Genomic DNA, 115343 nt, shown 5'->3' with positions numbered 1-115343 from the left:
CCGCGACCAGCCACACCCGGTCGCCGCGCAGCGAGTACACCACCCGGGCGCCCTTCCCGGAGTCGTCGGGCAGTGCGGTGGGGTCCTTCTCGACCCGGGGTGCCTTCGACGTACCGGCCGCCGGGGCGACGCCCTCCTTCGCCGCCCTGCCCAGCCCGGCCGGGACGCTCTCGGCGGCCTCGTGGGCGAGATGGCCGACGGTCGCGAGGGCCGCGGCGGTGAGCCCGGCCACGATTACCGAGCTGCTGGCTGCCACCGGTGCCCACCTCACGTCCTGCATGCTTGTCGTGACTCCAGGTGACGGTAGCAGCAGGTGACGACCCGACAGGCGCGGCCGTGCCGGGCCCCGGGGAGCCGTAGGCTGTTTGCGTGCTCTTGCTCGCTCTGGATACCGCCACGCCCGCTGTCACCGTCGCACTGCACGACGGACGCGATGTCATCGCCTCGTCGAGTCAGGTGGACGCGCGGCGGCACGGGGAACTGCTGCTGCCGGCGATCGACCGGGTGCTCGCCGAGGCCGGTCTGCGGCTCGACGCCGTCACCGGCATCGTCGCCGGGATCGGTCCGGGACCGTACACCGGGCTGCGCGTCGGCCTGATGACCGCCGACACCTTCGGGCTCGCGCTCGGCGTCCCCGTGCACGGTGTGTGCACGCTGGACGGCCTCGCCTACGCCTCCGACCTGCGGGGCCCGTTCGTCGTCGCCACCGACGCCCGCCGCAAGGAGGTGTACTGGGCCCGCTACACCGACTCCCGCACCCGGGTGACCGACCCGGCCGTGGACCGGCCCGCCGACATCGCCGAGCAGGTCGCGGGGCTGCCCGCGATCGGTGCCGGGGCGTTGCTGTACCCGGAGACCTTCCCCAAGGCGCACGAGCCCGAGCACGTCTCCGCCGCCGCCCTCGCCCGGCTTGCCGCCGAGAGGCTGGCGGCCGGCGAGGAACTCCCCGCGCCCCGGCCGCTGTACCTGCGCCGCCCCGACGCCCAGGTCCCCAAGAACTACAAGGTGGTCACCCCCAAGTGACCGAACCCGTGACGTGCACGCTGCGCGAGATGCGCTGGTGGGACATCGACCCCGTGCTGGAACTGGAACGGGACCTGTTCCCCGAGGACGCCTGGTCCCGGGGCATGTTCTGGTCCGAGCTCGCCCACGCGCGCGGGCCCGGGGCCAACCGGCGGTACGTGGTCGCCGAGTCCGGAGCGGGGATCGTCGGGTACGCCGGTCTCGTCGCCACCGGCGAGCAGGCGGACGTCCAGACCATCGCCGTCTCCCGCGACCTGTGGGGCACCGGCCTCGGCGGACGGCTGCTGGCCGAGCTGCTGCGGGCGGCCACCACCTTCGAATGCGCCGAGGTGATGCTGGAGTGCCGGGTCGACAACGTCCGCGCACAGAAGCTCTACGAGCGCTTCGGCTTCGAGCCCATCGGTGTCCGGCGCGGCTACTACCAGCCGGGGAACGTGGACGCCCTGGTGATGCGCCTGACCGCCCCCGAGAACTCCGTACAAGGAACCGAGATCAATGGCTGACGAACCCCTCGTACTGGGAATCGAGACCTCCTGCGACGAGACCGGCGTCGGCATCGTCCGGGGCACCACCCTGCTGGCCGACGCCGTCGCCTCCAGCGTCGACGAGCACGCCCGCTTCGGCGGTGTCGTCCCGGAGGTCGCGAGCCGTGCCCACCTGGAGGCGATGGTCCCGACCATCGACCGCGCCCTGAAGGAGGCGGGCGTGACCGCCCGCGACCTCGACGGCATCGCCGTCACCGCCGGTCCCGGTCTCGCCGGTGCCCTGCTGGTCGGCGTCTCCGCGGCGAAGGCCTACGCCTACGCGCTCGGCAAGCCCCTCTACGGCGTGAACCACCTCGCCTCGCACATCTGCGTGGACCAGCTGGAGCACGGCGCGCTGCCCGAGCCGACCATGGCCCTGCTGGTCTCCGGCGGCCACTCCTCGCTGCTGCTGTCCTCGGACATCACCTCCGACGTCCGCCCGATGGGCGCCACCATCGACGACGCGGCCGGAGAGGCCTTCGACAAGATCGCCCGCGTGCTGAACCTCGGCTTCCCCGGCGGCCCGGTCATCGACCGGTACGCGAAGGAGGGCGACCCGAACGCGATCGCCTTCCCCCGGGGCCTGACCGGCCCACGCGACCCGGTCTACGACTTCTCCTTCTCGGGGCTGAAGACCGCCGTGGCGCGCTGGATCGAGGCCAAGCGGGCGGCGGGGGAGGAGGTGCCGGTGCGGGACGTGGCGGCCTCCTTCCAGGAGGCGGTCGTGGACGTGCTGACCCGCAAGGCCGTCCGGGCCTGCAAGGACGAGGGCGTCGACCATCTGATGATCGGCGGCGGTGTGGCCGCCAACTCCCGGCTGCGCGTCCTCGCCCAGGAGCGCTGCGAGGCGGCCGGGATCCGGCTGCGCGTGCCGCGGCCCAAGCTGTGCACGGACAACGGCGCGATGGTCGCCGCCCTCGGCGCCGAGATGGTCGCCCGGGGCCGGGCGGCGTCGAGCTGGGACCTGTCGGCCGACTCCTCGCTGCCGGTGACGGAGCCTCATGTCCCGGGCGATCACGACCATGTGCACGAGGCCGGCGAGGAGAACCTGTACTCGTGACGGTCGCGCTGATGTGGGAGGCCCGGGCGTCCGAGGGGCGGGGCGAGGACCTGCTGGCCTGGGCGCGGGCCCAGGAGCTTCCCCGGGAGCCCCTGCGCCGGGAGACCTTCCGGGCGCCCCGGGACCGGGTCCTCGTCCTCACCTGGTGGGACGCCCCCTTCGACGCCGAGCTGCCCGAACTGCCCGAGCCGATCGGTGAGTTGATCACCCGGGCGGTGCATCGCTGGCGGTTCGAGTCGGTGGCGGTCGACTGACCGGGCCGGTCACGGCCGGCCGTTCCCGCCGGGGACCGGGGACACCTCCGTCTCGCAGCGCAGCCGCCGCTCCGGGCCGAGCGCCCGTACCGGGCCCGTGAGGGTGAGGTGCGCGGTGTGCCGTACGTCCGTGCTGGAGGCGGCCAGCCGCAGTTCCAGGGCGCCCGGTTCGACCACCCGGCGGCCCGAGCGGTCGGTGAACGCCGACAGGTCCGCGTGGAAGCGGAACGTGACCCGGGCCGCCTCGCCCGGGGCCAGCTCCACCCGCCGGTAGCCGATCAGCCGGACGTCGGGGCGGGTCACCGAGGCCACCGGATCGTGCAGGTACAGCTGCACGACCTCGGCACCCTCGCGTCCGCCGGTGTTCCGGACGGTCACCGACACGTCGTGGGAGCCGTCCGTGCCGATCCCGGCCGGTTCCGTCGCGGTGCCGTCCTCCCAGGCGAACGCCGTGTACGAGCGGCCGTGGCCGAAGGCGTACAGCGGGGTCGGGTCGAGATTGCTGACCTCGCCCGCGAGCCCCAGCGGCGGCTGGAGGTAGGTCCAGGGCTGTCCGCCCGCCACCCGCGGGACGCTGACGGGCAGGCGGCCCGAGGGATTCACACGGCCCGACAGGACACCCGCGACCGCCGGGCCGCCCTCCTCCCCCGGGAAGAACGCCTGCACGGCCGCCCCGAGGCGGCCGTGCCAGCGGCCCAGGGCGTAGGGGCGGCCGGTCAGCAGCACCAGCACCACGGGGACGCCGGTGGCGACCAGCGCGTCCAGCAGTTCGCCCTGGGCGCCCGGCAGGCCGAGGTCCGTGGCGTCGCAGCCCTCGCCGGAGGTGCCGCGGCCGAACAGGCCCGCCCGGTCCCCGAGGACCGCCACGCACACGTCCGCCTCGACGGTGCGGGCGATGGCCTCCTCGAAGCCGGCGGTGTCCGGGTCCGTCACGTCGCAGCCCTGCGCGAAGGTCACCTTGGCGTCGGGGAGTTCGGTGCGCAGGGCGTCCAGGAGGGTCGGGATCTCGATGCCGGCCGGCACCTCGGGGTGGTGGGTGAGGACGTGGGACGGGAAGGAGTAGCAGCCCAGCATGGCCAGGGCGTCGGCCGCCCGGGGGCCGACCACCGCGATGCGGGTGTCGGGGGCCAGCGGGAGCAGGCCGTCGGGGTTGTCGAGCAGGACCACCGACTCCTCCGCCAGGCGGCGCGCGAGGATGCGGTTGCCCGTCGAGTCGAGGTTGATCGCGGTGGTGGGCTCCGGGGTCCAGTCCTCGTCCAGCAGGCCCAGTTCGCACTTCTGGAGCAGGACGCGGCGGGCCGCCCGGTCCACGAGTTCCTCGGGCACTTCGCCCGAGCGGACCGCCGCCAGCAGCGGCCGGCCGTAGCACTTGACGGTCGGCAGTTCGACGTCGATGCCGGCGGTGAGCGCCGCGTGGGCCGCCCCGGCCGGGGTCGCGGCGACGCGGTGCAGGGTCTGGAGGAAGCCGATGCCGAAGTAGTCGGCGACGACCGTGCCGGTGAAGCCCCACTCCTCGCGCAGGAGACCGGTCAGCAGCCCGGGGTCCGCGGAGGCCGGGACCCCGTCCGTCTCGGTGTAGGCCGCCATCACCGAGCGGGCGCCACCCTCGCGCAGGGCCATCTCGAAGGGCGGCAGGGTCACGTCGGCGAACTCGCGGACGCCGGCCCGTACCGGTGCGAGGTTGCGGGCACCGGCCGAGGAGGCGTACCCGGCGAAGTGCTTGAGCGTGGCGACGACTCCCGCAGCTTCCAGGCCCCGCACATAGGCCGCGCCGACCGTGCCGACCAGGTACGGGTCCTCGCCGATCGTCTCCTCCACACGGCCCCAGCGCGGATCGCGTACGACGTCCAGCACGGGCGCGAGGCCCTGGTGGACGCCGGCCGAGCGCAGGTCGTCGCCGATGCGCCGGGCCATCTGCTCGACCAGCGGCGGATCCCAGGTCGCGCCCCAGGCCAGCGGGACCGGGTAGGCGGTGGCCTGCCAGGCGGTGAAGCCGGCCAGGCACTCCTCGTGCGCGATCGCCGGGATGCCGAAGCGCCCGGCCTCGGTGATGCGGCGCTGGGCGCGGGCCAGTGCCTGCGCGCCCAGCGCCGGGTCGACGGGGGCGGTGCCGAAGGAGCGCGTGAGCTGGCCCAGCCCGTGGCTGATCAGCTCGGCCCAGTCGTACTCGACGGTCATGTCGTGCTGGTGCGGAGCGACCCCGTCGCCGTCCGTCGCGGCGCCCACCCACACGCCGTACAACTGGGCGGTCTTCTCCTCCAGGGTCATCCGGGAGAGCAGGTCGTCGACGCGGGCGGTGGCGGGCAGCGCGGGGTCACGCCAGGGCGCGGTGGTCATGAAGCTCCTGTCGGGGGAACGGACGGCCCTCTCACGAACGTTTTCACGAATGTTTCGTTATGAACTTCGAATGTTCCGGGAACCTATGGCGGTGCGAGGACTTCGTCAAGGGGGCCCGCAGGGTTACGATCGCCGCCATGACATCCCCGGAGCCCGTTGAAAGCCGGACGCAGAACCGGACGCAGGGGCGCACCGCGCAGACCGCGACGCTCGCCGAGATCGCCCGTGAGGCCGGTGTGTCGGCGCCGACTGTTTCGAAGGTCCTGAACGGCCGCGCCGACGTCGCCCCGGCCACCCGGGCCCGCGTCGAGGACCTGCTGCGCGTCCACGGCTACCGGCGACGCCGCGCCGAGGCGACGCGTTCGCCCCTGATCGACCTGGTCTTCCATGAGCTGGAGAGCGCCTGGGCGATGGAGGTCATCCGGGGTGTGGAGAACGTGGCCCGGGACGCCGGCCTCAGTGTGGTGCTGTCCGAGAGCGCGGGGCGGCTCACCCCCGGGCGGACGTGGGCCGACCAGGTCGCCGCGCGCCGGCCGCACGGCGTGATCCTGGTCCTGTCCGGGCTCGACGCGTCGCAGCGGGCGCTGCTGACCAGCCGGTCCATCCCGTTCGTGGTGATGGACCCGGCCGGCGACCCGGGCGCCGACGTGCCGTCGATCGGCGCGACCAACTGGCAGGGCGGTCTCGCGGCCACCCGGCATCTGGTCGAGCTGGGGCACCGCAGGATCGGCGCGATCAGCGGGCCCTCGCAGATGATGTGCAGCCGCGCCCGGATCGACGGCTACCGGGCCGCGCTGGAGACGGCCGGGCTGCCGGTGGATCCCGCCCTGATCGCGAGCGGCGACTTCCACCACGAGGCCGGCTACCGGCTCGGGCTGGAGCTGCTGCGCCGCCCCGACCGGCCGACCGCGGTCTTCGCCGGGAACGACCTGCAAGCGCTCGGACTGTACGAGGCCGCACGTGAGCTGGGGCTGCGCATCCCCGAGGACCTGAGCGTGGTCGGGTTCGACGATCTGCCCGTGGCGCCCTGGGTCGGGCCCCCGCTGACGACCGTACGGCAGCCCCTGACCGAGATGGCCGAGGCGGCGGCCAAGCTGCTCCTCGATCTGGGGCGGGACGAGGGGACTCCGGCGGCGACCCGCGTCGAGCTGGCGACGAGCCTGGTGGTGCGCAGCAGTACCGCGGAGCCGGGGGAGCGGTAGGCGCCGTATCGGGGGACGGGTTTCGGACACCTCCGCCCGAGCCGAAGCCAATCGGCAGGCCCGCCGAAAGTTTCGGCGGTCCTGCGCCCTGAAATCTGAGAATTTCCGAAGAAAGGCCGTGCTGAACTCCCTGGCCGTAATAATTCGGACTTATGTTCCTGCTCGTGACGGGACATCAGGGGGATCAGGACGCAGAAGCGGGCCGGCGGTCGAGAGCGCTGAGGATCGCCGGCCTCATCCTGGCGGGGACGCTGCTGCTGGGCGCCGGAGCCGCCGGATGGGCCTACTGGCACCTCAGTGACAACATCACCGGCGTCGACATCGACAACGCGCTGGGCGACAACCGGCCGCCCAAGCCGGTGACCACGCCGTCACCCGCGGCCCCCGCCGTGCCGAGCGAGGCCCTCAACATCCTGGTCCTGGGCTCGGACTCGCGCAGCGGCAAGGAGAACCGCAGGCTCGGCGGCGGTGACAGCTCGGGCGCCCGCTCCGACACGGCGATGGTCGTCCACCTCGACGCCGGGCGGACCAGCGCGACGATCGTGAGCATCCCGCGCGACACCCTGGTCACCCGCCCGTCCTGCCCACGCCCCGCCGGGGGTACGACAGAAGTCGCCCACCGGTCCATGTTCAACAGCGCCTATGAGGTGGGCGGTCCGGTCTGTGCGGTGAAGACGGTCGAGGCGATGACGCACGTCCGCATGGACCACTACCTCGAAATCGACTTCTCCGGCTTCGCCCGGCTGGTCGACGCGCTCGGCGGCGTCACCGTCACCACGGAGGAGGACATCGCCGACGAGGACAGCCATCTGCGGCTGAAGGCGGGCACCCATCACCTGGACGGCACCCAGGCCCTCGCGCTCGCCCGCACCCGGCACGGCATCGGCGACGGCAGCGACCTGGGCCGCATCGGCCTTCAGCAGAAGCTGGTGAAGGCCCTGCTGGAGCAGATCGCCTCCCAGGATCTGCTCACCGACCCGGCCAAGCTGTACCGCGTCGCCGACACGGTCACCGCCGGCCTCACCACCGACACCGGCCTGGACTCCCTCGCGGAACTGACCGGCCTCGGGCAGAGCCTCCATGGCCTCTCGGCGAGCGGCGTACGGACCGTCATGATGCCCGTGGTGCAGGCGCCGTCGGATCCCAACCGGGTGGTGGCCGAGGAACCCCAGGCCCGGAAGCTGTGGGAGTCGCTGCGCTGAACTGGGTAAACGCGTCGCGGTAGAAATCCGCGAAGAAATCGCGGCGAGCGTGTCGATCCGGCGGGCCCCCGATCGACGCAGGGGTGAGAGCGGGGAAGCGCCCCGCTCCGCAGAACCCGAGGAGTGACCATGCCACGCTTTCTCACCCTGATCCGCATCGACGAGAAGAACGCCCCCGCCGAGGGTCCGAGCCCCGAGCTCATGGAGCGGATGGGCACGTTGCTGGAGGAGATCACCAAGGCCGGGGTCATGCTCGACACGGCCGGACTCACGCCGACCTCGGACGGCAGCCGGGTGACCTGGGAGGGCGGGCAGTTGTCCGTCACCGACGGGCCGTTCACCGAGTCCAAGGAGGTCATCGGCGGCTACTCGATCAGCCAGTGCAAGGACAAGGCCGAGGCGATCGAGTGGACCAAGCGGTTCCTGTCCCTGCACGAGGACTACTGGACGATCACCGCCGAGGTCCGGCAGATCGCCGAGGACTGACCGGCCCTCGCGCCGGTTCGGCTTGGCCGGACGGCACCACGGGTGTCTGATGGGGCTTGGCCGGACGGCACCACGGGTGTCTGATGGTGGGCTGTGACCCCGCAGCCCACCCCGACCCCGGAGCCGCATCCGGCCTCGCGGCCCACGCCGGATGCGGGCCCGGCCCCGGTCTCGGGTCCTGCCTCGGCCTCGAGCCCTGCCTCGGCCTCGGAGCCGTCTCCGGCGTCGCGGCCCATGCCGGATGCGGGCCCGGCCCCGGTCTCGGGTTCTGCCCCGGACCCGGAGCCCGCCCCGGCGTCGCGGCCCACGCCGGATGCGGGCCCGGCCTCGGCCTCGGCCCCGGCCCCGGTCTCGGACCCGGCCTCGGAGCCGTCTCCGGCGTCGCGGCCCACGCCGGATGCGGGCCCGGCCCCGGCCCCGGCCTCGCGGCCCACCCCGGATGCGGGCCCGGCCCCGGCGTCGCGGCCCACGCCGGATGCGGGCCCGGCCCCGGCCCCGGCCCCGGCCTCGGACCCGGCCCCGGCCCCGGCCTCGGCCCCGGAGCCCGCCCCGGCCTCGCGGCCCACCCCGGATGCGGGCCCGGCCCCGGTCTCGGGTCCTGCCCCGGCCTCGGACCCCGCCCCGGCCCCGGAATCGGCCAAAGGCCCGCAGACCGGCCTGGATTCGGAGCCGACCTCACCCCCGGCCCCGGCCCCGGACCCGTCCCCACCGCCCCGGCCCGACCGCACCGCCGAGGCCATCGAGACCGTCTTCCGCATGGAGTCGCCCCGGATCATCGCCGGCGTCACCCGGGTCGTCCGGGACGTCGGCATCGCCGAGGAACTCGCACAGGACGCGCTGGTCGCGGCGTTGGAGCAGTGGCCGCGGGAGGGGGTGCCCGGCAACCCGGGCGCCTGGCTCATGACCACCGCCCGCCGCCGCGCCGTCGACCTGGTCCGGCGCCGGGAGAACTACGCCCGCAAGCTGGCGGAGATCGGCCGGGACCTGTCGGCCGTGGCGCCCCCGGAGGAGCCCGCCGATCCCGACGACATCGACGACGACCTGCTGCGCCTGGTCTTCACCGCCTGCCACCCGGTCCTGTCCACCGAGGCCCGCACCGCCCTCACCCTGCGCCTGCTCGGCGGCCTGACCACGGCCGAGATCGCCCGCGCCTTCCTGGTCCCGGAGCCGACGATCGCGCAGCGCGTCGTCCGCGCCAAACGCACCCTCGCGACGCGGAACATCGCCTTCGAGGTGCCCCACGGCGCCGACCGCGAGGCCCGCCTCGGCTCGGTCCTCGACGTCATCTACCTGATCTTCAACGAGGGATACGCCGCCACGGCCGGCGACGACTGGCTCCGCCCCTCCCTGTGCGAGGACGCCCTGCGCCTGGCCCGGGTGCTCTCGGCCCTGATGCGGAAGGAACCCGAAGTGCACGGCCTCACCGCCCTCCTGGAGCTCCAGGCCTCCCGGACGGCTGCCCGCACGGGCCCGTCCGGCGAGCCGGTCCTCCTGAAGGACCAGAACCGCTCGCGCTGGAACCGCATGCTCATCGCCCGCGGCTTCGCCGCGCTGGGCCGGGCCGAGGCCACCTCCTCCGGCGCCCCGGGCCCGTACACCCTGCAAGCGGCCATCGCCGCCTGCCACGCGCACGCGTACACCTACGAGGAGACCGACTGGTCCCGCATCGCCACCCTCTACGGCCTGCTGGCGGCCCGCTCCCCGTCCCCGGTCGTGGAACTGAACCGCGCGGTGGCCGTCTCGATGTCCGAGGGCCCGGGCCCGGCGCTCGCCCTGGTCGACGCCCTGGCCGCCGACCCGGCCCTGCGGGGCTACCACCTGCTGCCCAGCGTCCGCGGCGACCTCCTCGCCCGCCTCGGCCGTACGCGGGAGGCCCGTGCGGAGTTCGAACGGGCGGCGTCGCTCACCCGGAACGAGAGGGAGCGGGACCTGTTGCTGCGGAGGGCGGCCGAACCGTCCTGAAGGTCAGGCGGGGTGCCCGACGAGCATCGCCGGCGCCCCCGCGACCCGGGTCAGGAACACCGTCGCCGCGTGCGGGCCCTGCGGCTTGACCTTCCTGCGGAGCTCCTCCGGCTCGACCGCAGAGCCCCGCTTCTTCACCGTCAGCGTGCCGACCTGCCGCTCCCGCAGGAGGGCCTTCAGCCGCTTGACGTTGAAGGGCAGGTGGTCGGTGATCTCGTAGGCCGTGGCGTACGGGGTCGGAAGCAGGGCGTCGGCCGTGACGTACGCGATGGTCGCGTCGAGCAGGCCGCCGTCGACCCGGTCGGCCACCTCGGCGACCAGGTGGGACCGGATGACGGCGCCGTCGGGCTCGTAGAGGTAGCGGCCGGGCGGGCGGACGCCGGGGTCGGGCAGGCCACGGGAGAGCAGGGTGCGCGGGCCCGGCAGGAGGGTCGCCCGGACCGCCCCCGGCTCGGTGCCGAACCACAGCACCGCCTCCTTGACGTCCCCGCCGTCGGAGATCCACTCGGCCTCGGCGTCCTCGGGGACCGCCTCGTGCGGGATACCGGGCGCGATCTTCAGTGCGGCGGCGCGCGGGGCCCGGCGGGCGGCGGAGACCGCCCAGGACAGGGGCGGCGAGTAGGCCTCGGGGTCGAAGATCCGGCCGCGTCCGCCGCGCCGGGCGGGGTCCACGAAGACGGCGTCGAATCCGGCCGTGTCCACCTCCGTCACGTCGGCCTCGCGCACCTCGACGAGACCGGCCAGGCCCAGCGCGTCGGCATTGGCCCGGGCCGCGGCGGCGGTCTGCGGATCCCGGTCCACGGCCAGGACCCGGATTCCGGCGCGGGCCAGCGCGATCGCGTCCCCGCCGATGCCGCAGCACAGGTCGGCGACCGAGGTCACGCCCAGCTCCGCGAACCGCCGCGCCCGGTGGGCCGCCACGCTCGCCCGGGTCGACTGCTCGACGCCGTTCGGTGTGAAGAACATCCGGCCCGCGTCCTCGGCTCCGAACTTCGCCACCGCCCGCTGCCGCAGCCGCGCCTGGCCCAGCGCCGCCGACACCAGCTCGGCGGGGTGCTCGCGGCGCAGCCGGGTCGCGACGGCCAGCTCCTGCGCGGGTTCGGTGTCCCGCACCTCGTCGAGGAGGGCGCGGCCTTCGGGGGTGAGGAGGAGGGCGAGGTCGTTCACCGGATCATTGTCGGCCACGGGGGCAGGGGCCGGACCGGCGGTGGCCGGTCCGGTGCGAGCGACGGCTGAGCGGGCCGCTCGTGGCGTGCGGCCGGTGTGTGGGCCGGTCGGGGGATGACGGGACGCCGGCCGAGGTGTCGGACCGGGCCGACGGCAGGGGGCTGCGAGGATCCGGCATCATGCGAGCAGTCGTACAAAATGACAAAAGGTGGGCGACGGGACGGGCGTCCGCCGGCGTACGGATCGTCGTCGCCGTGCTCGTCCTCGCCGCCATCGCCTCCGGCTGCGCGCAGGACGGCGGCGACCAGGTCACCCCGGCCGGCGGCCAGCAGCCCCTCGACGCACCCCCGGCCCGCGCGCTCGACTCCTACGCCACCAAGCTGCGCGCCGCGCAGGCCGCCCGGGTCGCCGCCGCGCACCGCTGGGGTCTGCGCAAGGTCCCGTCGGCCGCCCCGCCCGCCCCCGCGAAGAAGCCCAGGGTCAGGACCCGCAAGGGCTTCGAGGTGGACGGCCACCGGAAGCTGGACCTCCCGCCCGTCTTCACCAGGATCCCCACCCGGGACAAGGTCGTCTTCCTGACCATCGACGACGGCGCGGAGAAGGACCCGGCGTTCCTGCGGATGATGAGCGAGCTCGACGTCCCCTACAGCGCCTTCCTCAGCGGCTACCTGGTCAGGAACGACACCCGCTACTTCCGGAAGATGCAGTCCCGGGGCGTGGTCCTGCACAACCACACCCTCAACCACCCCAACCTGCGGGGCATGTCCTACCGGAAGCAGAAACGCGAGATCTGCGGCATGCAGCGCTACATGGAGAGGCGGTTCGGCACCCGCCCCACCCTCTTCCGCCCGCCCTACGGCAGCTACGACCGGGCGACCCTGCGGGCCGCCAGGACTTGCGGCATCACCTACGTGCCCCTGTGGAACGAGGAGGTCTTCGCCGACCACTGGGAGTACCGCGACGGGGGCCGGAAGCTGCATCCGGGTGACATCGTCCTCACGCACTTCCGGGGTCGTGACCAGTGGAAGGGCACCATGGCCGACATGATCCGCCGATTCCTGAACAAGGTCACGGCCCAGGGGTACGCGGTCGGGCGGCTGGAGGACTACCTGTGAGGCGCCGGGCGGCCGTACTGCTGTGCGCGTTCCTGCTGTCCGGCTGCTCCGGGGCGGCGGGAGAGCGGCCGGGCATCGCCGACGGCCGGGCCCGGGCCCCGGCGCGCGAGGTGAACGACACGCGGCGGCTGCCGCCCGTGGTGGACCATGTCGCCACCCGCGAACCCGTCGTCTTCCTCACCTACGACGACGGCGCCGCACGCGACCCCCGCTTCGCGGGCCTCGTCCGCGAACGGCGGCTCCCGGTCAGCCTGTTCCTCACGGACAGCGTCACGGGGCCCGGCTACGGCCACTTCGCCCGGCTGCGCGCGGTCGGCGCGTCCCTCCAGAACCGCACCCTCGACCACCCCGCCCTGCGCGGCCTGCCCTATGCCGGCCAACGCGCCGAGATCTGCGGCCAGCAGCACAAACTCCGCTCCCGCTTCGGCACCGTCCCCCGCCTCTTCCGCCCGCCCTACGGCACGTACGACACCACGACCCTGCGCGCCGCCGCCGACTGCGGCATCACCGCGGTCGTCCTGTGGCGCGCGTCCCTGAACGCCGAGGGCGAACTGACGTACATCCGCGGCGAGCGTGGGCTGCGGGCCGGCGACATCGTCTCGGTGCCGTCGGACGGGACGGAGCCGCGCACCCTGGCCGCACGGACGCTGCGGCTGCTGCGGGAGATCGAGGCCAGGGGGCTGCGCGTGGGGCGGCTGGAGGATCACGTGGAGGGTCGCCCGCAGGGCCACTCGGAGGCCCACTCGGAGGACCACTCGGAGGACCACCGGGAGGACGCGGCTGCCCGACGCGCCGCAGGCAATTAGCAGTCCGCTTGACCGAGTGCTAATCGCAGTCATAGTCTCGGCTCTGGCACTCCCCCTAGGAGAGTGCCAACACAGCGACGGGCAGGTCCGGCACCCGCGACGACGGATCCACCTGGTCGCCACCTCAGACAGTTAACCCCGTGAGATCTCCGAAGGGGGAGGTCGGATCGTGACGACCACCAGCTCCAAGGTTGCCATCAAGCCGCTCGAGGACCGCATCGTGGTCCAGCCGCTCGACGCCGAGCAGACCACCGCCTCTGGCCTGGTCATCCCGGACACCGCCAAGGAGAAGCCCCAGGAGGGCGTCGTCCTGGCCGTGGGCCCGGGCCGCTTCGAGGACGGCAACCGTCTTCCGCTCGACGTCTCCGTCGGCGACGTCGTGCTCTACAGCAAGTACGGCGGCACCGAGGTGAAGTACAACGGCGAGGAGTACCTCGTCCTCTCGGCCCGCGACGTGCTCGCGATCGTCGAGAAGTAATTCACCCCAAGCACATTGCTTTGAACTGCGCCCCTGGCCCCCGCGATCGCTAAGAAGCCGGGCGCCCGGGGCGCAGTGCCGTATATCCCAGATTCCGGAAGAGGGCTCACGCTCCCATGGCGAAGATCCTGAAGTTCGACGAGGACGCCCGTCGCGCCCTCGAGCGCGGCGTCAACAAGCTTGCCGACACGGTCAAGGTGACGATCGGCCCCAAGGGCCGCAACGTCGTCATCGACAAGAAGTTCGGCGCTCCCACCATCACCAACGACGGTGTGACCATCGCCCGTGAGGTCGAGGTCGAGGACCCGTACGAGAACCTCGGTGCCCAGCTGGTCAAGGAGGTGGCGACCAAGACCAACGACATCGCGGGTGACGGTACGACCACCGCGACCGTGCTCGCCCAGGCGCTCGTGCGCGAGGGCCTGAAGAACGTCGCCGCCGGTGCCTCCCCGGCCGCCCTGAAGAAGGGCATCGACGCCGCCGTCGCCGCCGTTTCCGAGGACCTGCTCGCCACGGCCCGCCCGATCGACGAGAAGTCCGACATCGCCGCCGTCGCCGCGCTGTCCGCCCAGGACCAGCAGGTCGGCGAGCTCATCGCCGAGGCGATGGACAAGGTCGGCAAGGACGGTGTCATCACCGTCGAGGAGTCCAACACCTTCGGTCTGGAGCTGGACTTCACCGAGGGCATGGCCTTCGACAAGGGCTACCTGTCGCCGTACTTCGTGACGGACCAGGAGCGCATGGAAGCCGTCCTGGACGACCCGTACATCCTCATCACGCAGGGCAAGATCTCCGCCATCGCCGACCTCCTGCCGCTGCTGGAGAAGGTCATCCAGTCCAACGCCTCCAAGCCGCTGCTGATCATCGCCGAGGACGTCGAGGGCGAGGCCCTCTCCACCCTCGTCGTGAACAAGATCCGCGGCACGTTCAACGCCGTCGCCGTGAAGGCCCCCGGCTTCGGCGACCGCCGCAAGGCGATGCTGCAGGACCTGGCCGTCCTCACCGGCGCCACGGTCGTCTCCGAGGAGGTCGGCCTCAAGCTCGACCAGGTCGGTCTCGACGTGCTCGGCTCCGCCCGCCGCATCACCGTCACCAAGGACGACACCACGGTCGTCGACGGCGCCGGCAACAAGGACGACGTGCAGGGCCGCGTCGCCCAGATCAAGGCCGAGATCGAGTCCACCGACTCCGACTGGGACCGCGAGAAGCTCCAGGAGCGCCTCGCGAAGCTGGCCGGCGGCGTGTGCGTCATCCGCGTGGGTGCCGCCACCGAGGTCGAGCTCAAGGAGCGCAAGCACCGTCTGGAGGACGCCATCTCCGCGACCCGCGCCGCGGTCGAGGAGGGCATCGTCTCCGGTGGTGGCTCCGCGCTCGTCCACGCCGTGAAGGTCCTCGAGGACAACCTCGGCAAGACCGGCGACGAGGCCACGGGTGTCGCCGTCGTCCGCAAGGCCGCCGTCGAGCCGCTGCGCTGGATCGCCGAGAACGCCGGCCTGGAGGGTTACGTCATCACCTCCAAGGTCGCCGAGCTCGAGAAGGGCCAGGGCTTCAACGCCGCCACCGGCGAGTACGGCGACCTGGTCAAGGCCGGCGTCATCGACCCGGTCAAGGTCACCCGCTCCGCCCTGGAGAACGCCGCCTCCATCGCCTCCCTCCTCCTCACGACCGAGACCCTGGTCGTCGAGAAGAAGGAAGAGGAGGAGCCGGCCGCCGCGGGCCACGGCCACGGCCACGCCCACTGAGGCATGACGGCTGAGGGCTGACGACGTTGGCCCGCCCGAGCCCGAGCGAAGGCCCGGCACCCCGGAAACGGGGCGCCGGGCCTTCGCCGTTCCGGCCCGCCGGTCCTGGAACCGGCGAGACCGTCACCGGCCTCCTACACACCGGAACCGAAGGGGGATGCGATGAGCCAGGCGCTCTACGAGGAACGGTCCCGGAATCCGCTGGCGCGCACCGCGGAACTCACCGACGTCCGGCTGCGCAGGGGCGGCCGGACCACACCGCTGGAAGAGCTGAACCTCGCCGCCATGGCCGAGGCGTATCTGCGGGGGCGCTGGCTCGGCGGCGGCGGAACCGAACGCCCCCTGGAGTCGCTGGCGCAGGGCCCGGGCGTCGTCCCGGTCACCCGCGTGACCGGCACGACCGCGCCCCTGAAGGTGCGCCGCACCGCCGACTTCGCCCACGCGCTGGGGGAACTGGCCGTGCGCAGGTGCGGCGGGGCGGACCAGGTGGCCGCACTCGCCGAGCGGGCCCGGGTGGAGGGCGTGCCCCTGTGGATCGCCCGCCGGTACGCGCCGGGTCCCGCCGGGACGGTCGCCGTCGCCGTGGACCGGCGCCTGGTCCGCGTGGACGTCTGGGGCCCGCACGCTCCCGCCGTACGGCTCCGCGCACCGTGGGGTCATCGCCCCGACGCGGCCGACCGGACGGGCGGCCTGGTCATGACCGTCGGTGACAGCGCGGCACGGCTCGAACTGCGCAAGAGGATGCGCAAGTCCAAGAGCAGCGTCGAGATCCGCCTGCCCGACCGGCACTGGACACTGCGCCGCGAGAACGCCGAGAGCTCGTGGCTGCTGCGCGACGACCGGCGCGTCGCCCTGCTGACCCGCCCCTCACGGTGGCCCGGCCCTCCGCCCGGCACGGTGCTGCTGCCGCTGGCCGACGTGCACCACGAGAGCCCCGACCCCCTGGACGCCGTCATGGCGCACGCGGTCGCCGTCTCCTTCGGCCTGGGCGACACGACGGGCCTGGCCCGGTTCCGTGCCGTGAGGTCCCGCCGGGAGACGGACGACGAACTCTGGCAGCGCCCCTGGTTCAGCAACCTCGGCCGCGACCGCGACGACAACGAACCCGGCGGTGGCGACGGCTGGGGCAGCGACGGCGGGGACGGCGGCGACGGGGGAGGGGGCGGCAGCGACGGCGGCGGCGGGGACGGAGGAGGCGGGGGCGGCGGAGATTAGCCGTCCCGCGACCCACGGCTCCCGCGTCCCGAGAAGCCTTCGCCCGGGGCGGCTCACCAGGACGCGCAGTGGGAGTGGAGGCTGGCGCGAGCCGCAGCCCTGAAGTGGTCCCAGGTACGCAACTTCCGCCGGCTGTCCTCCATCACCGTCCCCCTCGGCACCGTACTCGTCGCCGCCGCCACCGCATTCGCCACGGGGGTCGCGGGAGCCTGGGCCCAGCAGGAACTCCAGCCCCCGCCCGGCGGCCCGTCACCGTCATCGACCGCCCCGGCTCAACCCGTGGGCCAGCCCGCACCCTGACCGCCGATGCCCCGGTCCTCTGTTTCCCCGGGCAGCAGCCGGCACGGATGTCCGTCTTCAAGCCCGTCGCGCGACGACGTCACGGAAAGCCGGTCGGGTCGTCCCGGCACGTTGTGACGTCGTTCCGTGCCGTCCGCATGAGAACGGGCCAGGCGGCGCGGGGACGTTCTGTCCCTCACGTGCCGCCGTGCACCGCCCACGGGGTCCATCGCATACGGCACCTCGGCCAGAAAGCAGTCGGCACCGAACCGCTCGGCCGGTGGTCGGCGAGAGCACCGTGCCCGTCCGGCTTCGGACGGGGCCACGCCGTCCGGCTTACGGTGTGTCCGGCCGGGTGATGGCCCGGTCCGAGATGTCGGATCGCGCCACCACGACGGTGTTCGTCAGGAACGCGGCTTGTCGGTCGCGGCGGATTCCTTGCCCGGCTCAGCGGGCTGGTCGGTGAAGACCGTCAGGTGCCACGTTCCCTTCTCCCGTGTGACGGTGAAGGTGTCCCGCAGGGGCTCGCCCTTCTTGTCCTCGGCGAGGAGGCGGGCCGAGCCGACGTCCGGACCCATGTCGTGCTGGATCCGCACGTCCTTGATCCTCCAGCCGCGTCCGCCCCGGTCGGCGAGGATCCGCTCGGCCTCCTGCCGGGACCATTCCTCGTCCTCGACGCCCCCGACCGAGATCAGCTCGGAGGCGTTGCGGGAGTTGAGGGCCTGGACATAGGCCTCGACGGCATCACGGGCCCCGTCGGAGGATGCCGATGCCGAAGACGAGGGTGCCGAGACCGCGGGCGGGGCTTCATCGTCCTGGGACGAACAGCCGGATGCGACAACCAGAGCGGCCGCCACGGCCAAGAGGCGTCGACGTTGCACAGCACACTCCTGCTTTCCGGTGAGGGGACGGGCAACCTGTCAGGTGCGGTGCGCATACCACCAGGCACGCGGGTAGTCGGAGAGGATCTTCTTCAGGCTTTTGTTGTGGGTGTCGCCGGTGTGGTAGGTCAGATACGGCGTACCGCGGTACTTCTTCGTGACGATCATGGTGTGATCGATGTTGTTGTTGCGGTTGAAGTCGGCCTGGAGAACATCGGCCGAGGCCAGCTTCCACACGTTGCTGAGTATCTTGGTCCGCTTCGAGTGCTTCTTCGCGAACCAGTACCAGTTTTCGGCCCCGGCCCACGTGTAGCTGGTCGTGAAATTCGTCGGCCCGTAGAACCAGTACTTGTTGCTCTTCCGCTGGATGATGGCGCCGCCCTTGGGCCCCCAGCCGCCGGCCAGCATCGCCTGGGAGATGAAGTTGGTGCAGTCGTTGCCGTACGTGCGGTAGGCGTCGTTGTGGTTGTTCCAGTACTTGTTGGCGTAGGACACCATCTTGCCGTAGTTGTAGTTCGCCGTAACCGTGGGTTTGACGTTGTCGACGCTGTTGTCGGGCAGCGGTTCGACGTCAGCCCCGGCGTCCTTGCTCCCTTCGGCCTCGTCCGGCGTCCCGCCCCCGTCGTCGACGGCGGGGTCGACGTCCACGTCGGCCACCTGGGTCGTTGCGGTCGGCCCGCCTTCCGCGTCGGCCTCGTCGGCCGACAGCAGCCAGGCACCGTCGGGGCCCTGGGTGAACTGCACCGTGTGGGGGAGTGACAACTCCTCGTACTCCGGCGCGCCTTCTTCGACTTCCTGAGGTGTGAACGGGAGGTACAGGCGGGTGTGCTCGGTGAGTTGAAGCGTTGCCGACTGGCCGGTGACGCTCGCGTCGGTGACCTTCACGTCAACCTCCGCTCTCGTATAGCCGCCGTCGGCTTCCTCGTACCGCCGGCCTTTCTCCGCCAGGGCGGCGAACTCGTCCTGTACCTGGGCCGTCATGGAGCGAGTCGCCTGAACCTGCCCGCGGGCGGACTTCACCGCAGGACGGGCCGTTGTCAGCAGGTCGGCCCGCTGCTGAAGGTAGCCCTCGGCGAGCTGGGTGAGTTCGGTGGTGTCGGCGCCCGCCGACGGAGTCGCCGCGGGCGAGGGCGTCTGAGCGTGTGCGGGTGTGCCGATGAGCGTGAGTGTCGCCGCCACCGTGGTCGCGGCCAGGGCGATGACAGGTCTGTGCCCCATGGTGCGCATGAATCCCCCTGCATGAGCTGACTGGTCGGCCTCAGCCTGTATGGCAGGAGATCGAATGCGAACACGTCGTTCCCGTACGGCGGATTCCGGATTCAGGAATGGCCGATTCCTGGTCGAGGTGTTTTCGATATACGTCAGATAGGGCCCTGCTGAGACAGGTTCTCACGGGTTTCGCAGCTCGAGGGGTTCACTTTGTGCCGCTGAGAACTGCAGCAGCGCGCGGGAAGCCGGTCGGGAGGAAGGTGGTGATCCTGCCCTGACGACAGGCCCAGAATCCTAGTCGTCCCCACTGACAGCGACGCCCGGGCGTTTCGGCTGCGGCGGCACTGTGAGGCCTGGCCGCCATGCTGCCGACGCCGGGCCACGCAGCGCACTCGGTGCATCGCGCTCACGGCCACCGCTTCCGGCTGCCTGCCCTCCGGACATCGTGCCGTGTCGGCACAGCCGCCGCTCAGACAGAGCATGGACACCGCACAACCTCGTGAGTGCACCATCGACGCGTCGGCCGGCCGAAGCAGCCCCCGAGGTCAGAGCTCCGCAGGATCCAGCACCCCAAGCTGCTGCATCAGCCCCAGCCGGTCGTACTGCCACCAGCCCTCGGCGATCTTCCCGTCCGGAGTGCAGCGGTGGACGGTCGTCCCCGTCATGGTGACCTCCTGCCCGGTCGGCGGGATCCCGAGGAACTCCCCGGTGTGCCGCCCGTGGAAGGTCCACCGCGTGCACACCCGGTCGCCCTGCGCCATCTGGTCCTCGAGGGTGAACGAGAAGTCGAACCCGCCCCGCCACACCTCCACCTCGCGCCGGACCGCGTCCAGCCCGATCACGTCCTGCACATTGGCGGGATCGTGGTCGTGGTAGTCCTCGATGAACACGTCGTTGAACGGCGGCGCGTCCCCCTGGCCCGGCGCGAGCTCGAAGAACCTGCGCGCGGTGGCCGCGTACAGCTGCTCGTCCCGCACCACGTCCAGGTCCGTGAAGGTCGGCGTCTCCTCGCAGAGCGCCACCATGTCCTGGAAGATCCGGTCGGTCTCCGGCAGCCCGGAGTTGCGCATCGCCTCCTCGTACGACGGGAACTCCACGATCTCCACGATGTGCGAGGCATCGGCCCGGTCCTTCGCCACCACGCTGTGCGACGCGGTCCGCTTCCCCTTGGTCTGCTCGACCCACCGGTCCATCAGCCGGTTCATCTCGTCGAGCCGGCTGGTCCTGCATTCGATGAGCTGTACGAAGGTCATGGCCTCGCCTCCGGCCCCCCTGGGTCCGGCTGAACAGCTCCATTGTCCCAACAGGGGCCGCCCGTCGCCTCTCGGCCCAAGCCTCCTACTGCGGCCCGTACTTCCGCCCCGTCCTGGAGGAGACGGCGCCCAGCATCCCCCGCGGCACCAGCTTCGCCGCCCCCATCAGCGCCTTGTAGCGCGGGTCCGGAATGGACAGCGTCCTGCCGCGGGCCAGATCGTGCAGCGCCGCCGCCACCAGCTTGTCCGCGTCGAGCCACATCCAGCCCGGGATGTTGTCAGTGCCCATGCCGGCCCGCTCGTGGAACTCGGTGCGCACGAACCCCGGGCAGAGCGCCATCAGCCGTACGCCGCTGCCGGCCAGGTCGCGCGCCGCGCCCTGCGTGAACTGCACGACCCAGGCCTTGGAGGCGCCGTAGGTGCCCCGGGGAACGAAGGCGGCCACCGACGCGACGTTGACCACGCCGCCGCGGGCGCGCTCGCGCATCGCCGCCGTCGCCGCCGACGTCAGCCGCAGCACCGCCTCGCAGTGCACCTTCAGCATGCGCAGCTCGTCGTCCATGGAGACGTCGAGATAGCGGCCCTTGTTGCCGAAGCCGGCGTTGTTGATCAGCAGGTCGACGGGGTTCTTGCGGTCGCCGAGGCGCGCGGCCACCGCCTCGATGCCCTTGTCCTCGGCCAGGTCGGCCGTCAGCACCTCCGCCTCGATGCCGTGCCGGTCGTGCAGCTCGGTCGCCTGTTCCCTAAGCCGCTTGGTGTCGCGGGCCACCAGCACCAGGTTGTGCCCGTCCGCAGCCAGTCGCCGCGCGAACGCGGCCCCGATGCCTGCCGTCGATCCCGTAATCAGAGCCGTTGTCATGGCAGAAGGTTAGTGACCCGGACTGAGTGCGTCCGCTTCCCCTCGGGGCCGTCCGGGGTGAAGGGTCGGTGGCGACAGGCGCGGTGAGCCGCCGTCAGGCCCCGTACTTCTCCTGATATTCACGGGCCGTCCTCAGCGCCTCCGGGTGCAGGGCCTCGCCCGCGGCCACCAGCCGCGGCAGCAGCGTCCGCTCGGTCGTCACCGCCCGGAACTGCAGCGCCACCGTCACGTCGTGACCCGGCCGGTGCACGATCTCGACGGCATCGCCCGCGCGGATCTCCCCGGGCTCGATCACGCGCAGATACGCCCCCGGTGCCCCCCGCTGCGTGAACCGCTTCACCCAGCCCTTCTCGTCCAGATGGCCCTGGAACGTACGGCACGGGATCCGCCCGGAGGTGACTTCCAGCACCACCTCGGGGCCGATGCGCCAGCGTTCGCCGATCAGCGCGCCGGACACGTCCAGGCCGCGGGTCGTGAGGTTCTCGCCGAAGGCGCCGTCGGGCAGGGTCCGGCCCAGCTCGCGCTCCCACGCGTCCATGTCCTCGCGGGCCATGGCGTACACCGCCTGGTCGTCACCGCCGTGGTGCTCCAGCTTGCACACCGCGTCCCCGGCCAGCCCGCTCCCGCCGACGCCCTTGGGCCCGGGCGCGGACACCCGCACCGGTCCGTCCACCGGCCGCTTGTCGATCCCGGTCACGCCCTGCGGGTTGTCCGTGTACGGCACGGCCACGGCGCGTCCCAGATTCACTGACAGAAGCTTCATGCCCGCACGGTAGGCGACCACGGCCCAAAGCGTCGACGCATTATCGGCATCAGCATCAAAGGGTGACTTATCCTGGAAGGGTGATCGAAGCACGTCATCTCCGCGTCCTGCGCGCCGTCGCGACCACCGGTTCCTTCTCCGCCGCGGGCCGCGAGCTGGGCTGCACGCAGCCCGCCGTCAGCCAGCAGATGAAGGCCCTGGAGACATCCGTGGGCACGCCGCTGCTGATCCGCACCGGACGCGAGATGCGCCTGACCCAGGCCGGTGAGGCCTTGGTGCGGCACGCCGCCGGGATCCTCTCCGGGCTCACGGCGGCGGAGGAGGAGGTCGCCGCCATCGCCGGGCTGCGCGCGGGACGGGTCCGGCTCGTCTCCTTCCCCAGCGGCAGCTCCACCCTCGTCCCCACGGCCCTCGCCGCACTGCGCGAGGCACACCCCGGCACCCGCGTCTTCCTGGAGGAGGCCGAGCCGCCCGCGTCCGTCGGCCTGCTGCGCGAGGGCGACTGCGACGTGGCGCTGGCCTTCCGCTACGAGGGGGCGGCCGGCTCGGAGGAGTGGGACGACCTCGTCGTACGACCGCTGCTGTCCGACCGGCTCGTCGCGCTCGTGCCGGAACGCCACCGGCTCGCGGGCGCGCGGTCCGTCGCGATCGGCGAACTCGCCGAGGAGCCGTGGATCGCGGGCTGCCCGCGCTGCCGCGGACAGCTGGTGGAGGTGTGCGCTGCGGCCGGCTTCACCCCCCGCATCGACTTCGCGACCGACGACTACCCCGCGGTCGCCGGACTCGTGGGGGCCTCACTGGGTGTGGCCGTCCTTCCCCAGCTGGCCGTCGAGTCGGTCCGGCCCCGGGGAGTGCGCGCCGTGCGGCTGGAACCGGAGGTGCGGCGGGAGATCGTCGCGCTCACCCTGCCCGACCTCGCACAGGTCCCGGCCGTGGCGGCGACACTCGACCAGCTGGCCCGGGCCGCCCGCCGCCAGTAGCGGCCCCCTCGCGTCAAAAACCAACGGCACGCGTGCGCGTGCCCGTGTGCAGAAACGTTCCTTCAGTTGTTCGAGGCGGAGTGTCCGCCCGGTGCCGACGCCGACACCAGCCGGTTGCGCGCCCGCCCCATCAGCTCTTCGCGCTCGTCCTCGGTCAGCCCGCCCCACACGCCGTACGGCTCACGCACCGCCAGGGCGTGAGCAGCGCACTCCGCGCGTACCGGGCACCTCATGCAGACCTCTTTGGCCGAGTTCTCACGAGCGCTCCTCGCCGCACCGCGCTCGCCCTCCGGATGGAAGAAGAGCGAGCTGTCCACCCCGCGACAGGCAGCCAGCAGCTGCCAGTCCCACAGGTCCGCGTTCGGTCCGGGAAGGCGGGAGAAATCTGCCATTACGTGACCCCTTGTAGCCGTTCTGGGCGGATCCGGTGTCTACGACCGTACAACTACGATCTAAGGAGATGAAAATATGACTCATTGCGAATCTATCTCCAGACACTGGCAAAGCGGAAGAAATGGGTCTGAATGGGGCATAGCTTGTGATGAAAGTTCGAGGGTCTGCTGTGCATACCGGCACCGTGTCCGCCCCCTCACGTAGAGTGCCGAAGAGGGCAGCCGCCCCCGTAACTCTTTCGGGTGACCGTCGTTGAGAGTGCGAGGCGGTTGAAGGAACAAGTGCTCGGGCGTGCGTCCGAGACGGTCGACCGCACAGGTGACGATTCGTACCAGCCTGGAGGCTCAAGGTGACGTGCATCAGCTGCGGAGGGCGGTCATGACTTCCGTCCTCGTCTGCGACGACTCCCCGCTTGCCCGAGAGGCGCTTCGTCGTGCGGTGGCGACCGTGCCCGGCGTAGAGCGTGTGACGACGGCGGCCAACGGCGAGGAGGTCCTCCGCCGCTGGGGGGCCGACCGCTCGGACTTGATTCTGATGGACGTACGCATGCCCGGACTGGGCGGCGTCGAGACGGTCCGGCGGCTGCTGTCCGCCGACCCCGGTGCGCGCATCATCATGCTCACCGTCGCCGAGGACCTGGACGGCGTGGCCCTCGCGGTCGCCGCCGGGGCCCGCGGCTACCTGCACAAGGACGCCTCCCGCGCGGAACTGCGCGCGACGGTGACCCAGGCCCTGGCCGACCCGACCTGGCGGCTCGCCCCGCGCCGGCTGCGCTCGGCCGAGATGGGCGCGGCGCCCACGCTCACCGCGCGTGAGATCCAGGTCCTCGAAGGCATGAGCCACGGCCGCTCGAACGCCGAGATCGGCCGCGAGCTGTTCCTCTCCGAGGACACCGTCAAGACGCACGCCCGGCGCCTGTTCAAGAAGCTCGGCGCCTCGGACCGGGCCCACGCCGTGGCGCTCGGCTTCCGGTGGGGTCTGGTGCGCTAGGGCCTGTCCTTCGGATCGGGCCGGCTTCGACGCCGCGCGGCCTCTGGCCGGGGCTGGAGAGCGGGGGCATGTGGATGCCCCCGCGCGAGCCGCACGCGCACGGACCGGAGCCGGCGGCCGACGGCGGCGCCGACGGGGGATTCCCCCTGCCCGGGCGAGGCCGGGAACCCGGCAGCGCGCAGGCGAGGGCCCGCGTCCCCGCGATGATCCGAACGGCAGGCCCCAGCGGTCGTGGTGAGAGCACGGAACGCCAGGTGGGCACGGGTGGGCCGGGGGCCCACAGGGTGCCCGCTGCTCGTTTCGCCGCGGATGCCGCATCCTTGAGGGTGTGGAGTTCCTCGGGGACGAGTCGGTCGAGCGGAAGGGGAGGGCGCAGGGGATGAGTGCCGGCGCACCTGCTCATAACGCTTCGGTGCACAACAACGGGCGCGGTGCCGCGGACCCGGCGGCCGCAAGGCACCATGGACCGATGCGCGACGACGAGGCGGCCCCTGCCCAGGGCGCGATCGGTGCGCTCGTCCACCGCGCCGTCGACGGGGACGAGCAGGCCACGCACGACCTGCTCGCCCATGTCCACCCCTTGGCCCTGCGCTACTGCCGCACCCGTCTGTCCCGTCTCCCGGGCGACGCCCGGCACTTCGTGGAGGACCTCGCGCAGGAGGTCTGCGTGGCGGTGCTCCTCGCGCTGCCCCGCTACCGGGACACCGGCCGCCCCTTCGAGGCGTTCGTCTTCGCCATCGCCGCCCACAAGGTCGCCGACCTGCAGCGCGCGGCGATGCGCCACCCCGGTTCGACGGCCGTCCCCTCCGACGAGATGCCCGAGCGGCCGGACGACTCCCTGGGCCCGGAGGAGCGCGCCCTGCTCAGCAGCGACGCGGAATGGGCCAAGAAACTGCTGGCCAACCTCCCGGAGAACCAGCGGGAGCTGCTGCTGCTGCGCGTCGCGGTGGGGCTCACGGCCGAGGAGACCGGCCAGATGTTGGGAATGTCACCCGGCGCGGTCCGGGTGGCTCAGCACAGGGCGCTGAGCCGACTGCGGGCGCTGGCCGAGCAGTAGCCCTGCGGGAACAGACCCTCAGTTGAACAGGCGGTACGCCGCTTCCGTACGAACATACGAAGCCCGGAGCCGACCGGAACCGTGGAATGAGACAGCCACGCTTCCCGTTAGCATGGACATCCGCACCGATCAAGGCCATTTGGGGAAGGTGTCATGACTGCCAACGTCGACGGAGTGCCCGGAAAATTCGCGACACTCGGGCTGACCTACGACGACGTGCTGCTGCTGCCGGGTGCATCCGAGGTGCTCCCCAACGCGGTCGACACCTCGTCCCGCATCTCCCGCAACGTCCGGGTGAACATCCCGCTCCTCTCGGCGGCGATGGACAAGGTGACCGAGTCGCGCATGGCGATCGCGATGGCCCGCCAGGGCGGCGTCGGCGTGCTGCACCGCAACCTCTCCGTCGAGGACCAGGTCAACCAGGTCGACCTGGTCAAGCGGTCCGAGTCCGGCATGGTCACCGACCCGATCACGGTGCACCCCGACGCCACGCTCGCCGAGGCGGACGCCCTGTGCGCCAAGTTCCGCATCAGCGGCGTCCCGGTCACCGACGGCAACAAGAAGCTGCTCGGCATCGTCACCAACCGCGACATGGCCTTCGAGTCGGACCGCACGCGTCAGGTGCGCGAGGTCATGACCCCGATGCCGCTGGTCACCGGCAAGGTCGGCATCTCCGGCGCGGACGCCATGGAGCTGCTGCGCCGCCACAAGATCGAGAAGCTTCCCCTGGTCGACGACGCGGGTGTCCTCAAGGGCCTCATCACGGTCAAGGACTTCGTCAAGGCCGAGCAGTACCCCAACGCGGCGAAGGACTCCGAGGGCCGGCTGCTCGTGGGCGCGGCCGTGGGCGCCAGCCCCGAGGCCCTGGAGCGTGCCCAGGCGCTGGCCGGTGCCGGTGTGGACTTCCTGGTCGTCGACACCTCGCACGGCCACAACAGCAACGCCCTCAGCTGGATGGCGAAGATCAAGTCGAGCGTCGGCGTCGACGTGATCGGCGGCAACGTCGCCACGCGTGACGGCGCCCAGGCGCTGATCGACGCCGGTGTGGACGGCATCAAGGTGGGCGTGGGCCCCGGCTCGATCTGCACCACGCGTGTGGTCGCGGGCATCGGTGTCCCGCAGGTCACCGCGATCTACGAGGCGTCCCTCGCGGCCCGTCCGGCAGGCATCCCGCTGATCGGCGACGGCGGTCTGCAGTACTCCGGCGACATCGGCAAGGCCCTGGCCGCCGGCGCCGACACCGTCATGCTGGGCAGTCTCCTCGCAGGCTGTGAGGAGTCCCCGGGCGAGCTGCAGTTCATCAACGGCAAGCAGTTCAAGTCGTACCGCGGCATGGGCTCGCTCGGCGCGATGCAGTCCCGCGGCCAGGCCAGGTCGTACTCCAAGGACCGCTACTTCCAGGCCGAGGTCGGCTCCGACGACAAGCTCGTGCCCGAGGGCATCGAGGGCCAGGTGCCCTACCGCGGCCCGCTGGCCAACGTCCTGCACCAGCTCGTCGGCGGCCTGCGCCAGACCATGGGCTACGTGGGCGCCGCCTCGATCGACGAGATGGAGACCAAGGGCCGCTTCGTCCGGATCACCTCCGCGGGCCTCAAGGAGAGCCACCCGCACGACATCCAGATGACGGTCGAGGCGCCGAACTACAGCCGCAGCAAGTAGCGGCCCGGCCTTCCGAGGGCGGCTCCGGGGCATCCGGGGCCGCCCTCGTCGTGCCCGTCGGCGATACTGGAAGACGCTGCAACGCATCAGGGAAAGGCCACAGACGTGACTGAGATCGAGATCGGGCGCGGCAAGCGCGGCCGCCGGGCGTACGCCTTCGACGACATCGCCGTCGTCCCCAGCCGCCGTACGCGGGACCCGAAGGAGGTCTCCATCGCCTGGCAGATCGACGCCTACCGCTTCGAGCTGCCCTTCCTGGCCGCCCCCATGGACTCGGTCGTCTCCCCGGCCACCGCGATCCGCATCGGTGAGCTCGGCGGCCTCGGCGTGCTGAACCTCGAAGGCCTGTGGACGCGCTACGAGGACCCGCAGCCGCTGCTCGACGAGATCACCGGTCTGGACGCGGAGACCGCGACCCGCCGTCTGCAGGAGATCTACGCGGCCCCCATCAAGGAGGAGCTGATCGGGCAGCGCATCAAGGAGGTGCGCGACTCCGGCGTCGTCACCGCCGCCGCGCTCTCCCCGCAGCGCACCGCCCAGTTCTCCAAGGCCGTCGTGGACGCGGGCGTGGACATCTTCGTCATCCGCGGTACGACGGTCTCGGCGGAGCACGTCTCCGGCGCGCACGAGCCGCTGAACCTGAAGCAGTTCATCTACGAGCTGGACGTCCCGGTGATCGTCGGCGGCTGCGCTACATACACGGCGGCCCTGCACCTGATGCGTACCGGCGCGGCGGGCGTCCTCGTCGGCTTCGGCGGCGGTGCGGCGCACACCACGCGCAACGTGCTCGGCATCCAGGTCCCCATGGCGACGGCGGTCGCCGACGTCGCCGCGGCGCGCCGCGACTACATGGACGAGTCGGGCGGCCGGTACGTGCACGTGATCGCGGACGGCGGTGTCGGCTGGTCCGGCGACCTGCCCAAGGCGATCGCCTGCGGCGCGGACTCGGTGATGATGGGTTCCCCGCTGGCCCGCGCGACCGACGGCCCGGGCAAGGGCCACCACTGGGGCATGGAGGCCGTGAACGAGGAGCTGCCGCGCGGCAAGAAGGTCGCCCTCGGCACGGTCGGCACCCTGGAGGAGATCCTCACGGGCCCGTCCCACACCCCCGACGGCTCGATGAACCTCTTCGGCGCCCTGCGCCGCGCCATGTCCACGACCGGCTACAGCGAGCTCAAGGAGTTCCAGCGCGTCGAGGTGACGGTGGCGGACTCACAGCACCGGCGGTAGTCCGCTCCGGCTGAGAAGGGCCTGGTCACTCGGGGAGTGGCCGGGCCCTTTTGCATGCCCAAGTGGCTGTGACGGGGCGCGTGTTGGCGGTGGGGGGCGCACGGGTGCCTTCGGGCCGTTTCTACCCGTGGAGGGGGGTTTCGAGGGGCTGGTGTCCGTGATCGGCGCCCCGGTTCTTCTGGGAGCCCCCTTCCAAGGACACGGTCCGGACCCCGCCCTCGGGGCCCGGCCCGAATTCCGACGAGCCGCCTACCGGGTCAATGGGCGGCGTCGTGGAAGGGGGCGCCCATGGGACGTCACCGCAAGCCCACCCGCTGGGACCGACTCCGTCTTCGGACGGCGCAGTGCCGGAGGAGGTGGATCTTGCGGATTTTCGGATGGTGAGCGGCCGCCCCCAAGAGGAATAGGGGCGGACACTCCGTGATCCATCCAGGAGCCTGCCGCAGTGACCGCTGCGGTGGGCTCCACCTTGTTTCGGATGGTGAGCGTCCGCCCCCATGAGAACTAGGGGCGGACACTCCGTGATCCATCCAGGAGCCTGCCGCAGTGACCGCTGCGGTGGGCTCCGCCTGTGTCCGTAAGGTACCCGCGCCGCGTGCCTCATGCCACCAGTTGCCTGGGCTCACGCACCCCGCGCGCCCCCCTTCACAACCGATGCGCCGCCCCCATGGGCGCCGCCCCGCGCGTGTCGAGCAGGAGCTGGGCCTTCACCGACAGGCCCTGGAGGTCGTACGTGCGGTGCTGCTGGAGGAGGATGGTCAGGTCCGCGTCGGCTGCTGCCTCGTAGAGGGCGTCCGCGCGGGGGACCGGGTGGTCGAGGACGCTCCAGGACGGGACGTAGGGGTCGTGGTAGCTGACGGCCGCGCCCAGTTCCCTCAGCCGCAGGGCGATCTCGCGGGCCGGAGTGCCCTGGAGGTCGGCGAGGTCGGGCTTGTAGGTGACGCCGAGGAGGAGCACGCGGGCGCCCCGGGCCGACTTGCCGTGTTCGTTGAGGAGCGTGGCGGCGCGCTGGACGACGTAGCCCGGCATGCGGTCGTTGACCTGCCGGGCCAGTTCCACCATGCGCAGTCCGCGGCCGCCGGGAGCGGTCATGTCCTGGGGGACGGAGTGGCCGCCCACGCCGGGGCCCGGGCGGAAGGCCTGGAAGCCGAACGGCTTGGTCTCGGCGCAGCGGACGACGTCCCAGAGGTCGACACCCAGGTCGTTGCAGAGGACGGCCATCTCGTTCACCAGGGCGATGTTCACGTGCCGGTAGTTGGTCTCCAGCAGGTACACGGTCTCCGCCTCGCGCAGTCCACGCGCGCGTACCACCTTGTCGGTCAGCCGTCCGTAGAAGGCGGCGGCCGACTCGGTGCAGGCCGGGGTGAGGCCGCCGATGACCTTGGGTGTCGTGGCGGGCGTGACGTCGCGGTTGCCGGGGTCGACGCGGCTGGGGGAGTACGCGAGGTGGAAGTCGCGGCCCGCGCGCAGACCGGAGCCCTCTTCGAGCAGCGGCCGCAGGAAGGTCTCCGTCGTCCCCGGGTACACCGGTGACTCCAGGATCACCGTGGTGTGCGGGCGCAGGTGGCCGGCCAGGGTGCGGGCGGCCGTTTCCAGCTGGCTCAGGTCCGGCCCGCCGTCCGCATCGGGCGGGGTCGGCGCGCAGATGACCGCGGTGCGCACCCGGCCGAGCTCGGCCGGGTCGGTGGCCGGCCGGAAGCCCCCCGAGAGCATCCGGCGCAGCTCGGCGGGGCTGAGCGAGCCCGCCTCGGGTCCGGTCCGGTAGCCGAGGGTGGCGATGCCGGCGGCGACGGCGGCCTGGGCCAGGGGCAGGCCGTACGGTCCGAGTCCGATGACGGCGAGGTCTGCGGGCATGGCGGCCGTCCTTCCCGATAGCCGAAGTGGGACAGGTACGCAAGCCCTGTGGACAGGACGGGCGAGCGCAATGTCAGACTAGGAGTAAATATGACCGATATGCGGGATTGTCCGGCCGAGTTTCGGTGAGTGTTCCGTGAGCGTTGTCCACAGGCTCCGGGCCCGTGGTGGCTGAAGTCGGGCAACCCGGTCAGAATCTGGGCAGGGGGATACGGACGGGGCCACGCCCGACGGGTGCGGCCGGTGCGACCGATGAGCGGGAGGCAGCGGTGAGGACAGCGACACTCGGACCGGCGCAGCGCGCCGAGTCACTCGCATCCATGGCCGAGCGCGAGCTGGACGTGCTCGTCGTGGGTGCAGGCGTGGTGGGTGCGGGCACCGCGCTCGACGCGGTGACCCGGGGCTTGTCCACAGGTCTGGTCGAGGCGCGTGACTGGGCGTCCGGCACCTCCAGCCGGTCCAGCAAGCTCATCCACGGCGGCCTGCGCTATCTGGAGATGCTCGACTTCGCGCTCGTCCGCGAGGCGCTGAAGGAACGCGGCCTGCTGCTGGAGCGGCTCGCCCCGCACCTGGTGAAGCCCGTGCCGTTCCTCTACCCCCTGCAGCACAAGGGCTGGGAGCGGCTCTACGCCGGTTCGGGCGTCGCCATGTACGACGCGATGTCCATGGCCAAGGGGCACGGCCGGGGACTTCCGATGCACCGCCACCTGACGCGCACTCACGCCCTGCGCGTGGCCCCCTGCTTGAAGAAGGACGCGCTGGTCGGGGCGCTGCAGTACTACGACGCGCAGATGGACGACGCCCGGTACGTGACGAACCTGGTGCGTACGGCCGTGGCGTACGGGGCGAAGGCGGCCAACCGCGCGCGGGTGACGGGCTTCCTGCGCGAGGGCGAACGGGTCGTCGGCGCGAGGGTGCAGGACGTCGAAGGGGGCGGCGAGTACGAGATCCGCGCCAAGCAGGTCGTCAACGCCACCGGCGTCTGGACGGACGACACCCAGGCGATGGTCGGTGAGCGGGGCCAGTTCCACGTGCGGGCGTCCAAGGGCATCCACCTGGTCGTGCCGCGCGACCGGATCCACTCCACGACCGGGCTGATCCTGCGCACGGAGAAGTCCGTGCTGTTCGTCATCCCCTGGGGCCGGCACTGGATCGTCGGCACCACGGACACCGACTGGGACCTCGACAAGGCCCACCCGGCCGCGTCCAGCGCGGACATCGACTACCTGCTGGAACATGTGAACTCGGTGCTGGCGATACCGCTCACCAGGGACGACGTCCAGGGCGTGTACGCGGGCCTGCGGCCGCTGCTCGCGGGCGAGTCGGACGCCACCAGCAAGTTGTCGCGCGAGCACACCGTGGCGCATCCGGTGCCGGGGCTGGTCGTCGTGGCGGGCGGCAAGTACACGACGTACCGGGTCATGGCCAAGGACGCGGTGGACGCGGCGGTGCACGGGCTCGACATGCGCGTCGCCGACTGCGTCACGGAGGACGTGCCGCTGCTGGGCGCCGAGGGCTACCGGGCACTGTGGAACGCGCGGGCGCGGATCGCCGCCCGGACCGGACTGCACGTGGTGCGGGTCGAGCACCTGCTGAACCGCTACGGGACGATGACCGAGGAACTGCTCCAGCTCATCGCCGAGGATCCGACGCTGGGCGAGCCCCTGGCCGCCGCCGACGACTATCTGCGCGCCGAGATCGTGTACGCGGCCTCCCACGAGGGGGCGCGGCACCTGGACGACGTGCTGACCCGGCGTACGCGCATCTCGATCGAGACCTTCGACCGGGGTGCCCGCAGCGCACGTGACGCCGCCGAGCTGATGGCGCCCGTGCTCGGCTGGGACGAGGGTCAGATCGAGCGCGAGGTCGAGCACTACCAGAAGCGGGTGGAGGCCGAGCGGGAGTCGCAGCGGCAGCCGGACGACCTGACGGCGGACGCGGCGCGACTGGGGGCGCCGGACATCGTGCCGTTGTGATGCTGCGGGTGCGGTCGGGCCGTGCCCGGTGCGCGGGCGGGAGCGCGCCCAGCCGTGCCGGGTGCGGTCGGGCCGTTCCGGGTGCGGCCGGGCCGTGCCGGAGGGGGCCGGTCCGCGGTCTGCCGGGTCTGCCGGGTGTCACCCGAACGAGTGTCGGGAAGCGGGATCTTCGTTCGGGACCCGGTCGTTCTACGAGGTGCGGGGGCAGAACTCGGCCGCGAGCAGCGCGCGTTCGAGACCGGGATCGGCTATCGCGTCCGTGTTCACGCGGAAGGTGAGGACACGCCGGCCGTCGACGGTGGCCGCGGTGCGCACGTAGCTGCCGGATATGTGCCCGTTGTGTCCCCACACCGTCGTGCCGCACGGAAGCTTGTCGGGGAAGAGGCCCATGCCGTACGCGCCGTGTGCGGCACGGGTGTCGAGCATCTCGCGCAGCCGGTGCGGGGGCAGCAGCCGACCGCCGAGCAGGGCTCCGTAGAAGCGGTCGAGGTCGGCGAGCGTGGTCACCAACTCGCCCGCGGCTCCGGCCACCCGCGGGTCGAGTTCGGTGACGTCGGTTCCGTCGGCGGCGTAGGCGTGGCCGTGCGGTGAGGGCAGCCGAGAGCGGGATCCGGGGAAGGAGGTGCCCGTCAGGTGCAGCGGGGTGAGGATGCGGCGCTCGGCCTCGGTGGCGTACGAGTGACCGGTGACCTGCTGTATGACCAGGCCGAGCAACACGTAGTTGGTGTTCGAGTAGGAGAAACGGCCGCGTTCGGCCGGAGGGTGGGTGAGAGCGAGGTTCAGGGCCTGACGAGGTGTGAGGGGTGCGATCCCGCCGGTGTCCCGGGTGAAGTCACGCAGGCCGCTGGTGTGGGTGAGCAGGGAGCGCAGGGTCAGCGCGCGGCCGTCGTTGCCGGCTCCCCGCACCAGGCCGGGCAGGTGCTGCTCCACCGTGTCGGACAGCGACAGCCGGTGTTCGGCGGCCAGTTGCAGCACGACCGTCGCGATGAACGTCTTCGTGATGCTTCCGGCGCGGAAGTGGTCCGACCGGGCGATTCCCGGACCGGCGGCGGCATAGCGGGCGGTGGTGCCCTCCTGGGCCAGCAGGGCCGCGGCCGGGGCCCTGCCCCGGGTCACCAGCTGGGGCAGGACCGCGTCCGTGGGCGGCATCGAGAGGGCCGACGAGTCGGCCGGGGGCAGACCGAACAGGGCGGCGGCCACCGGCAGGGCCAGCAATGTCCGAATCGGCGGCATACGGGCTCCTCCCTGGTCGGAGCCCATCATGCAAGGCGGCGCGGGGCCCGCCGCACCCGGGTTCCCGGGGGGTGGGGCCGCCGGTGCCCGCCAGGGGGCCCCTGGGCACCGGGCACTTGTCGGGTGAGAGACAATGGAGGCTCTGTCAGGGCGGGTTGTATGAGGGGACGCATGTCGGAGGCGGAGCGGGCGGGCACATCTCGTCAGGACACTCGTCAGGACAACAGGGAGCGTCTCCTCGCGGGGCGTTACCGGCTGGGCAAAGTGCTCGGCCGCGGCGGCATGGGCACGGTGTGGCGGGCCCAGGACGAGACCCTCGGGCGGACGGTCGCCGTCAAGGAGCTGAGGTTCCCGTCGAACATCGACGAGGAGGAGAAGCGGCGGCTGATCACCCGGACGCTGCGTGAGGCCAAGGCGATCGCGCGGATCCGCAACAACAGCGCCGTGACGGTCTTCGACGTGGTCCAGGAGGACGACCGGCCCTGGATCGTCATGGAACTCGTCGAGGGCAAGTCGCTCGCCGAGGTCATCCGGGAGGACGGTCTCCTCGAGCCGAAGCGTGCCGCGGAGGTCGGGCTCGCCGTCCTCGACGTGCTGCGGTCCGCCCACCGCGAGGGCATCCTGCACCGCGACGTGAAGCCGTCGAACGTGCTGATCGCCGAGGACGGCCGGGTCGTGCTCACCGACTTCGGCATCGCCCAGGTCGAGGGTGACCCGTCCATCACCTCGACCGGCATGCTCGTCGGCGCGCCCTCCTACATCTCCCCGGAGCGGGCGCGCGGGCACAAGCCGGGCCCGGCGGCCGACCTGTGGTCGCTCGGCGGGCTGCTGTACGCGGCGGTGGAGGGCGCGCCGCCGTACGACAAGGGGTCGGCCATAGCGACTCTGACGGCCGTGATGACGGAGCCGCTGGAGGAACCGAAGAACGCCGGTCCGCTGAAGGACGTCATCCACGGGCTGCTCACCAAGGACCCCGCGCAGCGGCTCGACGACGCGGGCGCCCGGGCGATGCTGAACTCGGTCCTGCACGCGCCGGCACCGGCCGAGCCGGAGCCGATGGACGCGACGAAGGTCGTGCCGCTGCCCGCGCAGCCGGACAGGTCCTCGCGCAAGGGGAGTTCGTCGGGTGCGGCGGGCAAGCGCGGCGAGGAGGCCGGGGAGCGGCTGCGCGGAGCACTGCGTTCCGTGCGCAAGGCCGCGGCGGGATCCGCGGCCGCGGGATCGGCGGCGGCTTCCGCCAAGTCGGCTTCCGCCAAGTCGGCGGAAGCCACATCGGCTTCAGCCGAGTCCGGTGCCGACGAAGCCGCCGCTGCGAAGGCGGCGGGTACGGCCTCCTCCCCGTCGGGCGGCGGCGCGGGGCGGGCCGGGGCCGCGGGTGCGTCCGTGGCGCAGTCGGGTCCGGCCGCGGGTGCCGCTGAGCGGAACGCGCCGGAGTCGAAGACGGCCTCCGCAGGGCGGAGTTCCGGGTGGCCCGTGGTGCCGCCGCCGGATCTGCCGCCGAGGCCGGTGCCCCGGGCGCCGCTCACCGACGTGGTGCCGCGGCGGACCTTGTTGATCATCGCGGTGGTCGTCGTGCTCGCCGTGATCGGCACCGTGCTCACCATCGTGTACAGCGGGGGCGACACGGGCTCGAAGGGGGCCTCCGGCGAGGGCGGCGGGAAGACCGTCGCCACGGCGGCGTCGAACAGCGCGGACACCAAGGACGACGAGAGCCACGGCACGGGCACGGACGGCACGGAGACCGAGGAGGTGCCGTCCGCGGCCGCCTCGGACAGCAAGCCGGACGGCCGGTCGAGCAATTCGTCGGACGAGGGCGGCTCCGGCGGTAAGGGCACCGCGGTGAAGTCGACTCACCAGGGCAAACAGGGGTACTCGATCGGTCTGCCGAAGGGCTGGAAGTACCAGTCGTCGGGTGCGGCGGGCGACCGCTTCACCGGGCCCGACGGACAGAAGCTGCTCATCGCCTGGACATCCACGCCCAAGGGCGACCCGGTGGCGGACTGGAAGAACCAGGAACGCTACATGGTGCGCGCGCAGTACAGGAAGATCCGCATAGAGAAGGTGGACTACCGCGGCTGGAACACGGCCGACTGGGAGTTCACCTACACCGAAGGAGGCACCCGGTACCGGACGATCGACCGGGGATTCGTGGTCGACGACCGGCAGGGGTACGCGCTGATGTACACGGCGAAGGCGTCCGACTGGGACGGCGCGCTGCGCAAGGAGACGTGGCGGACCCTGACGAAGACCTTCGAACCCAAGTCCTGAGCATGAGGCCCCGGGGGCTTGGGGAGTGAGATCTGGCATCCCCGTAATGCGGGTTGCCTGCGGCACGTATCGTAAATGTTTGCGGACCGTGCGCAGTCGGAGCGGACCGTGGGGCGAACGGATGTGACCGACCGGGCTGCCGGGGGAGGCAACGTGGACGACTACGCGGGTCGGGTGCTGGCCGACCGCTACCGCCTGCCGCTGCCGCCGTCCGACGAGTACGAACTCACCGAGACCCGCGCCTTCGACACCTACAGCGGACAGGAAGTCCTGGTCCGGCAGGTCCCGTTGCCCGAGGTCGTCGAGGCCGAAGTGCTCGACGCGGAGGGGCTGCCCGACGGTTTCACCGCCAGGGACGGCGGCGCGTGGCGGTCCGGTGCGCGGGGCGGCACCCGGCGGCCCACGGATCCGGTGGTGCGGCGCGCGGTGGAGGCGGCGCAGGCGGCCGCGGCCATTCCCGACCATCCCCGGCTCGACCAGGTCTTCGACGTGTTCGCCGAGGGCGGCTCGCTGTGGATCGTCAGTGAACTGGTGGCCGCGCGTCCGCTGGCGGCGCTGCTCGCCGAGAAGCCGCTGACGCCGTACCGGGCGGCCGAGGTGGCCTCCGACGTGCTGATGGCCCTTCGGGTGCTGCACGCGCACGGCTGGGTGCACCGGAACATCACCGCGCGGACGGTGCTGGTCTGCGACGACGGCCGCGTGATGCTGACCGGGCTGGCGGTGGGCGCCGCGGAGGAAGCCCTGTGCGGGTACGACCCGGTTCCGGAACAGCCCTTCGAGGAGTCCGGGCGAGGGCCGGGGCAGGACGGCGGCACCGGGCCCGCCCACGGCGCGGGTGGCACGAGTGATCCCGAGGCCGCGCGACGCGCTGCCATAGAGGCCAGGGAGGCCAGAGGGCTGCCCCCGGCAGGGGGTGACACGGCGGGCGGCGGCCGGGCGGTGCCCGTACGCGGGCCGGTGGCGGGCAGCGGGGATCCCCGGGCGGCGCGTGCCGGGGCGATCGCGGCCTACCGGGCGGGTGCCCGGGCCGCGGCACGGGTGCACGAGGTTCAGCAGGGCGGGCGGACGGCACTGCCCGGAGCCCGGACCGCCCCGGACGGTGACGCCGCGCCCCACGGCAACGGATCGTCACCGTCCCCCTACATCCCCGGGCAGGGCACTTCCCCCGGAGCCGTACCGCCGGGGCGGATCGCCGATCCCTACGGTGTGGGCGGCGGTCCGCGGACGACCGGGTGGCACGGTGCGACACCCCGTGGCACGACCGGTGACGCACCGGCGCCGCAGAGCGCGGAGCAGGCGGCGCTCCCGCAGGCCCCGGAGGCCGCCGCCCAGGGCGGGACCGCCCGGTGGGACGACCTGGTCGCCGACACCTCAGCCCCCCGGCGCGGTCCGGCCACGGCGCTGGCGGCCGAACGGGCGCGGCAGGCGCGGATGGCCGTGGTCGGGCCGGTGACCGAGCGCTGGGCGCCGGAGCAGGCCGGACCCGTGCACGAGAACTGGCAGTTGGCGGCGCCGATCGGTCCCGCGACCGACCTGTGGGCGCTCGGCGCGCTGCTCTTCAGGGCCGTGCAGGGGCATGCGCCCTACCCGGAGGAGTCGACGGCCGAGCTGGTGCAGATGGTGTGCGCGGAACCGCCCGCCTACGCCGAGGAGTGCGGGCCGCTGCGGCCGGTCGTGGAGTCGCTGCTGCGGCAGGACCCCACCGAGCGCCTCGACTTCGAGGAGGTGCGGGGCTGGCTGCGCTCGCTGGTGCGTTCGGCTCCCGAGCCGGAGGCCGGGGTGCACGTCGTCGCGGCGCCGCCCGTGGACGCCGGCCGGCTGCCCGTCGTACGGCGCCGTGGCGAGCTGGTGCGGCGGCGGAAGGCGGGGCTGCCCGCGCACCACGGGCGGCACAAACGGGCCAGGAAGGAGTCCGGTTCCCCGCATCGTCTCGGTCGCACCCTGCTCCTGCTGGTCCTGCTCGCGATGGCCGCGGCGATCGCCTACGCCATGCTGTTCATGCCCAAGTCGGACAGCGAGGGCGCGGACGGCACGGACCGTACCGGTGCCGCCGGTGAGGTGAGCCGGGCGCCCGAGCCGGACGCCAGCAGTGAGCCGCGGCCCGAGCAGACCTCACCCGAGCCGGAGAAGAGCCCCTCGTCGTCGGCCGGCACCACCGAGACGCAGACCACCGGACCCGACGTCGGCGACGGTTTCACCCTGCGCAAGGACCCGGCCGGTTTCCAGGTCGCCGTCGCCAAGGGCTGGGACCGCGCCGCGTTGGGCGGCAGCGGCCAGGTCGTCTACTCCAAGGGCGATTTCGAGCTCATCGTCGTACCGGGCCGGGACAGCGCGTCGGAGCACGGCCGTGATCCGATGGCCTACCAGCGGGAGAAGGAGCCGGAGTTGCAGCCGTACCGCGACTCCAGCTGGGCCACCTCCACCGGGCTGAAGACGATCGAGGTGGGCGGACGGACCATGGCCGAGGGTCAGTTCACCTGGACCGGCCGCGACGGGGGCGAGCTGTACGTACGCAACCTCGCGATGCTGGTCCAGGGGCGCTACCACGTGGTCCAGGTGCGCGGGCCGGAGTCCGACCGGGACGAGGTGACCCGGCTCTACGAGCAGGCGGCGGCGACGTACAAGGCGACGAAGTGAGCGTCCGGCGCGCCGCGTGTACGCCGCAGTTCACCCTCTGGTCGCCTCACGTCCCGGCAGGCGGCAACCGTCACAGTGCGGTCACCGTGGTACCCCGCTTGTTCCCTGGGTGAGGGCGGGTCCTTACGCTGACCCTGTCAAGACCATTGCGGGGCAACGTGAATCAGATGCAGGGCCTGCTCGTCGCGGGCCGCTACCGGCTGGCCGAATCCATCGGCAGTGGCGGCATGGGCCGGGTCTGGCGTGCGCATGACGAGGTGCTGCACCGGTCGGTCGCCATCAAGGAGCTGACCGCCGCCCTCTACGTCTCCGAGAGCGAGCAGGCGATCCTGCTGGCCCGTACCCGGGCGGAGGCCAGGGCCGCCGCACGGATCAACCACTCCGCGGTCGTCACGGTGCACGACGTGCTGGAGCACGACGGCCGCCCGTGGATCGTGATGGAGCTGGTCGAGGGCCGCTCCCTGGCCGACGCGGTCAAGGAGGAGGGGCGCATCGAGCCGCGCGAGGCCGCCCGCATCGGCCTCTGGGTGCTGCGGGCCCTGCGTGCCGCGCACACCGCCGGGGTCCTGCACCGCGACATCAAGCCGGGCAACGTCCTCCTCGCCCGGGACGGACGCGTGCTGCTGACGGACTTCGGCATCGCGCAGATCGAGGGCGACACGACCATCACGCGCACCGGAGAGGTCGTCGGCTCGGTCGACTACCTGGCGCCCGAGCGGGTGCGCGGCCACGACCCGGGCCCCTCCTCCGACCTGTGGGCGCTCGGGGCGACGCTGTACACGGCCGTGGAGGGCCGGTCGCCCTTCCGCCGCACCACCCCGCTGACCACCATGCAGGCCGTGGTCGAGGAGGAGGCCGCCGAGCTGCGGCACGCCGGTCCGCTCGCCCCCGTCATCACCGCCCTGCTGCGCAAGGACCCGGCCACCCGGCCCGAGGTGTCCGAGGCCGAGCACATGCTCGCCGAGGCGGCGGAGGGCCGGCGGCCGAACGGGGCGCAGGCGTACGTACCGACGCAGTACGCGGGGACGACGCCGTACCGGGACCACCACAGCGGAACGGGCACGGGGACGGCCACCACCGGCACGGCCACCGGCACGTCCGGCACCGGCCCGGTCGGCACCGGCTCGGGGTCGCACACCGGGACGCCGCTCCCGCCCCTGGCCGGCAACCCCGCCACCGGGACGTCCACGACCGGTGCTCCGCCCTACGGCCCGACCGCGGCCGGCACGACGACGGCGGGGCCGCAGCCGGCCGGCTCGGGCAGGCGCCGCCGGCTGCGCACCCTCGCCCTGGTGGTCGCGCTCGCCGCCATCATCGGCGGGGGCACGGCCGTGGTGCTCCAGCAGTGGAACGGAACCTCCCAGGGCGACGGATCCGGCTCGACGCCGTCCACGAGCACGCAGGCGGCCGGCGGATCGGTTCCGGACAGCTGGATCCGCTACGACGATCCCGTGGGGTTCAGCCTTTCCCTGCCCAAGGGCTGGAAGCGCAAGCCCTTCGGCCCCCAGGGCGAGCTCAAGCAGATCGACTACTCGCCGGACGGCGGCCGCCACCTCGTCCGCGTCGCCATCGACACGTCACCGGACTTCGCCGACGCCGGGGCCCACCAGGAGGACCTCGAGCAGGAACTCCAGAGGCTGGTCGACTACAAGCGGGTGACCATGGAGGACAACACCTACCGGGACCGCAAGGGCTCGCTGTGGGAGTACACCTGGACGGCGCTGGCCAAGGACCCGCCCTACGTCGCCGGACCGCGCCACGCGATCGAGGAGACCTACTTCTCGCGGGACGGCGTCGAGTACGCGATCTACATGTCCTCGCCGGAGGAGGACTGGGCGCAGACGAGCCGGCAGTTCAAGTGGGTACTGCAGGGGTGGCAACAGCCCCGGTAGGCACACCGCCGTGCCGGGCGGCGACCGGATTTCGCGGGCCTTGTCGCCGTCTGCGGCATGATGGGGCGCATGGGGACCGAGGGAGCCGACTTCCGTGTGGTCGCGGGGCGTTATCGCCTGGAGGCAAGGCTCGGTCGCGGCGGCATGGGAGTGGTCTGGCGGGCGACCGACCAGCTCCTCGGCCGGAGCGTGGCCGTCAAGGAACTCCCCTACGACGAGACGCTCTCCGCGGTCCAAGCGCGCCGGCAGCGGGACCGCACGCTGCGCGAGGCCCGGGCCGTCGCCCAGTTGAGCCACCCGCACATCATCGTCGTCCACGACGTCGTCGAGGACGGTGCACGTCCCTACATCGTCATGGAGCTGATCGAGGGCGGCTCGCTCGCCGACCGGCTCGCCCACCAGGGCCCCGTCGACGCCGTCGAAGCGGCCCGCATCGGCATCGCCCTGCTCGGCGCACTGCGCGCCGCGCACGCGGCCGGGGTGCTGCACCGCGACCTCAAGCCGGACAACGTGCTGCTGGAGACCGGCACCGACCGCGTCGTCCTCACCGACTTCGGTATCGCCCAGGTCGCGGGCGCCCCTACGCTCACCGAGAACGGGGCCTTCGTCGGCTCGCCCGAGTACACCGCGCCGGAGCGGATGTCGGGGGTCAGGACCGGGCCCGAGTCCGATCTGTGGTCGCTGGGCGTGCTGCTGTGCGCGGCCCTCAGCGGCGCATCGCCGTTCCACCGCGACTCGCTGGGCGGCATTCTGCACGCCGTCGTCGTGGGTGACATCCAGCCGCCCGCCCAGGCCGGACCGCTCCTGCCCGTCGTACGCGGTCTGCTGGAGCGCGACCCGGACCGGCGGCTGGACGCGGACCGGGCGGAGCGGATGCTCCGGGCCTTCCGTGACACGGGCCGCACGCCGCCGATGCCGCCACCCGCGTACGCGCCGACGGTGGCGGCCGCACCGCGGAGCCGACCGCAGGACTCCGCCGTCCGGCAACCGCCCATGCCGCCGGTGGAGCCGCGCGGTCCGCACCGGCCCGAGGAACCCTTCCTCCGGCAGCCCGCACGCCGCGCCCTCATCGCGGCGCTGCTGGTCGCTGCGATGGCGGGAGCCGGGGTGTCCGCGGCGGCGCTGCTCAGGGACGGGAGCGACGGGGACGTCGGCCCCACGCCGACGCGTACCGCACCGGCCACGCCGAAGACTCCGGCGACCCGGCAGGCCTCCCCGAGCGCGTCCGCCTCCACGCCCTGACCGCCGCAGCCCGTACCGCCTCGCAGACAGAGAAGAAGCCCACGCCGACGTACCGGCCGAGGACGTCAGGTGGCGAGCGCGGCGGTCGCGAACCCGGTCATCGGCACGACCTGATCCCGTCGCCCCAACACCCCCGGAAACGGCCCGCGTCGACAGATCAGCGTCCCGCGGGGTACTGATGGGGCATGAGCAACGACGGGGGCGCGACGGACGACGCCCGGGGCCGGACGGTCGGCGGGCGGTACCGGCTGATCGAGCGCATCGGCTCCGGCGGCACGGGCACCGTCTGGCGGGCCCTCGACGAACTCGAGCAGCGTGAAGTGGCCGTCAGACAGCCCCGGTTGCCGGGCGGCCCGGAGGACGAGAGCCACCGGCGGGCGGCCCACCGGCTGCACCGCGAGGCCCGGGCCGCCGCCCGCGTCGACCATCCCGCCGCCGTCACCATCCACGACGTGGTCGTCGAGCCGGAGCAGCGGGACGCCCGCCCGGGCCCCGTCGGCCCCGACGAGCTCGACGCGGCCGAGGCGCTCGACGGACTGCCGTGGATCGTCATGGAGCTGGTCGGCGGTGAGTCCCTGCGTGAGAGGCTCCGGCGCGGCCCGGTCGACGTGCCCGAAGCCGCCCGGATCGGCCTCGCCGTCCTCGGCGCGCTGCGCGCCGCGCACTCCGTCGGCATCGTGCACCGGGACGTGAAGCCCGCCAACGTGCTGCTGGGTCCGGACCGGCGCGTCGTCGTCACCGACTTCGGCATCGGCCACGGGCAGAGCGAGGATTCCGGCACGGGGGGCGAGGGATCCCGCAGGGGGAGCGGGGATTACCGCACGGAGGGCGAGGACTCCCGCACGGGGAGCGGGGATTCCAGCACGGGGGACGAGGATTCCCGCAGGGGGAGCGGGGTTTCCTGCACGGGGGACGAGGATTCCAGCACGGAGAGCGGGGATTCCCGCACGGAGGGCGAGGACTCCCGCACGGAAGGAGGGGAGTTCGCCGGCTCGGCGGAGTTCGTCGCGCCCGAGCGGATGTCGGGCCGTATGGCGGGGCCCGCCTCCGACCTGTGGTCCCTGGGAGCCTTGCTGTACGCCGCCGTCGAGGGCTCCTCCCCCTTCCTGCGGACCACGCCGGAGGCCACGCTCGCCGCGGTCCTCGCCGCCGAACCGCCCGAACCGACGCGCGCCGGACCCCTCGGGCCGCTGATCGCCCGACTGCTGGTGCCGGAGCCCGAACAGCGGCCGGAGGCGGAGGAGGTCGCGAAGGCTCTGATGGCGGTGGCCGGACCGGCACGGACCGAGGCACCCCGGGCGGCCGAGCACACAGGCCACCCCGCCGACCGGGCCGCACGACGGCCCGCGCCGGGGCGTGCCGCCCCCCTCGTTTCGGTGCCCGCCGCAGGCTCCGGCCCGCTCACTCCGGTACAGGCCGCAGAATCCGGTCCGGTGCCCGCCGGTGTGGGGCCGGGGGCGGACGCGGCTGCGGGCACCGGGCCGGACGCCGCGCAGCAGCACGACTCCATACCCCTCGCGCAGCAGCACCCCCACCCGCCGGCGCGGCAGGACCCCCTGCCCCCCAAGCGCCAGAGCCTCCTGCGCCCCGGCCCCCTCGCCCTGCTCTCCGCGCTGCTCGCCGGTGGCGCCGGGGCCGTCACCCAACTCGCCGACACACCCAGCGCGGAGAGTGCCGGGCAGGCCGCCGACGTGACCGACGCCTGGACCCCGCACGCCGAGCCGGACATGGCGGCCGTCCTCCACCTCCCCGGCCACTACCGCCTCCTCGGCCGGACCGGCAGCGCGGCCGACCAGCCCCGCACGGCCCTCTACGGCGACACGGGGACCGGCGCGATCCAGGTCCGCCTGCTCGTCTGGGAGAAGGCCCCGGCCACACCGATGGAGCAGGCCAGAGCGCACGACTCCGGCGGGCGGACCCGGTACGCCCGCACCAGCGTCCAGGGCCACGAAGCCGCCCTCGCCGACACCACGTACCGTCGGGGCGAGACCCCCAGGCGGGTCATGAGGATGGTCGTCCGCACCGACGACGACCGCATGTACGAGCTGCGCGTCGACATGCCCAGGGGCACACCGCAGGAGAAGGAGGGCACTTCGGTGTTCGAGGAGGCCCGGGAACGGCTCGGGATCGTAAAAGGCTGAAATACCCCGGCGGTCACCGCTCGACGTCCTGATCAGCGCATTTGTTGCCAGCAGTCACTGGCATCGTGTGTGTACTCGGTGAAGCCGTATTACCGACGGGTACCCAAAGCCCCCGCCGCCGCATACCCTGCGCCTCATGACGGACGCGCAGGCCACCGAGAAGACGGCAGAGACCGGCACGGCACAGACCGGTACCAACCCCCTCGCCCCCGCCCCGGAGGGCGCCCGCACCGCCGCGGACGTGGTCACGCCCGAGCTGGTCGCCCAGCTCACCAAGGGGGTGGTCGGCTCCGGCCGGACCGCCAACCACACGCCGCTCACCGGCGAGAAGCTGGCCGACCTTCCCGAGTCGACGCCCGAGGACGTGGCAACGGCCTACGAGCTCGCCCGTGCCGCCCAGGCCGTGTGGGCGCAGACCCCCGTACGGCAGCGCGCCGCCGTCCTGCTGCGCTTCCACGACCTGGTGCTGGAGCGCCAGGCCGAGGTGCTCGACCTGATCCAGCTGGAGACGGGCAAGGCCCGCCTGCACGCCCACGAGGAGGTGCAGGCCGTCGCGGTCGCCGCCCGGCACTACGGCCGCAAGGCCCCCTCCTACCTTCGCCCCAAGCGGCACGCCGGCGCCATGCCGACCCTCACCAAGGTCACCGAACTGCGCCACCCGCGCGGTGTCGTGGGCCAGATCGCCCCCTGGAACTACCCGCTGGAACTGTCGGTGGGCGACGCCCTCCCGGCCTTCGCCGCGGGCAACGCCGTCGTCATGAAGCCGGACACGGAGACCTGCCTCACCGCGCTGTGGGCCCGCGACCTGCTCATCGAGGCCGGTCTGCCCGCCGACGCCTTCCAGGTCGTCCTGGGCGACGGCCCGGTCGTCGGCCCCGAGGTCGTCCGGCACGCCGACTACGTCTCCTTCACCGGCTCCACCCGTACCGGCCGCGAGGTCGCCCAGGGCGCGGCCGCGCGGCTGATCGGCGTCTCCCTCGAACTCGGCGGCAAGAACCCCATGCTGGTCCTGGAGGACGCCGACATCGAGAAGGCCGCGGCCGGCGCCGTCCGTGCCTGTTTCTCCTCCGCCGGCCAGCTCTGCATCTCCATCGAACGGCTCTACGTCCACGAGTCCATCGCGGACGCCTTCCTGGAGCGCTTCGCCGCCCGGACGAAGGCGATGCGCCTCGGCACCTCCCTGGCGTACGGCGCCGACATGGGCTCCCTGGTCGGCGAGCGCCAGCTCGAGACGGTCACGCGGCACGTCGAGGAGGCGGTCGCCAAGGGCGCGAAGGTCGTCGCCGGCGGAGTGGCCCGCCCCGACATCGGTCCGTACTTCTTCGAGCCGACGATCCTCGACGGCGTCGTCACGGACATGTCCGTCTGCGGCGAGGAGACGTTCGGCCCGGTCGTGTCGGTCTACCGCTTCAGCAGTGAGGACGAGGTGATCGAGCGCGCCAACGCGACCGCCTACGGTCTGAACGCCTCGGTCTGGACGAAGAACGGCCGCCGCGGCCTTGAGGTCGCCGCCCGTCTGCGTACCGGCACGGTCAACATCAACGAGGGCTACGCACCCGCGTACGGCAGCGTCCAGTCGCCCATGGGCGGGATGAAGGACTCGGGCCTCGGCCGCCGTCACGGCTCCGAGGGCATCCTCAAGTACACCGAGGCCCAGACGGTCGCCCACCAGCGAGTCCTCCCGATGGCCCCCTCCCTGGGGATGGACGACGAGCAGTACGCCCAGTTCATGAGCAGGAGCCTGCGCCTGATGAAGGCGTTCCGGTTCCGGTAGACGACCCTCGCTTCAGCCACTCGAACGGGAGACGGCACGTGCCTCAGGACGCTTACGACTACGACGTCATCGTCGTCGGCTCCGGCTTCGGCGGCTCGGTGACCGCCCTGCGCCTCACCGAGAAGGGCTACCGCGTCGGCGTCCTGGAGGCAGGCCGCCGCTTCACCCGCGACACCCTGCCGAAGAACTCCTGGGACCTCAAGAACTACCTCTGGGCGCCGAAACTCGGCATGTACGGCATCCAGCGCATCCATCTGCTGGGCAACGTCATGGTCCTGGCCGGCGCGGGTGTCGGCGGCGGCTCCCTCAACTACGCCAACACCCTGTACGTCCCGCCGAAGCCGTTCTTCGAGGACCCCCAGTGGCGTGACATCACCGACTGGCAGGACGAGCTGGCGCCGTACTACGACCAGGCCCGCCGCATGCTGGGCGTACGGCTCAACCCGACCATGACCCCGTCGGACGTCCACCTCAAGGCGGCGGCGGAGCGGATGGGCTGCGGCGACTCCTTCCACATGGCCCCGGTCGGTGTCTTCTTCGGCGACGGCGAGGACGCCGACGGCACGGTGAAGGCGAGGCCGGGCCAGGAGGTGCCCGACCCGTACTTCGGCGGGGCGGGACCGGCTCGCAAAGCCTGCGCCGAGTGCGGCGAATGTATGACCGGCTGCCGGCACGGCGCGAAGAACACCCTCAACGAGAACTACCTCCACCTCGCGGAGAAGGCCGGCGCGGTCGTCCACCCCATGACGACGGTCGTCTCGGTCACCGACGACTCGCGCGGCGGCTACGCCGTCGCCACCCTGCCCACCGACGACCGCGGCAGGAGGAAGGGCCGCACCTTCACGGCCCGCCGGGTCGTCCTCGCCGCCGGCACCTACGGCACCCAGACCCTGCTGCACCGCATGAAGGCGGGCGGCCAACTGCCGTACCTCTCGCACCGGCTGGGCGAGCTGACCCGCACCAACTCCGAGGCACTGGTCGGCGCCCAGACCGACGACCGGCGCTACCGCAAGGCGCACGGCGCGCCGAAGGCCGACTTCACGCGGGGCGTGGCCATCACGTCCTCGATCCACCCCGACGCCGACACCCACATCGAACCGGTCCGCTACGGCAAGGGCTCCAACTCGATGGGCGGACTGTCCATCCTGCAGGTCCCCTACGCCGGGACGGACTCGGGAGCGTCACGGATCCTGGGCTTCCTCGCCCACGCGGCCAGACACCCCTTGCTGGTCCTGCGCTCCCTGTCCAACCGCCGCTGGTCGGAGCGGACCATCATCGGTCTGGTGATGCAGTCGCTGGACAACTCCCTGACGACGTACGTGAAACCGTCGGGTGTCGGCCGCGGCCTGCTCACCGCCCGGCAGGGTCACGGCGCCCCCAACCCCAAGCAGATCAAGGCCGCGACGGAGAGCGCCTCGGCCCTCGCCGCCGAGATCAACGGCTTCGCGGGCTCCAACGTAGGCGAGCTGATGGGCACCCCGCTCACCGCCCACTTCCTGGGCGGCTGCCCCATCGGGGACTCCCGTGAGACCGGCGTGATCGACCCGTACCACCGCCTCTACGGCCACCCCGGCATCTCCGTCGTCGACGGCGCCGCGGTCTCCGCCAACCTGGGCGTCAACCCGTCCCTCACCATCACCGCCCAGGCCGAGCGGGCGATGTCGTACTGGCCCAACAAGGGGGAGCCCGACCCGCGCCCGAAGCAGGGCACGGCCTACGAGCGGCTCCAGCCGGTCGAGCCCAAGTCCCCGGCGGTCCCGGCGGAGGCGTTCGGCGCGCTGCGGCTGCCGTTCCTCGGCATGCCGGCGGTACCACCGAAGAGCTGAAGCCCCCGGGCAGCAGAAGAGGGACCTGCACCCCCCTCCGAGCGCAGGTCCCTCTTCTGCTTGGTGCTGCGGCCTGTCGGCCGCCGCGGCTTACGCCTGCGCGCCGGCCTTGCGGCGACGGACCACGAAGATCGCGCCGGCACCGGCGACGACCGCGGCACCGCCGACCAGGCTGATCATCGGCAGGGCGGAGCTGGAGCCGGTCTCGGCGAGGTTGCCTTCAACCTCGATCGGCTTGGCCTCACCCTGGGGCTTGATGTCCTTCGGCGGCTTCTGACCAGACGGCTTGGAGTCGTCCACATCGCCCGGGTTGGAGCCCGGCTTGAGGATCTGGAACGGGTAGACGTCGCCGTTCTCGAAGCAGTCGCCTTCGGCTTCGTAACCGCCGAGCGCGATAGCCAGGCTGTCACCTGCGGGTGCACCGGCATCGATCTTCAGTCGCAGGTCGATCGTGACCTTCTGGCCGGCGTCGAGCGGGAACTCACCGTAGAAGAACCCGTTGTTGATGCCGGTGTCCGCGAAGTCGTTGGTCCACTTGCCCGTGCTCGGGTTGCGGTACTCGAAGTGCGCGTACTTGTCGAAGAGCTGGCTCTCCTCGGAGTCCAGGTCCGACACGGAAAGCGCGGTGGCCATGACCTGAAGGCTCTCGATGTCCGTCTTGCCGGTGTTCTTGACGTTGAACTCGAACGTCTTCCAGCCGCTGCCCGCGACGATCTTCTCCGGGAAGCCGGAGAGACCCACGGTGATGCTCGCCTCCTTGCACTCCGGGACCTCCTCGTCGTCGCCCCCGGCGGGCTCGCTGGGCGTCGTGGACACAGACGTCGACGGGCTGGGAGACGTGGAGGCGCTGGCCGAAGCGGATGCGGACGCCTCGGGAGCGGACTCGCTCACGGACGCGCTCGGAGTCGGCGACGTCTCGGCAGACTCGGACTCGGTGACCGACGGCGAGGGCGACGTCTCGGTGGCCGACTCGCTCACGGACGTGCTCGGCGCGGGCGACGTCTCGCCGGTCGCGTACGCGGCCGGTGCCGCGAGCAGTGCCACCGGGGCTATGACCGCCGTAGCGGCCGCTGCTGCCATGGCGCGGCGAAGCTTCATGAAGACCTCGGAAAGTCCGGCGTACCGCGGGATGCGGCACGAACGTTGGGGGAGGCCTCCGCGTGTGGGGCGCGGGTGTGGCCCTTGGTTCAGCACGTTGGATCCGTGAAGCATGCAAATGGTTGTGGCCCCACTGACAGGATCTTTATGTGACGCCGGTCACAGGAGGATGTCAAAGGGTCAGCCGTTGCCGACGGGTTTGCTGTGAACGATGTGGTAACTGTTACGTTCGAGCGCAGTGAAACTATTGTGTCTCCTTGATTGCATGTCTTAAGAATCTTCCCGCTCTTGATTACTTGGGTGGGGGTTTCTGTGCGACCAGCACGTCCGCTTGTAGTTGCTGTTGCCTTTGTCATGGCCGTGCTGGCCGGGACCGAACAGGCTGCCCTGGCGCTGGGCCAGGGAAGATCCGGCGCCTCTGGGCCCGACGCCCCCGACCAGCGCTGGGGATCCGCCGCCGGACGGAGCCACAAGGCCTCCACGGGCGCGACGGATGCCTCGGCGAAAGGTGGCCACAACGGCCCGCGCAAGGGGAGTGGAGAACTGCCCGCCGAGGGCGAGCCGGGACTGACCCGGCTGGGCGGGGCAGCGAAGCCGCCGAAGCCGGGGCCGGTTAAGGAGACGAAGGCGCCTGCCACCTCCGCCGTCCAGGGCTTCGACGCCAAGCGCAGCAAGGAGGTCAGGAGCCGGCGCAAGGTACAAGAGCGCACGTACCAGAACCCGGACGGCACCTACACGACCCGCTTCTACAAGGAGCCGGTCAACTTCCGGGCCAAGGACGGCAGCTGGCAGTCCGTCGACACCACGCTGGTCCGCCAGGACTCCCTGGGCCCCAACACGATGAGCGCCGCGGACGAGGGCTGGGAGACGCGCTCCACTGAGTCGCCCATCGAGTTCGCCGGCACCGCCGACGCCGACGCCGTGGTGCGGGTGCAGGTGGGCGAGGGTCTGTCGGTCGGTTACGGCGTGGCTGACGCCGAGGCGGCGGGCGGGCAGGCCAAGGGCAGCACTCTCACATACCCGGGCGTGCGCCCGCATGCGGACCTGGAGTTCGTCGCGGGCAGCGAGTCGGTCAAGGAGACGTTGGTCCTCAAGGACGCCGACGCCCCCACCGAGTGGCGGTTCCCGCTCGATCTCCAGGCGCTGACGGCCCGTATCGACGACCACGGTGGCGTGGAGTTCATCGACGCCGACGGCACACCGCGCGCCTGGACACCCGCGGGCTGGATGGAGGACTCCAACTTCGCCAAGGACGCTAACGAGGGCGCGATCTCCTCGGGCGTCACCTATGACCTGGACGAGGAGAACGGCCGCCAGGTCCTGGTGGTGAAGCTGGACGAGGACTGGCTCAAGGCGCCCGAGCGGGTCTTCCCGGTCCGCGTCGACCCCTCGGTCAAGTCGTTCGACTCCACCTCCGGCACGTACGTGGAGGCGCCGTACGACCAGAACTTCGCCTCGGACACCGTCTTGAAGGCGGGCACGTACGACGCCGGCGGCCACAAGGCCGCGGCTTTCCTCCGCTTCACCGGCGTGGAGAGCACGCTCAAGAACGCCTGGGTGCTGGGCGCCAACCTGGCCCTCTACAACACATGGTCACAGTCCTGCGCGGCGCGCCCGGTGACCGTGCACCCGATCACCTCGAACTGGTCGGAGACCACGACTACCAAGTACCCCGGGCCATCGACCGGCGCGTCTCTCGCCTCGAAGAGCTTCGCGCACGGATGGCGCCCCGCAGGCACGACGACCTGGTCGTGCGGACCGGCCTGGGAGAGCATCAAGCTCGGCTCGGCAGGCCGCAAGCTGGTCGACGACTGGACCCACGGCCGCAGGAAGAACTACGGCCTCGCGGTGAAGGCGTCCACCACCGACTCCAAGGGCTGGAAGCAGTTCGGATCCGACGACTACCCGAACGGCAAGCCCAGCCTGGACGTGACCTGGACGAAGTACGGCGCCACCTACAAGCTCGGCGACTTCACCGCGCCGGTCACCGCCACGAGTGAGGGCGTGCAGAAGGTCACCGTCACCAACCGGGGGCAGGAGACCTGGCCCGCGGGCGGCAATTACAAGTTGCGGTACAACCTCTACGACTCCACCGGCAAGGAGATCACGGACAGCGCGAAAATCCGCTGGACGGCGATGCCGGAGGCAGTCTCCCCCGGCGAGAGTGTGACCCTGGACGCGAAGGTCGCGCCGCTGACCCCCGCCACGTACACGGTTCAGTGGACGATGGACGACGTCGGCGTCAGCCGCTTCACGTCGGCCGGCGTGCCCGGCCCCGCCGTGAAGATCGCCTCGGTGAACATCCCGCCGCAGCTGACGGCCGAGTCGCCGGGCAGTGGTGTCACGGTCGACTCGCTGACCCCCACCCTGTGGGCCAAGGGCACCGACGCAGACCACTACCCGAAGTCGACACTGCAGTACAGCTTCGAGGTCTGCCAGGTCGAGGGCAGCAACCTGCGCAAGAACTGCAGGATCGGCACCCGCAGTACCGAGCAGCAGTGGGCGGTGCCCACTGGCTGGCTGTCCTGGGGCAAGACGTACGCCTGGTACGCGTACGTCTACGACGGCAGCGCAACCTCGTCCCGGCCCGGTCCTGCTCTGCTGACCACGCAGGTACCGCAGCCCACGATCACCAGCCACCTCGGTGGTGCCGACGCCGGCAAGGAGATCGGCATACGGGCGGGCAACTACGTCACGGCCGCCACAGACGCGGCGATCGCCACCGTCGGTCCGGAATTGTCTGTCACTCGGACTTACAACTCCCTCGACCCGCGTCGCGAAGGGGCCTTCGGCGCCGGCTGGTCCACGCTCTGGGACATGCGCCTGCGGGAGGAGACGGAGACGTCGACAGTTCTCGTGACACTGGCGGACGGCTCCCAGGTAAGGTTCGGCAAGAACTCCGACGGCACGTACTCCGGTCCATCGGGCGGTTCGCTCACTCTGACTCGCCAGACCGACGGCTGGACCCTGCGGCAGCGTTCCGGTACGACCTATCGCTTCCAGACCGGCGGTGCGCTGACCCAGATCGCCGACGTGGCGGGCCGCAGGCAGACCGTCACCCACGAACCCGCGGACGCCGGCCCGGTCAGGACAGTCACCGACCAGCTGTCGGGCCGCTCGCTGACGTTCTCCTGGACCGGCAGGCATGTCACCTCCGTGACGACGAGCGCCGTGGACGCGAACACCCCGGGGCAGACCTGGAACTACGCCTACGAAGGCGACCGGCTGACCACGGTGTGTCCGCCGTCGTCCACCACCAAGTGCACCGTGTACGAGTACGGCGACGGCTCGGTGTACCGCAATGGCGTGCTCGACGCGGCCCCGACCTCTTACTGGCGCCTCGGCGAGCGGGAGGGAGCGACCGCGACGAGTGAGGCGGCGTCCCGCACCGGTCTGAACGAGGCTCTCTACCGTGACGTCCAACTCGGCACTGCCTCTGCCGTCGCGGGCACGCCCGACACCTCCGTCACGTTCGACGGCACGGACTCCGTGATCGAACTGCCCGCTGACACGTTGAAGGCCGCGGCCTTCCCGGCGATCGAGCTCTGGTTCAAGACCACGACCCCCTCCGGAGTTCTGGTGGGTTTCCAGGACGAGGAACTCGGTGAGAAGCCGACCTCGTGGCGGCCTGTGCTGAACATCGACGGCTCGGGCAAGCTGCGAGGCGAGTTCTATCTGTCCGGAGTCTCCGGGGCGACCCCCATCGTGTCGCCGCAGACGGTGACGGACGGCAAGTGGCACCACGCGGTGCTCTCGGCCGGCGCTACCGCCCAGACCCTCTACCTCGACGGCGCGAAGGTCGGTTCGTTGAGCGGTGCCATCACCGAGCAGTCGGGCGACTATGCCTATCTCGGGGGCGGCTACGGGAGCTCCGGCTGGATGGGCCTGGCCTCGGGCACGTACCGTTTCAAGGGCCAGATGGACGAGGTGGCTGTCTATCACCACCCCATGGATGCGGCAACGGTCGCCGAACACTATGCCGCGCGCTCCACGATCGGGCAGATCACGAAGGCCATACTGCCCTCCGGCAGGATCCACGCCACCGCTCTGTACGACCCGGTGGACGGCCGTCTGATCGAGCACACCGACGACAACGGCGGCACCTGGAAGGTCTCGGCACCGTCGTACTCGAACGCTTCCTCCTCCTACGCGGACACCATTCAGCGCAGCGGTCCCACGGGGTACTGGCGCTTGGGCGAGGGCAGCGGTGCAGAGGCCGGCAGCCCGTTGGGCGACGACCTTGCCGGCGGTTACCTGGGTGATGCCAGGTCCGGCACCACGGGCATCTTCACCGACGGGGATGACACCTCAGCGAGCTTCCACGGCGACGGCGCTGTAGAACTGCCCGCCGAGTCCCTGGGCGCGAACGCTCGGATGTCGGTGGAGCTGTGGTTCAAAACGACAGATCAAGGTGTGCTGCTCACGAACCAGGACGCGGAGTTCGGCGAGACGCCCGGGAGCTGGCGGCCGATGCTTCTGATCGACGCGGACGGCAAGCTGCGGGGCAGATTCTCGGCCGCCGCGAGCAGCATCCTCTCCAAGAGGGCCGTCACCGACGACGAGTGGCACCAAGTCGTGCTCACGGGCTCCACCGATGCCCAGGCCCTCTATCTGGACGGCGAGCTGCAGGGCACGGCACAGACGGGCGTGGACACCACGCGCTTGGCGCACATGTTCATCGGCGGTGGTTACTCCTCCTCCGGCTGGGACGGTCAGGCGGCCGCATACCGCAATTTCGTCGGCCAGATCGACGAGGTCACCGTGTACGACCGTTCCCTGGTGCAGTGGTTGAAGCCCTCGGTGGAATGGCTGGGCTGGACACCTGTCGGGACAGCACCCCGCGACCACTACCAGGCCCGCAAGGCCCTGGTCACGGGCACCGGCGGGCAGTACCGGGGAGTCGCTGTGGCCGACGCGCCAGCCGCCTACTGGAGGCTCGACGAGACTGAAGGCAGCACTCTCTCCAGCGAGGTGGGCGGTGCCAACACGGCGGCCACCTACCATCCGGGCGGTGCCTCCGGGCTGGACACCAGCGGTGTCTTCGGACCAGGCGACGATCCGGGGCTGATTCTGGACGGCAAGAGCGACGTCCAGGTCCCTGGTGACATCCTCGCCGGTACGGCCAACCTGTCGGCCGAAATGTGGTTCCGGACCTCGAGTACCGCGCCGGCGGTCCTGCTGGGCTTCCAGGACGCCCCCCTGGGCCAGACGCCGACCTCATGGCGGCCTGTGTTGAACATCGACGGATCCGGCAAGCTGCGCGGCGAGTTCTACCTCTCCGGTGTCTCGGGGGCGACCCCCATCGTGTCGTCGCAGACGGTGACGGACGGAGCCTGGCACCACGTGGTGCTGTCCGGTGCCGGCACGACGCAAACCCTCTACTTGGACGGTGTCAAGGTCGGTTCACTGGACGGCACCATCACCGACCAGTCCCGCTCGTACGCCTACATCGGTGGGGGCTACGGCAGTCCCGGTTGGATGGGCGTGAGCGAGGGAACGTATCGCTTCCAAGGGACGCTGGACGAGGTCGCCCTGTACCGCAGCGCCCTCACGGCCGAGCAGGTCTCCGCGCACTACCGTGCCCAGATCGAGCCCGCCGGCTCAGGGCTGACCGCCACGGTGCGAGTCACCGACCCCCACCAGAAGGCGAGCAGCACAAGCTACGACGCCCTGCACGGCCAGCGCGTGGTCTCCCGGACCGACGCCACCGGTGGCGTCACGTCGTACGCATACGACAATGCCGGCAACCTGCACACCGTCACGGACCCCAACGGCCACGCCACCGTCACCGGCCACGACGCCCGCGGCAACGTCGTGTCCACCACGACCTGCCGCGACGCCGACTCCTGCTGGACGAGCTTCCGCTCCTATCACCTCAACGCGAGCGACCCCCTCGACCCACGCAACGACAAGGTGCTGAGCTACCGGGACCAGCGCTCGACCGACCACAAGGACAACCGCTACCGCACCCAGTACGCCTACAACACGGTGGGCCTGCCCACCACCACTACCCGCGCTGACAACACCACCGCCACCACCACCTACACCGTGGGCACCGAGGCCGCGGTGGGCGGCGGCACCGCCCCGGCGCGCCTGGTGCTGACGCAGACCACGCCGGGGGGCGCGAAGACGTCGTACCGGTACTACGCCAACGGCGACCTGGCCGAGGTCATCTCGCCGTCCAGTCTGGTGACGTCCTACACCTACGACGGGCTGGGCCGGAAGACGTCCGAGAAGCAGGTGTCCGACACCTTCCCGAACGGCGTGGGCACCGCGTACGAGTACGACTCGGCCTCGCATGTGATCACGGAGACCGGCGCCGGCGTGAAGAACGAGATCACCGGCACCACGCACACCGCGAAGATCACCCGTTCCTACGACGAGGACGGCAACCTGCTGTCGGAGACGACGCAGGACACCACCGGCGCCGACGGCGAGCGCACCACGACGTTCCACTACAACGCGCACGGCCTGAACGACAGCGTCACCGACGCCGAGCAGCACACCACCAGCCTGGAGCACGACGGGCTGGGCCGGGTCACCGGCATGACCGACCCGGCTGGCACGCACTTCACGTACACCTACACCGCTCGCGGCCGGCATGCCACGACCGTGCTGGACGACTGGACCGGTGACCCGTCGGGCAGCGTGCGCGACCTGACCGTCGTCTCCAACTCCTACGACCCTGCCGGGCGGCTGGCCTCCACGACGGATGCCATGGGCGCGACGACGGCGTACACGTACTTCGACGACGGCCTGCCCGCCACCACCACCGCCAAGCAGGTCACCCAGGCAGACGGCACCCGGCACGACATCGTGCTGGAGTCCAACACCTTTGACCCTGCGGGCAATCTCATCAAGCAGGTCACCGGCGGCGGAGCGGTCACGCGTACCTTCACGGTCGACGACCTGGGCCGTACCGAGACCAGTGTCCTCGACCCTGGCGGCTTGAACCGCACCAGCACCTTCGTCTATGACGGCGATGACCGAGTGAAGGAGCAGACGCAGACCATAGCCGGAACAAAGAAGCACACGACGACCTCGGAGTACGACCCGGCCGGCAACCTCACGAAGCAGACCGTCACGGACGGAACCAGCGTCCACACGACCACCAGCACCTACGACGACCGCGGTCTGCCACTGACCAGCGTCAGCCCGCGGGGCAACGTCTCGGGCGCCGACGCGTCGGCGTACACCACGGTCTACCGCCACGACGCGCTGGGCCGCCTGGTGCAGGAGACCGCCCCCGCGGCCCAGGCAGAGGAGAACGGCGCCGCGGCCACCACAGTCAAGCCGGTCACGCTCACCGGCTACAACACCTTCGGCGAGGCCACCGAAACCAAGGACCCGCGGGGCAAGGTGACCCGCTCCGACCTGGACCGGCTCGGCCGTACGACCGCGGTGACCATGCCTGAATACACCCCGCCGGGCTCCACGACCGCGCTCACCGCGACCACCCGCACCACCTACAGTGCGCTCGGCCGGCCCTCTTCCGTCACCGACCCGCTGGGCAGAGTTACCCGTTACGGTTACGACCAGTTCGGCCAGTTGACCAGCATGACGGACCCGGTGGCCGACGCCACGGCGGCACTCGCCGCAAGCGAGACCGACTCGGACCTGCTCGCGTCCCAGAGCGCCGACGGCGGCGGAGTCACCCGCTACACCTGGGCCCCGACCGGCCGGCAGCTGTCGGTGACCGATCCGACGGGCGCGCGTACCGAGGCGACGTACGACGAGCTGGGTCGACAGCTCACCGCCACCACGGTGGAGCGGTCCCCGAGCCTCCAGAACCTGACGACCCGTTACACCTGGGACGACGCGGGCAACCAGACCGCGTCGACGACGCCGGGCGGCATCACCACGACCGGTACCTACAACCCGGCGGGTGAGGCCAGGACGGTGGCCGACCCGTACGGCACCACCCGCTTCGCCTACGACGGCCTCGGCCGCAGGACGGAGACCGTCGACGCCACGAACCGCAAGACGACCACGACGTACGACGCCCTCGGCAACGTCACCGCGAACACCGACTACGGCACGGGTTCCACCGCGCTGCGCACAGTGGCCCAGGAGTTCGACGCCGACGGCAACCGCACGGCCGTGATCCCGGCACAGACCAAGGCCCGCACGACCTTCACGTACGACGCGCTGGGCCGGATGACCAAGCAGGTCGAGCCGGTCTCCGGAACCGAGTCGATCACGACCACCTTCGGCTACGACAGAGCGGGCAACCGCACCCGCCTGACCGACGGACGTGAAAACAAAACCGTCTACACCTTCAATAGCTGGGGTTTGCCCGAGTCCGCCATCGAGCCGCCCACGACCGAGCACCCGAATGCGGCCGACCGCACCTGGACGACCGTCTACGACAAGGCCGGCCAGGCCGTGACGGAACTGCTGCCGGGCGGCGTGAAGCGCGAGCGCACGTACGACGGCCTGGGCCGACTCACCCGTGAGACCGGTACGGGCGCGGAGGCGGCCACCACTGACCGCGTCCTTCAGTACGACCTGGCGGGCCGCCTCACCTCGGCCGGCACCACCGACGCGCTGACCCGCAACACCTACACCTACAACGACCGCGGCCAGCTCCTGACCGCCGATGGCCCGGGAGGCACTTCCAGCTACGCCTACAACGCCGACGGCGGCATGACGCAGCGCACGACCAAGGCGGGCACCACCCGGTACGGCTACGACAGGGCGGGCCGCATCGACTGGGCCCGGGATCCGATCACCGGCTACGACCGTTGGTACGACTTCGACGCAGCCGGACGTCCGCGCCTGGAACAGGTTGTCACCAAGCCGGAGGGCGCCACCTCCTATACGGTCACGACCGAGCGGCGTTACACCTATGACAGCCTCGGCCGCCTCGACGGCGACACCGTCACCACACCCGACGGCACGGTCACCATCGCCTCAACCAGGTACGGATACGACCTGGACGACAACCTCACGTCCAAGACGACGGCTGGCACGGCGGGAGCCGGGGCCAACTCCTACGGATACGACTACGCCGGGCGCCAGAAGTCCTGGACCAAGGACGGCAGCACGACCTCGTACGAGTGGGACGCCGCAGGCAACCGCACCAAGGCGGGCTCCACGACGGCGACCTTCGACGCCCGCAACCGCCAGCTGACCGACGGTGCGACGACGTTCACGTACACCTCCCGCGGCACCCTGGCCTCGGTCGACACCGGCAGCGGCACCCCGCGCACTCTGACCTTCGACGGCTTCGAACGCAAGATCACCGACGGCGGAACGACCTACCGGTACGACTCCCTCGACCGCGTCCAGGCCCGCGGCACGACGACCTTCACCTACGACGGAGGCTCCAACAACCTGGCCGACGACGGCACCACCAGCTACAACCGCACGCCCGAGGGGGCCCTGCTCTCCCTGTCCGCGGGCACCACCAAGCAGTGGGCCCTGACCGACCAGCACACCGATCTGGTCGCCGGCCTCACTCCCGACGGCAAGCAGGTCACCGGCTCCACCGCGTACGACCCCTTCGGCAAGGAGACCGCTACCAACGGATCAACCCCCGCCGTCGGTTACCAGTCCGGCTGGACCGACCCCACCAGCGGCGACGTCAACATGGCGGCCCGCTGGTACCAGCCGAGCACGGGCTCCTTCGCCTCGCGGGACACATGGTTGTTGGATCCGGTGCCCTCCGGGCAGGCCAACCGCTACAGCTACGGCAGCGGTAAGCCGCTCAACGGAACTGACCCCAGCGGGCATTGCTTCGGACCCGTCATCCTGATCTGCGGGGCCGCCGCGGCAGAGGCACTGGGATGGGGCACCGTCGCCGGCGTGGTCGGAGTCGGAGCCGGCTGGGGCGTGTGGGAGTGGACGCATGCCGACTCCGGCACCACGACGGGCACCTACAGCGACTCCTTCGCCTGGTCCAACTCCTACGCGAACGTGTCCTCGTCGATCTACGCCCAAGCCAACAACTTCGGCTGGGCGGGCAGCTCTGCGCTCACCTACACGGGCAGCGGAGCTGGCTCCTACTCCTGCACCTACCGCTGCGGTGGCGGCACGACCCTCTCGATCCCGCGACCCCGCGTGATCACCCCGCCCCGCCCGCCCATCGACCAGAACCCCAACAACGGCAAGAACCCCAGGCCCGCCCCCACACGTCCCAAGCCCAAGCCGGACTGGGACCCGAATAATGGCAAGTGGAACCCGGGTGACGCCTTCAAGATGATCGTCGACGCCTTGAAGATGCTGGATCTGGCGGACAACGAGCAGTACACCCCGAACGTGCAGGACGCCTACGAAACGGCCCCCACCCAGGACTCCGGGCGAAATTCGGGTACGGACCTCGGCGAGGACGACGAGAACTGCACCACGCACCTGCAGAAGACGAAGGCGCAGCGCGGCTTGAACGGCATGGTGTGCTTCCGAGCCCCCAAGCAAGCCACTCAGGACCAGGTCGACGAGCTCAGGGACCACATCGCCGCACTCAACGCCATCCCCAACTACTGGTCCCCCAAGGGCCGGGTGTCTCCGCGCAACGAGCACGTCGTCGGCCCGGACGGCACCACCGGCACACTGGAGAATGTTGCCGAGAAGATCAAGGAGAAGCACAAGCGGGCCGTGGTCGGCACGCCCTACGAGTACAACGGCAACGTGGCGGGACACCTCCCGGACACCACGTGGTCCGGGCAGCAGAGCCCCTACTGCTGGCACCAGCAGGACGGCGAGGTGAACTCGAAGGTGGGCCGCTACGCGTTGAAGTACCAGGTGGGCTATCGCCCGACCGGCTTCTACTACGCGGGTGTCGACGGCGATCCCGGTACGTATACGACGGAGCGTGTGACAGGCTCTGTCAGCAAGGGCCAGTACGGGATATGCAGCATCAGTCGGCCGTGACGCAGAACATGGGAAGAGCCATGGAGATCCGCCAATTGCTGGGCCAGTTGATGAGCAAGAACATCGTGGAGTACCTCTCCGGGGTGCCCGGGGGAGGACTGCCGATTCCACGGCTCTACCCCCCGGCGAGTGCCGAGCGGATCGCCATGCTGGAGGAACGGGCCGACCAGCCCCTTGAAGGGGGTTACCGGGAGCTCCTCGCGTTGACGGACGGCATGGACGGTTTTGGCGTGACCATGTCGGTCCTCGGCTGCCATGACTGGGACGAGGGTCGCCGGGCCACCGCGGCACTCGCCTTCCTGGAAGGCGTGCGCGAGGACGGGACTGCCGAGGACGTCGGTCTTCCGGAGGACGTCGGGCTGTTCCCCGTGTCGGTCGACGCCGACGGCAGCCGGGCCGTCTTCATGCTCAACCGACCCGACGTCCTCCCGGAGCGCTACTGGTGGATCGGCGAGGGAAGCAGCTCCTTCTTCGGCACCCTCGCGGACCTGCTCGGTCACGCCATCGACCCTCGTGCCTACTCGCCCAGGGAGGAAATCGGCTGAGCAAAAGCGAAGGGCCCCGCGGGGTGGAGCCGCGGGGCCCTTCTTCTCGTCAGCACCGACGTCAGGGCAGCGCCGGTGCCTGGAAGCGGCGCCGGGGGGTTGCGCCGCTGGTCCGTACCTCTGGCAGTGGGGCAATGCGGGTGTCCGCGGGGGGACTTGGACTGTGTACGCATCGTGCTGGATGAACGCAGCGCCCGCAACCGTTTGACCCAGACTTGTGCATTTATGCAAGGTCCGCCGGTCGGCTCCGGGCGTCCCCGGAGCCGACCGTTCTCATGGGTGACCGGGCTGCTGTCCCCTGCGGTCCGGTCACTTCCCTGGAGCGAGGTCCCACGACGCACGGCACGATCCGTGCGTCTCATCGCCCCAGTGAGCCACGCGTGGTTCTTTCGAGCCCGCGCCTGGCTGGCACGGACACCGGGACCAACGAGGCGGCTGCGGGACGGTCACGCGCCGTACGGGTGAGGAGGGGCCGCACGAATGTCCTGCGCATGCGGTTTCAGATCTTGCCGCGGCACAGCTCCAGCAGGGTCATCGCGAGCGCGGTGCCCGGCTTGCCCAGCGCCTGCCTGTAGTGGCCGAGCACGTCCATCTCGCGGGACAGGTTCACGCGCCGGCCGCCGGAGGAGATCCGCGCCTCCTGGATGACGGCCGAAACGGCCACCCGTTCCTGGATCAGGCCGATGATCCGGTCGTCGAGCGCGTCGATCCGCTCGCGCGCGCCGGTGATCACGTCGGCGGCCTCGGCAGTGCGGGCGCCGGTCACGTCGATGGCGGTCATGGAGGGCTCCTGGTGGTCAGGGGCTGCCCCGGGGCGGCACGGCCCGGACGACGACAGGCGCCCCGGGCCTTGTCGGCCCGGGGCGCCTGGGAAGTCGCTTGTCAGTTGCTCAAGCAGCACGACCATGGCGTCCGGCGGGCCGGATGCCATAGGTAAAGACGAACGTCTGGTGCTTGAACATAAGGCCAGTATGCACCGCCGCCGAGGGCCGTCCAAGCCGGTTCGCATCCTGAGACGGGGCTCCCTCCCGGCACACGGAAGGAGCCGTGCGGCCCCCCGGTAGAATCGGGTGGCACAAGACCCCCGCCCCACCGCCGGAAGGCACCCCGTGTCATCAGCGACTCCCGCTGCCAACGCCGCCGACACCGTCCTGGTCGTCGACTTCGGCGCGCAGTACGCCCAGCTCATCGCCCGTCGCGTCCGCGAGGCGCGGGTCTACAGCGAGATCGTGCCGAGCACCATGCCGGTCCCGGAGATGCTCGCCAAGAACCCCGCGGCGATCATCCTCTCCGGCGGCCCCTCGTCGGTCTACGCGGAGGGCGCGCCCAGCCTGGACCGCGAGATCTTCGAGGCCGGCGTCCCCGTCTTCGGTATGTGCTACGGCTTCCAGCTGATGGCGAGCACCCTCGGCGGCACCGTCGACAACACCGGCGCCCGCGAGTACGGCCGCACCGACCTGCACGTCTCCAAGGTGTCGTCCACCCTCTTCGAGGGCACCCCCGCCGAGCAGCCCGTCTGGATGTCGCACGGCGACGCCTGCTCCGCCGCCCCCGAGGGCTTCTCCGTCACGGCCTCCACGGACGTCGTCCCGGTCGCCGCCTTCGAGAACGACGAGAAGAAGCTCTACGGCGTCCAGTACCACCCCGAGGTGATGCACTCCACGCACGGCCAGCAGGTGCTGGAGCACTTCCTGTACCGGGGCGCGGGGCTCACGCCGAACTGGACGACCGGCAACGTCATCGAGGAGCAGGTCGCCGCGATCCGCGAGCAGGTCGGCGACCGGCGCGCCATCTGCGGTCTGTCCGGCGGCGTGGACTCCGCGGTCGCCGCTGCCCTCGTCCAGAAGGCCATCGGCTCCCAGCTGACCTGCGTGTACGTCGACCACGGCCTGATGCGCAAGGGCGAGACCGAGCAGGTCGAGAAGGACTTCGTGGCCGCGACCGGCGTGCAGCTGAAGGTCGTGGACGCGGAGGAGCGGTTCCTCGAGGCGCTCGCCGGGGTCTCCGACCCCGAGGAGAAGCGGAAGATCATCGGCCGCGAGTTCATCCGGGTCTTCGAGCAGGCGCAGGCCGAGATCATCGCCGACGAGGGCCCGGCCGTGGAGTTCCTCGTGCAGGGGACGCTCTACCCGGACGTCGTCGAGTCCGGCGGCGGCACCGGCACCGCCAACATCAAGTCCCACCACAACGTGGGCGGCCTGCCCGAGGACCTCGAGTTCCAGCTGATCGAGCCGCTGCGCAAGCTGTTCAAGGACGAGGTCCGCATGGTCGGCCAGGAGCTCGGCCTGCCGGAGGAGATCGTCCAGCGCCAGCCGTTCCCCGGCCCCGGCCTCGGCATCCGCATCGTCGGCGAGGTCACCAAGGAGCGCCTGGACCTGCTGCGCGAGGCCGACGCCATCGCCCGCGAGGAGCTCACGGCGGCCGGCCTGGACCGCGACATCTGGCAGTGCCCGGTGGTCCTGCTCGCCGACGTCCGCAGCGTCGGCGTCCAGGGCGACGGCCGCACCTACGGCCACCCCATCGTGCTGCGCCCCGTCTCGTCCGAGGACGCCATGACGGCCGACTGGTCGCGCCTGCCGTACGAGGTCCTCGCCCGGATCTCCACGCGGATCACCAACGAGGTGAAGGACGTCAACCGTGTCGTCCTCGACGTGACCTCCAAGCCGCCGGGGACGATCGAGTGGGAGTGACCCCTAGGTGCGCTTGATCGTGCGCAGGGGAGCGCCGGGCGTCCAGACCTGGACGACGAGGTACGTGTCGTCCTCCACGTAGGTCCGTACGACCTCCGTCAGCTCGGTGCGGAAGAGGTGGAGCGGCTCCGGCGGCTCCACCTCTTCGACGTATCCGGCCTTGGCCGCCACGTCGTCGACCTCGATCGCCCGGCCGCTGACCCGGACGTCGCCGCCGCCCATGCCCGTGCCCTCGCCCGGGTTCGCCTGGAGCGCGAAGCGCGGGTCGCGGCGCAGGTCGAGGGCCTTGAGAGAGCCGCCCATCATGCCGAGCCACAGCTCGCCGTTCAGGAACCGCACCTCCAGACCGCTGGTGCGGGGCGAACCGTCTTTGCGGAGGGTGGCGAGGATGTGGTGCGTATAGGCGCCGAAGCGCTTCTCGACGGTGTCGGCCAGACCCGGCTCGGCCGCGGCGAAAGCCGCCCAGTTCGCTGTCATGGGAAGAGTCTCGCGCCGAATCCGGACATCCTCTGTCGGCTATTCGTGGGGTAGGGGAGCCAGGGGCACACGTAGGGGCACAGGGTGCTCACAGGGGCGCTCGTGGCATCTTCACGAACCGCTCCTGTTCTTCCCGGCCTCACGGACGGTAATTTCCGCCCCGTACGCAGAACCACTGCTGGAGGACCTATGCACGGGCCCACGCCGCCCCTGCCCCTGCCCACCGACCGGCTGCGGTTCGCCATGCCGCCGATGCACGAGTCGGTCGAGGACGAGCGCCGGCACCGCAAGGAACGGCTCGCGGGCGCCCTGAGGATCTTCGGCCGGCTCGGCTACGAGGACGGCGTCTCCGGGCACATCACCGCCCGCGACCCGGAATTCACCGACTGCTTCTGGGTCAACCCGTTCGGGATGCCCTTCCGGCACGTCACCGTGAGCGACCTCGTGCTCGCCAACCAGGACGGCCAGGTCGTCGAGGGCGGCTACCACGTCAACCAGGCGGCCTTCACCGTGCACGCCCAGGTCCACGCCGCCCGGCCGGACGTGGTCGCCGTCGCCCACTGCCACTCGGTGCACGGCAGGGCGCTCGCGGCCCTCGGTGAACTGCTGGAACCGATCACCCAGGAGAGCTGCGCCTTCTACGAGGATCACGCCCTCTACGACACGTACACCGGCGTCTCCGTCGACGCCGAGGAGGGGCGGCGCATCGCCGAGGTGCTCGGCTCCCGCAAGGCGCTCGTGCTGCGCAACCACGGGCTGCTGACCGTGGGCGACTCGGTGGACGCGGCGGCCTGGTGGTTCGTGTCGATGGAGCGCTCCTGCCAGGTCCAGCTGACGGCCCAGGCGGCCGGGCGGCCGGTCCGCATCGATCACCGGATGGCGGTGGCGACGCGCGAGCAGCTGGGCGGCGACCTGGTGGCGTGGATCAACTACCAGCCGATGTGGGAGGACGTCAGCCGGAGCGAGCCGGGCCTGCTGACGTAGTGGCCGGCTCCTCTGCGGTGGTGGGTGAGGGAGCGGGCGGTGGTCGGTCGCACCCGCTCAGCCGGCCGACGTGTCCCGTGTCGCCTCGTGTGCTTCGGTGAGGGCTCGCTGCCTGAGGTCGCCGCCGAACAACTGGATCATGGTGGCTGCCAGGATGTCATCCCTGCCGATGGTCCGCCCGTCCCCCCTGCGGGCGGACAGGGCCCGGAGGGATTCGTCCAGGGGCGGGGGCGGGGCCGGTTCGCCCGACATCGCCAGGGTGACCGTCCCGAAACGTCGGAGCCCGCCCTCGCGGACGACCATGGCCGCGTCCCGGGCGAGCTGCGTCAGGAACACACTCGCGATTCCGTCCAGGTCGCGGACCATCGCCGGGACCGCCGCCGCCCCCCGGCTCCGCAGCAACCTCTTGACCCCGGCCTCGAACCTGTGGGCGCCGACCACAGCACTCGGTTTGCGCGACCTGCTGCGCCTGCCGTCGAACGTCGGGCTGTGGCCGTACCACTCATTCCCCACGTCGAGCTCGACGTTCCGGCCGATCGCCGAGAGAAGGTCCCCGGGAACCAGCTTCTTCCGGGCCTCCTCCGCCGCCGCCTTCCTCGCGCCGTCGATGATCTCCGTCATCAGGGTCCGCGTCACCGACGCGGCGGCCCATGCGGCCGACCGGGAGACGTGCATCGGGGTCACGTCCCTGAACACCGCTTTCACGAGTGAGGGCTTGAACGGCGAGACATGTATGACCGAGGTGGTCTCGGGACCGGTGCGCTCAAGGCGTGCGGGCTGTGCGGTCATCGGAAGATACGCTCCCTGCCGGCGGAGTCATCAGAGGCCCACACTTCACCACGCAGGCCCGCTCTGCCGTCACGCCGGATGGTTTGCGCCCTAGGGGGCCCTCCCGGTGAGGTCAACAGGGCGCGCCGAACTTCACCCGTGTTGACCAGACCGAACCGACGTGAACCGGTTGGTGTGCGGCACAATTCGCTTTCGTCGCACAGGAGTTGCGCAGCGGTGTTTCCGGCATCCGGAAGGCCGGCGGTGGTTGGGTCGCGGGAAGGCGGGCGTCGGGCGTGGCGGTGCGGGAGGCGAGACAGGGCGGCGCGGACGCGGGTGTCCGCGGCGGGGGCTACTCGGGTGGCCGGGACACGGGCCACCCGGCCGGTCACCGGGTCGGGTCAGGGGACGGGCACCAGGGCGCCTGTACCTGCGGTGACTGCCCGCACGGGGCGCGGGAGGGGCATCGGCGGGCCGTGGCCGCGTTCCTGCGCCGACGGGACGAGTTCGCCGCCGGGCGCGGGCTGCCGGCCGCGGTGGCCCACTCCGCGTCGGCCTCCCGCCAGTGGATCTCGGAGGAACTGGCCCAGTCCGCCGAGCAGGTCGCGGAGCGGGGGCGGGCCGAGGGACAGGCCTGGCTGACCGGCCTGTGGCGGCGCACCGCGGCTGCGGTGGCAGCGGCCGTGGTGCTGTTGCTGCTGGGGCAGGCCCTCACCGCGGTCGGGGCGGGCTGGACGGCGGCGCGTACGGCCGGACTGGCCGCCGCACTGGTGACGGCCTTGTCGCTGACCGCAGCGTCCTGGTTCCACCGGGCGAAGGGCGGCGTGCTGGCGCCGCTGATCGGTGAGGACAACCGGCTGTCCACGTCCCGTGCCGTCGCCGCGGCGTGGGTGCTCTTCGTGGCCTACTCGGTGCTCGTCCTCGCGGGCCGCCTGGCCGCCGCCTCCCGGCAGCGGGAGCGGGACGCGCTGCTCACCGGGCTGGAACTCGCCCGCGGTGCCGGGGTCGTGACCGTGCTCGCCGTGGTGTGCGGCATCGCCGTGCTCGTGCGGCGGGTGGTGGGACTGCGGGTGCTGGGCGGGCGGCTGCAGAAGGTGCGTGCCGACCGGCCACGCGCGGCCGACCTGCTGACCGACGACGCGGGGCGGGGCACCTTCGCCGACATCCAGTACGTCGCGACCAGCGCGGTCGCCCTCGTCTTCGCGGCGGTGCGGCTGGCCAGGCACCCCGAGCAGCTGCCCGATCTGCCGTGGGGCCTCGCGGTGGTGGTGCTGGTGTCGGGCGCGACCTACCTGGCGGGCAAGTACGCGGAGGGCGGCCGGCCGGTCATCCTCTCCGTGGTCCGGTCCCGGGAGGCCGGTGACCTGGACGGGCCGATCCGCACCGGGGACGACATCGAGATCCGCGGCGCGGGGTTCGTGCCGCCGGGGGCGCAGGAGGCCGACCGGCTGGCCCGGATGGTCGTGCGCGTGGGTGCGGTGCACGTCCACGTGCCGCTGGTGCCGGTGCCCGGCGGGTTCCGCAACCCCACGGACACGCTGCTGACCGTGCCGGTGCCGGCGGACGTGGAACCGGGACGGGTGGAGGTGCAGGTGGTCACCGCGGCGGGCATGGAGACCAACCGATACGCGGTCGACGTGACGGAATGAGGGGGCGTGGCCCTGAGGCGCCGCCGTCGGCAGGGGCGATCCGAGCAGTGCACGCATCATTGAGCGCGGTCCGTCGGCCGTACGTATCGTCTGTCGAGGGGGCTCGGCACCGGCGGGCGAGAGGCGGTCAGCAGCGATGACTCACGGTATGCGAACGGACACGCACACTCCCCACTTCGGCAACGGGGGAGGCTGGCGGGACAACGCCACCCGTTACGCCCTGCTGCCCCTGCGCCTCTTCCTCGGCGTCACCTTCATCTATGCCGGCCTGGACAAACTCACCGACAGCGCCTTCATGCGGGACTCCGGTACCGGGTCGATCGGCGACATGATGCGTGCCGTACGCGACTCCTCCGCCATCCCCGCCCTGGTGGACCTCTCCCTCGAAAGCCCCGTCGGTTTCGGTTACGCCATCGCCTTCGGAGAACTCGCCGTCGGTATCGGCACCCTCCTCGGCCTGCTCGCCCGTCTGGCCGCACTCGGCGGTGCGCTGATCTCCCTCAGCCTGTGGCTGACCGTGAGCTGGTCCTCCGACCCGTACTACTACGGCAACGACCTCGCCTACCTCATGGCCTGGACCCCGCTCATCCTGGCGGGCGCTCCCCTGCTGTCCCTCGACGCCGCGCTGCGGTCGCGACGACGGCACCGCAGCGGCGACTACCGGTAGGGGCCGCTCACCGTCAGGCCGGGTCCGCGCCCGTGCGGCCTCCCCGGCGGCGCCGGCGCACCAGGCCCGTCAGCAGTGCCACCGCACCCGCCAGGCACAGCCCGCCCGTCACGAGGGGAATCGCCACGAACCACGGGGTCTGCCAGGCGCCGCCCGCGTCACCGGCGTAGAGGACGCCCGCCACCACGAGGACGGTGCCGGCGACCAGCTTCCCGGGCTGGAATTCATGACGCAGCACGGGTCACCTCCGCCTGTCCGGCGCCGACCCGCAGGTCCAGGTCGATGGTGCCGGACCTCCCGGAGCCCCCGGCCGGGGAGAGGGTGATCTCCTTGTGCCGGCCCGGCTGCACGTCCACGTCCTTCGGATCGCCGCCCGGCAGTTGCAGGTCACCGACGCCCACCTCCACGTTCAGCCGCACGGTCACGTCGTCGGGGACCAGCACCCTGACCTTGCCCATGCCGACCTCCGCCCGCGTCGTGACCGTCTGCTTGCCGGACACGTCCAGCCGGCTGAGGTCCAGGGTGCCGACGCCGGTGCCCAGCTCGTAGCGCTGGCGCACGTCCGCCACGGAGGTGGGCTGCCAGGTGGTGCGCACCCAACGCGTGCCGACGCTCTCGGGCAGGGCCGCCGCGCCGGCCAGCAGACCGGCCGTGATGATCGCCAGGAAGACCGACCCCGCGCCCGTCCGGCCCAGGAAGGCACTGACGGCAATGCCCAGGCCGAGAACCGCGAGCGCACAGGACAGGCCCGTCTGCAGGCTAATGCCGAGCGGATGCCCGTCCCAGGTGAGGCTCGTGCCCAGCGCTCCGGCGAGCAGCGCCAGCAGGAAGATCCAGCCGCCGATCCAGCGCGGGCCCCGCGGCCGGGGCGGCCGTGGGCGCTCGGCGGGTATGTCCTCACGGGCGCGGGGCCGGACGCCGAGACCGATGTTGACCGCTGCGGCGGCATCCAGGTCGCGGGTGTCGCGCGGGCCCCACAGATAGCCCGTGCCGCCGATGTGGGTGCCGTCCTTGACGATCGGGTCACGCCACCAGGAGGGGGTGGTGAGGAGGATGGGCGGCGCCTGGGGCTCCGGCGGGGCGTCGGCGACGGCCTGGGCGGCCAGCAGATCGGGGCTCGGGGCGCCGCGATGGCGCGACCAGTACCCGGCACCCGCGAGGACCAGGGAGAGGACGACGGCGAAGGTCAGCACCCCGCCGTTGTTCAGCATGGTCAGGAACACCCCGCAGCCGACCAGCGCGAACAGCACGGCCGCCAGGGCCTGGCCGTCGACGCGGCCGGTGAGCAGCTTGCGGACCTCGTTCTCCTCGTCGTCGTAGGGGACGAAGAGCCAGGCGAAGCCGTAGAAGATGAGACCGAGGCCGCCCGTGGCGGAGAGCACGGCGAGGGTGATGCGGAAGATCACCGGGTCCATGTCGCACTGCCGCCCGAGCCCGGCACAGACGCCGGCCAGCGTCTTGTGACGGCGGTCCCGGCGGAACGCGTGGGGCGGCCCGGCCGGGACGGCTTCCTCGGCGGGGGCGGCCGTACCGGGTGCTCCTCCCTGTCCTGCCGCGCCCGCGCGCCCGGGTGCGGAACCCGCGGCGGACGCGGCACCCTGCGGCCCTGCGCCCGGAGCGGGGCGCGGGCCGGAGCCGGGTCCCGGACCCGTCGCGGCGTGCTCGTGATCGGTCATGGGTCCATGGTGACGGGCGCGGCGCCCCGGCGGGAGCCGGAACGACCCTGGCCGGACCCTGATTTCGGCCCTGAGGGGCGGCTCGGGAAGCGTTCGAGGGACCGCCCGGGCAGATCAGGGGAGCCTCAGGGGCCGACCCTGATGCTCCGGCCTCCCGCACGTGTGACCATCAATGGCATGTCGGAAGCCGCAGCAGCGCCACTCGCCGAACCGCGGCCGCCGCGCAAGCTCTACCGCAGCAGTGACGGACGCTGGCTCGGGGGCGTGGCGCGGGGCCTCGCCGGGCATCTCGGCCTGCCCGTGATCTGGGTACGGCTCGTCTTCGTCGGCCTGTTCATGGCCGACGGCCTGGGCGCGCTGCTGTACGCCGCGTTCTGGTTCTTCGTCCCGCTCGGTGTCGGCGGGGTCGAGGAGCAGAAGCCGCCGTCGGCGGTGACCGCGGAGACCTCGCCCGACGGCCGCCGCAGACGCGTGGCGCGCAGACCCGACAAGGGCCAGATCGTGGCCCTGCTCCTCATGGTCGTGGTGGCCATGGTCTTCGTGGGCAACGTGAACCTCAGCGGTGGGGCCCGGGCCTACCTCTGGCCGACCGTGCTCGTCGGCGCGGGCGTGGCCCTGGTCTGGAGGCAGGCGGACAACGCCCGCCGGGCCCGCTGGGCAGAGGTCGGCCGCCGCCGGCGCACGGTCACGCTGCTGCGCTCGGTGGGCGGGGTGCTGCTGGTGACGGCCGGCGTCTCCGGCATCTTCGTCCTGCAGGGCTCCGCGGCACACCTCGGTTCCGTCCTGCAGGCGGCCCTCGCGGTCCTCGTCGGGATAACGCTGCTCGCCGGGCCGTATCTGGTGCGCATGACCCAGGACCTCTCCGAGGAACGCCTGATGCGCATCCGTGCCCAGGAGCGCGCGGAGGTCGCCGCCCATGTGCACGACTCGGTGCTGCACACCCTGACCCTGATACAGCGCAACGCGGAGAACGCCGGGGAGGTCCGCCGCCTGGCCCGCGCCCAGGAACGCGACCTGCGCACCTGGCTGTACAGACCCGAAGGCACCGGCAAGGAGGAGGCCGACGAGCCCACCACCCTCGCCGACGCCGTCCGGCGCAACGCGGCCGAGGTGGAGGACAAGCACGGCGTGCCCATCGAGGTCGTCGTCGTGGGCGACTGCCCCCTCGACGAGGGGATCGCCGCGCAGATGCAGGCCGCGCGGGAAGCAATGGTGAACGCCGCCAAGTACGGTGGCGAGGGCGGCGCCGTGCAGGTCTTCGCCGAGGTGGAGGGGAAGACGGTCTTCGTGTCCGTCCGGGACCGGGGCCCCGGCTTCGACCTCGATTCGATACCCGCCGACCGGATGGGTGTCAGAGAATCGATCATCGGCCGCATGGAGCGCAACGGCGGGACGGCGCGGCTGCGCGCGGTGCCGGACGGCGGCACGGAGGTCGAGCTGGAGATGGAGAGGGCGGAGAAGACGTCATGAGCGACCCGACCGAGGCGAACGGTACGGCGGAGGCGGCGGGGCCCGCGCAGGAGGGCGGCGGCCCGGGGCGTCATGTCCGCGTGGTCCTCGTGGACGACCACCGCATGTTCCGTACCGGGGTCCAGGCCGAGATCGGACAGACCGCGCAGACCGGTGTCGAGGTCGTCGGTGAGGCCGCGGACGTCGACCAGGCCGTCACGGTCATCACCGCGACCCGCCCCGAGGTGGTCCTCCTCGACGTGCACCTGCCGGGCGGGGGCGGCGTCGAAGTGCTGCGCCGCTGCGCCCCGTTGATGGGCGACACCGAGCAGCCGGTCCGCTTCCTCGCGCTGTCCGTGTCGGACGCGGCGGAGGACGTGATCGGCGTGATCCGCGGCGGGGCCCGCGGCTACGTCACCAAGACGATCACCGGCACGGACCTGGTGGACTCCATCTTCCGCGTCCAGGAGGGCGACGCGGTCTTCTCGCCCCGGCTGGCCGGGTTCGTCCTGGACGCCTTCGCCTCCACGGACGCGCCGCCGGTCGACGAGGACCTGGACCGCCTGACCCAGCGCGAGCGCGAGGTGCTGCGCCTCATCGCCCGGGGCTACGCGTACAAGGAGATCGCCAAGCAGCTGTACATCTCCGTCAAGACGGTCGAGTCGCACGTCTCGGCGGTGCTGCGCAAGCTCCAGCTCTCCAACCGGCACGAGCTGACCCGCTGGGCGACGGCGCGGCGGCTGGTCTGACGCGGGGCCGGGTCTCCCGCGCCCGGCCCTCCGCCCACCTCGCTGACGCTCCGTCTCACACCACCCGCGTCGCGCCCGCGAACGGCATCTCGTCCAGGGGCGCGATGCGGACCGGCGCGGACGGGTTGGGGGCGTGGATCATGCGGCCGTTGCCCACGTAGATGCCGACATGGCTGATGCCGGCGTAGAAGAAGACCAGGTCGCCGGGGAGGAGTTCGGAGCGCGAGACGCGGCGGCCGGAGGCGATCTGGGAGTACGTCGTGCGGGGCAGGGCGATGCCGGCCGCGCGGTAGGCGGCCTGGACGAGGCCCGAGCAGTCGAAGGCGTTCGGGCCGGTGGCGCCCCAGACGTAGGGGCTGCCGAGCTTTTGGTGGGCGTAGGAGACGGCGGCCGCAGCCCGGGAGCCGGGCGCCTGGGACGAGGCGGAGCCGGGGGCCGCGAGAGAGTCCCGGACGCCCGCCGCGCGCGAGGCACGGCCCTGCGATACGCCCAGCCGGGAACGTTCCTGCGCGTCGAGCCGGGACAGCAGCCGCCGTGCCGAGCCCAGCTTGGCGGTGATCGTCTTCTTGTGCCGCTTCAGCTCCGTCTGACGTGACCTCAGGGAGGTCAGCTCGATGTGGGCGGCGCCGCGCAGCTGCTCGATCTCCCGGAGCTGCTTGCGCACGCCCGCGACGGCGGCGTTCTGCCGGTTCCCGGCGCGCTCGGCGAACTCGGCGTTCTCGAGGTACCGGTCGGGATCGTCGGACAGGGCGAGCTGCACCGCCGGGTCGAGACCGCCGGCACGGTACTGCGCGGCGGCGACCGACCCCAGGGCGTCACGGGCGGAGTCGAGTCGCTCCTCCTTGCGGGCGGCCTGGTCCTGGAGGCCCTTCAGCCGCTGCCGGGCCGCGTCGGCCTTCTCCTTCGCGCCGTTGTACTTCTCGGTGGCGACCTCCGCCTTGCGGTACAGCCGGTCCACCTTGGCCTCGACCTGGCCGGGTGTGAGCTGTGGTTCGGCGTGTCCGGTCCCGTCGAAGCCCGTCGCCGTCGCCGCGCCCGCGAGTGCGATCGTGGCGGCCGTACGGGCCTTGCCACCACTCATTGCGCGCTGTCGGGGCTTGCGGTGCGCTGCCACCTGGAGGCCACGTCCTTTCCTCGGCCGCCGAGGGGTGCGTGCGGCCGCCGGGGGAGCGGACGTGCGGCCTTGCGCGTCCGGCGACGGCCCGCACAGGGGGAGCGGACCGCCGCCGGATCTTTCGGCGGTGGTGTCCGACTGCCGCCCCTGGCCCGGGCGGCGGTGGGGAGCCGGGCACCTGGGGGAGGACGCTAAGCGTCTCCGTGGCGGGCCGGGGGCGGGTGTGCGGAAGTGTCGGGAGAGGACCGGCGGTGACCGTATGCGACCGTGAACCCGCCCAGGCGTCGCCTACTTCACTCAGCGTGATGACCGATGGGTCGAATCGTGAGCGAGTGACCGTGATCGGGTGCTATGGGGTGCATTGATGCGTCCCCGGGCCGGTGTCGGGTGGCTTCGGAGCCCCTGATTAGGCTCCGGCCTCATGGACGTACTCATCCACCTCTTCGTGGGCCTCCACATCATCGGCATCGCCTCGCTCCTGGGGGGCTTCCTGACCCAGATGAAGGCGATGGGCGAGGGTACCGCCCGCTTCACCCCCGCGATGCTGCACGGCGCGCTCACGATGCTCGTCACCGGTGTGATCCTGGTCGGCCTCAACCAGGCCGACGACCAGACCGTGAACAACATCAAGATCGGCGTGAAGCTGGCCCTGCTGATCGTGATCCTCGGCCTGGTCTATGTGAAGCGGGACGACGAGAAGGTGGACAAGGGCCTCTTCGGTCTGGTCGGCCTGCTGACCACGGCGAACATCTTCATCGCCGTGCTCTGGACCTGACCCCGGGGCGCCTCCTGGCGGCCCGGGCGGAGGTGAGGGCCCAGGCGGTGCACCCGAGCCATGCGGCCACCGCGATCCACAGCAGCACCTCTCCGGCGACGTCGAGCCAGGGAACGTCGAGGGCGGCGGCGACCGCGAGGGTGGCCGTCGCCGTCACGACCGCGGCGAACACGGTCGCCCAGCGCCGCACGTCGTAGTGGTGCCGGGGCCAGAAGAGCTCGGCCAGGAGCAGGGCCACGCAGGCGATCAGCGCGAGCACCAGCAGCGTGACCGTCGTCGTGCGCAGGGTGTCGGCGTTCTCCTCGTTCCACAGGTTCAGCCGTGGGCTGTCGGCGCTGAGGAGTGCCGCCCCGGCCAGTGCGGAGACGGCGAGGGCGCCGGCCGCGAACCAGTGGTCCCCGTGCCCCTCCTCCACCTGCCGGGGCTCGAAGCGGAACAGGGCGAAGCAGTAGAGCGCGAGCCCCAGCCAGAACAGCACCAGGGCGGCGTGGGCGAGCCAGGCCGCCCTGTCGGCCGCGGCCAGGGTGGCGCCGAGCACGGCGATCGCCTCCGTGGCCACGCAGCGTAGGAACACCGTTCCGCGCCGCCCTTGGGCCTCCACGGTGAGCAGCACCGCCCAGAGCACCATGGCGAGCGCCAGCAGCGCCTCGGCCACGGGCTGCTGCCCGGCCGCCGAGAAGCCGGTGCCCAGGATCGCGGTCGCCGCCACCGTGGTGAGCGCGGCCGGTGTCTCCACCCGGCCCTCGCCGCGCGTCCGCCGGACGAGGCCCGCGGCCGCCGCCAGCCAGGCCGCGCAGGTCAGGGCCAGGGCGATGCGGGAGAGGGCGGCGTACCCCGCCGAGTCGAGACCGGCCGACACGATGCCGGTCGCCAGCGCATACGTCGCCCACCATGCGGCAAAAGGGGAGGGACCGGACATAGCGCCGATGCTAGAGAGCGGCGCGCGCGGGGGGAGGAGGGGCACGCGCACGTGCCCCTCAAAAATGCGTCGCGATCCGCCGGACCTCAGGCTGCTCAGGCCGGGCGCACCACGCTGTGGATCGCCGACTCGCCGTCGTAGTAGATCGACTCCTCGCGCACGTACGTACCGGGCTTCGGCGCGTGGATCATCATGCCGTTGCCGATGTAGATCCCGACGTGGGTGACGTCGTCGTAGAAGAAGACCAGGTCACCGGGTTGCGCCTGGGAGAGCGGGACCGTGGTGCCGGCGTCGACCTGGTCGTAGGTGGTGCGCGGCAGGGTGACGCCCGCGGCCTTCCAGGCGGCCTGGGTGAGGCCGGAGCAGTCGTACGAGCCGGGCCCGACCGCGCCCCACACGTACGGCTTGCCGATCTGGGCGCGGGCGAAGGTGAGCGCCTTGTCGGCCTTGGTGGCGTAGGAGGAGTCGGCCGGGGCCGTCGGGGTGGACGAGCCGGAGGCCGTCGACCCCGTCGATCCGGAGGGGGAGGACCCGCCGTCCTGCTGCCGGGCGGCCTCCTCCTGAGCCTTCTGCTGCGCCGCCTGCTGCCGGGCCAGCTCGTCGGCCTTGCGGGCGGCCTCGGCCCGCTTCTCCTGCTCGATCGCCGCGAGCCGGGCCTTCTCCTCGGCGGTCAGCTTCGTCATCAGTTCGCGCGCGTCGGCGAGCTTGCGCTGGACGGTGGCCTTGGCCGTCTTCAGGTCGCCCTGCGACTCGGTGAGCGTCTCGAGGCTCTCGGTGGCCTCCTGGCGCTTCTTCATCGTCTCGGACTGCTGCGTGATGTAGTCGTCGACCGCGACCTTCTGGCGGCCGGTCATCCGGTCCATCAGCTGCGTCTGGTCGAAGTAGTCCTGCGGGGTGTCCGCGAGCAGGAACGTCGCCGTGTCCGGGGCGGCGGCACCGGTGCGGTACTGGGCGGAGGCGAAGGAACCCAGTTCCTCGCGCGCCTCGTTGAGCTTCTGGGTGCGCTGGGCGACGTCGTCGAGGAGGGTGTCGACGCGCTTGCGCTGCTTCGCGGTCTTCTCCTTGGCCGCGTTGTACTTGTCGGTCGCCGACTCGGCCTGGCGGTACAGGTCGCCGACCTTCTTCTCGACTTCCTCCAGGCTGGGCTTGTCGTCGGCCTCGGGGGCGGCGTTGGCCGACTGGGACAGCAGGGCCACGGAGGTGAGGGCCGCCGTTGCGAGGGCGGGGGTCCGTATGCCTGCCATGCGCGTACCCGTAGGACGCGACTTGCGGTGCGACGCCAAGGGAGGCGACTCCTTCCATGTTCCGCCTACCGGGTTAGCTGTCGGGTTCGGGCGGGTGGTTCGGAAGGTTTGCCCTACGGCCTTCTCCGCACAGGGAGTCGGGCCGATTCACCCCAGGTTCACGGTTGGGTCCCCGGCTCCGGCTGCCGCTGCGGCACGCCGGACTCGGCGGAGGCCGCGCGGCCCGGCGACGTTCGCCGGTGGGGGTCATGCGGCCCGGTCGCACCGTAGCCAACTCGTGTGGCCCCTGTGAAGGTTGATGGGTGATATGCCCGATACATTTTCGTGACCTTATTCCTGAGCGTTGCCGAGAGTGAACGATCAAGGGGGATTGAGTGGGAAAAGTCCCCACTTGCCAGGTGGGTAGCAGGGCGTGATCGCGCCGTCATGGAGGGCGACAACGCGCCACCGGGCGGTCGGCGGGGCCCCGGGCGCGCGGCGATGTTCTCAGGGCGGCGGCGGGCTGTCAGTGGGGCGCCCTAGACTCGGAGAGCGATGAGCAGCCTCTTTGACGACAGCTTCCTGGCGAACCTCCAGGCCCAGCGGGGCCCCGCGGACGAGCCCCCGCCGCCGCCCGAGGACGATCAGGTTCCGGAGCCGATCCCGGACGATCTGTTCGGCGGGAAGTTCGACGTGCCGCCGGACCGGGACGCCTACTACCGGGACGGAGCCCCCCGCCCGGTGGTGGACACCGCCACCCTCCTGGAGGGGCTGAACGACAACCAGCGCGCCGCCGTCGTCCACTCCGGCTCCCCGCTGCTCATCGTGGCCGGCGCCGGCTCCGGCAAGACCCGCGTGCTCACGCACCGCATCGCCCACCTGCTCGCCGAGCGGGACGTGCACCCGGGCCAGATCCTCGCGATCACCTTCACCAACAAGGCCGCCGGTGAGATGAAGGAGCGCGTCGAGCAGCTCGTCGGCCCCCGCGCGAACGCCATGTGGGTCATGACCTTCCACAGCGCGTGCGTGCGCATCCTGCGCCGGGAGAGCAAGAAGCTCGGCTTCACCTCGTCCTTCTCGATCTACGACGCCGCCGACTCCAAGCGCCTGATGGCCCTGGTCTGCCGTGATCTGGACCTCGACCCCAAGCGCTTCCCGCCGAAGTCCTTCAGCGCCAAGATCAGCAACCTGAAGAACGAGCTGATCGACGAGGAGGACTTCGCCGCCCAGGCGACCGACGGCTTCGAGAAGACCCTCGCCCAGGCCTACGCCATGTACCAGTCGCGGCTGCGCGAGGCGAACGCCCTCGACTTCGACGACCTGATCATGACGACGGTCAACCTCCTGCGGGCCTTCCCGGACGTCGCCGAGCACTACCGCCGCCGCTTCCGGCACGTCCTGGTCGACGAGTACCAGGACACCAACCACGCGCAGTACGCCCTCGTCCGCGAGCTGGTCGGCACCTCCGAGCACCCCGTCGACGTGCCGCCCGAGGCCGAGATCCCGCCCGCCGAGCTGTGCGTGGTGGGCGACGCCGACCAGTCGATCTACGCCTTCCGCGGCGCGACGATCCGCAACATCCTCCAGTTCGAGGAGGACTACCCGGACGCGACGACCATCCTGCTGGAGCAGAACTACCGCTCCACGCAGACGATCCTCAGCGCCGCCAACGCCGTCATCGAGCGCAACGAGTCCCGCCGCCCCAAGAACCTGTGGACCAACGCGGGCACCGGCGCCCGGATCACCGGCTACGTCGCCGACACCGAGCACGACGAGGCGCAGTTCGTCGCCGAGGAGATAGACCGCCTCACGGACGCCGGCGAGGCCAAGGCCGGAGACGTCGCCGTCTTCTACCGCACCAACGCCCAGTCCCGTGTCTTCGAAGAGATCTTCATCCGCGTCGGCCTGCCCTACAAGGTCGTCGGCGGCGTCCGCTTCTACGAGCGCAAGGAGGTCCGGGACGTCCTGGCCTACCTGCGCGTGCTGGCCAACCCCGAGGACTCGGTGCCGCTGCGCCGGATCCTCAACGTCCCCAAGCGGGGCATCGGCGACCGCGCCGAGGCGATGATCGACGCCCTGTCCCAGCGGGAGAAGATCAGCTTCCCCCAGGCCCTGAAGCGCGTCGACGAGGCGTACGGCATGGCCGCGCGCTCCACCAACGCCGTCAAGCGGTTCAACACGCTGATGGAGGATCTGCGCACCATCGTCGAGTCCGGCGCCGGACCGGCCACGGTGCTGGAAGCCGTGCTGGAGCGCACCGGATACCTCGCCGAGCTGCAGGCCTCCACCGACCCGCAGGACGAGACCCGCATCGAAAACCTCCAGGAACTGGCCGCCGTCGCCATGGAGTTCGAGCAGGAGCGCGGCGAGGACGAGCAGGCCTCCCTGTCCGACTTCCTCGAGCAGGTCGCCCTGGTCGCCGACTCCGACCAGATTCCCGACGAGGAGGACGGCGACGGCGTCATCACACTGATGACCCTGCACACCGCCAAGGGCCTGGAGTTCCCGGTCGTCTTCCTGACCGGCATGGAGGACGGCGTCTTCCCGCACATGCGCGCCCTCGGCCAGACCAAGGAACTGGAGGAGGAGCGGCGCCTGGCCTACGTCGGCATCACGCGCGCGCGGGAGCGGCTGTACCTGACGCGGTCCACCCTGCGCAGCGCCTGGGGCCAGCCGTCGTACAACCCGCCCTCCCGCTTCCTGGAGGAGATCCCGCCGACCCACGTGGAGTGGAAGCGGACGGGTGCGGCCGCGCCCGCGTCCTCCGGGCCGGTCTCGGCTGTGGCGGCCTCGCTGTCGTCGTCCCGCTCGCGCTCGTCGGCGTCGGGCGCCTCGGGTTTCGCCACGCGCCGCACGTCCGAGAAGCCGGTGGTGTCACTGGCGGTCGGGGACCGCGTCACGCACGACCAGTTCGGGCTCGGGACCGTCGTCGCGGTCAAGGGCACCGGCGGCAACGCCGAGGCGACGATCGACTTCGGCGACACCAAGCCCAAGCGGCTGCTGCTGCGGTACGCGCCGGTGGAGAAGCTGTAGCGCCGTGACGTGAACCCGTGTGCCCCTGCGCGATCGACGCGGGCGGGGGCTGCCGGGGCGTCACCCGATGCGGGCGAGGCCTGCGGGGACGTTGCTCGACGCCGACGGAGGCCGCCGGGACGTTACGTGGGGTCGATGCCGTGGCTGCGCAGCCAGGGGAGCGGATCGATCGCCGAGCCGCCGCCCGGGCGCACCTCGAAGTGCAGGTGCGGACCGGTGGAGTTGCCGGAGTTGCCGGAGCGCGCGATCGGATCGCCGGCCTTCACGGTCGTACCCGAGGGGACCGTGTACGTGGAGAGGTGGCAGTACCACGTCTCCGTGCCGTCCTTCGCGGTGAGGATCAGCATGTTGCCGTACGCGCTGTTCCACTGGGTGCGCACGGTGCCGTCGGTCGCGGCCATCACGGTCGTGCCGTACGAGACGGGGAAGTCGATGCCGGTGTGCAGGGACATCCAGTTGATGCCGGACTGGCCGTAGTAGGCGCTGAGTCCGTGCCGCGCGACCGGCAGGGCGAACTTGGGGCGCAGCCGCTCCTTGCGGGCCGCCTCCTCCGCCGCCCGCTTCTTCTCTGCGGCCTGCTGGGCCTTGAGGTCGATGCGCTCCTGCGTGCGGCTGGCCCGGTCGGCGAAGTCGTCGGCGCCGGCGGAGAGGCTCTGCAGCTGCGTGTCCAGCTTGTTGTTGGCCGTGGCCGGCTTGACCGGCTGCGCGTCCGCCGCGGTCGTCTGCGCCTCGGCGGCACTGTCGCCGGAGAAGGTGCCGACGGAGGCGGCGGCGATCCCGGCGACACCCATCACGCACGCCGAGGGCACCGCGATGGTCATCAGCGCCGAGCGCTTGGGGGGCGTGCGGCGGCGGGAGCGGGAGCCGGCGCGTGAGGCCGCCCGCGAGGACGGGGCCGGGGTGACGTCCTCCTGGCCGTCCAGGAGGGGGGTGACGACGGGCAGTTCACCGGTGGTGGCCGGCTCGCCGTCGTCCGTGTCGGGGGCGTGATGGCCGGCTTCGGCGGATTCGTCGTACGTGACCTGGTCGAAGGCGGCCGTCTCGTGCTGGTCGAAGGTTTCGGCAGGGTGCTCGAAGGCGTCGGGAGCCGGTGCGGCGGTGCCGTCGGAGTTCCACTGCGTGGCGTCGTAGGCGCCCGTGTCGAAGGCCTGCGTGCCCCAATCCCACTGCTGGGTGTGGTCGGCCGGGTTGCCGGACTGGTCGGGCTGGAGCCAGGCGCCGGTCTCCCACTGTCCGGTGGCGTCGGGAGACGGGGCCTGGGACGGGATGACCGGCATCGGCTGCTGCTCGGCCGTCCAGGAGGTCGTGTCGTAGACGCCGGTGTCGTAGGCGGCGTGGTGCTGGGCCGCGTAGGCGTCGTAGTGCACGTTCTCGTGCGTGCCGGTGGGCCAGTGGCCGGTGTCGTAGGTGCCCGAGTCGTGTCCGCTGCCCGGCATGTCGCCGAAGAGGGGGTCGGTCGCGAAGCTCGCGGTGGCGTGCCCGGTGGCGTCGAATCCGGTGGCGGGGTACTCGCCGTACGTGGTGAAGTCGCCGTACTGGGCTTCCTGGGTGTTGTACGACGCGTAGTGCGCGGAGGCGGCGTCGGAAGCCGGAGCCGGGGTCATGGTCCCCGACGGGTGACGGTCGTTCACCAACTTCTCTTTCGCCTCGACAACAGGGGCTGCCAGAGCAGTGCGGCGACTGTACCCGGCGGTACGCGGGCACGACAATCTTCGGCAGGTTTCGCGCGCGCAGGAAACGGGCATTCGGCCGTGTTTTGGCGGACGACGGGCACGGGTTTGGTCCTGTGTTCGAAGTTTGTTCGAGCTTGATCGGTGCTGTGGCGTCGAGTGACCGCTGCAGGACGAGTCTCAGGCGACTGTCAGATCGTCGGTGTGTTCGGCGGTCGGTTCACCCGGGAGGGCCATATCGAGGACCTGTCGCACGCCGTCGGCGACGGCGGGGTGCACGGGCAGGGCGAGATGGCCGATGCCGGTCACGCGCACGTTCTGCGCCATCAGATCGGGATGGTCGATGCAGGCCGTCTCCGGCGGGTCCATCACATGGTCCAGATCGCTCCAGAAACCGACGAAGTGCGTACGGCAGTCAGGGGCGGGCGCGGTGAGCTCCTCGAGCACCGGTGAGCCGGGGCGCATCTGGCGCACGATGGGGTGCGCGTCGGCGAAGGGCATCACTCGGGTTCCCGAGTGCGGCGTGCCGAGCGTGACAAGGGTCCGCACATGCCTGTCGCCGCCGAGGCGCTGCACGTAGTAACGCGCTATCAGGCCGCCCAGGCTGTGCCCGACGATGTCGATCTGCCGGGCGCCCGTACGCTCGCAGAGCTCCTCGACGCGCCGGCCGAGCAGTTCGGCGGCGGCGCGTATGTCGCAGGTCAGCGGCGAGTAGTTGAGGCACTCGATCTGCTGCCTGCCGTGCTGGGCGAGGCTGCGGCGCAACAGGACGAAGACCGAGCGGTTGTCGATGAAGCCGTGCAGCAGGAGAACCGGTGGCTTGGCCTGCGTGGGCAGTTGGGCGGCGCCGTCCGCGGGCAGCGCAGGGACAGGGGCGCGCCGCTCCTGGGTGATGCCGGACGGATAGAGAAGGAGGTGCCCGGCCAGGATCGCGATCTCCAGGGCCGTGGCCTTCAGGAGGGCCAGGGAGAGTCCCGCCAGCCGGCCCGGCAGCAGGCGCTCGCAGAGCGGAAGAAAGGGCAGAGCAGCCCTGGTGACCTTCATGGCCGACCTCCTGTCGGCACGCGGCAGGACGGCTCCGCCCCCCGTGTGCCCTCGTGGAAAGCAGCTGCGAAGACGGCCGGCCATGACCGCGAGAGCGGCGTGAGCCGCGTGAGCTGCGGGGGCAGGACACGGCGTGTGGCGTGTGTGACGCCGCTGGTGCGACGGGGGTCCCCGATCGGTGGGGTGACGAGGCTCCCCGCCGGTGCGCCGTGTCTGCCTTGCGTGCTGTGTGTGCGGTGCGTGCCCTGCGTGCCCTCGCCGAGGTGCCCTGCCGCCGCGGTGCGTGGATGACGCGGCGGGACGGCGGCCTCGATGCGGCTCCCCTTGCGCTTGTCCCATCGTGTGATTTCCCCCTCGGTATCCACCGCGAAACTGCCGGTTGCGGGATCCTGGAGATAACGTTCGTTCACTTGCCCGGACGGTGCGGGGCGGGGTGTCCGTGCGGTGCGGCGTGTACGGCTTGCCCGATGTGTGCGGTACTTGTCGGTACCGATGGATGTAGTCGCTTCATGGAGGCAGTGATGGGTGTGGCAGCCGGTCCGATCCGCGTGGTGGTGGCCAAGCCGGGGCTCGACGGCCACGATCGCGGGGCCAAGGTGATCGCGCGGGCCCTGCGCGACGCCGGTATGGAGGTCATCTACACCGGCCTCCACCAGACTCCGGAGCAGATCGTCGACACGGCGATCCAGGAGGACGCCGACGCGATCGGGCTGTCCATCCTCTCCGGAGCGCACAACACGCTCTTCGCGGCGGTGATCGACCTGCTCAGGGAGCGGGACGCGGAGGACATCCTGGTCTTCGGCGGCGGGATCATCCCCGAGGCGGACATCCCTCTGCTCAAGGAGAAGGGCGTCGCGGAGATCTTCACGCCCGGTGCGACGACGGCGTCGATCGTGGAGTGGGTCCGGACGAACGCGCGCCAGCCTGCGCAGGCGTAGGCCTGCGGCGGCCCGTCCCGGGCGTCCCCGCCCGGCAGGAGGCGCCCCGGGCGGCGGGTCCGGCGGGAGTCCGGCATCGGCTGCCCCCGGTGACCGTCCCGGTCGTCGGCCCGCCCGGGGTTGAGTCGTCGCGGGAGGGCACCCGTCGCCGGATGCAGCGGGGTGCGCGTCGGCGAAGGCCGCTGTCAGGCCGCTCCCAGTTCCTCGGCCATCGCCGCGCGCAGACGCAGGGTCGTGACCAGGCGCTGGAAGGCCTCCGCCCAGTAGCCGCCGGCTCCCGGTGAGGCGTTCTCCGGCTCGTCGGGTACGGCCAGCAGGGCATCGAGCCGGGAGGCCTCGGACGGGTTCAGGCAGCGCTCGGCCAGTCCCATCACTCCGCTGAAACTCCATGGATAACTCCCCGCGTCCCGAGCGATGTTCAGCGCGTCCACCACGGCCCGGCCGAGCGGCGCCCCCCAGGGCACCGCGCACACCCCGAGCAACTGGAAGGCTTCGGACAGGCCGTGCGTGCCGATGAAGCCGGCGACCCATTCGGCCCGTTCGGCGGCGTTCAGCGTGCCGAGCAGCTTGGCGCGTTCGGCCAGGGACACGGCACCCGGACCGCCCGCTTCCGGCGCCGACGGATCGCCGAGCAGCGCGCGTGACCATTCGGCGTCCTGCTGGCGTACCGCCGCCCGGCACCACGCCGCATGCAGTTCGCCCTGCCAGTCGTCGGCCACCGGCAGCGCCACGATCTCCCGGGGCGTGCGGCCGCCGAGCCGCCGCGACCAGGTCCCGAGCGGTGCCGCCTCCACCAACTGACCGAACCACCAGGACCGTTCACCCCGTCCCGCGGGGGCCTTCGCCACGACGCCGTCGCGTTCCATGCCCGGATCGCACTCGTGCGGTGCTTCGACGGCGATCGTCGGGGTGGCCTCGGCGGCCCCCACGGTTCCCGTGGCCCCGGTGATTCCGGTGGCGCCGGTGATTGCAGGGCCCGTCAGTCCGGTGGGTCCGGTGGGTCTTGTGGCTCCGGTGGACGCCGAGGCCGGCGCCGTTCTCCCGTGCCCTTCGTTTCCGGTGCCGGTCCGCAGGGGCCGCGGTGTCCGCAAGTGGTCGATGGCCACGCATGCCTCCGCCCTGACCGCCATCCGGGCGGCGAGCGCCGAACCCGGCAGGGCCGACAGCAGCTCCGCCGCCGTCGCCCGGACGTTGCGGCTGCGGTCGGCCAGGGCCTGCTCCAGGAAGGGCTCGTCGTCCGGGCCCAGGCCCGCGCGCAGAGAATCGAGGAACATCAGCCGGTCCTCGGCCCGTTCCGTCGCCCATGTCGTCGCGAGGAGGTCGCGGGCGGCGGCCGGTTCGCGTGAGCGCAGGGCGGACAAGAGGGCGACGCGTTCGGCGAACAGCCCGTCCTGCCAGAGTCGCCGCACCCTGTCGCCGTCCTCGGGGTGCGGCAGGGCCGTGCCGCCGCCCGGGGTCGCGCGCAGGGCGAACCGCCAGTCCGGGTTCAGCCGTGCCAGCCACAGAGCCCGGGGCCCCGCGAAGCGCAGTGCCGCCGGGCGCAGGTCGGTACGCCCCCGGGCCGCGTCCAGCAACGCCGGAAGCAGCTGCGGAGGCGGCGCAAAACCACGGGCGTTCGCCACCGCGAGCCACTGCGGCAGCAGTTCCGTCAGGTCGGGTGCGGTGCCCCGGCGGCCGCCGCCGGACGGACCGGGGCGGTCGGCCAGCAGCATCGCGAGCCTGCGGGCGGCTGCCGGCGGCAGCGGCGGACGGGTGTCCGGCGGAGCCGGCTGTGGCCGCTCGGCCGCCCGTGCCGGGCGCAGACCGGCCCGTCGTCGTACGGTCTCCGCGGCCGCCGCGTCCAGCAGGGCCGTGGGTGCGGCCGGGCCGGGCGCCGTGCCCGGCGGGGTGCGGCGGTCCGTGCCGAGCAGCGCGGTGGTGACGAGACCCTCCCAGGCGTTCGCGCCGGGCGCGTCCACAGGAGCGGAGGTCCTGGTCATGAGCTTCCTTTCCGCGGGATGCCCGGTAGTTGAAGGCTCGCCCTTACCGGTTGTCCCGTGATGCCTGAAAGATGCGTGGGTCTTGGGGTCGGTGAGTCTGTGGGGTGGGTGAGTCCGCGGGGCGGGTGAGTCCGCGGGCGGGTGATCCCGGGTGTTGGCGCGTCCGCGGGCTGGGTGATCCCGGGTGTGGGCGCGTCCGCGGCTGGGTGAACCCCGGGTGTGGGCGCGTCCGCGGGGTGGGAGGGTCCTCGGGCCTGGCGGGCTCAGCAGAGCGCGACCGCGTCCCCCGGGCCCTCCGGCCAAGCCGTCAGCGGGGTGAAGCCCTGGTGGCCGCATTCGCCGAAGACCCTGACCGGGGCACCGCCCGACAGAGCGACCAGCCGCCACAGGCCCGGCCGGGAACGCGCTGCCGGAGTGAGCGGCAACGCCGCGTCCTCGTCGGCGTCCGCCAGCTGCCAGGAGTCGCCGTCCGGGACCGGAACGACCCGGTCCAGCGTCAGCGGGACGGACTCCAGCCACGGGTCGTCGCGCAGGGCGTCGCCGTACCGTGCCACCGCCTGCGACGTCGTCGTCCCCGGCGGACGTATCGCCGAGGGCGCGGCCGGGGCGAACTGCTCGCCCAGGGCCACCCGCGGCTGCCCGGCGCCCGGGTAGGCGGACACCTCGGCGTCCAGGGCCAGTCCCACCGGCAGCGCCTGCTCCGGGGCGCGGCCCGCGGCACCATAAGAGAGGAGGAGGACCGTGCGGAGCGAGTCGGTGCCGTGCAGCCAGATCCGGCGGGTCGTCAGGCGGGGGTCCGTCGTGTCGTACTGGGCGAGGACCAGCCACCGGTCGCGTAGGGGCGGGCCGTCGGCGGAGACGGGAAGGCCCACGCGGGAGCGGACCGTGGCGGCGAGGCCGTCCGGGAGCCGTTCACGACGCAGCCAGCCCTGACCGAGGAGATGAAGCAGCGCGCACTCCTCCAGCAGCCGCACCGGCCAGCCCGGACCCGTGGCCGGAATCGCCCCCAACTCCCGCACCCTGCCCGCCAGCCCCTGGGCCTGGGCGTCGACCATGCGGGCCGCCGTCTCCTCCCACAGGCCGTACCCCGACTGCTCCGCGCTCGCCAGGCCGCCGCGCAGCAGGTCGGCCAGACGCTGCTCCAGCTCCACCGCGCCCGCCGTGACCCGCTCGGCCCGGCGCTCCGCACGGCGCCGCGCCGCCTCCGGATCAGCGGCACCGGACGGCGTCCCGGAGCCGTCCGCGGCCCTCTTCTCCTCCGCGCGTCTGCGCCGCCCCGCCGTCCACTGTCCGGCCCACTCCGGAACCCGCTCCGGTGGGACCGCCGCGTCGTCGGCGGCCCAGAGCAACAGCAGCCCGAGCGCGTGCTTGCACGGGAACTTGCGGCTCGGACACGTGCACGTGTACGCGGGTCCCGCCGCGTCCGCGATGTCGACGATCGTCTGATACGGCTTGCTTCCACTGCCCTTGCACAGCCCCCACACCGTCCCCTCGTCGGAACACCCCGCCTCGGACCAGGGCCCCGCCGCGCCGAGTTTGCTTCCCGCTTTGCGTGATGCCGCGTCAGGTGCCAGTGCCAGCACCTGGTCCGCGGTCCAGCGCACCCCCTGCTGAGTCATGCCGACGACGTTAGATCCCGCCACTGACAATCGGGTCCGCGAGTGGCTCCGTCGGGGCGTTTTCGCAGGTCGGAACGCATTGTCAGTGGTGTGGTGCAACGTTGGTGCCAGATCCGAACCGGCCGAGCTGGAGGGGGACTTTGCCATGACTGTGTCCGTGGAGCCGACGTCCGTCGAAGCGGGGGAGCCGGAATCGACCCAGGCGTTGCGACCGCACGCCGAGGACGCCTTCGCCGCCGAACTCGCCGCGCTCGCCGCCCAGGACGACCGTCCGCGCCCGGCCCGCTGGAAGCTGTCGCCGTGGGCCGTCGCCACGTACCTGCTCGGCGGGACGCTGCCGGACGGCACGGTGATCAGCCCCAAGTACGTCGGCCCGCGCCGGATCGTCGAGGTCGCCGTCACCACGCTCGCCACCGACCGTGCCCTGCTCCTGCTCGGCGTGCCGGGCACCGCGAAGACCTGGGTGTCCGAACACCTGGCCGCGGCGGTCAGCGGCGACTCCACGCTGCTGGTGCAGGGCACCGCAGGCACCCCGGAGGAGGCCATCCGCTACGGCTGGAACTACGCGCAGCTGCTCGCTCACGGCCCGAGCCGGAACGCTCTCGTACCCAGCCCCGTCATGCGGGCCATGGCGGAGGGCATGACGGCTCGTGTCGAGGAGCTGACGCGTATCCCGGCCGACGTGCAGGACACGCTCATCACGATCCTGTCGGAGAAGACGCTGCCGATACCGGAACTGGGCCAGGAGGTGCAGGCGGTCCGCGGCTTCAACCTGATCGCCACGGCCAACGACCGCGACCGCGGGGTCAACGATCTGTCCAGCGCTCTGCGCCGCCGCTTCAACACGGTCGTGCTGCCGCTGCCGGAGAGCCCCGAGGCCGAGGTCGACATCGTCTCGCGGCGCGTCGACCAGATCGGCCGCTCCCTCGACCTGCCGGCCGCGCCCAACGGGCTCGCCGAGATCCGCCGGGTGGTCACGGTCTTCCGCGAGCTGCGCGACGGAGTCACGGCCGACGGCCGGACGAAGCTGAAGTCGCCCAGCGGCACGCTCTCCACGGCCGAGGCGATCTCCGTCGTCACCAACGGCCTCGCCCTCGCCGCCCACTTCGGCGACGGCGTGCTGCGGCCGGGCGACGTCGCCGCGGGCATCCTCGGCGCGGTGGTCCGCGACCCGGCGGCGGACCGCGTCATCTGGCAGGAGTACCTGGAGACGGTGGTCCGCGAGCGCGACGGCTGGAAGGACTTCTACCGGGCCTGCCGCGAGGTGAGCGTGTGAGCGACGCGTGCGGATCAGGCCCGTCGGCACTCGGGCCGTCCGGCTGCGACGCCGTCGCGGGCACCGCCGCGGCGGCCTCGACCGCCGGTACCGGGGCGCCGGTGGGCAGGAGGCCGCCGTCGAGCGGTCCGCAACGGGACGCGCGCAACAGGACGTACAAAAACAATACGTACGAAAACAAGACGTGCGGGACCGGACTGGCGGGACCGGACGCGCTGCCGGGGGCATGCGGGACGGAAGGGGGATGAGATGACCGGTGTGGAAAGGGCAGCCGGCCAGGGGGCCGGAGCGAGCCCGGTGCTGCTCGGGGTGCGGCACCACGGGCCGGGGTCCGCGCGGGCGGTGCGGGCGGCCCTGGAGCAGGTCCGGCCCCGGATCGTGCTGATCGAGGGCCCGCCCGAGGCCGACGTGCTGATCCCGCTCGCCGCCGACGAGGAGATGCGGCCGCCGGTCGCTCTGCTCGCCCACGCCGTGGACGAGCCCGGCCGCTCGGCGTTCTGGCCGCTGGCCGGGTTCTCCCCGGAGTGGGTCGCCATCAGCTGGGCCCTGGAGCACGACGTCCCGGCCCGCTTCATCGACCTGCCCGCCACGCACACCCTGGCCTGGGGGAGGCGGGAGGACGAGCCCGGGGCGGAGCGCTCTCCGGACGCCGAGACGGCTGCCGACGGAGACACCGCTCCCGGCCCCGCCGACCCGCGGATCGACCCGATCGGAGTGCTCGCCGAGACCGCCGGCTACGACGACCCGGAGCGGTGGTGGGAGGACGTCGTGGAACACCGGGGCGCGGAAGAGGGCGACGCCCTGGCGCCGTTCACCGCGCTCGAGGAGGCCATGAGCGCGCTGCGGGACGCCTACGGCAGTGGGGGACACGACCGCGACCCGGTGCGGGAGGCCTGCATGCGGCTCCAGATGCGCGCCGCGCAGCGGGAGTCCGAGAACTCCGTCGCCGTGGTCTGCGGGGCGTGGCACGTGCCCGCACTGCGGCAGAAGACCACCGTCGCCGCCGACAAGGCACTGCTGAAGGGGCTGCCCAAGGTCAAGGCGGATCTGACCTGGGTGCCGTGGACCCACCGCCGGCTGTCCCGGACGAGCGGGTACGGGGCCGGCATCGACTCCCCGGGCTGGTACGGGCACTTGTTCAGCGCCCCGGACCGGCCGGTGGAGCGGTGGCTGACCAAAGTGGCGGGGCTGCTGCGCGCCGAGGACCGGATCGTCTCCTCCGCGCACGTCATCGAGGCGGTGCGGCTGGCCGAGACGCTCGCCGCGATGCGGGGCCGTCCGCTGCCCGGCCTGAGCGAGACGACCGACGCGGTGCGGGCGGTGATGTGCGAGGGCTCGGACGTGCCGCTGGAGCTGGTGCGGGACCGGCTGGTCGTGGGGGACGTGCTGGGCGAGGTGCCCTCGTCGGCGCCGGCGGTGCCGTTGCAGCGGGACCTCACCCGGCTGCAACGCCGGCTGCGGCTCAAGCCGGAGGCGCTGGAGCGGGAGACGGAGCTCGACCTGCGCAAGGAGAACGACGCCGCCCGCAGCAGGCTGCTGCACCGGCTGCGGCTGCTCGGCATCGGGTGGGGCGAACCGGCCGCCTCGCGCGGCAGTACCGGTACGTTCCGGGAGACGTGGCGGCTGCGCTGGGAACCCGAACTGTCCGTGCGGATCGCCGAGGCCGGGGTGTGGGGGACGACCGTCCTGTCCGCCGCGACCGCCAAGGCCGAAGCGGACGCCGTCACCGCCCAGGGCCTGGCCGGCGTCACCGCGGTCGCCGAGCACTGCCTGCTGGCCGACCTGCCCGACGCGCTGCCGATGGTGATGCGGGTCCTCGCCGACCGGGCGGCCCTGGACACCGACGTCGGGCATCTCGCCCAGGCGCTCCCGGCGCTGGTCCGCTCCCTGCGGTACGGCGACGTGCGCGGCACCGGCACGGCTGCTCTGGCGGAAGTCGCCGCGGGATTGGCCGAGCGGGTCTTCGTCGGCCTTCCCCCGGCCTGCGCCGCGCTCGACGGGGACGCCGCCGAGGAGATGAGGCGCCATGTGGACGCGGTGCACGCAGCCGTCGGTCTCCTCGGCGACACCCCCGCCGCGGGACACGGCAGCCTGAGGAACCGCTGGCAGTCGGTGCTGCGCGTGTTGTGCGGGCGGGACTCCGTGCCCGGGGTCATCCGGGGACGGGCCGTGCGGCTCCTGCTCGACGACGGGGAGTTGGCCCAGGACGAGGCGGCACTGCTGATGGGGCTCGCCCTGTCACCGGGCACACCGCCGGCGGACGCGGCCGCGTGGATCGAGGGCTTCGTCGGAGGGGGCTCCGGAGGCGGGATGCTCCTGGTCCACGACGAGCGGCTGCTCGGCCTCGTCGACGCGTGGCTGACCGGCGTGCCGGCCGGGGCCTTCACGGACGTACTGCCGCTGCTGCGGCGGACGTTCTCGGCGTACGAGCCCGGAGTGCGCCGGACCCTCGGGGAACTGGTCCGGCGCGGACCGGGAGCCGGGCGCGGCGTGAGCGCCGCCGGCTCCGGCGCACCCGGGTTCGCGGCCGGCCTCGATGCGGCGCGTGCGGAGGCCGCACTGCCGGTGGTGCGGCTGCTGCTCGGGCTGGACGAAGCGGATGAGAACACCGACAACAACGTGGCAGGGGTGACGGGATGACGACCGAGGCACTGCGGGAGCGGACGACTCCGCGGGCGAGCAGCACCGGAACGGGCGGGCTCCGGGCGGACGGGCGGCCCACGACGACCGTGCCGGTGATCCCGCTGTGGGAACGGCACAAGGGAGGACGGGGATGACGTCCGCATCGACGGACCCGGCGCAGGAGCGGCTGCGGCGCTGGCGGCTCGTCCTCGGGGGCGACGCGGCGGACGGTACGGGCTGCGCGCTGTCGGGGCGGGATGCCGCGATGGACGGGGCGCTCGCCGCGCTGTACGGCACGAAGGACGGCAGGTCACAGGGGGGCCGGGACCGTTCGGCGGGACTCGGGGCGTCGGCGCCGTCCGTGGCGCGCTGGCTCGGGGACATCCGGACGTACTTCCCCTCCTCCGTCGTGCAGGTGATGCAGCGCGACGCCATCGACCGGCTCGGTCTCGCCACGTTGCTGCTGGAGCCGGAGATGCTGGAGGCGGTGGAGGCCGACGTGCACCTCGTCGGCACCCTGCTGTCCCTCAACAAGGCGATGCCGGAGACGACGAAGGAGACGGCCCGGGCCGTCGTGCGCAAGGTCGTCGAGGACCTGGAGAAGCGGCTGGCCACCCGCACCCGGGCCACCCTCACCGGCGCCCTCGACCGCAGCGCCCGGATCAGCCGGCCCCGCCACCACGACATCGACTGGAACCGCACCATCGCGGCCAACCTCAAGCACTACCTGCCCGAGCACCGCACGATCGTGCCGGAGCGGCTCATCGGATTCGGGCGGGCGACCCGGTCCACGAAGAAGGAGGTCATCCTCTGTATCGACCAGTCGGGATCCATGGCGGCGTCCGTTGTGTACGCATCGGTGTTCGGGGCGGTGCTCGCCTCGATGCGGACGATCTCCACGCGACTCGTCGTCTTCGACACGGCGGTCGTCGACCTCACGGACCAACTGGACGATCCGGTCGACGTGCTGTTCGGCACTCAGCTCGGCGGGGGCACGGACATCAACCGGGCGCTCGCGTACTGCCAGGCGCAGATCACACGGCCCGCGGAGACGGTGGTCGTGCTGATCAGCGACCTCTACGAAGGTGGCATCCGCAACGAGATGCTCAAGCGGGTCTCGGCGATGAAGGCGTCGGGGGTGCAGTTCGTGACGCTGCTGGCGCTCTCGGACGAGGGAGCGCCCGCGTATGACCGGGAGCACGCGGCCGCGCTCGCGGCGCTGGGGGCACCGGCGTTCGCGTGCACGCCCGACCTGTTCCCTGAGGTCATGGCGGCCGCGATCGAGAAGAGGCCGCTGCCGATACCCGATGCGGCATGAAGGGCCCGGCGCGCGGGGGCAGATGACGACGTGTCGATGCCTCGCCGTCCGACGCGCCGCAGCAAAACGGACATGACGGTCCATCGACAGCAAGGGCTTGCGCGACGTGCGCACTCGCGTGCGAGGATCGGCGCCTGCCTGACGGCGCGTGTGCCGGCGGGCGGTACCGCTTCCGTCGCACGGGAGGAAGCTTCCCCTCTTGGCCTGGTCAGCAGCCCTGCCCGATGCCGCGTTGCGCGCGCCGCGCGCCGCGGCCGGGTGGCGTGCGCTGCAACTGGCGCTGTTGATGGGCGGGTTGCTGGTCCTCGGGCTGCTGTGGGGGGAGCGGGCGCACGCGGAGAGCGGCGCAGGGGCGTTGCCGGACGGCCGGGCCGGGCAGGTCGTCAGCGGGGTTCCCGTCCCGGGGGCCGTGGGGGACCCGCTCGTCCGGTCCAGGGGTGACGCGGCGGAGCGGCCGGGTGACGGGGCGGCTCGCATGCGGGCGAAGGGGCCGTCGTCGTCCCCAGGGGCGCGGTCGCACTCACAGCCGCCCGAGCGGCCGTCGCACCCGGAGCGGCCGGGGCGGCTGAAGCCGGCGGAAGTGCCGGACCTGCCGGAGCCGCCCCGTCAGCTGTCGCACGTGAAGCTGCCCGCGCTCCCGGACCTGCCGGACCTGCCGGACCTGCCGGATCTGCAGGCCCAGCCGGGCCCCCAGGGTCTGCCGGGCCCCCAGGGCCTGCCAGGTCTGTCCAGGGTTCCCGGTGACGCCGGGCTCCCGGTATCGCCCGCTCTTCCCCTCCCCGAGCTCGCGGACAATCCGACACCCCCCGGTCGCGCCCTCCCGTCACCGGTCACGGCCGACCCGCAGCCGGGCGGGACGACGGCGCCGGTGCCGCACACCGCGGTCCACGGCACCGCGCCGCGCATCCCGCCCGCAAGCCCGTCGCCCCCTGTCACCGCCGTGCACCACGGCGGACACGTGGACCACCACAGCCCCTTCCGTCACACCGGCCGTCACACCGGACGACATACGGGCCACATCGGCCACGCCCACCACACCCACCACGCCCACCGTCTCAGCAGTCCCGTCGCCCACCCCGCCCACCCCGCCCACCCAGGCCGTCCGAGACCCTCCTCGCACGCCGGACCGGGCCGGGCCGACGACGTGCCCGGCGGGCGACCCGACGGCGTGCTCGGGAACCGGTCCGTGGCCGACAGCGGCTCGTCCCGTCACGGCGACGCGCAGGCCGTGACCCCGAGCCCCTGGGCGGCTTCCGGGCTCGTGCCCGGTGCCGCGGCCCGTACGGACGTGGCGGGCACCCGGCGCACCCCTCGGGACATCCCCCTCTTCCCCGGTTAGCGCGGCTCTTCCCGGGCCGGGAGCGGCAGAGCGCCGAGGCGCCGCTGCCGTGGCCCGGCCGCAGGGGAGAGGCGGTCGGCCGACCCGTCGGGGCGCCCACGGCTCCTTCTCCCCTCACCCCTCCCTCATGCTTCACGAGGCGTCACGTCCGGACGGCCGAAAGCCGTCGGCGGTCCGCGACCGAAACCTCGTGGATGGGTCGGGTGGTTCCCATAGGGGTGGGGACCACAGGACCCGCGGCCCCGGAGAGCAGGCCCTGAACAGGGCCTTCGTACTTCTCCGGGGGCGTCAGACGGGCCTCACCGGGCCAACCCCAGCCCGGTGAGGCCCCTCACCTTCGGCACGCCGTGCCAGAGAGCGCGGCATCATGTGACAGGTATCACCGCTCAGGTGTGACCCTCGATTTAGAGGCCTCCCGCAAGCAGCGATAACCTGCGAGACGGACATGCCGCGCGCTCGGACACCGTGTGCGCCTCCCTTGTGACAGACAGCGGACGTCACGTTGCCCTCGCGGCACGCCCACGCAGACAACGAACCGCGAGATCACTGATAGGGACGGAAGCGCGTGGACCTGTTCGAGTACCAGGCGAGGGACCTCTTCGCCAAGCACGATGTACCGGTGCTGGCCGGTGAAGTCATCGACACGCCTGAGGCGGCCCGCGCAGCCACCGAGCGCCTCGGTGGCAAGTCCGTCGTCAAGGCCCAGGTGAAGGTCGGCGGCCGTGGCAAGGCCGGCGGCGTCAAGCTCGCCGCCACCCCCGACGAGGCGGTCGAGCACGCGACCAACATCCTCGGCATGGACATCAAGGGCCACACGGTCCACAAGGTGATGATCGCCGAGACGGCCCCGGAGATCGTGGAGGAGTACTACGTCTCCTTCCTCCTGGACCGTGCCAACCGCACCTTCCTCTCCATCGCCTCCGTCGAGGGCGGCATGGAGATCGAGGAGGTGGCGGCCACTCGCCCCGAGGCCGTCGCCAAGACGCCGATCGACGCCAACGAGGGTGTCACCGAGGAGAAGGCCCGCGAGATCGTCGCGGCCGCCAAGTTCCCGGCCGAGGTCGCCGACAAGGTCGTGAACGTCCTGGTCAAGCTGTGGGACACCTTCATCAAGGAGGACGCCCTCCTGGTCGAGGTCAACCCGCTGGCCAAGGTCGCCTCCGGTGACGTCATCGCCCTGGACGGCAAGGTCTCCCTGGACGAGAACGCCGAGTTCCGTCAGCCGGAGCACGAGGCCCTCCAGGACAAGGCCGCGGCCAACCCGCTCGAGGCCGCCGCCAAGGAGAAGAACCTCAACTACGTCAAGCTCGACGGTGAGGTCGGCATCATCGGCAACGGCGCGGGTCTCGTCATGAGCACCCTGGACGTCGTCGCGTACGCCGGTGAGGCGCACGGCGGCGTGAAGCCGGCCAACTTCCTCGACATCGGTGGTGGCGCCTCCGCCGCCGTCATGGCGAACGGCCTGGAGATCATCCTCGGCGACCCGGACGTCAAGTCCGTCTTCGTCAACGTCTTCGGTGGCATCACCGCCTGTGACGAGGTCGCCAACGGCATCGTCCAGGCGCTGCAGCTGCTCGCCGACAAGGGCGAGGAAGTCACCAAGCCCCTCGTCGTCCGTCTGGACGGCAACAACGCCGAGCTGGGTCGCAAGATCCTCTCCGACGCCAACCACCCGCTGGTCCAGCGCGTGGACACCATGGACGGCGCGGCCGACAAGGCCGCCGAGCTCGCGGCTGCGAAGTAAGGGACGAGGGACTAAACAGCCATGGCTATCTTCCTCAACAAGGACAGCAAGGTCATCGTCCAGGGCATGACCGGTGCCACGGGCATGAAGCACACCAAGCTCATGCTGGCCGACGGCACGAACATCGTCGGTGGCGTGAACCCCCGCAAGGCGGGCACGTCGGTCGACATCGACGGCAATGACATCCCGGTCTTCGGCACGGTCGCCGAGGCGATCGAGAAGACGGGCGCCAACGTGTCCGTCCTCTTCGTCCCGCCGGCTTTCGCCAAGGCCGCCGTCGTCGAGGCCATCGACGCCGAGATCCCGCTCGCGGTCGTCATCACCGAGGGCATCGCCGTCCACGACTCGGCCGCGTTCTACGCCTACGCCGTGTCCAAGGGCAACAAGACCCGGATCATCGGCCCGAACTGCCCCGGTCTCATCACGCCGGGCCAGTCCAACGCCGGCATCATCCCGGGCGACATCACCAAGCCGGGCCGCATCGGCCTGGTGTCGAAGTCCGGCACGCTGACGTACCAGATGATGTACGAGCTGCGGGACATCGGCTTCTCCTCCGCCGTCGGCATCGGTGGCGACCCGGTCATCGGGACGACCCACATCGACGCTCTCGCCGCGTTCGAGGCCGACCCCGACACCGACCTGATCGTCATGATCGGTGAGATCGGCGGCGACGCCGAGGAGCGGGCCGCGGCCTTCATCAAGGAGAACGTGAAGAAGCCGGTCGTCGGCTACGTCGCGGGCTTCACCGCGCCCGAGGGCAAGACCATGGGCCACGCCGGCGCCATCGTCTCCGGCTCCTCCGGCACGGCCGCCGCGAAGAAGGAGGCCCTCGAGGCCGCCGGCGTCAAGGTCGGCAAGACGCCGACCGAGACGGCCAAGCTGGCGCGCGCCATCCTCGCCGGCTGAGGACCGCCCTGCGGGCTGAACGACGCCGTAGCGCACTGGTGGGCCCGCTCCCTACGGGGAGCGGGCCCACCGCCGTTTCCCTGCCTCCGGTGCCATTGCGGACGAGCGCCGCCGTTTGCGAGCCTTCACCGCCGTGCCGGGCCTTCGCCGCTGTGCCGGGCCTTCGCCGCTGTGCCGGGCCAGCGCCGCCGTCTCCGTGCCCACCGCGTCCCCGTACCCACCCCTCACCGTGCCCACCGAGTCAGGGCGTCACCGCCTCTCCGCCTCTCCGCCTCACCACCTCACCGCGGCAGCGGCAGCAGCCTGTCCGGTCCGCTCTGCTGCTCCTCGCGCAGCTTGGCGCGCAGCTTCTGCTCCTTCTCGGACAGTGGTCCGGGCGCGACGGGCGGTGGTACGCCCTGGACCGTCTCTCCCGGCGGTACCGGCGGCTCGTAGTGGGTGGGGGCCGTGCGGACGGTGAGGGCGGTGGTGCCGATCAGGGCGACCGTGAAGGCGATGGCGGCCCTGGTCCAGAAGCGGGCCCGGCGTTCCCCGCCCCTGCGCACGACCGGCGCTTTGGCGGCCCGCAGCCGCTCGGTGGAGGCCAGTTCGACCAGCCGCCAGTGCAGCGTCTCCGGGTCCGCGAGCTCCGGCAGCCGCCCGGCCAGTGCCTCGCGCGCGTGGACCAGCCGGTTCGCGGCCGCACGGGTGCTGGCCTCCGACTCCGCCGCCGTCTCCGGCAGGCCGAGTCCGACGCCGTCGTAGAGCACGAGCGTGCGGCGGTAGCAGGGCGGAAGCGCCAGCAGGGCGTCCATCAGTGCCCGGTCGAACGGGTCGGACGGCGGCGGTTCCGGGAGCCGGAAGCGCCGCCGGAGCCGGTTCCACGGGGAGAGCGCGCACTCGTAGGCCATCGCGCGCACCCATCCCGCCGGGTCGCGGTCGCGGGCCACCTCGGGCCAGCGCTGCCATGCGATCCGGAAGGCCCGCTCCACCGATTCCCGGGCCGGTCCGCGACGGCCGGTCAGCAGATAGGTCTGCCGCACGAGCGCGGGGGCGCAGAAGGTGTACAGCGCGTCGAAGGCCTGATCGGGCGTCAGAGCGGTGACGGCGTCGTCCGGCCGGCGCGGCGGCGTGGTGCGCGGGCGCTCGGCGGGAATGACGCGGTGTCCGTGCGGGACGGGGGTGTGGCTGCGGTCGGGGACGGTGACGGGTCCTCGGCCCCGGTCCTTGGCGGCGGGCCGTGTGCGGCCGGTGGCCGCGGCCTTGCGCCGGGTCCGGGTGGGCCGCCGTGCCGACGCGGCCCCGGGTGAGGGTTCCGGGGTGTCGGAGTCGACAACCCCCGTCCGGCCGTCGGCAGCACCCGTCCGGCCGTCGGCAGCACCCGTCCGGCCGTCGACAACCCCCGTCCGGCCATCGGCAGCCCCCGTCCGACCAGGCGCCACCTCCGTCTCGCCGCCCAGCGAGTGGAGCAGCTTCGTGTACTTCTCCCCGGTACGGCCGCGTGGCGTGGAGCGGCCGGTCTCCCACCCGCGCACCGTCTCGCTGGTCACGCCCACCCGGGAGGCCAGCTGAGCCCGCGTCAGCGAGGCGGCCTCGCGCAGGCGTCGGCGTTCCTTGGGCGGCGGGAGCGGCAGGGCAGGGCTCTGCGTCACAGGGCTCGCCTCCGTCCGGACAAGTACATAAGCGTATTTTTAGCGACACAGCGAGGGTTCGCCTGTTACGCCGGTAAAGCGCGTGTCGTTGGGAGCATGGCGGTCGTGAACGAGATGACCCCTCGCCGACGTTCGCCGTCACCCCTGCTCACCCGGATGCGCCACCGTTCCCCCGGACTGGGCGACGGCTTCATGGGGGGTGCGCTCGCAGCGGGCCTCGGGCTCGCGTCGTTCGCCGTGCTCGTGACGCTGCTGTGGATCAGCTCGCCGTACCCGGACAGCGGGCCCGGCGGCGCCATGCACGTGGCGGCGGCGCTCTGGCTGCTGGCCCACGGCGTCGAGTTGGTCCGCACCGACACGCTCTCCGGCGTCCCCGCCCCGCTCGGCCTGTCGCCTCTGCTGCTGCTCGCACTGCCGGTGTGGCTGCTGCACCGGGCGGCGCGGGACGCCACGGACGGTGGAGGCGGGGCCGAGGGCGACGACCTCGGGCAGTACGCCGAGGGAGTCGTGATCCCGCCCCTGGTCTCCGCCCGCACCGCGTGGGCGGGCGTGGTCCTCGGCTACCTCGCCGTCGCCGCGCCCGCAGCCCTCTACGCCGCGGGCGGTGCGCTGCGGCCGTCGTGGGTGTGGACGGGGGTGTGCGTTCCGCTGGTCGCCGTCGTGGCGGGCGGAGCGGGCGTGTGGTCGGCGTACGGTCGTCCCGGCCGGCCGCTGCGGCACCTGCTGGGCGTGCTGCCGCCGGGAGTACGCCCGCTGGTGCTCGGTCCGGGCAGGCGCCCGGGCCTCGCCGTCCGGGCCGCGGCGGCCGGGACGGCGGTACTGCTCGGGGGTGGCGCGCTGCTGGTGGTGGTGTCGCTGGTCTGGCACGGTGCGACCACCCAGGCGGGGCTGCTCCGGCTGACCGAGGGGTGGTCGGGGCGGTTCGCCGTACTGCTGCTGTGCGTGGCCCTCGTCCCGAACGCGGCGGTGTGGGGCGCCGCCTACGCCCTCGGCCCCGGCTTCGCCCTCGGCGCGGGCCATGCGGTCGGCCCGCTGTCCTCGGCACCGGCTCCGCTCCTGCCGCCGTTTCCGCTGCTGGCGGCGGTGCCGGAGGCCGGGCAGGGGACGCCGGCGTACTGGGCGGTGGGGGCGGTGCCGCTGGCCGCCGGGGTGGTCGTGGGCTGGACGGTGGCGAAGGGGGCGGCCTCCGGGGAGCGCGGCGGGACGCGGCCGGGTGGTCCGCGGGCCGCGCCGTGGCCGGCCGGCCGCACCGTCCGTGCCGCCGTACTGGCGTCGGTCCTGTCCGCGGCCGTGCTCGCGGGACTGGCCGCGCTGTCGGGCGGCCCGCTCGGTTCCGGCGTGCTGTCCCGCTTCGGCCCCGTGTGGTGGCAGGTCGCCGCCGCGACGCTGGCCTGGCTGGGCCTGCCGGCGATCCCCACGGCGGTGGGAGCCCGGGCCTGGCGGTGCCGGACGCCCGGGCCGGGCGAGCCGATGACCGGCGGACAGCGCAAGAAGGCGGCCGCAGGGCGGCCCCGGAAGGGCGGCGGCCGCGGCCCGTTCACGCCCACCGCAGCAGCGGGGACCGCGGGGGTGGCCGGGGGCACGGAAGCCGCCGAGGATGCTCGGGGAGGCGATGCGCCCGGTGGCGACGGAGGCGGCATCGCCCCGGACGGCCGCTACGCTCCCTGCGCCCCCTACACGTCATGGGAGTACGACGCCCTGCAGGACCGTGACGGGGACTTCGAGCTCTACGACTTCCTGACGCCCGGCCCGGGCCGGTACGAAAGCCCCGCCCCGTACGAGATGCCGGCCCCGCCCGACCGGCCCTTCCCGCCGGAGAACCCCTGAAGCGTCAGTCGTTCGTCCCCAGCACGCCGCGGAGCTCCTCCGGCAGAAGCCTGGAGCAGGACTGCTTCGCCTCGTTGGTGAGGGCGTCGTTGGTGCACGTGTAGTAGTCGCGGTAGACCAGCTGCGCCGTGAAGGACGCGGCGACCAGCGCGATCGCCAGGGACGCCGTGACCAGGCCGCTCACCGCGGCCGTCGTCTGCGGGCGGCCGCCGCCCTGCTGCTCCGGGGCGGGGGAGTCCGGGTCGGCCTTGCGGGGCCCCGCGCGCAGGGAGCTGATGGCCCAGTAGAGGGCGAGCGCGCCGAGCAGCAGCGCAACGTAGGGCCAGCTGAAGAGGGCGAAGAAGAAAGCCCACATGCCCGACAGCAGGGCGTAGCGCGCCCGGCGCTGCGCGGGATCCGTCGGGTCCCAGCGCGGGTTCGGGCCGCCGCTCTTGGGCCCGCCGCCCTGGCCCTCGGGCCCGCCGCGGGGACGCTCACCGAAACCGCCGGGGGAGCGGCCGGGCTGCTGGTCGCTCCACTGGCTGCCCCAGGAGGAACGGCCGCCGTCCTCGCCGTTCGACGAGTCCTCTCCCGACGGGCGTCGCGGCTGCCAGGGCCGGTCCGGCGTGCCCTCGGGCGGCGCGGCGAAGGGGTTGTCCTCCTGGGACCCGCGGCCCTTGCGGTCCTCGCCGTCGCCGCCCGAAGGCGCGTCGGGCGGCGAGCTGGGGCGCTCCCGCAGCAGCACGGCGCCGCGCTCCCCTCCCTGCGGCGACGGCTGGGGGAACGTGAGGAGTCGCAGGCTGCGGTCCGGCATCAAGTGAGCGTCTTCCCGTTGGTGAGGAGGAATGAGTGGACGGAACGGAACGGCGTCGGACCCGGGTCCGTCACCTCCTGAACGCACCACGCCCGGACGGCGTTCCCGAACCGGATCCGTCCAGACGCTACCTTCCGGCCCCGCCCCCGTCCCGTGGGGGCTGTCCGGTGTGCCGGTATCGTTGCTGACGGTCGGCCGGTTCGTAGGCTTCCCCGTATCCGGGGACGCAAAGCATTCGTATGAATGCACAAAGCGTTGCGTGCCGTCCACCCCGGACAGACGCTCCCCCGAGAAAGGCCTCCACCGTGGCCGCCAATCCCGTGGCCCTGCGCGCCAAGCGCCTCGTCGTGCTGGTCTCCGGATCCGGCACCAACCTGCAGGCGCTGCTCGACGAGATCGCCGCCGCCGGCGCGCAGGCCTACGGGGCCGAGGTCGTGGCCGTCGGCGCGGACCGCGAGGGCATCGAGGGGCTGGTGCGTGCCGAGCGCGCGGGGCTGCCGACCTTCGTGTGCAAGGTCAAGGACCACGGCAGCCGCGAGGAGTGGGACGCAGCCCTCGCCGAGGCCGTCGCCGCGCACGAGCCGGACCTCGTCGTCTCCGCCGGGTTCATGAAGATCGTCGGCAAGGAGTTCCTCGCGCGGTTCGGGGGGCGGTTCGTCAACACCCACCCCGCGCTGCTGCCCAGTTTCCCGGGAGCCCACGGCGTGCGGGACGCGCTCGCGTACGGCGCCAAGGTCACCGGCTGCACCGTCCACTTCGTCGACGACGGCGTCGACACCGGGCCGATCATCGCGCAGGGCGTGGTGGAGATCCGGGACGAGGACGACGAAGGCGCTCTCCACGAGCGCATCAAGGAAGTCGAGCGAAGGCTGCTCGTCGAGGTCGTGGGGCGCCTCGCCCGCAACGGCTATCGCATTGAGGGACGAAAGGTAGTTATCCAGTGACCGCCGAGAGCAACAAGCGGCCCCTTCGCCGGGCGCTCGTCAGCGTCTACGACAAGACCGGTCTGGAAGAGCTGGCGCGCGGGCTCCACGAGGCCGGGGTCGAGCTCGTCTCCACCGGCTCCACCGCCGCGAAGATCGCCGCTGCCGGCGTCCCCGTCACCAAGGTCGAGGAGCTCACCGGCTTCCCCGAGTGCCTGGACGGCCGCGTGAAGACGCTGCATCCGCGCGTGCACGCCGGCATCCTCGCCGACCTGCGCCTGGACAGCCACCGCGAGCAGCTCGCCGAGCTGGGCGTCGAGCCGTTCGACCTGGTCGTCGTCAACCTCTACCCGTTCCGCGAGACCGTCGCCTCGGGCGCCTCGCCCGACGAGTGCGTCGAGCAGATCGACATCGGCGGCCCCTCGATGGTCCGCGCCGCCGCCAAGAACCACCCCTCGGTCGCGGTCGTCACCAGCCCGGCCCGGTACGCCGACGTGCTCAAGGCCGTCCAGGGCGGGGGCTTCGACCTCACCACCCGCAAGCGGCTCGCCGCCGAGGCCTTCCAGCACACGGCCGCCTACGACGTGGCCGTCGCCTCCTGGTTCGCCTCCTCCTACGCGCCGGTCGACGAGTCGCAGTTCCCCGACTTCCTCGGCGCCACCTGGGAGCGCGAGCACACCCTGCGCTACGGCGAGAACCCGCACCAGCCCGCCGCGCTCTACGTCTCCGGCACCGGCGGCCTCGCCCAGGCCGAGCAGCTGCACGGCAAGGAGATGTCGTACAACAACTACACGGACACGGACGCCGCCCGCCGCGCCGCGTACGACCACGCCGAGCCGGCCGTCGCGATCATCAAGCACGCCAACCCCTGCGGCATCGCCGTCGGCGCGGACGTCGCCGAGGCGCACCGCAAGGCGCACGCGTGCGACCCGCTGTCGGCGTTCGGCGGTGTGATCGCGGTCAACCGCCCGGTCAGCAAGGAGATGGCGGAGCAGGTCGCGGAAATCTTCACCGAGGTCATCGTCGCGCCCGGCTACGAGGACGGGGCCCTGGAGGCCCTCACGAAGAAGAAGAACATCCGCGTGCTGCGCTGCGCCGACGCGCCCTCCGCCCCCGTCGAGGTCAAGCCCATCGACGGCGGCGCGCTGCTCCAGGTCACCGACCGCCTCCAGGCCGACGGCGACGACCCGGCCCACTGGACGCTGGCGACCGGTGAGGCGCTGAGCGAGGCCGAGCTGGCCGAGCTGGCGTTCGCGTGGAAGGCCTGCCGCGCGGTGAAGTCCAACGCGATCCTGCTCGCCAAGGACGGTGCCTCGGTGGGCGTCGGCATGGGGCAGGTCAACCGGGTGGACTCCGCGAAGCTGGCCGTGGAGCGGGCCGGTGCCGAGCGTGCCGCGGGTGCGTACGCCGCGTCCGACGCGTTCTTCCCCTTCCCGGACGGCCTGGAGATCCTCACCGAGGCCGGGGTGAAGGCCGTGGTGCAGCCCGGCGGTTCCGTCCGTGACGAGCTGGTCGTCGAGGCCGCGCAGAAGGCCGGCGTCACCATGTACTTCACGGGGACGCGGCACTTCTTCCACTGAGCCCGGCGGCGGAGCGGGCCGGCGTCAGAGCCGGCCCGCTCCGTACCGCGTGGGACTCAGCCGTCGACCTGGTACCGCCCGATCTCCACTGCCGTGCCGTCCGTCTGCGACGTAGCGGTCACCGCGGTGGACAGGGACGGCGTGCCGGCGGCGAAGGCGGGGGCGGCGAACAGGAGGGCCGGGGTCAGGGCGGTACTCGCGACGATCAGTGCACCGCGCGTGAGTCTCATACGTGAACTGTCTTCAGGCGAGAGGGATCCGGAGAATCCGGGTCGGGTACAGGACGGGTGCCATGGCCGCAGGTGCGGGCACGCGGCATTCCCGGCGGTTGTGTGGGTCAGCGCCGAGGACCGGCGGGCTTCGGTCTGTGCCGCTGCCGGGGCGGTGGCCACAGCTCACTTCGCACTGCGCAGTGCGGCCCACGTCTCGGGTCCGACCTTGCCGTTCGGGTTCAGTTCCCCGGCCCGCTGGAACGCCCGCACCGCCGCGTCGGTGCCCTTGCCGAACCGGCCGTCCCCGTCCCCGTCCCCGCCGCCCAGGTCGTAGCCGCGTCGGGTCAGCATGCACTGCACCTGCACGACACGCGGGCCGCTGTCGCCGCGACGGGTGAGTTCGGTGCCGGAGTAGGAGGTGCACTCGGAGAGCCAGGGCGGGGTGGCGGACTGCGTCGCGGTACTGGTGGAGGTGGGGGCCGGTGCGTCGCCGCTGTCGGTATCGCCGTTGCCGGAGGTCGCGGTGGCGCCACCGTCGGGGGCGGTCCCCGCTCCGCCGGCACCGCCCGCCGGCCCGGAGGCACCGCTGTCGGCGTCCTCCCCTGCCCCCGCCCGCGTGCCTGACTGCTTCTCTTCGAGGGCCGAGGGCGAGGCGGAGGAACTGGGCGGGACCGATGCAGGTCCGTCGAGGTGGGTGACGTCGGCGGAGGCCCTCGGCGAGGAGATCGCGCTGTGGTCGCGCTCCGGGCGAAGGAGGAAGAAGGCGCCCGCGGCCACCGCCGCCGTGGCCAGGACGGCCGCGACGGCGAGCCAGGTCGCCTTTCGCTCACGGCGGTCGGCGTGATCGCCGGTGGGGGACACGGCCGGGGCGGAGGGCGTGTGCTGAGCGGGCCGAGTCGCAGGGCGGCCCTGCCGTCCCGGCGGCGTCGGTGCGCGGAAGCGGCTGGTCCCCTCGGTGGCGGAACGTTCCAGCAGTTCACAGGCCTGCTGCCGGGTGAACAACCGGGTGGCCAGCGGCTCCTGCCAGGAAGGAGTGGCGCCGTCGCCACGCGCCGCGGCCGTGTCGATCAACTGCCGCGGGGTGGGCCGCCCGGACGGGTCCTTGGCGAGGCAGGCGGACAGCAGCGCGGTCAGCGCGGGGTCGGCGGCCGTCAATCCGGCCATGACCTCTCGTCTGGGCTCTTCGAAGGCGACCCGGTGCATGACGTCCACGCCCGTGCCGTCGCCGAAGGGGGCGCGCCCGGTCGCGGCGTAGACGATCGTGCAGGCGAGGGAGAAGACGTCGGAGGCGGTGTCGCAGCGGCCTTCGCGCAGATACTCGGGCGCCATGTAGGCAGGCGTGCCAACCCGGTTGCCGGACGTGGTGATCGAACTGCTGTCGACGGCCCGCGCGATGCCGAAGTCGATGACGTGCGCGCCCCGCGACGACAGGATCACGTTGGACGGCTTGAGATCCCGGTGCACGACCCCGGCGGCGTCCAGCGCCGACAACGACCGCCCCAGCTCTGCCACCAGCCGCCACACCCCGGCGGGCTCGAGGGCGCCGCACTGGCGGACGGCGTCGGCGACGCTGAGGCCGGGCAGGTACTGCGCCGCCATCCACAACAACTCGTCCTCGAACCCGCTGCCGAGCAGGTGAGGCGCGTGCGGCGTACGCAGCCGCGTGTGCAGGGAGGCCTCCCGCTCGAAACGACGCCGGAACCGGGGGTCTTCGGCGTACTCAGGGCGGATGACCTTGACCGCGGCGAGAGTGGGGGTGTTGTCGGCGGGGCGGGCGAGGTAGACGCGGCCCATGCCGCCGCTGCCGAGCAGCCCGAGGGGTAAGTAGGGCCCGATCCGCTCCGGGTCCCTGGAACGTAAAGGGCTCGCGCCGGCCTGCTCCAACGTGGCGTTCCCGGACGCCGGGGAGAGCGGTGGCATCGGCCGTTGGTCTGACATGGGTCCCCCGATGTGCTGCGGTCAAGCAACGAGCAATCGCACGGCAGTTTGACCGAAGGCTACCGTCCACCCGAACGATCCGCCGGGGGTCCGACGGGCCGCGGATCACTTGTGTGGTGGGGTACATGCGCAGTCAGCCGTGAACCGAGCCGGCCTGGTTGTCCCTCGGAGCCCAGGTCGCTCGCGTAGCCCCTCGCGCTGAGCTTGATGTTCCAGCCGCAGCCGGGGGTGCGATCCAGCACAGGTAGCGGCCCGTGCCGGGATGGACTCGGCGGGCGGAACGCCCCGGCCGGTGCGGAGTTCGGAGGCGCCGTACGTGGCCGCGGAGACGTTCGTGTTCGCGCCCGAGCCGCTGCCACCGCTGTTCCCGCCACCGGCCCGGACGCTGCTGCCGTGGACGAGGGCGGCCAGGGCCGTCAACGCCCCGGCCGGGACGGCCGCGACGGACCTGCGGCGCAGGCGGCGACGGGCGGGGCGCAGACGGGGCAGGCGGCCCGCTGTACAAGGTGCTCTCTCCCCGGGCCTGAACAGCTACCACCGTCGGACTGGGGCGAAGCACCAGGGCCGTGCCCCCCTCGTACGGGTGAGACACGGCCCTTGGAAGTGTGGGGCGTGAACCGGTCCTGCCGGCCGGCCCGCTCAGTAGCGGGGGCGGTTGAACCAGGCCTTGCCGTTGGCGTTGCCGACGAACACCGCGACCAGGACGGCCAGGACGGTGTGCACCAGGCCGACGAGGATGAAGGGGTAGATGCCGAGGACCGCCGTGATGATGGCGAAGACCAGGATCGTGACCCGGGCGCCGTTGCCGCCGTTCTTGAACTTCGTCGCCAGGACGGCCGCGAACACCAGCCAGGCCAGGCCGAAGACCACGTAGCCCCAGATCACGCCGGTCGAGTTGCCGACCAGGTCCTGGAAGGCGGTGTCGTTCTTGAGGGACTCCTCGTCCTTCGCGGCGTTCAGGGCCGCGGCGGCGAAGGCGAAGACGGCGATGCCGACGACCTGGAGACCGACGATGACCCACATCATCACGCGGGCCGCGCCCACCGAGCCGGGCATCGTGGTCGGCGCGGCGGGGCCGCCGTAGGGGGACACCGGAGGGGCCTGCGGGTAGCCGTAACCGGGAGCCTGCCCCTGGTCCTGCGGGTAACCGTAGCCCGGCTGCTGCGGCTGCTGCCCCTGGGGAGCGCCGTAGGGGTTGTTCGGGTCGCCGTAGCTCATGGGGGACTTTCCTCCGTTGGTCCTGGTGCGGGGACGACGCGTGACATCCGCACGGAGGAAAACCTTCAGTATTGCGACCGTCCCCCCGTTGAGCTGCCCGCGGCACTTGTCGGCTCATCGTTCTGCACCACTGACCGGCTTGTCCAGCCGCATTCCCGATGTGTTGTGCAAGTGCAACATCGCTGATCATGGGCGGATACGGGGCGAGGGGCCCCGCGGTGCCCGGATTGCGGTCGGATTGGAACCGTGGCGGGGTCATCCGCGAGGATGGGGCCATGACCGCCCAGATTCTCGATGGCAAGGCCACCGCAGCCGCGATCAAGTCCGATCTGACCGCCCGCGTGGCGGCGCTGAAGGAGAAGGGCGTCACGCCCGGCCTCGGCACGATCCTGGTCGGGGACGACCCCGGCAGCCAGAAGTACGTCGCCGGCAAGCACCGCGACTGCGCGCAGGTGGGCATCGCCTCCATCCAGCGCGAACTGCCCGCCACGGCGACCCAGGAGGAGATCGAGGCGGCCGTCCGCGAGCTGAACGAGGACCCGGCCTGCACCGGGTACATCGTGCAACTGCCGCTGCCCAAGGGCATCGACGAGAACCGCATCCTCGAACTGATGGATCCGGACAAGGACGCGGACGGACTGCACCCGATGAACCTGGGGCGTCTCGTCCTCAACGAGCCCGCCCCGCTGCCCTGCACCCCGAACGGCGTGCTGACGCTGCTGCGCCGCTACGGCGTGGAGATCAAGGGCGCCGAGGTCGTGGTCGTCGGACGCGGGGTGACCATCGGCCGGCCGATGCCGCTGCTGCTCACCCGCCGCAGCGAGAACGCCACCGTGACGCAGTGCCACACCGGCACCCGTGACCTGTCGGCGCATCTCAAGCGCGCGGACATCATCGTGGCCGCGGCCGGCTCCGCCCATCTGATCCGTGCCGAGGACGTGAAGCCCGGCGCGGCCGTCCTCGACGTCGGCGTCTCCCGCAGCGCCGAGGGCAGGATCGTGGGCGACGTCCACCCCGACGTCGCCGAGGTCGCCGGCTGGATCTCCCCGAACCCCGGCGGAGTCGGCCCGATGACCCGTGCCCAGCTGCTCGTCAACGTGGTCGAGGCGGCGGAGCGCAGTGCCGGCTGAGCACAAGGCCCCGGGCGGGCACGACGCCGCGGCTGGACGCACGAGCCCCGGCGCGCACAGGGTGCCGGGCGGGCACCAGCCGACGAGCGGGCACGAGTCCGGCGGGCGCACGGCGCCGGACCGGCACGAAGCCGCGAGCGGGCACGAGTCCGGCGGGCGCACAGCCCCGGACCGGCACGAAACCGCGAGCGGGCATGAGTCCGGCGGGCGCACATCGCCGGAGGACCTGCACGACAGCGCAAGCGGGCACGAGGCCCAGGGCGGGCACGAGGCGCCGGGGCACGACGCCCCGGGCGGTCACGAGGCGCCGGGCGGGCGCGAGGCCCCGGGCGGGCACGAGGCCCAGGGCGGGCCCGAGGCGCCGGGGCGCGACGCCCCGGGCGGTCATGAGGCGCCGGGCGGGCACGAGGCCCCGGGCGGGCACGACGCCCCCGAGGAGCTCACCGTCCGGGACCCCGTCAGCGCGCCCGATGCCACCGGGCGGCCGCGGCGGGCCACCCGGCGTTTCCCGCTGTTCACCCGGGACACCGCTCGGCCCGAGGGTGGCGGCCGGGCCGCGCCCGGGGACGCTCCCGCGCCGGCGCGGCAGTGGCCCGTGCTCGCCGTGCTGGGGCTGACGGGGGTCGGGCTGCTCGTGACCGCGTTCGGCCAGTTCCGGATCGGGACGCTGCTGATCGGCGTCGCCCTGCTGGGCGGCGGCGCGATGCGCTGGCTGCTGCCGGACGTCGGCATGCTCGCCGTCCGCTCCCGCTTCACGGACATCGTCACCTACGGCCTGATGGGCCTGGTGATCGTCATGCTGGCGCTGATGGCGCAGCCGAAACCGTGGCTGCAGATCCCGTTCCTGAAGGACACCCTGCATTTCACGGTCACCAGCGAATGACGTCGACGGCGGCCCGTCCTCTCCCCCGAGGAAGGACGGGCCGCCGTCCACGACCCACCCTCCTGCACCGCGAACGGCCTGTTCAACGGCTGTCAGTACGCTGTGGCACGGAAGTGACAGTTCCGGTACGTCTCGCTTCCGATACCACACAAAGTGGTGCGACAGCGGGGTTGGCATGGACAATCGGGACGGTCCAGGGTGTATCGCGCGCGGTCACCACGCTCCAGTGCGCCCCTCGTCAGGGAACTGAGATCCTGACTGGGCGCATCCCTGTGGGTATCCAGAACGGGGACTCGGCCGAGGCCACCACGCGCGGGGCGAACAGCGCGAGAAATATCAGCACGTTTCGGGGGGAAGAGGGGGAGCAATGCCTCGTTGGAAGGCCTTGCCGGATGAGCTCGATCCGCAGATCAGGGAGTTCACCAGCCAGCTGCGCAGGCTCGTGGACCGCGGGGGACTGAGCATCGCGTCGGTCGCGGACCGCACGGGCTACAGCAAGACGTCGTGGGAGCGTTACCTGAACGGCCGGCTGCTCGCCCCGAAGGGCGCGATCGTGGCCCTGGCCGAGGTCACCGGCACCAACCCCGTGCACCTCACCACCATGTGGGAGCTCGCCGAGCGTGCCTGGAGCCGCTCGGAGATGCGGCACGACATGACGATGGAGGCCATCCGCATCTCCCAGGCGCGCGCGGCGCTCGGGGAGTTCGGCGGGCAGGACTTCAGCGACCCCTCGGCCGGTGGCAAGGCGGCCTCGGCGGGTGACGGCAGGGCGGCCTCCGCGGGCGGCGGCAGGCCCGCCCGCAGAAGTGGCGGGACCGCCGTCACCCCGGGCATCGCGGGACCGGCCGGTGTGGCCCCGACCGTGCCGTCCCAGCCGACGGCCCCGGAGGTCCAGGACTCCACCGGCTCGGATCTGCGGGAGAGCGGCCGGTCCGCCGAGCCCGAGGTCAACTCGTGGGGACTGGCCGGATACCAGGGCCCGTCGCCGGCGAGCGGGCGCTCCGGCGGGTCCGGCGCGGACAGGGCGTCCCGGCCCGGCCCGGGTCCCGGCACCTCCGCCGGGTCGCCCGGTGGCCCCGGCCGGACTTCCGGCGCCAAGGCGGGCGCGTACGGCGAACCGCAGGACGCCGTGCCGTCGAGGGCCGGCGCACCGGGCAATCGCCGTACGGCCTCTGCCTCCGCCGGGGGCAGGAAGCGGACGGGGACCTTCGTCGCGGGTGTCGTGGGCGTGCTCGTGGTGATCGCCGGCGCGTTCTACCTCACCGGCGGCGGTGGCGGCGACGAGGCCAAGGGCGGCGCCGCGTCGCCCTCGCCGACCGTCAGCAGCGACCCGAAGCTGCCGCCCGGCGTGAAGTGCAGCGGCGCGGACTGCACCGGCAAGGACGCGGAGGCCATGGGGTGCAGCGGTGACCTGGTGACCACCGCGCAGACGGCGACCGTCGGCACGGCCACGGTCGAGGTCCGTTACAGCAAGACCTGCAAGGCCGCCTGGGGACGTATCACGCAGGCCGCCCAGGGCGACGAGGTGCAGATCAGCTCGGGCAAGGCGAAGCAGACCGGCAGCATCACCGCGACCGGGGACAGCATCGCCTACACCCCGATGGTGGCCGTGAAGAGCGCCGCCGACGCCAAGGCCTGCGCGACGCTGACCGCCGGACAGCAGGGCTGCACCGACTGAGAGGGCGACCGGGCCGCACCCGCCGAACGGGCCGGGCGGAGAAATTGCGGAAAGGTGGAATGCCCGCCGGGATCCGGGGCACGTGAACCGTACCCCCACGGGAGTCCGGCATGGTCGGTATCCCCCCAGGCGGCCGCTTCCGTCCTCCTCTCCCGGACGGGCGGCCGCCTTTCGCGTGAGGGCGGGCACGTGCGTTCGGGCCGGACGCGTGGTGGGCCGGGCCACACCGGGGTTGTGGGCTGGGCCACACCGACCCGGACGTCCGGGATCCCGGATGCGCGATAGCCTGACGGCTGGATGGATCTCTTGACGCCAAGAGATCGATCAAACGTCCGGGGCAGGGACCCCGCCCCACCGCCAGCTGTCATACGGAGAACGCCATGACCCGCACTCCCGTGAACGTCACCGTCACCGGCGCGGCCGGCCAGATCGGTTACGCCCTGCTCTTCCGCATCGCCTCCGGTCAGCTGCTCGGCGCGGACGTGCCGGTGAAGCTGCGCCTGCTGGAGATCACGCCGGCCCTGAAGGCGGCCGAGGGCACGGCCATGGAGCTGGACGACTGCGCGTTCCCGCTCCTGCAGGGCATCGAGATCACCGACGACCCGAACGTCGCCTTCGACGGCGCCAACGTCGGTCTGCTCGTCGGCGCCCGCCCGCGCACCAAGGGCATGGAGCGCGGTGACCTGCTGGAGGCCAACGGCGGCATCTTCAAGCCGCAGGGCAAGGCCATCAACGACCACGCCGCGGACGACATCAAGGTCCTGGTCGTCGGCAACCCGGCCAACACCAACGCCCTCATCGCCCAGGCCGCCGCGCCGGACGTACCGGCCGAGCGGTTCACCGCGATGACCCGCCTGGACCACAACCGCGCGCTGACCCAGCTCGCGAAGAAGACGGGCTCGACGGTCGCCGACATCAAGCGCCTGACCATCTGGGGCAACCACTCCGCCACCCAGTACCCCGACATCTTCCACGCCACGGTCGCCGGCAAGAACGCCGCCGAGGTCGTGAACGACGAGAAGTGGCTGGCCGAGGACTTCATCCCGACCGTCGCCAAGCGCGGTGCGGCGATCATCGAGGCCCGTGGCGCGTCCTCCGCCGCGTCGGCCGCCAACGCCGCCATCGACCACGTCCACACCTGGGTCAACGGCACCGCCGAGGGCGACTGGACCTCCATGGGTATCCCGTCGGACGGCTCCTACGGCGTCCCGGAGGGCCTGATCTCCTCCTTCCCCGTCACCACCAAGGACGGCAAGTACGAGATCGTCCAGGGCCTGGACATCAACGAGTTCTCCCGCGCCCGGATCGACGCCTCCGTCAAGGAGCTCGAGGAGGAGCGCGAGGCGGTCCGCGGCCTCGGCCTCATCTGACCGGAGCCGCTCGGAACTCCGTACGCAGGCCCCGCACCGGTTGTCCGGTGCGGGGCCTGCGGGCTTTCCCCGGTCGGTGAGGCGATTCTCGACACCTTTTGTTCCTGTTTGTCCACATCTCCCGTGACACAGCGCACTTTCGGCCATCGACGCGCATGCATCCGAGGGAGTAGGGCAGGCGAACTCGGTCTCTTAGTGACACGAATGTGACACAGGGGCGCTGATCAGGAACGGAAGGCGAAGAGCGATCATGGCGGAAAGTACCGAACTTCAGGCGCGTGAAACCATCCATGCGGGAGGAGAGTGGCGGGCGGCCACCTCCGGGGCCACCCGCGAGATCCTCGACCCCGCGGACGCCCTGCCCTTCGCCGTGGTCGCGGAGGGCGACGAGAAGGACACCGATCTGGCGATCGCCGCCGCCCGGCGCGCCTTCGACGAGGGCCCCTGGCCGCACACGCCCGTCACCGAGCGGGCCGCGCTGCTGAGGCGCGTCGCCGACCTGCTCGTGCGCGACCGCGAGAAGCTCGGCCGGCTGGAGGCCCAGGACGCGGGCAAGACCGTCGAGGAGGGCCGCGTCGACATCGACTGTGTCGCCGACGCCTTCCGCTACTTCGCCGACCTGGTCGCCGGCGAGGCCCCCGGCCGGGTCGTGGACGCGGGCTCGCCCGACATCCACAGCGTCGTCGTGCACGAGCCGATCGGCGTCTGCGCGATGATCACGCCCTGGAACTACCCGCTGCTCCAGGCCAGCTGGAAGGTCGCCCCCGCCCTCGCCGCCGGCAACACCTTCGTCATCAAGCCCAGCGAGATCACGCCGATGACGACGATCGCGCTCATCGAGCTGCTCGTCGAGGCCGGACTCCCCGAGGGCGTCGCCAACATCGTCACCGGCCCCGGCCACTCGGTCGGCGCACGCCTGTCCGAGCACCCCGACGTCGACCTGGTCTCCTTCACCGGTGGCCTGATCAGCGGCACCAAGGTCGCCCAGGCCGCGGCCCCGAGCGTCAAGAAGGTCGCCCTCGAACTCGGCGGCAAGAACCCCAACGTCGTCTTCGCCGACGCCTGCGCCACCGAGGAGGGCTTCGACACCGCCGTCGACCAGGCCCTCAACGCCGCCTTCATCCACAGCGGCCAGGTCTGCTCGGCCGGCGCCCGCCTCATCATCGAGGAGTCGGTCCGGGACCGCTTCGTCACCGAACTCGCCCGGCGCGCCGAGAAGATCCGCCTCGGCCGCGGCACCGAGGACGGCGTCGAGTGCGGCCCGCTCGTCTCCGAGCAGCAGCGCGCCAAGGTCGAGATGTACGTCGAGTCCGCCCTCAAGGAGGGCGCGGTGCTGCGCTCCGGCGGCAAGCGCCCCGAGCCGTCCCCGCAGCGCCCCGAGAAGGGCTACTTCTACGAGCCGACCGTCCTCGACCACTGCCACCGCGAGATGCGCGTCATCCGGGAGGAGGTCTTCGGGCCGGTCCTCACCGTCGAGACCTTCCGCACCGAGGACGAGGCCGTCGCCCTCGCCAACGACACCGAGTACGGACTCGCGGGCGGCGTCTGGACCTCCGACCCGGGCCGCGCCCGCCGCGTGGCCGGGCGGCTGCGCCACGGCACCATCTGGATCAACGACTTCCACCCCTACCTGCCGCAGGCGGAGTGGGGTGGCTTCGGCAAGAGCGGAGTGGGCCGCGAGCTGGGCCCCGCCGGCCTCGCCGAGTACCGAGAGACCAAGCACGTCTACCAGAACCTCGCTCCCCAGCCGGTGCGCTGGTTCGCGGGCTGACCCCCGTCCCCCGCCGGGCCGCCGACATCCCATCCCGGGCTGACCCCCACACCCCGGGCTGAACGTCCCCGTCCCCCGAGCCCGTTCACTTCATCCCCACTGGAGCAAGTACGCCATGTCCCACACCAGTCATGAGTACGACTATGTCGTGATAGGCGGCGGAACCGCAGGTTCCGTGATCGCCTCCCGCCTGACCGAGAACCCGGACGTCACCGTCGCCGTCATCGAGGGCGGCCCCAGCGACGTCGGACGCGATGACGTGCTGACCCTGCGCCGCTGGATGGGCCTGCTCGGCGGCGAGCTCGACTACGACTACCCGACCACCGAACAGCCACGCGGAAACTCACATATCCGGCACAGCCGGGCCCGCGTCCTGGGCGGTTGCTCCTCGCACAACACCCTGATCGCCTTCAAGCCGCTGCCCGCCGACTGGGACGAGTGGGAGGAGGCCGGCGCCAAGGGCTGGGGCGCGGTGCAGATGGAGGCGTACTTCGCCCGGCTGCTCAACAACATCGTCCCGGTCGACGAGAAGGACCGGAACGCCATCGCCCGCGACTTCGTCGACGCGGCCCAGGAGGCCCTGGGCGTGCCGCGCGTGGAGGGCTTCAACAAGAAGCCGTTCACCGAGGGCGTCGGCTTCTTCGACCTCGCCTACCACCCCGAGAACAACAAGCGGTCCTCGGCGTCGGTGGCCTACCTCCACCCGGTGATGGACGAGCGGCCCAACCTGACGATCCTGCTGGAGACCTGGGCGTACAAGCTGCAGCTGGACGGCGACCGCGCCGAGGGCGTGCACGTGCGCACCAAGGACGGCGAGGAGATCCTCGTCAAGGCGCGCAACGAGGTCCTGCTGTGCGCCGGTGCGGTGGACTCGCCCCGCCTGCTGATGCACTCCGGCATCGGCCCGAAGGCCGACCTGGAGAAGCTGGGCATCCCCGTCACGCACGACCTGCCGGGCGTCGGCGAGAACCTGCTCGACCACCCCGAGTCGGTCATCGTGTGGGAGACCAACGGCCCCCTCCCGGAGAACTCCGCGATGGACTCCGACGCGGGCCTGTTCGTGCGCCGCGACCCCGAACTGGCGCACCCCGACCTGATGTTCCACTTCTACCAGATCCCCTTCACGGACAACCCGGAGCGACTGGGCTACCAGCGGCCGGAGTTCGGCGTCTCCATGACCCCGAACATCCCCAAGCCGAAGAGCCGCGGCCGCCTCTACCTGACCAGCGCCGACCCCGAGGTCAAGCCCGCCCTGGACTTCCGCTACTTCACCGACGAGGACGACTACGACGGCAAGACCCTCGTCGACGGCATCAGGATCGCCCGCGAGATCGCCAAGACCGAGCCGCTGGCCGGCTGGCTCAAGCGCGAGGTGGCCCCCGGCCCGGACGTCACCGGTGACGAGGAGCTCAGCGAGTACGCCCGCAAGGTCGCGCACACCGTCTACCACCCCGCCGGCACCTGCAAGATGGGCGCCGCAGACGACCCGTCGGCCGTCGTCGACCCCGAGCTGCGCATCCGCGGCCTGGAGGGCATCCGCATCGCCGACGCTTCCGTGTTCCCCACGATGACCACCGTCAACCCGATGATCGGAGTCCTCATGGTCGGTGAGAAGGCCGCCGAGCTGATCGGTGGTGGTTCCAAGTGACCGCGACCCTCGAACCCCCCACGGAGCAGATCATGGACACCGCCCCCGTCTTCTCGGTGGAGGGACTGTGGAAGGTGTTCGGCCCCAAGGCCGACCGCGTTCCCGGCGACCCCGAGCTCACCGCGCTCGACCCCGCCGAGCTGCGTGCGCGCACCGGCTGCACCGCCGCCGTCCGGGACGTCAGCTTCGACGTGCGCAAGGGCGAGGTCTTCGTCGTCATGGGCCTGTCCGGCTCCGGCAAGTCCACGCTGGTGCGCTGTCTGACCCGGCTGATCGAGCCCACGGCCGGCACCATCGCCATCGACGGCGAGGACGTCCGCGCCATGGACCGCTCCCGGCTGCGCGAACTGCGCCGCCACCGCGCCGCGATGGTCTTCCAGCACTTCGGCCTGCTGCCGCACCGCTCGGTCCTCGACAACGTCGCCTACGGCCTGGAGATCCAGGGCATGGGCAAGGCCGAGCGGCGCGAGCGGGCCGCCGAGGTCGTCGCCAAGGTCGGTCTGGAAGGCATGGAGCACCGCCGCCCCGGCCAGCTCTCCGGCGGCCAGCAGCAGCGTGTCGGCCTCGCCCGCGCGCTCGCCGCCGACCCCGAGGTCCTGCTCTTCGACGAGCCGTTCAGCGCGCTCGACCCGCTGATCCGGCGGGACATGCAGGAGGAGGTCGTCCGGCTGCACCACGAGGAGGGCCGCACGATGGTCTTCATCACGCACGACCTCCAGGAGGCCCTGAAGCTGGGCGACCGCATCGCCCTGATGCGCGACGGCCGGGTCGTCCAGTGCGGCACGCCCGAGGAGATCGTCGGCGCGCCCGCCGACGACTACGTCCGCGAGTTCGTCCGGGACGTCCCGCGCGAGCAGGTCCTCACCGTCCGCACCGCCATGCGCCGCCCCACGGCGGACCAGGACGGCAGCGGACCGGCCGTGCGCCCCGACGCGACGGTGTCCGAGGCGATCGAGGCGGTCGCCCGCGCCGGTGCCCCGGCCCGGGTCGTGGACGAGGGCCGCTGCGTGGGCGTGGTCGACTCCGACACGCTCCTCGGTGTCGTCGCCGGGACGGAGCAGCCCGCTCCGCCCGGGACGCGGCAGCCCAAGGAGGCGGTGTGATGGCGACCATCACCGCGTCCCCGCCGCGCGTCGGCCTGCCCGCCTTCCTCAAGCACCGGGCCGTCCACAAGCTGCTGCTGCTCGCCGCCGCCGCCGCGATCCTCGTCCCCCTGGCCAACGCCCGCTGGGCGAGCGGCAGCTGGCCGGCCGCCCTGACCGTCGACTTCTCCCAGCCGCTCGCCAAGGCCAGCGACTGGATCATCGACAACCGCGACAGCCACCCGCTGTTCCTCTACTTCTTCGGCCACGTCAGCAACGTCGTCGTCATCGCCGTACGGGCCGTCTACCTCACCCTGCTGGCCGTCGGCTGGGCGGGCGTCACGGCCATCGGCGCGCTGGTCGCCTGGCGCGTGGCGGGTGTGAAGCTGGCGCTCGGCACGGCCGCCGCGTTCCTCACCTGCGGGCTGCTCGGCATGTGGGTGCCGACCATGCAGACCCTCGCCCTGATGGTCGTCGCGGTCCTCGCGTCGGTCGTCGTGGGTGTGCTGCTCGGGCTCGCCGCCGGTCTGTCCGACCGGATGGACCGCGTCCTGCGCCCGGTCCTGGACACCATGCAGGTGCTGCCCGCCTTCGCCTACCTGCTGCCGGTCGTGCTGATCTTCGGCATCGGCGTCCCGGCGGCCGTCCTGGCCACCGTCATCTACGCCGCCCCGCCCATGGCCCGCCTGACCTCGCTCGGTCTGCGCGGCGCCGACAAGGGCGTGCTGGAGGCCGTCGAGTCGCTCGGCTCCACCGCGCGCCAGCGCCTGCTGACCGCCCGGATCCCGCTGGCCCGCAAGGAACTCCTCCTCGGCGTCAACCAGACGATCATGATGGCGCTGTCCATGGCCGTCATCGCGGCCGTCATCGGCGCGGGCGGTCTCGGTGACCGCGTCTACCAGGCCCTGGCCTCGGTCGACGTCGGCGCCGCGCTCGCCGCCGGCATCCCGATCGTGCTGCTGGCCGTCGTCCTGGACCGCGTCACCGGCGCGGCGGGGGAGAAGCTCGGCGCCGAACCCGAGCCGCACAGCGGCCGCGGCTGGCTGTTCGCCCTGGCCGGCGTCGTCGTCGTGGCGGTCGCCGGGCGGCTCGCGGGCCGTCTCGACTGGCCCGACTCCTGGGTCGTCGGCATCGCCGAGCCCGTCAACCGCGCCGTCGACTGGATGACCGCGCACCTGTACTCGGGCGTCCCCGTCGTCGGCGGCACCGCCGACTGGGCGGGCCACTTCACCACCTGGGTCCTCGACCCGATGCGCGACGGCCTGCAGGCGCTGCCCTGGTGGGGCGTCCTGCTGATCGTCGCCGCCCTGGCCTGGGTCATCGGCACCTGGCGCACCGCGCTCACCGCCGTCCTCGCCATGGCCGCGATCGGCGTCCTCGGCGTCTGGAAGCCGTCCCTGGACACGCTGTCCCAGGTGCTGGCGGCCGTCGCCGTCACCCTGGTCGTCGGCTTCGCCGTCGGTATCGCCGCGGCCCGCAGCGACCGTCTGGAGCGGGCGCTGCGCCCGGTCCTCGACGTGTTCCAGACGATGCCGCAGTTCGTGTAC

General features: G+C 72.0%; 83 protein-coding genes and 1 riboswitch (1 of these 84 running past the window's edge). Of the genes, 54 read left to right on the top strand and 29 right to left on the bottom strand.

All coding sequences use genetic code 11. From position 1 onward, the window contains the following. Positions 1–256: the 5' end (the start) of a hypothetical protein gene (locus AB0F04_RS29905; protein WP_362046989.1), read on the bottom strand. It extends 311 nt beyond the left edge of the window; the window shows 256 of its 567 coding nt (coding positions 1–256); the start codon lies at positions 254–256; its stop codon lies beyond the left edge, outside the window. Positions 257–369: 113 nt separating this feature from the next. Here AB0F04_RS29905 and tsaB point away from each other — a divergent pair, with 113 nt between their 5' ends. Genes tsaB through AB0F04_RS29885 form a run of 4 tightly spaced genes read left to right on the top strand, consistent with a single transcriptional unit; the run spans position 370 to position 2861 of the window. Continuing rightward, a complete protein-coding gene (gene tsaB, locus AB0F04_RS29900; RefSeq protein WP_362046986.1) occupies positions 370–1023 on the top strand; it encodes a tRNA (adenosine(37)-N6)-threonylcarbamoyltransferase complex dimerization subunit type 1 TsaB in 654 nt (217 codons plus the stop codon). Continuing rightward, the gene (gene rimI, locus AB0F04_RS29895; RefSeq protein ID WP_362046983.1) at positions 1020–1526 is read left to right on the top strand and encodes a ribosomal protein S18-alanine N-acetyltransferase; all 507 of its coding nucleotides are present in this window, start codon (positions 1020–1022) and stop codon (positions 1524–1526) included. The genes tsaB and rimI overlap by 4 nt, the downstream gene beginning before the upstream one ends. After that, positions 1519–2607, top strand: a complete 1089-nt coding sequence (gene tsaD / locus AB0F04_RS29890) for a tRNA (adenosine(37)-N6)-threonylcarbamoyltransferase complex transferase subunit TsaD (protein WP_362046980.1) — start codon at positions 1519–1521, stop codon at positions 2605–2607. Before rimI ends, tsaD begins: the two co-directional genes overlap by 8 nt. Continuing rightward, on the top strand, positions 2604–2861 hold the full coding sequence (locus AB0F04_RS29885; RefSeq protein ID WP_362046977.1) for a hypothetical protein: 258 nt from the start codon (positions 2604–2606) through the stop codon (positions 2859–2861). The genes tsaD and AB0F04_RS29885 overlap by 4 nt, the downstream gene beginning before the upstream one ends. Before the next feature lie 9 nt (positions 2862–2870). Here AB0F04_RS29885 and AB0F04_RS29880 read toward each other — a convergent pair whose 3' ends face one another. Next, on the bottom strand, positions 2871–5198 hold the full coding sequence (locus tag AB0F04_RS29880; RefSeq protein ID WP_362046974.1) for a glycoside hydrolase family 3 N-terminal domain-containing protein: 2328 nt from the start codon (positions 5196–5198) through the stop codon (positions 2871–2873). A 137-nt stretch (positions 5199–5335) separates the two neighbouring features. On the opposite strand from AB0F04_RS29880, the gene AB0F04_RS29875 reads away from it, so the two are divergent. The 4 genes from AB0F04_RS29875 (at position 5336) to AB0F04_RS29860 (ending at position 10050) form a co-directional block, all read left to right on the top strand. Beyond that, positions 5336–6400 carry a LacI family DNA-binding transcriptional regulator gene (locus AB0F04_RS29875; RefSeq protein WP_362046971.1) on the top strand — a complete coding sequence of 355 codons (1065 nt, stop codon included), beginning with the start codon at positions 5336–5338 and terminating at the stop codon, positions 6398–6400. Positions 6401–6552: 152 nt separating this feature from the next. Beyond that, on the top strand, positions 6553–7602 hold the full coding sequence (locus AB0F04_RS29870) for an LCP family protein (RefSeq protein WP_362046968.1): 1050 nt from the start codon (positions 6553–6555) through the stop codon (positions 7600–7602). Between the two features lie 129 nt (positions 7603–7731). Further along, positions 7732–8088 carry a YciI family protein gene (locus tag AB0F04_RS29865; RefSeq protein WP_030854629.1) on the top strand — a complete coding sequence of 119 codons (357 nt, stop codon included), beginning with the start codon at positions 7732–7734 and terminating at the stop codon, positions 8086–8088. Positions 8089–8826: 738 nt separating this feature from the next. Continuing rightward, a complete protein-coding gene (locus AB0F04_RS29860; RefSeq protein WP_362047193.1) occupies positions 8827–10050 on the top strand; it encodes a sigma-70 family RNA polymerase sigma factor in 1224 nt (407 codons plus the stop codon). A gap of 3 nt (positions 10051–10053) precedes the next feature. Here the strand turns inward: AB0F04_RS29860 and AB0F04_RS29855 are convergent, their stop codons facing one another. Then, entirely contained in the window at positions 10054–11217 is a 1164-nt protein-coding gene (locus AB0F04_RS29855) for a methyltransferase domain-containing protein (RefSeq protein WP_362046965.1), read from the bottom strand. 179 nt (positions 11218–11396) lie between these two features. Here AB0F04_RS29855 and AB0F04_RS29850 point away from each other — a divergent pair, with 179 nt between their 5' ends. From AB0F04_RS29850 to AB0F04_RS29830, 5 genes are all read left to right on the top strand, one after another. Beyond that, positions 11397–12332 (top strand): polysaccharide deacetylase family protein, encoded by a 936-nt coding sequence (locus tag AB0F04_RS29850; RefSeq protein WP_362046962.1) that lies wholly within the window; start codon positions 11397–11399, stop codon positions 12330–12332. Then, positions 12329–13138, top strand: a complete 810-nt coding sequence (locus tag AB0F04_RS29845) for a polysaccharide deacetylase family protein (RefSeq protein ID WP_362046959.1) — start codon at positions 12329–12331, stop codon at positions 13136–13138. The genes AB0F04_RS29850 and AB0F04_RS29845 overlap by 4 nt, the downstream gene beginning before the upstream one ends. A gap of 169 nt (positions 13139–13307) precedes the next feature. Further along, positions 13308–13616, top strand: coding sequence for a co-chaperone GroES (groES, locus tag AB0F04_RS29840; protein ID WP_003974211.1), 309 nt, complete (start codon positions 13308–13310; stop codon positions 13614–13616). Positions 13617–13732: 116 nt separating this feature from the next. Beyond that, entirely contained in the window at positions 13733–15358 is a 1626-nt protein-coding gene (groL, locus tag AB0F04_RS29835) for a chaperonin GroEL (RefSeq protein ID WP_362046956.1), read from the top strand. Positions 15359–15520: 162 nt separating this feature from the next. Next, entirely contained in the window at positions 15521–16573 is a 1053-nt protein-coding gene (locus AB0F04_RS29830; protein ID WP_362046953.1) for a hypothetical protein, read from the top strand. Between the two features lie 683 nt (positions 16574–17256). Here AB0F04_RS29830 and AB0F04_RS29825 read toward each other — a convergent pair. The 5 genes from AB0F04_RS29825 to AB0F04_RS29805 form a co-directional block, all read right to left on the bottom strand. Further along, on the bottom strand, positions 17257–17733 hold the full coding sequence (locus AB0F04_RS29825; RefSeq protein WP_362046950.1) for a hypothetical protein: 477 nt from the start codon (positions 17731–17733) through the stop codon (positions 17257–17259). 39 nt (positions 17734–17772) lie between these two features. Beyond that, the gene (locus tag AB0F04_RS29820) at positions 17773–18951 is read right to left on the bottom strand and encodes an amidase domain-containing protein (RefSeq protein ID WP_362046948.1); all 1179 of its coding nucleotides are present in this window, start codon (positions 18949–18951) and stop codon (positions 17773–17775) included. Between the two features lie 536 nt (positions 18952–19487). Beyond that, positions 19488–20195 carry an ester cyclase gene (locus tag AB0F04_RS29815; RefSeq protein WP_362046945.1) on the bottom strand — a complete coding sequence of 236 codons (708 nt, stop codon included), beginning with the start codon at positions 20193–20195 and terminating at the stop codon, positions 19488–19490. Between the two features lie 85 nt (positions 20196–20280). Then, complete coding sequence (locus tag AB0F04_RS29810) at positions 20281–21054, bottom strand: SDR family oxidoreductase (RefSeq protein WP_362046942.1); 774 nt, start codon at positions 21052–21054, stop codon at positions 20281–20283. Positions 21055–21148: 94 nt separating this feature from the next. Then, positions 21149–21817 (bottom strand): MOSC domain-containing protein, encoded by a 669-nt coding sequence (locus AB0F04_RS29805; RefSeq protein WP_362046939.1) that lies wholly within the window; start codon positions 21815–21817, stop codon positions 21149–21151. Positions 21818–21897: 80 nt separating this feature from the next. On the opposite strand from AB0F04_RS29805, the gene AB0F04_RS29800 reads away from it, so the two are divergent. Beyond that, positions 21898–22797, top strand: coding sequence for a LysR family transcriptional regulator (locus AB0F04_RS29800; RefSeq protein WP_362046936.1), 900 nt, complete (start codon positions 21898–21900; stop codon positions 22795–22797). A gap of 62 nt (positions 22798–22859) precedes the next feature. On the opposite strand, the gene AB0F04_RS29795 is transcribed toward AB0F04_RS29800, so the two are convergent. Continuing rightward, positions 22860–23189, bottom strand: coding sequence for a WhiB family transcriptional regulator (locus AB0F04_RS29795; RefSeq protein WP_053674553.1), 330 nt, complete (start codon positions 23187–23189; stop codon positions 22860–22862). A gap of 379 nt (positions 23190–23568) precedes the next feature. Here AB0F04_RS29795 and AB0F04_RS29790 point away from each other — a divergent pair, with 379 nt between their 5' ends. The 4 genes from AB0F04_RS29790 to AB0F04_RS29775 all read left to right on the top strand — a co-directional run bounded on the left by AB0F04_RS29790 (position 23569) and on the right by AB0F04_RS29775 (position 28126). After that, complete coding sequence (locus AB0F04_RS29790; protein WP_003948568.1) at positions 23569–24180, top strand: response regulator transcription factor; 612 nt, start codon at positions 23569–23571, stop codon at positions 24178–24180. 469 nt (positions 24181–24649) lie between these two features. Next, positions 24650–25237 carry a sigma-70 family RNA polymerase sigma factor gene (locus AB0F04_RS29785; RefSeq protein WP_362046933.1) on the top strand — a complete coding sequence of 196 codons (588 nt, stop codon included), beginning with the start codon at positions 24650–24652 and terminating at the stop codon, positions 25235–25237. Positions 25238–25390: 153 nt separating this feature from the next. Next, positions 25391–26896 (top strand): IMP dehydrogenase, encoded by a 1506-nt coding sequence (guaB, locus tag AB0F04_RS29780; RefSeq protein WP_362046930.1) that lies wholly within the window; start codon positions 25391–25393, stop codon positions 26894–26896. Positions 26897–27001: 105 nt separating this feature from the next. Then, a complete protein-coding gene (locus AB0F04_RS29775; protein ID WP_033311552.1) occupies positions 27002–28126 on the top strand; it encodes a GuaB3 family IMP dehydrogenase-related protein in 1125 nt (374 codons plus the stop codon). 645 nt (positions 28127–28771) lie between these two features. Here the strand turns inward: AB0F04_RS29775 and AB0F04_RS29770 are convergent. Beyond that, a complete protein-coding gene (locus tag AB0F04_RS29770; RefSeq protein WP_362046927.1) occupies positions 28772–29980 on the bottom strand; it encodes a nucleotide sugar dehydrogenase in 1209 nt (402 codons plus the stop codon). Between the two features lie 269 nt (positions 29981–30249). Here AB0F04_RS29770 and AB0F04_RS29765 point away from each other — a divergent pair, with 269 nt between their 5' ends. Further along, positions 30250–31956 (top strand): glycerol-3-phosphate dehydrogenase/oxidase, encoded by a 1707-nt coding sequence (locus tag AB0F04_RS29765; RefSeq protein WP_362046924.1) that lies wholly within the window; start codon positions 30250–30252, stop codon positions 31954–31956. 189 nt (positions 31957–32145) lie between these two features. On the opposite strand, the gene AB0F04_RS29760 is transcribed toward AB0F04_RS29765, so the two are convergent. Further along, on the bottom strand, positions 32146–33189 hold the full coding sequence (locus AB0F04_RS29760; RefSeq protein WP_362046921.1) for a serine hydrolase domain-containing protein: 1044 nt from the start codon (positions 33187–33189) through the stop codon (positions 32146–32148). Positions 33190–33360: 171 nt separating this feature from the next. Between AB0F04_RS29760 and AB0F04_RS29755 the strand changes: the two genes are divergently transcribed. From AB0F04_RS29755 to AB0F04_RS29725, 7 genes are all read left to right on the top strand, one after another. Further along, complete coding sequence (locus AB0F04_RS29755; protein WP_362046919.1) at positions 33361–35457, top strand: serine/threonine-protein kinase; 2097 nt, start codon at positions 33361–33363, stop codon at positions 35455–35457. Positions 35458–35610: 153 nt separating this feature from the next. Further along, the gene (locus AB0F04_RS29750; RefSeq protein WP_362046916.1) at positions 35611–38094 is read left to right on the top strand and encodes a protein kinase; all 2484 of its coding nucleotides are present in this window, start codon (positions 35611–35613) and stop codon (positions 38092–38094) included. Positions 38095–38261: 167 nt separating this feature from the next. Continuing rightward, positions 38262–39986 (top strand): serine/threonine-protein kinase, encoded by a 1725-nt coding sequence (locus tag AB0F04_RS29745; RefSeq protein WP_362047190.1) that lies wholly within the window; start codon positions 38262–38264, stop codon positions 39984–39986. Positions 39987–40055: 69 nt separating this feature from the next. After that, positions 40056–41228 (top strand): serine/threonine-protein kinase, encoded by a 1173-nt coding sequence (locus AB0F04_RS29740; protein ID WP_362046913.1) that lies wholly within the window; start codon positions 40056–40058, stop codon positions 41226–41228. A 185-nt stretch (positions 41229–41413) separates the two neighbouring features. After that, entirely contained in the window at positions 41414–43369 is a 1956-nt protein-coding gene (locus AB0F04_RS29735) for a protein kinase (RefSeq protein ID WP_362046910.1), read from the top strand. A 136-nt stretch (positions 43370–43505) separates the two neighbouring features. Then, entirely contained in the window at positions 43506–45143 is a 1638-nt protein-coding gene (locus AB0F04_RS29730; RefSeq protein WP_362046908.1) for a succinic semialdehyde dehydrogenase, read from the top strand. Between the two features lie 38 nt (positions 45144–45181). Beyond that, complete coding sequence (locus AB0F04_RS29725; protein WP_362046905.1) at positions 45182–46969, top strand: GMC family oxidoreductase; 1788 nt, start codon at positions 45182–45184, stop codon at positions 46967–46969. A 90-nt stretch (positions 46970–47059) separates the two neighbouring features. On the opposite strand, the gene AB0F04_RS29720 is transcribed toward AB0F04_RS29725, so the two are convergent. Continuing rightward, positions 47060–48067, bottom strand: a complete 1008-nt coding sequence (locus tag AB0F04_RS29720; protein WP_362046902.1) for an LAETG motif-containing sortase-dependent surface protein — start codon at positions 48065–48067, stop codon at positions 47060–47062. A 354-nt stretch (positions 48068–48421) separates the two neighbouring features. On the opposite strand from AB0F04_RS29720, the gene AB0F04_RS29715 reads away from it, so the two are divergent. After that, positions 48422–58939, top strand: coding sequence for a LamG-like jellyroll fold domain-containing protein (locus AB0F04_RS29715; RefSeq protein WP_362046899.1), 10518 nt, complete (start codon positions 48422–48424; stop codon positions 58937–58939). Positions 58940–58959: 20 nt separating this feature from the next. After that, positions 58960–59484, top strand: coding sequence for an SMI1/KNR4 family protein (locus AB0F04_RS29710; protein ID WP_362046896.1), 525 nt, complete (start codon positions 58960–58962; stop codon positions 59482–59484). 499 nt (positions 59485–59983) lie between these two features. Here AB0F04_RS29710 and AB0F04_RS29705 read toward each other — a convergent pair whose 3' ends face one another. Continuing rightward, a complete protein-coding gene (locus tag AB0F04_RS29705; protein ID WP_362047187.1) occupies positions 59984–60391 on the bottom strand; it encodes a chorismate mutase in 408 nt (135 codons plus the stop codon). A 202-nt stretch (positions 60392–60593) separates the two neighbouring features. On the opposite strand from AB0F04_RS29705, the gene guaA reads away from it, so the two are divergent. Beyond that, the gene (guaA, locus tag AB0F04_RS29700) at positions 60594–62174 is read left to right on the top strand and encodes a glutamine-hydrolyzing GMP synthase (protein WP_362046894.1); all 1581 of its coding nucleotides are present in this window, start codon (positions 60594–60596) and stop codon (positions 62172–62174) included. 3 nt (positions 62175–62177) lie between these two features. Here the strand turns inward: guaA and AB0F04_RS29695 are convergent, their stop codons facing one another. Next, the gene (locus tag AB0F04_RS29695) at positions 62178–62651 is read right to left on the bottom strand and encodes a pyridoxamine 5'-phosphate oxidase family protein (protein WP_362046891.1); all 474 of its coding nucleotides are present in this window, start codon (positions 62649–62651) and stop codon (positions 62178–62180) included. Positions 62652–62840: 189 nt separating this feature from the next. Between AB0F04_RS29695 and AB0F04_RS29690 the strand changes: the two genes are divergently transcribed. Beyond that, positions 62841–63635, top strand: coding sequence for a class II aldolase/adducin family protein (locus AB0F04_RS29690; protein ID WP_362046888.1), 795 nt, complete (start codon positions 62841–62843; stop codon positions 63633–63635). A 57-nt stretch (positions 63636–63692) separates the two neighbouring features. On the opposite strand, the gene AB0F04_RS29685 is transcribed toward AB0F04_RS29690, so the two are convergent. Then, a complete protein-coding gene (locus tag AB0F04_RS29685) occupies positions 63693–64424 on the bottom strand; it encodes a hypothetical protein (RefSeq protein WP_362046885.1) in 732 nt (243 codons plus the stop codon). A gap of 275 nt (positions 64425–64699) precedes the next feature. Here AB0F04_RS29685 and AB0F04_RS29680 point away from each other — a divergent pair, with 275 nt between their 5' ends. Both AB0F04_RS29680 and AB0F04_RS29675 read left to right on the top strand, forming a co-directional pair. Then, positions 64700–66052 carry a hypothetical protein gene (locus tag AB0F04_RS29680; protein ID WP_362046882.1) on the top strand — a complete coding sequence of 451 codons (1353 nt, stop codon included), beginning with the start codon at positions 64700–64702 and terminating at the stop codon, positions 66050–66052. A 136-nt stretch (positions 66053–66188) separates the two neighbouring features. Then, positions 66189–66719 carry a DoxX family membrane protein gene (locus AB0F04_RS29675; RefSeq protein ID WP_362046879.1) on the top strand — a complete coding sequence of 177 codons (531 nt, stop codon included), beginning with the start codon at positions 66189–66191 and terminating at the stop codon, positions 66717–66719. 13 nt (positions 66720–66732) lie between these two features. On the opposite strand, the gene AB0F04_RS29670 is transcribed toward AB0F04_RS29675, so the two are convergent. Continuing rightward, on the bottom strand, positions 66733–66957 hold the full coding sequence (locus AB0F04_RS29670; RefSeq protein ID WP_362046877.1) for a hypothetical protein: 225 nt from the start codon (positions 66955–66957) through the stop codon (positions 66733–66735). Continuing rightward, complete coding sequence (locus AB0F04_RS29665) at positions 66944–68395, bottom strand: PspC domain-containing protein (RefSeq protein WP_362046874.1); 1452 nt, start codon at positions 68393–68395, stop codon at positions 66944–66946. Before AB0F04_RS29665 ends, AB0F04_RS29670 begins: the two co-directional genes overlap by 14 nt. Before the next feature lie 177 nt (positions 68396–68572). Between AB0F04_RS29665 and AB0F04_RS29660 the strand changes: the two genes are divergently transcribed. Together AB0F04_RS29660 and AB0F04_RS29655 are read left to right on the top strand one after the other, a co-directional pair. Continuing rightward, positions 68573–69865 carry a PspC domain-containing protein gene (locus tag AB0F04_RS29660; protein WP_362046871.1) on the top strand — a complete coding sequence of 431 codons (1293 nt, stop codon included), beginning with the start codon at positions 68573–68575 and terminating at the stop codon, positions 69863–69865. Beyond that, positions 69862–70593, top strand: coding sequence for a response regulator transcription factor (locus tag AB0F04_RS29655; RefSeq protein WP_053674576.1), 732 nt, complete (start codon positions 69862–69864; stop codon positions 70591–70593). The genes AB0F04_RS29660 and AB0F04_RS29655 overlap by 4 nt, the downstream gene beginning before the upstream one ends. Positions 70594–70648: 55 nt before the next feature. On the opposite strand, the gene AB0F04_RS29650 is transcribed toward AB0F04_RS29655, so the two are convergent. Then, entirely contained in the window at positions 70649–71707 is a 1059-nt protein-coding gene (locus AB0F04_RS29650; protein ID WP_362046868.1) for an NlpC/P60 family protein, read from the bottom strand. Between the two features lie 421 nt (positions 71708–72128). Here AB0F04_RS29650 and AB0F04_RS29645 point away from each other — a divergent pair, with 421 nt between their 5' ends. Further along, positions 72129–72482 carry a hypothetical protein gene (locus AB0F04_RS29645; RefSeq protein WP_053674578.1) on the top strand — a complete coding sequence of 118 codons (354 nt, stop codon included), beginning with the start codon at positions 72129–72131 and terminating at the stop codon, positions 72480–72482. On the opposite strand, the gene AB0F04_RS29640 is transcribed toward AB0F04_RS29645, so the two are convergent. Beyond that, complete coding sequence (locus tag AB0F04_RS29640; RefSeq protein WP_362046865.1) at positions 72460–73401, bottom strand: hypothetical protein; 942 nt, start codon at positions 73399–73401, stop codon at positions 72460–72462. The two genes, AB0F04_RS29645 and AB0F04_RS29640, sit on opposite strands and share 23 nt — an antisense overlap. A gap of 95 nt (positions 73402–73496) precedes the next feature. After that, the gene (locus AB0F04_RS29635) at positions 73497–74684 is read right to left on the bottom strand and encodes an NlpC/P60 family protein (RefSeq protein ID WP_362046862.1); all 1188 of its coding nucleotides are present in this window, start codon (positions 74682–74684) and stop codon (positions 73497–73499) included. Positions 74685–74692: 8 nt separating this feature from the next. Beyond that, a riboswitch (cyclic di-AMP (ydaO/yuaA leader) is annotated at positions 74693–74865 on the bottom strand. 314 nt (positions 74866–75179) lie between these two features. On the opposite strand from AB0F04_RS29635, the gene pcrA reads away from it, so the two are divergent. Beyond that, positions 75180–77657 carry a DNA helicase PcrA gene (pcrA, locus tag AB0F04_RS29630; protein ID WP_362046859.1) on the top strand — a complete coding sequence of 826 codons (2478 nt, stop codon included), beginning with the start codon at positions 75180–75182 and terminating at the stop codon, positions 77655–77657. Between the two features lie 122 nt (positions 77658–77779). Here the strand turns inward: pcrA and AB0F04_RS29625 are convergent, their stop codons facing one another. After that, entirely contained in the window at positions 77780–79402 is a 1623-nt protein-coding gene (locus AB0F04_RS29625; protein WP_362046857.1) for a peptidoglycan DD-metalloendopeptidase family protein, read from the bottom strand. 105 nt (positions 79403–79507) lie between these two features. Next, complete coding sequence (locus AB0F04_RS29620; RefSeq protein WP_362046854.1) at positions 79508–80371, bottom strand: alpha/beta fold hydrolase; 864 nt, start codon at positions 80369–80371, stop codon at positions 79508–79510. Between the two features lie 521 nt (positions 80372–80892). Between AB0F04_RS29620 and AB0F04_RS29615 the strand changes: the two genes are divergently transcribed. After that, positions 80893–81309: a cobalamin B12-binding domain-containing protein gene (locus AB0F04_RS29615; protein ID WP_362047184.1), complete on the top strand. Its 417-nt coding sequence runs from the start codon at positions 80893–80895 to the stop codon at positions 81307–81309. Positions 81310–81494: 185 nt separating this feature from the next. Here the strand turns inward: AB0F04_RS29615 and AB0F04_RS29610 are convergent, their stop codons facing one another. Further along, positions 81495–83288 (bottom strand): DUF5691 domain-containing protein, encoded by a 1794-nt coding sequence (locus tag AB0F04_RS29610; RefSeq protein WP_362046851.1) that lies wholly within the window; start codon positions 83286–83288, stop codon positions 81495–81497. A 263-nt stretch (positions 83289–83551) separates the two neighbouring features. Continuing rightward, the gene (locus AB0F04_RS29605; RefSeq protein WP_362046848.1) at positions 83552–84907 is read right to left on the bottom strand and encodes an SWIM zinc finger family protein; all 1356 of its coding nucleotides are present in this window, start codon (positions 84905–84907) and stop codon (positions 83552–83554) included. A 145-nt stretch (positions 84908–85052) separates the two neighbouring features. On the opposite strand from AB0F04_RS29605, the gene AB0F04_RS29600 reads away from it, so the two are divergent. The 6 genes from AB0F04_RS29600 (at position 85053) to sucD (ending at position 94112) form a co-directional block, all read left to right on the top strand. Further along, positions 85053–86183 (top strand): AAA family ATPase, encoded by a 1131-nt coding sequence (locus tag AB0F04_RS29600; RefSeq protein WP_362046845.1) that lies wholly within the window; start codon positions 85053–85055, stop codon positions 86181–86183. Between the two features lie 249 nt (positions 86184–86432). Further along, positions 86433–88823 (top strand): DUF5682 family protein, encoded by a 2391-nt coding sequence (locus AB0F04_RS29595; protein ID WP_362046842.1) that lies wholly within the window; start codon positions 86433–86435, stop codon positions 88821–88823. A 133-nt stretch (positions 88824–88956) separates the two neighbouring features. Beyond that, positions 88957–90123, top strand: a complete 1167-nt coding sequence (locus AB0F04_RS29590) for a VWA domain-containing protein (RefSeq protein ID WP_362046839.1) — start codon at positions 88957–88959, stop codon at positions 90121–90123. A gap of 199 nt (positions 90124–90322) precedes the next feature. After that, entirely contained in the window at positions 90323–91462 is a 1140-nt protein-coding gene (locus tag AB0F04_RS29585; RefSeq protein WP_362046836.1) for a hypothetical protein, read from the top strand. Between the two features lie 565 nt (positions 91463–92027). Beyond that, positions 92028–93206, top strand: a complete 1179-nt coding sequence (sucC, locus tag AB0F04_RS29580; RefSeq protein ID WP_362046833.1) for an ADP-forming succinate--CoA ligase subunit beta — start codon at positions 92028–92030, stop codon at positions 93204–93206. Between the two features lie 21 nt (positions 93207–93227). Then, positions 93228–94112 carry a succinate--CoA ligase subunit alpha gene (gene sucD, locus AB0F04_RS29575; protein WP_062928672.1) on the top strand — a complete coding sequence of 295 codons (885 nt, stop codon included), beginning with the start codon at positions 93228–93230 and terminating at the stop codon, positions 94110–94112. Positions 94113–94393: 281 nt separating this feature from the next. On the opposite strand, the gene AB0F04_RS29570 is transcribed toward sucD, so the two are convergent. Then, positions 94394–95743, bottom strand: a complete 1350-nt coding sequence (locus AB0F04_RS29570) for a helix-turn-helix domain-containing protein (protein WP_362046830.1) — start codon at positions 95741–95743, stop codon at positions 94394–94396. A 96-nt stretch (positions 95744–95839) separates the two neighbouring features. On the opposite strand from AB0F04_RS29570, the gene AB0F04_RS29565 reads away from it, so the two are divergent. Next, entirely contained in the window at positions 95840–97570 is a 1731-nt protein-coding gene (locus AB0F04_RS29565) for a DUF6350 family protein (RefSeq protein WP_362046827.1), read from the top strand. Between the two features lie 4 nt (positions 97571–97574). Here the strand turns inward: AB0F04_RS29565 and AB0F04_RS29560 are convergent, their stop codons facing one another. Next, complete coding sequence (locus AB0F04_RS29560) at positions 97575–98363, bottom strand: hypothetical protein (protein ID WP_362046824.1); 789 nt, start codon at positions 98361–98363, stop codon at positions 97575–97577. A 305-nt stretch (positions 98364–98668) separates the two neighbouring features. Between AB0F04_RS29560 and purN the strand changes: the two genes are divergently transcribed. Both purN and purH read left to right on the top strand, forming a co-directional pair. Continuing rightward, entirely contained in the window at positions 98669–99307 is a 639-nt protein-coding gene (purN, locus tag AB0F04_RS29555; protein WP_362046822.1) for a phosphoribosylglycinamide formyltransferase, read from the top strand. Continuing rightward, positions 99304–100866, top strand: a complete 1563-nt coding sequence (gene purH, locus AB0F04_RS29550; protein ID WP_362046819.1) for a bifunctional phosphoribosylaminoimidazolecarboxamide formyltransferase/IMP cyclohydrolase — start codon at positions 99304–99306, stop codon at positions 100864–100866. Before purN ends, purH begins: the two co-directional genes overlap by 4 nt. A gap of 56 nt (positions 100867–100922) precedes the next feature. Here purH and AB0F04_RS29545 read toward each other — a convergent pair whose 3' ends face one another. From AB0F04_RS29545 to AB0F04_RS29535, 3 genes are all read right to left on the bottom strand, one after another. Then, positions 100923–101096 (bottom strand): hypothetical protein, encoded by a 174-nt coding sequence (locus tag AB0F04_RS29545; RefSeq protein WP_362046816.1) that lies wholly within the window; start codon positions 101094–101096, stop codon positions 100923–100925. Positions 101097–101261: 165 nt separating this feature from the next. After that, a complete protein-coding gene (locus AB0F04_RS29540; protein WP_362046813.1) occupies positions 101262–102998 on the bottom strand; it encodes a serine/threonine-protein kinase in 1737 nt (578 codons plus the stop codon). A gap of 657 nt (positions 102999–103655) precedes the next feature. Beyond that, positions 103656–104234 carry a hypothetical protein gene (locus AB0F04_RS29535; protein WP_362046811.1) on the bottom strand — a complete coding sequence of 193 codons (579 nt, stop codon included), beginning with the start codon at positions 104232–104234 and terminating at the stop codon, positions 103656–103658. 275 nt (positions 104235–104509) lie between these two features. On the opposite strand from AB0F04_RS29535, the gene AB0F04_RS29530 reads away from it, so the two are divergent. The 8 genes from AB0F04_RS29530 to AB0F04_RS29495 form a co-directional block, all read left to right on the top strand. Then, complete coding sequence (locus tag AB0F04_RS29530) at positions 104510–105364, top strand: bifunctional methylenetetrahydrofolate dehydrogenase/methenyltetrahydrofolate cyclohydrolase (protein ID WP_362046808.1); 855 nt, start codon at positions 104510–104512, stop codon at positions 105362–105364. Positions 105365–105590: 226 nt separating this feature from the next. Next, positions 105591–106247 (top strand): DUF3017 domain-containing protein, encoded by a 657-nt coding sequence (locus tag AB0F04_RS29525; protein WP_362047181.1) that lies wholly within the window; start codon positions 105591–105593, stop codon positions 106245–106247. Positions 106248–106632: 385 nt separating this feature from the next. Continuing rightward, positions 106633–107925 (top strand): DUF2690 domain-containing protein, encoded by a 1293-nt coding sequence (locus AB0F04_RS29520; protein ID WP_362046805.1) that lies wholly within the window; start codon positions 106633–106635, stop codon positions 107923–107925. A 380-nt stretch (positions 107926–108305) separates the two neighbouring features. Continuing rightward, the gene (locus AB0F04_RS29515; RefSeq protein WP_351642747.1) at positions 108306–109295 is read left to right on the top strand and encodes a malate dehydrogenase; all 990 of its coding nucleotides are present in this window, start codon (positions 108306–108308) and stop codon (positions 109293–109295) included. 250 nt (positions 109296–109545) lie between these two features. Continuing rightward, entirely contained in the window at positions 109546–111066 is a 1521-nt protein-coding gene (locus AB0F04_RS29510) for an aldehyde dehydrogenase family protein (protein WP_362046802.1), read from the top strand. Positions 111067–111181: 115 nt separating this feature from the next. Further along, on the top strand, positions 111182–112714 hold the full coding sequence (locus tag AB0F04_RS29505) for a GMC oxidoreductase (RefSeq protein WP_362046799.1): 1533 nt from the start codon (positions 111182–111184) through the stop codon (positions 112712–112714). 32 nt (positions 112715–112746) lie between these two features. Then, positions 112747–113817 carry a glycine betaine/L-proline ABC transporter ATP-binding protein gene (locus AB0F04_RS29500; RefSeq protein WP_362047178.1) on the top strand — a complete coding sequence of 357 codons (1071 nt, stop codon included), beginning with the start codon at positions 112747–112749 and terminating at the stop codon, positions 113815–113817. Beyond that, the coding region (locus AB0F04_RS29495; RefSeq protein WP_362046796.1) for an ABC transporter permease subunit at positions 113817–115343 on the top strand (1527 nt) is incomplete at its 3' end. The genes AB0F04_RS29500 and AB0F04_RS29495, both read left to right, overlap by 1 nt.

The sequence above is a fragment of the Streptomyces sp. NPDC029041 genome (assembly GCF_040637515.1).
In the GTDB taxonomy this organism is placed as follows: Bacteria; Actinomycetota; Actinomycetes; order Streptomycetales; family Streptomycetaceae; genus Streptomyces.
This window is presented reverse-complemented; position numbering and strand designations above follow the sequence as displayed.

Coding starts and splice junctions, on each gene's coding strand:
- tsaD (WP_362046980.1), top strand. CDS start 1,519: ATGGCTGACGAACCCCTCGTACTGGGAATCGAGACCTCCTGCGACGAG.
- AB0F04_RS29880 (WP_362046974.1), bottom strand. CDS start 5,198: ATGACCACCGCGCCCTGGCGTGACCCCGCGCTGCCCGCCACCGCCCGC.
- AB0F04_RS29875 (WP_362046971.1), top strand. CDS start 5,336: ATGACATCCCCGGAGCCCGTTGAAAGCCGGACGCAGAACCGGACGCAG.
- AB0F04_RS29870 (WP_362046968.1), top strand. CDS start 6,553: ATGTTCCTGCTCGTGACGGGACATCAGGGGGATCAGGACGCAGAAGCG.
- AB0F04_RS29865 (WP_030854629.1), top strand. CDS start 7,732: ATGCCACGCTTTCTCACCCTGATCCGCATCGACGAGAAGAACGCCCCC.
- AB0F04_RS29850 (WP_362046962.1), top strand. CDS start 11,397: ATGCGAGCAGTCGTACAAAATGACAAAAGGTGGGCGACGGGACGGGCG.
- groL (WP_362046956.1), top strand. CDS start 13,733: ATGGCGAAGATCCTGAAGTTCGACGAGGACGCCCGTCGCGCCCTCGAG.
- AB0F04_RS29830 (WP_362046953.1), top strand. CDS start 15,521: ATGAGCCAGGCGCTCTACGAGGAACGGTCCCGGAATCCGCTGGCGCGC.
- AB0F04_RS29820 (WP_362046948.1), bottom strand. CDS start 18,951: ATGGGGCACAGACCTGTCATCGCCCTGGCCGCGACCACGGTGGCGGCG.
- AB0F04_RS29815 (WP_362046945.1), bottom strand. CDS start 20,195: ATGACCTTCGTACAGCTCATCGAATGCAGGACCAGCCGGCTCGACGAG.
- AB0F04_RS29810 (WP_362046942.1), bottom strand. CDS start 21,054: ATGACAACGGCTCTGATTACGGGATCGACGGCAGGCATCGGGGCCGCG.
- AB0F04_RS29805 (WP_362046939.1), bottom strand. CDS start 21,817: ATGAAGCTTCTGTCAGTGAATCTGGGACGCGCCGTGGCCGTGCCGTAC.
- AB0F04_RS29795 (WP_053674553.1), bottom strand. CDS start 23,189: ATGGCAGATTTCTCCCGCCTTCCCGGACCGAACGCGGACCTGTGGGAC.
- AB0F04_RS29790 (WP_003948568.1), top strand. CDS start 23,569: ATGACTTCCGTCCTCGTCTGCGACGACTCCCCGCTTGCCCGAGAGGCG.
- AB0F04_RS29785 (WP_362046933.1), top strand. CDS start 24,650: ATGCGCGACGACGAGGCGGCCCCTGCCCAGGGCGCGATCGGTGCGCTC.
- guaB (WP_362046930.1), top strand. CDS start 25,391: ATGACTGCCAACGTCGACGGAGTGCCCGGAAAATTCGCGACACTCGGG.
- AB0F04_RS29770 (WP_362046927.1), bottom strand. CDS start 29,980: ATGCCCGCAGACCTCGCCGTCATCGGACTCGGACCGTACGGCCTGCCC.
- AB0F04_RS29760 (WP_362046921.1), bottom strand. CDS start 33,189: ATGCCGCCGATTCGGACATTGCTGGCCCTGCCGGTGGCCGCCGCCCTG.
- AB0F04_RS29755 (WP_362046919.1), top strand. CDS start 33,361: ATGTCGGAGGCGGAGCGGGCGGGCACATCTCGTCAGGACACTCGTCAG.
- AB0F04_RS29745 (WP_362047190.1), top strand. CDS start 38,262: ATGCAGGGCCTGCTCGTCGCGGGCCGCTACCGGCTGGCCGAATCCATC.
- AB0F04_RS29740 (WP_362046913.1), top strand. CDS start 40,056: ATGGGGACCGAGGGAGCCGACTTCCGTGTGGTCGCGGGGCGTTATCGC.
- AB0F04_RS29735 (WP_362046910.1), top strand. CDS start 41,414: ATGAGCAACGACGGGGGCGCGACGGACGACGCCCGGGGCCGGACGGTC.
- AB0F04_RS29730 (WP_362046908.1), top strand. CDS start 43,506: ATGACGGACGCGCAGGCCACCGAGAAGACGGCAGAGACCGGCACGGCA.
- AB0F04_RS29720 (WP_362046902.1), bottom strand. CDS start 48,067: ATGAAGCTTCGCCGCGCCATGGCAGCAGCGGCCGCTACGGCGGTCATA.
- AB0F04_RS29715 (WP_362046899.1), top strand. CDS start 48,422: ATGGCCGTGCTGGCCGGGACCGAACAGGCTGCCCTGGCGCTGGGCCAG.
- AB0F04_RS29710 (WP_362046896.1), top strand. CDS start 58,960: ATGGAGATCCGCCAATTGCTGGGCCAGTTGATGAGCAAGAACATCGTG.
- AB0F04_RS29705 (WP_362047187.1), bottom strand. CDS start 60,391: ATGGTCGTGCTGCTTGAGCAACTGACAAGCGACTTCCCAGGCGCCCCG.
- AB0F04_RS29695 (WP_362046891.1), bottom strand. CDS start 62,651: ATGACAGCGAACTGGGCGGCTTTCGCCGCGGCCGAGCCGGGTCTGGCC.
- AB0F04_RS29690 (WP_362046888.1), top strand. CDS start 62,841: ATGCACGGGCCCACGCCGCCCCTGCCCCTGCCCACCGACCGGCTGCGG.
- AB0F04_RS29685 (WP_362046885.1), bottom strand. CDS start 64,424: ATGACCGCACAGCCCGCACGCCTTGAGCGCACCGGTCCCGAGACCACC.
- AB0F04_RS29675 (WP_362046879.1), top strand. CDS start 66,189: ATGACTCACGGTATGCGAACGGACACGCACACTCCCCACTTCGGCAAC.
- AB0F04_RS29665 (WP_362046874.1), bottom strand. CDS start 68,395: ATGACCGATCACGAGCACGCCGCGACGGGTCCGGGACCCGGCTCCGGC.
- AB0F04_RS29660 (WP_362046871.1), top strand. CDS start 68,573: ATGTCGGAAGCCGCAGCAGCGCCACTCGCCGAACCGCGGCCGCCGCGC.
- AB0F04_RS29655 (WP_053674576.1), top strand. CDS start 69,862: ATGAGCGACCCGACCGAGGCGAACGGTACGGCGGAGGCGGCGGGGCCC.
- AB0F04_RS29645 (WP_053674578.1), top strand. CDS start 72,129: ATGGACGTACTCATCCACCTCTTCGTGGGCCTCCACATCATCGGCATC.
- AB0F04_RS29640 (WP_362046865.1), bottom strand. CDS start 73,401: ATGTCCGGTCCCTCCCCTTTTGCCGCATGGTGGGCGACGTATGCGCTG.
- pcrA (WP_362046859.1), top strand. CDS start 75,180: ATGAGCAGCCTCTTTGACGACAGCTTCCTGGCGAACCTCCAGGCCCAG.
- AB0F04_RS29625 (WP_362046857.1), bottom strand. CDS start 79,402: ATGCCCGTTTCCTGCGCGCGCGAAACCTGCCGAAGATTGTCGTGCCCG.
- AB0F04_RS29620 (WP_362046854.1), bottom strand. CDS start 80,371: ATGAAGGTCACCAGGGCTGCTCTGCCCTTTCTTCCGCTCTGCGAGCGC.
- AB0F04_RS29615 (WP_362047184.1), top strand. CDS start 80,893: ATGGGTGTGGCAGCCGGTCCGATCCGCGTGGTGGTGGCCAAGCCGGGG.
- AB0F04_RS29610 (WP_362046851.1), bottom strand. CDS start 83,288: ATGACCAGGACCTCCGCTCCTGTGGACGCGCCCGGCGCGAACGCCTGG.
- AB0F04_RS29605 (WP_362046848.1), bottom strand. CDS start 84,907: ATGACTCAGCAGGGGGTGCGCTGGACCGCGGACCAGGTGCTGGCACTG.
- AB0F04_RS29600 (WP_362046845.1), top strand. CDS start 85,053: ATGACTGTGTCCGTGGAGCCGACGTCCGTCGAAGCGGGGGAGCCGGAA.
- AB0F04_RS29595 (WP_362046842.1), top strand. CDS start 86,433: ATGACCGGTGTGGAAAGGGCAGCCGGCCAGGGGGCCGGAGCGAGCCCG.
- AB0F04_RS29590 (WP_362046839.1), top strand. CDS start 88,957: ATGACGTCCGCATCGACGGACCCGGCGCAGGAGCGGCTGCGGCGCTGG.
- sucD (WP_062928672.1), top strand. CDS start 93,228: ATGGCTATCTTCCTCAACAAGGACAGCAAGGTCATCGTCCAGGGCATG.
- AB0F04_RS29565 (WP_362046827.1), top strand. CDS start 95,840: ATGGCGGTCGTGAACGAGATGACCCCTCGCCGACGTTCGCCGTCACCC.
- AB0F04_RS29560 (WP_362046824.1), bottom strand. CDS start 98,363: ATGCCGGACCGCAGCCTGCGACTCCTCACGTTCCCCCAGCCGTCGCCG.
- AB0F04_RS29545 (WP_362046816.1), bottom strand. CDS start 101,096: ATGAGACTCACGCGCGGTGCACTGATCGTCGCGAGTACCGCCCTGACC.
- AB0F04_RS29540 (WP_362046813.1), bottom strand. CDS start 102,998: ATGCCACCGCTCTCCCCGGCGTCCGGGAACGCCACGTTGGAGCAGGCC.
- AB0F04_RS29535 (WP_362046811.1), bottom strand. CDS start 104,234: ATGAGCTACGGCGACCCGAACAACCCCTACGGCGCTCCCCAGGGGCAG.
- AB0F04_RS29530 (WP_362046808.1), top strand. CDS start 104,510: ATGACCGCCCAGATTCTCGATGGCAAGGCCACCGCAGCCGCGATCAAG.
- AB0F04_RS29515 (WP_351642747.1), top strand. CDS start 108,306: ATGACCCGCACTCCCGTGAACGTCACCGTCACCGGCGCGGCCGGCCAG.
- AB0F04_RS29510 (WP_362046802.1), top strand. CDS start 109,546: ATGGCGGAAAGTACCGAACTTCAGGCGCGTGAAACCATCCATGCGGGA.
- AB0F04_RS29505 (WP_362046799.1), top strand. CDS start 111,182: ATGTCCCACACCAGTCATGAGTACGACTATGTCGTGATAGGCGGCGGA.
- AB0F04_RS29500 (WP_362047178.1), top strand. CDS start 112,747: ATGGACACCGCCCCCGTCTTCTCGGTGGAGGGACTGTGGAAGGTGTTC.